Below are 115,343 nucleotides of genomic sequence, written 5' to 3' on the forward strand. Positions count from 1 at the left end.
CACAAACAACCGCGCTCCGCACGTTGAGGCATCCGACCCGAACATCATCATGAGGCCATGACCTCGAAAAGGACCATGACCCCGGCACGGGCAAAACAGGCTTGACTAAGTCCCGCAATTAAAGGGCTGATTGAAAATGCCGGAAATATCGCCAATATGCGCAGTCAAGCCGACAGACGCCCGTGCGGCGAGGAACAATTCCATGAAAAGCAAAGGTCAAGGTGGCCGGGGGGCGACCGTCCACGACGTGGCGAAGCTCGCAAATGTATCGATCGCCACTGTTTCCCGGGTGCTAAACAAACCGGATACCGTCAACAAGGAGATGTCCGAGAGAGTGCTGCAGGCGGCGGCGCAGCTTGGATACACGACGAATTCCGCCGGCAAGGCTTTGCGGTTGGCGCGAACCCGCACCATCGGTACGCTTCTGCCCCGACTCGACGATCCGATTTTCTCGGAATTGGCGCACGGCATACAAGAAACGCTTTTCGCGCAAGACTATGCCGGTTTTCTTCAGACATCCGGTTATGACAATACAAAAATCTTCGATGCCGCCTTGCGGTTATTCAATCGCGGCGCCGAAGGCTTGCTTGTATTCGGTCGCGTTGAGGACGACCGTCTTCTGGAATTTATTGCAAAAAACCCAATTCCCGTCCTGCAGGTCTATTCCTATCTCGAAGGCCACCCCTTGCCCTCGGTCGGCATAGACAACGCCCGGTGCACCCGCAAGATTGCCGAACTCATGCTGCAGTTCGGTCATACGCATGTCGCCCTTATCTCCGGTCCCACCCAGGGCAACGACAGGCAGCAGTCACGCCTGGATACTTATGAAAAGATCATGCGCGACAACGGGCTGGAGACGATCGTGCAGGTCGTTCAGCCCGGCTACACGATCAATGACGGCGGCATGGCTTTCCGCAGGATTATGGAGCAAAACCCGAAGGTTACATCCGTGATGTGCAATACGGACCTGCTGGCTTGCGGCGTGCTTTCGGAATGCCGCAAGCTGGGGATCGAGGTGCCGAAACAGCTTTCGGTCAGCGGTTTCGAAGACGTCAGTTTTGCCCCCCTGCTCTACCAGCCGCTGACCACGCTATCGGTCCCCGCAGGCGATATCGGGCGCCACGCGGCCCGGGCGATGATCGCCAATCTCGAACATGGCGAGAGCCTCACATCGATGCAGTTCGAGGCGAGCCTGATCCTGCGTGATTCCGTTGCGGTAGCCCCGAAGGCATCCGGTCGGGCGGCGTGACGTCGTAGAAAAAGCCATATTGACGACTTTTGAGAAAACGTTTACTTGTCGTTTCATGGGTTCGAGGTCTCGGCCCGACAAACGTCATGGGGATGGCGAGCAATGCGTTTCAGCAGGATGATCAATGTCATCGGCGCCCATGCGGCCGGTGAATTGAACGAGGTGATAACCGGCGGCGTGCTTGCCGTTCCGGGCGCGACCATGTTCGAGAAGATGCAACATCTCGAAAAACACGGCGATGACCTGCGCCAGTTCCTCCTGCACGAGCCGCGCGGCAAGGTCTCGCAATGCGTCAACCTGGTGCTGCCCGCCACCCATCCCGATGCCGATGCGGGGTTCATCATCATGGAATCGGAGTTTTACGTTCCGATGTCGGGAACCAACACGATCTGCACCGCGACCGTACTTCTGGAAACCGGCATGGTGCCGATGGTCGAGCCGGTCACCACCCTGACACTGGAAGCGCCGGCGGGCCTGGTGCGGGTCACGGCGGCATGCGCCGGCGGGAAATGTCAGAGCATCACCTTCGACAATGTCCCGGCCTTCACCATGGCGCTCGACCGGACCATCGAGGTGCCGGGCCTGGGGTCGATGGTGGTCGACGTCGCTTATGGCGGCATGATCTATGTCCTCGTCGATGCGCAGAAGCTGGGCTACGCCATCACGCCGGATGAGGCCGCGGAACTGGTCGAGGTCGGCGAGACGATCAAGCGCGCTGCGGCGGAACAGATCCCGGCGGTCCATCCGGAAAATCCGGAAATCCATACGATCAACCAGACGCTTTTCGCCGGGCCGTTGCGCGAGGAAAACGGCGTGAAGCGCGCGAAGAACACCGTCATCGTCTCGCCGGGACGGCACGACCGCTCGCCCTGCGGCACCGGCACCAGCGCGCGGCTGGCGGTGATGCATGCGAAGGGCCAGATCGATGTCGGGGAAAAATTCGTGCACGAGTCGATCCTGGGTACGGAATTCATCGGCGAAATCCTCGGAACGACCAGCGTGGCCGGTCATACAGCCGTCCGCCCGGCGATCACCGGTTCGGCCTGGATCACGGCCTTCCACCAGTACGTCCTTGATCCGAGCGACCCATTTCCGACCGGTTACAAGCTCGGCGATACATGGAAGACTCCGACCTAGAGACCGGCACGACGGTTTTTCAACAGGCGAATGAGGAGAAATGAGAATGGAAAAGCAAGCCGAAGACCTGGGTGCAAAGGGCGATGTACTGATCCTCAAGCCGGAAGACGGCAAGAATTTCTGGCAGCCGGTGCCCGCCAACGGCCATATCTCGGTGCGGATTTCCCCCGATTCCGTTGGCGTCGAAACGCCGTTCAGCCTCGGAACGCAAACGCTGCCGCCGCAGGGTTATGTCCGCGAACATGCCCATCCTGTCCATGACGAAGTCCTGCATTTCATTTCCGGCCGCGGCAAGGCCGTCGTGGAAGGCGTGGAATATGTGGCCGAGCCCGGCGTGACGATTTTTGTCGGCCGCAACCGCAAGCACATGTTCATCAACACCTCGGCGGACCAGGAGCTTCACTGGCTCTGGTTCATCCAGCCGAACGGCCTTGAACACTTCTTCGAAGAAATCGGCCGGCCGATGGCGCCGGGTGAAAAAGCGCCAGAACCGTTTGCGCGGCCAGACAATGTCCTGGAAATCGAGCAACGCACCGCCTTCGTCGCGGCCGACAAGCTCTAGATCTTTACCGCATCGTCCGGTGCGAAAGCGCGGTCGCTTCGGCTGGACATGCTCGAAACGTCGGGAAGAAACATGCCCACAGTATCGGTATCCGATGGATGCCGGGTGACGTATGACGTCTCCGGCCAAGGCGAAGCCTTGCTGCTCATTCCCGGCCTCGGAGGAGCGGCAAGTTTCTGGAGCGATATCGTTCCGCTGCTTGCGGATCGTTACCGGGTCATCGCGTTCGATCATCGCGGAACCGGCCGCAGCGACCGGCCCGAGGGACCATATTCCATTTCACGGATCGCCGGCGATGCCATCGAAATCCTGAAGGCTGAAAACATCGATGCTGCGCATGTCGTCGGTCACTCGACGGGCGGGATGGTGGCGCAATACATGGCGCTCGATGCGCCCGGAGTGGTAAAAACGCTCGTCATCAGCGGCAGCTGGGAAAAGCCGGATGCCCGCTTCAGGGCGATGTTCGAAGCCCGGCTCGCCGTGCTGCGCGAAGCGGGACCGAGGGTCTACCAGAAGCTGACCCACGCCATCGGTTTTCCGGCGAGTTTTCTCGACGAGAACGAGAAACTGCTGCAAAGGGCGGTCGACAATGCGGCAGCCACGCTGTCGCCCATGTCGGTTGCGGAAGCGCGTATCGAGATGCTCCTGATTGATGAACGGAGCAACGATCTTTCGAAGATAACCGTCCCCGCGCTGGTGATCGGCGCCACCGACGATGCCCTGATCCCCTTTGCCCATAGCCGGACACTGGCGGCAATGATCCCCGGTGCCCGGCTGGCCGTGATCGATGGCGCGCATTTTTTCCCGAGGGTCCATCCGGAGCAATATGCCGAGACGGTGCGGCGGTTCTTGGAGGAGACGCATGAATAGAAATCCCCAAAAGGTCGCCGTCATCGGATTTGGCGCCATGGCCCGCAGTCTGGAGCAATCCTTGAAAAACGCCGGCGGCGATATCGCCGTTGCCGCCGCGCTGGTCTCGAAAGGAGCCGAGGTCGAGCGCGACGGCATCGCGTTTTTCCGTGACGTCGATGCTCTGGTGAAATGGGGGCCGTCGGTCGTCGTCGAATGCGCCAGCCATGGGGCGGTCAGGCACGATGTGCCGGCGCTGTTGCGGGCTGGTATCGATGTGATCGTCGTCTCGATCGGCAGCCTCGGCGATGCCGAGCTGCTGGCTACCCTCGATCTGGCCGCAAGTCACGGCCATAGCCGGCTAACGGTCGTTTCCGGAGCGGTCGGCGGATTGGATGCGCTGCGGTCGGCAAAACTCGGCGGGCTGGATCGCGTGGTGTACACCGGGACGAAGCCTCCGGCCGCCTGGAAGGGCAGCCTGGCGGAAAAACATCACGATCTTTCCGCACTGACGCAGCGAACGGTGATCTTCGAGGGCAATGCCCGCGAAGCCTCGTCCATCTATCCCAAGAACGCCAATGTCACGGCTGCCGTGGCGCTGGCCGGCATCGGCTTCGACGCGACGGCCGTGACCCTCGTCGCCGACCCCGCAGCGGACGGCAACAGCCATCACGTCAGCGCCAAGGGCTCGTTCGGCAGTTTCGACATCGTGCTCCACAACAGGCCGCTGCCCGACAATCCCAAAACATCCTGGCTCGCCGCGCTCAGCGTCGAGCAGGCTCTCCGTCGTCATTTCCAGAGAATAGAATTGTGAGGTCCACCATGCGTCTTCAGGATAAAATCGCAATCGTCACCGGCGCCGGTGCCGGTATCGGCGCAGCCACCGCGGAGGTTTTCGTTCGCGAGGGGGCAAAGGTCGTCGTCGCCGATTTCAACGGCGATGCCGCCAACGCCGTCGCGGCGGCGCTGGGCGAGAATGCCGTCGGCTGCAAGGTCGACGTCCGCGACAGCGCCGAAGTGAAGGCGATGGTCGCGCTTGCCGTCTCGACATTCGGCGGCCTCGACATCATCGTCAACAATGCCGGCCGCGGCATGATCGGTACGGTGGAAACCACCGGCGAGGACGATTGGGACGATATCGTCGCCGTCAATCTGAAAGGTGTCTATCTCTGCTCCAAATACGCCGTACCCGCTCTTCGGGCACGCGGCGGCGGCAGCATCGTCAACACCGCCTCGAACATCGTCACCTTCGGCATCAAGGACCGTGCCGCTTACGTCGCCGCCAAGGGCGGCGTCAGCGCGCTCACACGCGCCATGGCACTCGACCATGCGGACGACAATATCCGCGTCAATTCCGTCGCCCCCGGCGTCATCTGGTCGAATTATTACGACAAGATGCTCAAGGAGGTCGCCGATCCGGACGCTTTCGTCCGGGGCCTCAAGGCCCGCTCGCCAATGGCGCGGGTCGGCCAGCCGGACGATATCGCCAAAGCGATCCTCTATCTGGCCAGCGACGAATCCGCTTTCGCCACCGGATCGATGATGACGGTGGATGGCGGCGCCTCTGCCTGGTGAACCGGCCGCACAATGGGTAATTTTCACGGAACCTGACAATGCTTTTGGAAGAACGGGATTACAGAATACGGGCCGGTTTCCTCGGCGATTTCGTCGATTGCTACATGCGGTTGGGCCTGCCGATCCAGCGCGCGCATCTCGGCGAACCGGTGGGTTTCTTCACCTCCGATATCGGCGAACTGAACCACTTCGTCTCGATGTGGCGTTGGCAGGACTTGGGTGAGCGTACGGCGCGGCGGGAAAAAATGCTCGCCGATCCGGATTGGTCCGGCTACCTCGCCAGCATCAAGGGCCTGGTCGACACGCAGACGATCCGTTTCCTTGCGCCGACCCCCTTCTCTCCCCTATCCTGACGGCCGAAACACAAGGCGAGACACGATGCAATACGTCAAAGAAACGCTGGCCCTGACTCACCCGGGCGCCCTCAAGGCCCTCACGGCTGCCGTTACATTCGCAGAAGAGATGGGGGTGCCGCAGTGCATCTTCATCGTCGATGGCAGCGGTGAAACGATTGCCAGCGTCCGGATGGACGGCGCCAAATATCTCAGCATGCGCACGGCATTGTCGAAAGCCCGGACCGCCGCATCGATCAATGCGCCGACCGGGACCATGTCTTTCGAATTCGGCACGTCAGCCGGTATCGCCTCGCAGGGCGGCGTCACGCCCCTGCCCGGTGGCCTGCCGATCCGCTTCGGCGGAAGGCTTGCGGGGGCAATCGGTGTCGGGTCAGGGACCGGAGAGCAGGATTTTGCAGTCGCACGGGCGGCATTGGCCGCCATCGGTGCCGATCCCCTGTGATCGGCAAATCGCGTTTTTAACATGGCGGCGCGGTGGGCAGCCAGGCCGGGGAACCGTCACCGCATCCGGGGCTTGCGCCTCAGATATCCAGGCTCTCCGGCACGGCCTCGAACACCATCTGGTCGTAGGCCGGCTCTACATGCGGCGGCGTTTCGCGCAGCACCGTCTCGTAATCCAGCGGCACGTGCATATGCGTCAGGATGGCGCGCTTCGGCTTGAAGCGCTCGATCCAGCCGAGCGCCTGCGTCAGCGACAGGTGGCTCGGGTGGAACTGATATTGCAGTGTATCGATGACCAGAACATCCAGCCCATGCAGCTTGCCGATGGTCTCTTCGGGAAAATCGCTGACGTCGCTGCAGTAGGCAACATCGCCGATACGGAATCCCAGCGAATGGATGTCGCCATGCACCTGCAGGTGCGGCCGGAAACAGATCGGACCGCCGGCGCCGTCGATGACGATCGGGGTTTGGATGTCTTCGATGATCCGTGGTTCGACGATCGGCGGATAGTTGCTGCCGGGCGGCGTCTGCAGGCAATAACCGAACCCTTCGCGGATGCGCGCCATGGTCGGCGCGTCCGCGTAAATGGGAATGCGCTGGCGGGCGGTAATGAAATAGCCGCGCAGATCGTCGATGCCGTGCAGGTGGTCGGCGTGGGCATGCGTATAGAGCACGGCGTCGATATGCTTGACGCGGGCGGCGATCACCTGTTCGCGGAAATCCGGGCCGGTATCGATCACCACCGTCGTGGTGCCGTGCGGTCCGGTCTGCTCGACGAGAAAGGCGGCCCGCGTGCGGCGATTCTTCGGGTTATCCGGATCGCAGGCGCCCCAGTCGCCATTGATGCGCGGCACGCCCGGAGACGACGAGCAGCCGAGGATCGTGAAGCGGCGCCGGTAACTCACGGCCTCAGATCCGCGGCAGCTTCGTGAAGATGCGATAGGCGTTTTCGGTGGTGATGTCGCCCATCTCCGCTTCGCTGATGCCCATGGTCTGCGCCAACACCTCGGCGGTGTTGACCACGTAGGACGGTTCGTTGCGTTTGCCGCGCCAGCGTTTTGGCGCCAGGTAAGGCGCGTCCGTCTCCACCAGCAGCCTGTCGAGCGGCACCGTTGCGGCGATCTCGCGCAGTTCCTCCGATTTCGGGAAGGTCAGGATGCCGGAGAAGGAAACGTAGCCGCCGAGCGCGACACCGACGCGGGCAAGCTCCGCCCCCGAGGAGAAGCAATGCAGGATGAAGGGAAAGGCGCCCCTGGCCGTTTCTTCGGTCAGGATCGCCGCCATGTCCTCGTCGGCGCTGCGGCTGTGGATGACGAGCGGCAGGCCGGTCTGGCGCGCCGCCTCGATGTGCTGCAACAGGCCGGCCTTCTGGTCTGCCGGCTTCTGCGTGTCGTAAAAATAGTCCAGCCCCGCCTCGCCGATGGCGACGATCTTCGGATGCGCCGACAGCCTGACGAGATCGGCGGCGGTGACGTCGAGCTCTTCGTCGGCATTGTTGGGATGCGTGCCGACGGAACAGAAGACGTTGTCGTAGCGGTCGGTGATCGCCAGCAGGTCCGGCAGTTTACGAACCCGCGTCGAGATGGTGACGATCTGCCGGACGCCGGCATCACGGGCACGTTCGATGATCTGGTCACGCTCTTCGGCGAAATCCGGAAAATCCAGATGGCAATGGGTATCGATCAGCATCGGTGTCTATCCAGCCCTCAGGCGTCCGTTTCCGGCGGTACGTAGCGCGGAAACACCGGCTTCGGCGCTTCCAGCGGCGTACCCGGAACCAGCCGGCCTGCCTCGCCCAGTGCCGCGAAATCCCTGGCGTCCGCAGGCGCGGCCACGAGGTCGAGCAGCTTTTCGGCGGAGCCCGGAATGAACGGCTGCAGCAGGATGGCGATCTGGCGCACCACTTCCGCCGTGACGTAAAGCACGGTTCCCATGCGCTCCGGATCGGTCTTCTTCAGCGCCCAAGGTTCCTGGCCGGCGAAATAGCGGTCGGTCTCCGACACGACGGCGATGATCGAGGCGAGCGCCCGGTGGATGAGCTGCTTGCCCATGTCGTCGCGGGTCGAGGCCAGAAGCGCATCGGCGGAGGCGAGCATCGTCTTGTCCTCGTCGGTCAGCGCGCCCGGCGTCGGGATCTTGCCGTCGCAGTTCTTGACGATCATCGACAGCGAGCGGCTGGCGAGGTTGCCGATGCCGTTGGCGAGATCGGAATTGATGCGTGTGCCGATCGCCTCTTCGCTGTAGCTGCCGTCCTGGCCGAAGGAGACTTCGCGCAGGAAAAAGTAGCGCACCGGGTCGAGGCCGAAATGGTTCACCAGATTGACCGGATCGACGACGTTGCCGAGCGACTTCGACATCTTCTCGCCCTTGTTGAGCAGGAAGCCGTGGGCGAAGACCCGCTTCGGCAGCGGCGCGCCGGCCGACATCAGGAAGGCCGGCCAGTAGACGGCGTGGAAGCGGATGATGTCCTTGCCGATGATATGCACGTCGGCCGGCCAGTATTTCGCCCTCGGGCCGTTCTTGTCTTCGAGGTAGCCGGTGGCGGTGATGTAGTTGGTCAGCGCGTCGACCCAGACATACATGACATGCGCCGGATCGTTCGGCACCTTGATACCCCAGTCGAAGGTGGTCCGCGACACCGAAAGGTCCTTCAGGCCGCCCTTGACGAAAGAGATCACCTCATTGCGGCGTTCGGCCGGGCCGATGAAGTCCGGGTTTTCCTCGTAGTGCTTCAGCAGGCGGTCCTGGTATTCGGAAAGCTTGAAGAAGTAGCTTGCTTCCTCCACCCATTCCACCGGCGTGCCCTGAGGTCCGTAACGCACGCCATCGGCGCGCACTTCGGTTTCATCTTCCTGGTAATAGGCTTCGTCGCGCACCGAATACCAGCCGGCATAGCTGTCCTTGTAGATGTCGCCGTTGTCGGCCATCAGGTTCCAGATCGTCTGCGACGTCTCGTGATGGCGCGCCTGGGTGGTGCGGATGAAATCGTCGTTCGAGGCATTGAGCATGACCGCCATCGCCTGGAATTCGGCCGAGTTGCGATCGGCAAGTTCCTGCGGGGTGATGCCCTCGGCGCGCGCCGTCTGCTGCATCTTCTGGCCATGCTCGTCGGTGCCGGTCAGGAAAAACACGTCGCGACCGTCGAGACGCTGGTAGCGCGCCATGGCATCCGTGGCGATCAGTTCGTAGGCATGGCCGATATGCGGCTTGCCGTTGGGGTAAGAAATCGCGGTGGTGATGTAGAAGGGCGTCTTGGTGGTCATGATCGGCGTCTTGTCCGGCAGCTTGCGGTTTTTAAAAAATTCAACGCCGCTCTTACTCCATGTTGCCGCCAAGCGAAACAGCAAGTTTCGGTGATCGCCGGCCGCCCTTCGGTTTTCGTCAGGCCGCCAGTTCGCCGAGGATGGAAATGATCGTCTGCTTGCGGTCGAGATTGTAGGCCTGCGCCACGGTCAGCCGCTCGCCGATCGACGACGACAGCCGGGCGAAATGATCGGCGGTGCGGATATCGCCGGAAAGCGCCGCCTGCCGCGCCCGGCCCATGATATGGTCGCCGATATGGCTGACGAAAAATGCGAAGATCGTCTCCGCGTCCTTCGAGGACAGGGCGTCGGCCAGCTTGTGCATCGCCTTGCGCGCCGTCGGCCCCTGCGAGGAGAGAACCTGTTCGAAGGCCGCGACGATATCCATGCCGCCGTAGTTGACGAGTTTCAGCGCCTCGGAGACACTGCCCTGCGCCGCTGCGAGCGTCCGGCCGTCGATATCGAGCCCGAGATGAGCGGTTGCCTGGTGCATGGCGTGGTCGTCGAGCGCCGCCAGTTTCAGGGGCAGGCAGCGGGAGCGGATGGTCGGCAGGAGTTTGCCGGGGGCGTGCGACAGCACCAGGAACATCGCCTGCTTCGGCGGCTCCTCCAGAATCTTCAGGATGGCATTGGCGGCACTGCGGTTCAGGTCGTCGGCGGGATCGACGATGACGATGCGCCAGTTGCCGGTGCCGGAGGTTTGCGAAAAGAATTTGCCGGCGCGGCGGACTTCGTCGACGGTGATCGCCGATTTCACCTTGCCGGATTTTTCGTCCACCGGCCGCGCCAGGTGCAGCAGGTTGTGCGAGGCGCCGCTTGCGATCTGCCGGCTGACGGACGACGCCGGATCAGGATCGGCAAGCCGCTCCGGCGCCGTGGCCGGATTCGGATGGCTGAGCACATGATTGGCGAAACGGAAGGCGAGTGTCGCCTTGCCGATGCCCTCCGGCCCCTCGATCAGGATGGCATGGTGACCCTTGCCGGACCGATAGGACTGCGCCAGGAAGGCCTGCGCCTCGTCATGGCCGAAAAGGCGGGTGTTTTCCGCTGGCGGAATGGCGCCGTCGAGGACGCCCGGTTTGTCTTCGCTCATTGCGCTGCTTCCGGTTCCTTGTGCCGGTCGGCGGGCACGGTGCCGAGCAACGGTTCGACGGCGGCCAGAACCTCGCCGGCGATCACTCCCTGGGCTTGTGTCGCGTCGATCACCTTGCAGCGCTCCGGCTCGGCGGCGGCGATGTCGAGAAAGGCCTCCCGGCGCTTCTCGTGCGTCTCGGTCTTTTCTTTTTCGAAACGGTCGGGCTCGGCGGTATCGGACCCGGCGCGGACGCGTGCCCGCTTCAGGCCGATTTCCGCCGGGATGTCGAGAATGATGGTGCGGCTGGGATAGGTGCCGTTGACGGCGATGCGCACCAGCGTTTCGATGAAATCGGCATCCAGGTTTCCGGTCACGCCCTGGTAGACCCGCGACGAATCCATGAAACGGTCGCAGAGCACGACGACACCCTTGTCGAGGGCCGGCCGGATGACCTGTTCGACATGATCGCTGCGGGCGGCGGCAAACAGGATCGCCTCCATGCGCGTGCCGAATTCTTCCGCCGCACCCGACAGCAGCACATGCCGCACGGCTTCGGCGCCGGCAGAACCGCCGGGCTCGCGGGTTATCAGCACTTCATGGCCACGGCTCGACAATGAATCCGCGAGAAGACGGATCTGGGTCGATTTGCCCGCTCCTTCTCCGCCTTCAAAACTGACGAACAAACCCGATCCTTCAGCCAACGACCATGTCCTGCTTTATGCATAAAACTTCCGGCATCCGACCTGTTTAACCCAACTCTTGCGCCGGCGAAACCGGACACGCCCGGGCGGTTCCGGTTTTACGACCATATATAGGGGCGCGACGGCGCTTTTACAGCCAGAAGAACATCAGTTCCAGAACCGCATCCGTCGCGCGGCTGACCAGCGTGCCCTGTCCCACGGCCGCAGCGGTATAGAGCGGCAGTTCACGCAACAGCCGTTCTCCGGAAAACACCCGCAGCGTTCCCGCCTGGAAACCGTTTTCCACCGGCGCCTTGAGCGGCCAGCGATAGACGATCCGCGCCGCCAGCCGCTCCGGATTGTTTATCGGCACGAAGACATCGACCGGTGCCCTGGCGACGAGATCGACCTTCGACTGCTCTCCGCCATAGACGCTTGCCGCGCCGATCACTTCGCCGTCGGCAAAGATGCGCTTCGTCTGGAAGTTGCTGATGCCCCAATCGAGGATACGCCTGGCCTCTTCCAGCCGCTCCTTTTCGTTCGCCAGCCCGCCCATGGCAAGGAACAGCCGCTTTCCGTCGCGGTTGACCGTGGCGACGATCGAATACCCCTCGCCCTCGGCAAAGCCGGTCGCAAAGCCGTCGACACCGATGTTGGCGCCGACCAGCGGGTTGCGGTTGCGCTGGCGGATCTTGTTCCACTCGAATTCCGCCTGGGCGTAATAGGGGAAAAATTCCGGGTAGGTCGATTGGATGTGGCGAGTGAGCGTCACCAGTTCGCGCATGCTGATCTTGGATCGCGGATCGGGCAGGCCGGTGGGATTGGCGAATGTCGCTGATGGCAGGCCGATCTCCCGCGCCCGCTTCGTCATCCGCTCGGCAAAGGCGTCTTCCGAACCGGTCATCCCTTCGGCAAGAATGATGCAGGCGTCGTTGGCGAGTTGCACCGTCACGCCCTGGATGAGATCGAGCACGCTGACGCGCGATTTCAGCGCCGCGAACATGGTGGAGGTGCGCGACGGCGCCCCGCCTGTCCGCCAGGCGTGTTCGGACACGGCATATTCTGTCGTCGGCTGGATTTCGCCCTTGCGCAGCGCGTCGAAGACGATTTCCATCGTCATCAGCTTGGCAAGCGAGGCCGGCGATACCGGCACGTCCTCATCCTTGGCGATGATCACCGTGCCGGTCGAAGCCTCGATCATATAGATCTGCTTGGCCTTGGTTTCGAACGCCGCGCCATTCGGCGCCGTCGCGGCAAGCGCCGGACCGAACCAAAGCAGGCAGATGACCAGAAACTGCAGCACTGTCCGCATGGCGATTCCCGTTGAGCGACTGTGCCGATTTAAAACAACCGGAGGCGCGGTGCCAAGCAAAACAGCACGCCTTCAGCGCTGTTGCTGCACCTGCCGGCGGTTGACGGAGGCAAGGATGGATTGCTGCGTCAGGCCGTCATTGCGCTCCGTCACCGCATCGAAGGCGAGCTGGACGGTGACGACGGGGGTCTCGGCATAAGCAGCGGCATAACTTGCGCCGGGAACCATGAGGAACTCCGGTCGCTCCAGCGGGAAAGGCCCGGTTTCCGGCAGCACCACGAACTGGTCGAAGGCCGCGGTCGCATTCGAATTGACGGTTGGCATCACCTCGAACGCCGCGCTCGGCGTGTCGCCGGCCAGGCTGGTGCGCGTAGAGCTGCTGGCGTCGAGCGCGCGAACCTGGTCGCCCATGCTCTCGTTGGAGGCGACCATGACGCCCGACGCGATCTGGCCTTCCGGATTGACGCCGCGGAAACGGTCGCCCTTCTTGACGTAGGACGCCATCAGATACGGCATGTCGTGGCCGTCCATGCGGGCCTTGCCGACATATTGCACCCGCACCTTGCCGGTGCCGCTGTGTTTCAGGTCGAGCATGTCGGCGGTCTTGCTCGACACGTCGATCAGGCGGCCCGGATGGTAGGGGCCGCGATCGTTGACGCGGACGATGATCGAGGTGCCGTTCTCGACGTTGGTGACGCGCGCATAGCTCGGCAGCGGGAAGGTCGGATGCGCGGCGGAAAGATGGTCGAGATCGTAGACCTCGCCGTTCGCCGTCAGGCGCCCGTGGAAGGCGGAACCGTACCAGGAGGCGATGCCCACCTTGTCGTAGCCGAAATCCTCGCGCGGCACGTAGGTCTTGCCCTTCACCACATAGGGTTTGCCGACGAGATAGCGGCCGCCGCCCTTGGGGATGTTCTTGCCGTAGGCAACGCGCGGGCTGGCTTTGACGCCATATTCCTTTTCGGAAAAATATTCCTTGCTGCGCGGCGTCGGCTTTTTCGGCTTTTCCTTGACCGTGCCACAGGAGGCCACGCTCAGACATAGAACCGGAATGGCAAGCCACTGCCATCTCCGGGAAAGATCCGCCACACTCAACTTTAACGCCATCTGTCCCAAACCGATACGCTACGCATTACTCGACGCGCCGTCCGCCTGATCGGTACGGCCCGCCACCGTCTGCCATCAGGCCTCTAACAGGTTCTTAAGCATGATAATAACGTGGCGGAATTGCGAACGAAATACGGTTTTGGGACAGGAAAGCCTTTGATATGGTTAACAGATCGCTATCAAGGCAAGGCCGGGGAAACACGATGTCGAAGAGGGAGGACGCCGGTTGGCTCCGGCGTCCTCCCCGGTTTGGGGTCGCCTCGTTACTTGGCGTGTTTCGCCAACCAGGCTTCCATCTCGGCGATTTCCGCCTCCTGCGCCTTGATCACCGCTTCCGCCAAGGCACGGATCTCGGGGTCCTTGCCGTACTGCAACTGCACCTTCGCCATGTCGATGGCGCCGCGATGATGCGGGATCATACCGCGGACGAAATCGACATCCGCATCGCCGCTGTACTCGAGCGCCATGTCCTTGTGCATTCTGGTGTTGGCTTCGGCGAAAGCCTTGCTGGAGGCGGCCTGATCGCCTTCGGTCATCTGCATCGCCGAGTGGTCATGACCGGTCATTTCTTCGGCCAGCACCGGCGACAGGGCGAGCAGCAGTGCTGCTGCAGAAAGGGCATATCGTTTAAACATCTTGTCTTTTCCTGTGTTCATGTCGTTTCAGCGTTCCGGCTATGCCGACCAGAGGCCGGCAGCGTCGACGCCAGTATCGTCGTGACAGGAACTAGACGCGCGGCGGCGGCAACAGCGGTACAAGATCGGCAGAGACAAGCGGATGCTGACGCAACGGCATGCCGTAACGCCAGGGAAGGATGCCGCCGTCGGTATCCACCGCCGGCAGGATCACCAGACAGGCCGGGCAGGACGCCGTGTGCGTCATGCCGCAACCATCGGGACACAGGCTGCCGGATTGCCGTTTCGCCGCATGGTCGCGATGGCGATGATCGTTCGCAGGCATGTTGTCGCCGTGGACATGCATCTCGCCGGCCATGACCGAACCGGATGACGTCAGGTCGGCAAAACCCGGCATGGCCGCCACGGCCGGCATGGCGCAATAACCGAGCAGGCCAAGAAACATCATGATGGCGACGAAGTTTCGCATGGCGCGATTTTAGCTTTCCGGCAAGGAAACACAATACCGGCCGGTTGGCGATCGGCACCTGCATCGATATCGGGCGGCCAGCCAAAACTTCGGCTCGGCCGTTCCTCAGACATACCAGATACCATCGGCGATCGAAGCCGACACGCCGAGAATATTTTCCGCACTTTCGGAGAACCCGGCCAGCACTTCCGCTTTCGTGGCACCTCCGACGAGCCTGTCCTCCCAATAGGCAATGCCGCCCGCCTCCCCTGCCCGACCGAGGACGTTTTCGTAGAGCCGGGCAATGTAATCGGCATTGCCGACGCCGGCGCCGTAGACGGAGACGAATTCGGACGATCCGACGAAGCCCTGCGCGACCTTGAGCAAGGTCGCTCCGGTGTCCATCGTTTCGATCCAGTACCGCAATCCGTCCGCATCGGGTGTCCGGTCGAACGCCGCCTGGTAGATGCGATAGGCCTGCCCGGCGCTACCCTGGAGATCGAGCGCAAGCGTGCCATCGGCAAACTGCAGCCGCTCGACACCCGTCAATGTGTCGTGCCCCTCGCGCTGACTGGTTACGGTGGTGGTACTGCCATCCGCTGCAATGCTGTATTCGGCGCGGGAACCGGAAAAACGCGCGGTATCGATACCAGCCCCGGCATCGATGCGGTCGTCGCCTGCCCTGGTGAAGAAGACATCGTTGCCGGGACCGCCCTTGACCGAATTGCCCTTCTCCAGATTGTCGATGAAAGTGGAGGGCGTTTCGTAGCCGGCAAACAGTTTCAGGTAGTTCACCACGCTCGTGCCATTGGAATCCTGTGCCGACTTGGTACCGCCGGACTGGATGAAGGTTTTCAGCCCGCCCGTGCCGGCAAGATGCGAGGCGGCGATCATCCCGCTTTTCGTCAGCAGCACGCCGTTCAGGGTCTGTCCGTCGTAAAATTCCAGATCGGCGGCGCGGATGCGGCTCCACAACATCTGGAACCACGAAGCGGCGGCGACATCCTGCTCGGCCTTGTCGGAGAGGAAATCCTGCAGGCTGGTGATGCCGTTCTTGCCCGTAAAACCGCTGGTGTAGCGATTGTCGAACAGGTTGGAATCACGGGCGGCATAACCAAGGTCGAAAAGTGCGGCCTCGCCGAACTGGTAGGCGCCGGCATAACCGGCAGAATTGACCACGGCATAGTTGCCACTCGACTCCCGCTGCCGCAGGGCACCGAAAAAATCATCATAGCTGCCAGTTGCCATTCGCCATCGTCCGTCTGCGGAAATCAACGACCCCACGATAGGCGAGAATGGAAACGGGAGCGTTAACGTCGAGCCGCAGCACGCCTGCCACCGGTTGGAAGAAAGTGCAAAAAACCGGTTTCGTCTGCGGTCGGCCGCCCGATATCGCGCAGTAAATGCAATGTTGCAGCATATCGATGCGGTTTCGCGCACATCTCGATCAAAAAACCCGTTTCTTTTCGGTTTTTTGAATCTAGGCTTGAAATTATTCCCCCGTATGGCTGGATCGGCGCATCCTTTTTAACCAGCCGCTGCGGATCGGGTCAGCCTTTCAGCAGCAGGATCACGCAATGATACGCATCACGCCCGACCTTGCCGGTTACGAGTCCTTCCTGGTGGATTGGATCGACGAGACCGGTTCGATCGTCGCCATCAACGATTTCGAGGCAAGCGAACTGGGGATTTCCGCCCATGAGAAGGTTGGTCTCGAGCGGATCTACAGCAGCAGTTCGGCGCAGGCGCTGCGCGCGATTGCCAGCGGCGCGCAGACGGCCGATCCGGCCTTTCCGGTCTGGGTCAATTCCCGGAATTATAGCGAGATCCCCATGGTCGCGACCATCATCCGTGACGGGGCGCGAGGGTTGGCAGTGGTCAAGCAGCCGCTTCCCGCCGAGGTGCTGGGCATCGGCCCGGAACTTGTCGAACGCGTCGAGATCCTGTCGCAGATGATCGGCGCTGCGACCGAGGCCTGCTGGTGCATCGAATTCCTCGAACCGGTCGATATCTCGCTCAGCGAAGAGGAGATCGTCGAGCGTGTCTTCACCAACGAGAGCCGCTGGCGCGCCTGCAACGAGGCGATGGCAAGGCTCTACCGGGTGCCGGAAGGGCTCGATTTCAATATGCAGCCGGTCTCGCGTTATTTTCCCAATACCGAGGTCAACCGAAAGATGGTTCGCGACCTGGTACGCGCCAACTACCGCCTCGACCATGCCGCCGCCGTCGACCGCCGGCATGACGGCAGCGAAATGCTGGTCGAGAACGATTTTCGCGCCGCGATCCAGAACGGCCTGCTCGTCCGCCTCTGGGGAACGACACGCGACATCGGTCCGTCGCGCATCCGCGAGCAGCAACTGTCCGACCGTGCCGACAGCATGCTCGACATCCTCAGCGCCACGCCCGATCCGATCCTCGTCATTTCCGAGGAGGGCATCGTGCTGGCCGCAAACCCTGCCGTCGAAACCGCCTGGGGGCGGGCGGGCGAGCAGATCCTCGGGCGACCGATCCAGGGCTTCGTCGAAACGCGCCATGCCACGGAAAAGCTCCGGCAGGCGGCATCCGACGGCGAGGATCAGGAATGCGACCTGGGAATCGTTTCGGCCGATGACAGCCGCAGCACCTGGCGGTTCCGCTCCGCCCGCATGGAAGGCGAGATCAGGCGTTACGTGCTTACGGCCCGGCGCAAGGCCAGGCGCCGCTCCCGCCACGCGGCAGAGGAGGTGGCGTGATGAAGTTTTATGCCAACGACGTCGCCAGCCTCACCCATCGCCGCCTGCGGCCCTCCTTCGTGGACGACCCGCAATTTGCCGCCTTCCTCGACGCCATGCCGGATGGCGCAGCGTTCCTCGAAGCGGACGGCCGGATCAAACTCGTCAACGGCAGGCTGGAGATGTTGCTCAACCTTGCCCGGGGCGACCTGGTCGGCACCGAGCTCGGCAAACATGCCAAGACCGCCGGCCCGATCATCCAGAAACTGTGGACCGCGCTGCAGCAGCTCAAGCGCCTTGAGGTTTCCGGCACGCTCAACTCCCAGCGCAATGTCGTCGCCACCTTGAGCATCCTGCGGACCCCGGATGGCGGCGCCTACGGCGCGTTGCTGATCATGCGCGAGGCAGGCCGGACGACGCGTGCGCCCGACGGATCGGACAATTTCCGCTTCGAAACCGAAGCCTTGGGGGCAAAAACGAGTTTTGTCGCCTCCCCCTGCATCGAGGCTATGCGCAAAGCCGCCGATACGGCGCTGGAACGCGGCGCAAGCGTGATGCTGACCGGCGAGACCGGTACGGGCAAGACGGAGCTGGCGCGGCTGATCGGCCGGGCGAACGCTCCGGGTGCTGCTCCTTTCGTCCACGTTCGGTGCGGCATGCTGTCGGATGCGCAGTTCGAGGCGGAAATGTTCGGCATCGAGCCGGGGTCGCCGCTCGACACCTCGACCCGCGGCAAGCTCGGTTATGTCGAGGCGGCCGACGGCGGCATTCTGTTCCTCGACCAGATCACCGACCTCTCGCCGACCATGCAGTCGAAGCTGGTGGCCTTCCTCGAAGCCCAGACCTTCAGCCGGCTCGGTTCGGCCCAGAGGCGGCAGGCCCGCATCCGCATTCTCGCCGCCACCAACGAGAACCTCTCGGAGCTGGTCGGCAGCGGCGCGTTCCGCAGCGACCTCTATTACCGGATTGCGGTCATGACCTTCGCGTTGCCGCCACTCCGAAGCCGGCCCGATCTCCTGGACGCGCTTATCGAACACCATCTGCGGCGACTGAATGCCGGACGCAAGCCGCAATTGCGGCTCTCGCCGGAATTCCGCGAGCGTCTCGGATCGCACGCCTTCCCGGGCAACATCCGGGAACTGGCGAACGTCCTGGAGCGCGCGGCGGCGGCGGCCGACGACATTGCCCGCACCGAACATTTCGTCGCGCCGGTGCCGGTCGCAGAAACGAAGGCCATGGCCGTGCCCCTCTCCGCGTCGGATACGCCGCCACCGGCCAAGTTCAAGGAACTCGTCCAGGAATTCGAGGCCTGGATCCTGGAAAAATCCATCGTCGAGAATGGAAGCAAACGAAGCGCCGCCAAGGCGCTCGGCATCGATATTGCGACGCTCGTCCGCAAGACGAAACGAAAACAATGAACGAAGAGAAAAGGGGAATGAGCATGAAAATACTGAAGACCGCCCTGATCGCCGCCATGGCGACGGCAAGCGTGCTGGCGCAGACCGCGACAGCCATGTCCGCCGAACTCAACATTCTGACCTGGGAGGGTTATGCCACCGAAGGCTTCATCAGCAAGTTCGAGGCCGCCTCCGGCTGCAAGGTGACAGCCGCCTATGTCGGCTCCAACGACGATTTCGCCGCCAAGCTGGCTGCCGGCGGTGGCGTCTACGACATCATCACTCCGTCGCTCGACACCGTGCCGATGATGCGACTTGCCGGTTTCGTCGCGCCGATCGATACCGCGAAAGTCGAGGGCAGCGCCGATATCTATCCGGAATTCTCCCAGAATGGCGATGTTGTCGCGGAAGGCTCGACCTGGGCCGTGCCGCTGATCTGGGGATCGGTGTCGCTGATCTATCGGCCGGACAAGTTCGCCTCCAAGCCGGATAGCATCGCCGTGCTGTTCGACCCCGCCAACAAGGGCAAGATCTCCATGTGGGACGACAAGTCGGCGCTTTACTGGACGGCCCGCTATCTCGGTTATGACAACGTCTTCGACCTGACCGACGAACAGCTCGAGGCGGTCAAGGCCAAGCTGATCGAGCAGAAGCCGCTGATCCGCAAATACTGGGCATCCGCGGGCGAACTGACCGAGCTGATGGCCAACCAGGAGGTCTTCGTCTCGAACGCCTGGACCGGCCTGACCTCCAAGGACGTCAACAACCTCAAGAAGGGTTTTGAGGTCGTCGAATTCACGCCGAAGGAAAAGGCGGAAGGCTGGATGGACTCGATGATGCTCGTGAAGGACACGCCGAACGAGGAATGCGCCTACAAGTTCATGTCCTTCATGCAGTCGCCGGACGGTCAGTGCGGCATTGCCGAGTCGACAGGCTATTTCCCGGTCAATCCGAAAGCGGTTGCCGGCTGCATGGACGAGCAGATGAAGAAGGACCGCCAGGTCGACAATGTCGAATTCGTCAAGAGCCTGGTCATGTGGCAGCAGCCGAAACGTCTCGACAAGTACCTGGAAGTCTGGAACGCTGTGAAGGCGGCACCCTGACCGGAGATCCGGCGGGCGCGGTAGGGAATATCTCGCCCGCCACTCGATAAAAGCCAGACAGAACAAAGACAAATACTGGGGAACCGATGACTTCCACTCCGATCGTGGCGCTTGAACGCGTCGCGAAGACTTATGGCGTCTTTACCGCCCTGCACCCGACCGACCTGCAGGTCGAAGAGGGTGAATTCGTGACGCTGCTCGGCCCCTCGGGATGCGGCAAGACGACGACGCTGCGGCTGATCGGCGGCTTCGAGGCGGCCAGTGCCGGCCGCGTCCGCATCGAGGGCGAGGACGTCACCGAGCGCCCGCCCTATCGGCGGCCGGTCAACACCGTTTTCCAGGATTATGCGCTGTTTCCGCATATGAGTGTCGCCGAAAACATTGCCTACGGCCTCTCCGTCAAATCCAACAATATCCCGAAGGTCGAACGGCAGTCCCGCGTTTCCGAGGCTTTGGCGATGGTCGGCCTCGACGGCCTGACGCATCGTCGCCCGGGCGAACTCTCCGGCGGCCAGCGCCAGCGCGTCGCCATGGCGCGCGCCATCGTGCGACGTCCGCGCGTGCTCCTGCTCGACGAACCGCTGTCGGCGCTGGACGTCAAGCTGCGCGAGGGCATGCAGGTCGAGCTCAAGCGCCTGCACCGCGAACTCGGCATCACCTTCATCATGGTGACGCACGACCAGACGGAAGCGCTCGCCTTGTCGGACCGGATCGTGGTGATGAATGCCGGGCGCATTGCCCAGATCGGCTCGCCCTCCGAGCTTTACGACAATCCCGCCACGCCCTATGTCGCCGACTTCATCGGCGCCACCAACTTGCTGGACGGGCAGGTCATCGGCCGGGACGGCGACGAGATCGCCCTGCGCATCGGCGGCGGCACGATCATCCGGTCGCGGCGCGGCACCGCCATCCCCGCCAATGCGAAAAACGTCATTTTGGGAATGCGGCCCGAACGGCTTCTCCCCTCCGCTCCCGATGTCGCCAACACGCTGGTGCTCACGGTCAAGGAAAACCTCTTCCACGGCGATCGCCTGCGCCTCGAATTGACGGCCGAAGGCATCGACAGGTCGATTTTCACCGAACTGCCCCGTACGGCCGTCGCGGCCGTTTCCAGCGTCGACCCCGGCAGCCGCCTGGTGTTTCACATCGATCCCGCCGATGTCATGGTGTTTGCCGGGGAGAAAAACCCATGACGCTGACCCGCCGCACGTTCCCGGGCTTTGCCGCCTTGTTCTCGATGCCGTTTGCCTGGGTGCTCCTGCTCCTCGTCGTGCCCTACGGCATCATGATATCGGTCGGTTTCTGGACCCGGCAGTTTCCGTTGTTCTACCCCGACTTCCAGTTCGGGAACTACGCGCAGATCTTTTCCGATCCGCAATATACGACGGTCATCCTGAGAACGCTGAAGATCGCCGCGCTGGTGACGCTTGGCGCCCTGGCGCTTGGGTTTCCGCTCGCCTATTTTCTCGTCTTCACCGTCCGCTCGGCGGCGCTGCGCAACCTGCTCTACATGTCCGTCGTCGTGCCGTTGTGGGTTTCCTACCTGCTGCGCGCCTACACCTGGAAGATCATCCTCGGCACGGACGGCGCCCTCAATTCGCTGCTGGTCTCGACCGGCATCGTCTCCGCCCCGCTCGATATCTTCCTCTACAACCAGACCGCCATGGTCATCACGCTCGTCTATATCTTCGTGCCGTTCATGGTCATGCCGCTGTTCACGGTCCTCGACAACATCCCGCGCCGGCTGATCGAGGCATCGGAAGATCTCGGCGTCGGCCCGTTCATGACCTTCTGGAAGGTGATCGTTCCGCTGTCGCTTGGCGGCGTCATCGCCGGATCGACCATGACCTTCTGCCTTGCCTTCGGCGATTTCGTCGCCCCGGTGCTGGTCGGCGGCCCGGATGGCACGATGGTCGCCAATCTGCTGCAGACCCAGTTCGGCGCGGCCCTCAACTGGCCGCTCGGCTCGGCGCTGGCGACGCTGGTGCTGGTCATCGTGCTTGTCCTCCTGCAGATATCCAGCCGCCTCGACACGGCCGGCCGTGTCGAACTGACGTGAGGAGGCCGATATGCACGCCCTGAAATGGTGGCAGCGCGGAATGGTCGGCTTCAGCATTGCGGTGCTGGCCTTCCTCTACCTGCCGATCGTCATGCTCGTCCTCTTCTCGTTCAACGACAGCAAGGTGACCTCCTTCCCGCTCGCCGGCTTCACCCTGCATTGGTACGAGGCTTTCCTCGCCAACGAACAGATGCTGCGGGCGCTCCGCAACAGCCTGGTCGTCGCAGTCTGCGCCACGGCGCTCAGCGTCGTCGTCGGCGTCACCGCGGCAATCGCCCTCGACCGCTACGAATTCCCCGGCAAGCGCCTGTTCCAGAACGCCATCCTTCTGCCGCTCAGCCTGCCGGGCATCGTCACCGGCATCGCGATGCTGAATTTCTACAAGCAGATCGGCATTCCGCAGAGCCTGACGGCCGTCGTCATCGGCCATGCCACCGCCCTGCTCGGCGTCGTCGTCTCGCAGGTGATGGCAAGGCTTGCGAAAATCAACCGACGCCAGCTGGAAGCCTCCGCCGATCTCGGCGCCACGCCGGTGGAGACGTTCCGGCGCGTCACCCTGCCGACGATCCGCAGCTCGATCATCGGCTCGGCGCTGCTGTGTTTCACGCTGTCCTTCGACGAAATTCCCGTCACCTATTTCCTGACGGGCCGCGAGGTGACGCTGCCGATCTACATCTATTCGACGCTCAGGCGCGGCATCACGCCCGAGATCAACGCGGTCGGCACGGTCATCGTCGCCGCCTCCTTCGTCCTCATCATCCTTTCCGTCACGCTCCTGCGCGAGCGACGCCCAACCTGATCCATCCAAGGGAGAACAGCATGGACAGCGCCACCTACACCCGCGATTTCTGGCAGGCGAAAGCCGGAGCGCTCAAATTCCGCACGCAGCATTTCATCGACGGCACCTATGTCGCCTCGGCCGATGGCCGCACCTTCCCGACCATCAATCCGGCCACCGGTGCGGCGATCACCGAGGTCGCCCGTGGCGGCGAAGCTGAGATCGACCGCGCCGTCGCTGCCGCCCGCAAGGCGTTCAAGTCCGGCAACTGGTCGCGCCTCGATCCGCGCGCCCGCATGGCCGTGCTCGAAAAATTCTCTGCACTCGTGGAGGCGCATGCGGAAGAATTCGCCGTGCTCGACAGCCTCGACATGGGCAAGCCGGTGATGGACATGATGAACATCGACATCCCCGGTTCGGTGATGTCGCTGAAATTCTTCTCCGAAACCATCGACAAGATCGAAGGCGCGGTGACCTCGACCAGCGCCAGCGCCCTGCACTACATCCTGCGCCAGCCGCTCGGCGTCGTCGGCCTCATCGTGCCGTGGAACTACCCGCTGATGATGGCCGCCTGGAAGCTCGGCCCGGCGCTGGCGACCGGCAACTCCGTCGTGCTGAAGCCGGCCGAACAATCGCCGCTCTCCGCCAACCTGCTGGCGGAACTGTTCATCGAGGCCGGCGGTCCCTCGGGCGTGCTCAACGTCGTTCACGGCCTCGGCGAGGAAGCGGGCAAGGCGCTGGCGCTGCACAACGACGTCGACAAGATCGCCTTTACCGGCTCCACCGAAGTCGGCAAGCTCCTGATGATCTATTCCGGCCAGTCGAACATGAAGCGGGTGTCGACCGAATGCGGCGGCAAGACCCCGCAGATCATCCTCGGCGACTATGACGACCTCGACACCGCCGTCACCTACGCCGTGAACGGCATCTACGGCAACCAGGGCGAGGTCTGCAACGCCGGCTCGCGCATCCTCGTGCAGAAGAACATCCATGACGACTTTGTCGAGCGCTTCACCGCAAGGACGCGCGAAAACTTCGTGCTCGGCGATCCGCTCGACCCGTCGACGACCATCGGCCCGCTGGTCACCGCCTCGCACCAGAAGCGCGTTCTGAGCTATATCGACATCGGCCGCAAGGAAGGCGCATCGCTCCGCTTCGGCGGCGGCACGCTGGCTGCGGCCCCGGCCGGCGCCTACGTCGAGCCGACGCTGTTCACCGGCGTAGACAATTCGATGCAGATCGCCCGCGAGGAAATTTTCGGCCCGGTCGCCACCATCATTCCGATTGACGGCACGGAGGATGCCATCGAGATCGCCAACGACAGCGTCTACGGCCTCGCCGCCTCGATCTGGACCCGTGATATCTCGAAGGCGCATCTTTTCGCCCGCGACATCGAGGCGGGTGTCGTCTGGGTCAATTGCTTCGACCATGGTGACATGACCTCGATCTGGGGTGGCTACAAGCAGACCGGCAACGGCCGCGACAAATGCCTGGAGGCGCTGACGCAGTACACGCAGACGAAATCGGTCTGGGTCAACCTGGGATGAGAAACATCGGGTCGCGCGGGCTTCCCGCGCGCCCTCCCGGCCCCGCCAAACGAGCCTGTCCGGCCCGTTTCCCCGCCCCGGACAGGTTGACGCGGCAACCAAAGCTGCTAAAACGCCACCCGTAGACGAAATGGGTGGCAACTCGGCCGCGATGCCGAAACCAAGCGTCCCGAAACGCTGCACGCCATACCAGTTCAATCGAACGGAAGAGTGTCCGAGTGGTTTAAGGAACCGGTCTTGAAAACCGGCGTGCGGGAAACCGTACCGTGGGTTCGAATCCCACCTCTTCCGCCACTTCAGTCCGCTTCTAGGCACGCCAACCGCCGCCGATTTCCCTCCCGTTGCGGCAACAAGCGTCCGTAGCAATTCCGTCTTCGATCCCGTGATGCGAATCGCGTCGTCCGCGACCTCGACACGCTGCGCCAACGCGCGCAGATAGCCCCCTTCGCTGCCACGGATGCACTCGCGTGGGCGGTGGCCAAAGCCCTGGATTATCGTCGGGGTGATGGCGCTATGGCCGGGGCTGTCGAGCAAGGCTTGCGCCCCGGTCGGCATCGGCCCTCGCCTGATCGCGGATGACCTTGAGGCCGACGATGCGCTCCTTGAGCGCCGGGTCGTCCAGATCGGCAACACCCGCCTCGATGGCGTCGTAGAGCCGCTTGAGGCGCTGTTCCGATTCGGTCGCCGGCCGTTGCAGGGAGGCGATATGCTCACGCCAGCGTTCGGCCTGATCCTCGCAACGGACCATGTTGTCGAGCTTGTCCATGGGGATCGCACGGCCCTTGCGGCCGGTTTCGCCCTGCTGGCGATCACGAACGGCAATGAAGTTACGGGTTGTCGGCGACCGGCTCCTGCGCGACGCGGTTTGCCGCGGGTAGGTCGATCTTCAGCGCCCGGTCAGTGTTGACCACGGCAGCATCGAGATCGTTGATGGCACGGCCCCTGCCCCGAAGATCGCCGATGTATGGTTTTGAGGGAGGTATGATGACTTTTTGCAGATGAGTCAGGAAATGTTGCGCGGCGACGCCTATGGGGAAGAATTTTCTCTACGCAAAATAGACTATTCGCTTGTGCACCCTCATTTTTGCCTGAGGCGGGAAATCGAACGGCATCCGCGAAGGCAGGGTCCTGGCGCCTTCGATCAATAATGCGGCGGGCGAGTGACCGGCACAGCCTCGTGCGACTGCTCCTCCAGCGTCAGGAAACGCTCGGTCAGCACCGCAAGTCTCGCCCGTGTCTGCTCGACCACCTTCCACTGTTCGGCAAGCTGGTCCGACAGTTCCTCGATCGTCCTGGCCTGATGGGCCAGCAGTTCTTCCAGCTGTGTAATGCGTTTTTCTTCGTCAGACATGATCATTCCTTCCGTCGCGGCGAGACCATTCGCTGCGCGAAACGTCCCTGTCAAGCCGGCGACATGCCGCCGAAATCGCATAAACGCCTGTGGATAGCGCCGGAATATAAGAAAAACATTGATTGCCGACGATGACAATTGCCGGGGGCGCTGTCATGGAATCCGGATCAGCAATACGAGGAACGCTACAATGACAACCACGAATGAAATCGCGGACAAGATCGCTGCCGACAACGGCCTCACCAAGGTTCAGGCAAAAGGTATCGTCGAAGCGGTTTTCCAGGCGATCACCGACGCCGCAACCGCAGGTGCCGAAACCTCCATTCCCGGCTTCGGCAAGTTCAAGGTGAAATCGACCCCCGAGCGCGAAGGCCGTAACCCGTCCACCGGCGAGAAGGTCAAGATCGCGGCAGCCACCAAGCTGGGCTTCACGCCGGCAAAGGCTCTCAAGGACGCGCTCAACAAGTAAGCGCGACCGCAGCGGGCCGCCAGGCCCGTGAAACAAGAGGACGGCGCGAGACTATCCGCCGTCCCCTTTCCCCGGCTCAGGTGCCGCAGAATGTCCTGAGCACACGCTCGTCGTCGCGTGGCGGCGTTGCCAGATCGGCATCTTCCGCGTGTTCGTCGAACGGATGGACAAGCGCATCGACAAGCCGTTCGAAGACGGCGAAATTGCCGGCAGTCCCGGCAGCAATGGCCTGCTCGATGCGGTGATTGCGGGGAATAAGAAACGGGTTGACGGCCCGCATCGCCGTTTCCCGCTGCTGCGTATCTTCCGGCTCCCGCGCCAGCCGCGCACGCCATTGTCCGGCCCAGCCGTCATAGAGAGCCGCGTCGCTAAATTGCGCCCGCGCCCTCTCGTCATTGCCGGTAACGGCATCGCAGAGCCCCCGGAATGTCAGCGTGAAATCGGCCCCGCCGCGATGCATGGCGTCGAGCAGCGCTTCTATGAGCGCCGCGTCGCCATCCTCGGCGGTGGCGAGGCCGATCTTGCTGCGCATGCGCAACAGCCATTGCGCCTGGTAGAGATGGGCGAAACCGATCACCTGGTCGTTGGCGATCTCGACGGCCTTGTCGATATCCGCATCGAGCAACGGCAGGAAGGTTTCCGCAAGCCGCGCCAGGTTCCACTGTGCCACGGCTGGCTGGTTACGATAGGCGTAGCGGCCGGAATGATCGATCGAGCTGAAGACCTTGGCAGGATCATAAGCATCGAGAAAGGCGCAAGGACCGAAATCGATCGTCTCGCCGGAGACCGTCATGTTGTCGGTGTTCATCACACCGTGGATGAAACCGACGGACATCCACCGGGCGATCAGCGCCGCCTGCCGCTCGATGATCGCCTGCAGCAGGGCCGCGGCCGGGTTTTCCGCTTCGGCGACGGCGGGATAGTGGCGGCGGATGGCGTAATCCGCCAGCCGCTGCAGCCCCTCGACATCGCCGCGCGCGGCAAAGAACTGGAACGTGCCGACACGGATATGGCTGGCGGCCACGCGGGTGAAAACCGCGCCCGGCAGCACCGTTTCGCGATAGACCTGATCGCCGGTGAGCACGGCGGCCAGCGCACGTGTCGAGGGAATGCCGAGCGCATGCATGGCTTCGCTGACGATGTATTCGCGCAACACCGGGCCGAGCGCCGCCCGTCCGTCACCGCGGCGGGAAAACGGCGTCGGGCCGCCACCCTTCAATTGGATGTCGCGGCGCACGCCGTTGCGGTCGACGACCTCGCCGAGCAGGATGGCCCGCCCGTCGCCGAGCTGCGGCACGAACTGGCCGAACTGATGGCCGGCATAGGCCATGGCGATCGGCTCGGCGCCGGGCGGCAGGTCCTGCCCGGCAAAGATCGCGGCACCCGCCGGACCGTCGAGACGATCGGCCTGCAGGCCGAGCTCCGTCGCCAGCCGGCGATTGAAGCGGATCATCACCGGCGCCGTGGCTGCCGATGGCCGCTGGCGCAGCTGGAAAGGGGCCGGGAGCCGGGCATAGCTGTTGTCGAAAGGGAAAAGCGGCAGCGTCGAAGCCGCCGTCTCGGAAGGTGTGGTGGTCATGGTAACCAACTCGCGCAGGATTCTGGCCGTTTGTATAGCAGCCGCTCACGGCGGCATAAACTCCAAACGAAGCTGCGGCATCACGGTTCCGTATGCCCGCAGGCAATACCGGCGACAGAACGATTGAGTGCTGTGCTTGTCAATGCGGCCATCCGAGCCGGATAGGTCCGGTCGGAGGCGTCGTCTGATCAGGCCGTATGGGCGGATTGCGGCACGCGCGCCGTCGGCGCGGCCGAAAAGTTGCCGTCGTTTTCGACGAACTGTTCGAGCGTCATGTTGTCGAGGATCGAGGCGATGGCATCACGGACATCTGTCATCGAGCGGCGCACTTCGCAGCGTTCGGGATCGGCGCAATCCTCGCAAACCTCGAATGCGGTGCGGCTGGCGCAGCGGATCGGGGCCAGCGGACCGTCGAGCGTGCGGATCACCTGCCCGATATGGATTTCGGAGGCCGGGCGCGAGAGCGAATAGCCGCCGCCCGGGCCCTTCTTGGAACGCAGAATGCCGGCATTGCGCAGTTCAAGCAGAATGGCGTCGAGAAACTTCTTCGGGATATTGTTGCGCGTGGCGATTTCCGTGATGAAAGCGGTTTCGCCAGGATTGAGTTGGGCCAGATCGACCAGAGCCTTGAGCCCGTATTTTCCTTTTTTCGTCAGCATAACAATTCGCTTTTCCCGGAAGGCATAAATAACGCGAGGACCGCCCGAAGCGGCACGGAGTGCGTAAACTGCTGGAGACGACCATTGCCGTTGAATTATGGCGGAAATAGCCCTGTCAAAGACACCCTACAAGGGAATAATTCACAAGTTGCATAGTTTTTATGATCAACATGAAATATGTCGTGAAAATCTCCGTTTTCCCCGGCTTTTTTCAGCGGATTGCCGCCGCCTCCTCCGCTGGAACCGCCGCTGTGGCTCAGAAGCCGATTTACTTCCAGGCAATTGGATTTAAGAATGGGCCGCGATAGGGCATCCCATTCTAAAGGTTTTCCTTCATCGGAAACGTTCTGCGTTACCTAACACCATAGATTTGATAGAGTTTAGGAACAACAAAGGAGGTATCGATGAACAAAACCCGGGTTACGCGGCTTCTGGCGGCCGCAGTTCTTGCCGGCGCCCTTCAGGTAGGAGGCCTTGCTTCCGCCTTTGCCGACCAGACGATCCTGAACGTGTCTTACGATCCGACGCGGGAGCTTTACAAGGACTTCAACGCCGCCTTTGCCGAAAAGTGGAAGGCCGACACCGGCGAAACGCTGACGATCCAGACCTCGCACGGCGGTTCCGGCAAGCAGGCGCGTTCGGTCATCGACGGTCTCGATGCCGACGTCGTCACCCTGGCGCTGGAAGCGGATATCAATGCCATCGCCAAGGAAACCGGCAAGATCCCGGCGGACTGGAAGACCAAGTTCGAAAACAACAGCGCACCCTACACGTCGACGATCGTCTTCCTTGTCCGCAAGGGCAATCCGAAGGCCATCAAGGACTGGGGCGACCTGGTGAAGGACGATGTCCAGGTGATAACGCCGAACCCGAAGACCTCGGGCGGCGCCCGCTGGAACGTGCTGGCCGCCTGGGCCTGGGCGCGCCAGGCCAATGGCGGCGACGATGCCAAGGCGCAGGAATACGTCGCCGAGCTGTTCAAGCACGTACCGGTGCTCGACACGGGTGCGCGCGGCTCGACCACGACCTTCGTCCAGCGCGGGCTGGGCGACGTGCTGCTCGCCTGGGAAAACGAAGCCTATCTGTCGCTCGCCGAACTCGGTCCCGACCAGTTCGAGATCGTGACGCCGTCCGTCTCGATCAAGGCGGAGCCGCCGGTGGCGCTTGTCGACGGCAACGTCGATGCCAAGGGCACCCGCAAGGTGGCGGAAGCCTATCTGCAGTACCTCTACTCCGACGTAGGGCAGAAGCTGGCGGCCAAGCACTATTACCGCCCCTACAAGCCCGAACTGGCCGAAAAGGAAGACATTGCCCGCTTCGGCGAAGTCAAGCTTGCGACCATCGAGGAGTTTGGCGGCTGGGCGGAGGCGCAGCCAAAATTCTTCGGCGACGGCGGCATCTTCGACCAGATCTACAAGCCGGGACAATAAGACGGCATGAACACACAGACCCGCAAAGCATGGCGGATCAGACAACCGAGCGTCATCCCCGGATTCGGGTTGGCGCTCGGCGTTACTCTGTTTTGGCTCGTCCTCGTCATCCTCATCCCACTGTCCGGCCTGCTTATCCGATCCAGCGCGCTCGGAGCGGCGAATTTCTGGGCGCTGGCAACCGATCCGCGCACGCTGAATGCGTTGCGGGTTTCCTTCGGCACAGCCTTCGCCGCCGCCCTGGTCAACGTGATCTTCGGCATCGTGCTGGCCTGGGTGCTGGTCCGCTACAGCTTTCCGGGCAAGCGCATCATCGATGCGATGGTCGACCTGCCTTTCGCGCTGCCGACTGCGGTCGCCGGCATCGCGCTGACCACGCTCTACGCGCCGAACGGCTGGATCGGCCAATGGCTGACGCCCCTCGGCATCAAGGTGGCCTTCACGCCCGTTGGCATCACCATCGCGCTGATCTTCATCGGCCTGCCGTTCGTTGTCCGTACGGTTCAGCCGATCATGGAAGAAATCGACCGTGAGGTGGAGGAAGCCGCCGCCACGCTGGGGGCGACACGCTTCCAGACGATTTCGCGCGTGCTGCTGCCGGGCCTGACACCCGCGGTGCTGACCGGTTTCGCGCTCGCCTTCGCCCGCGGGGTCGGCGAATACGGCTCGGTCATCTTCATCGCCGGCAACCTGCCCTATGTTTCCGAAATCGCCCCGCTTCTCATCGTCATCCGGCTGGAGGAGTTCAACTATCCGGCCGCGACGGCAATTGCCGCAGTCATGCTGCTGATTTCCTTCATGATGCTGCTGGTCATCAATCTCATCCAGAGCTGGAGCCGAAGGAGGTATGGTTATGGCGCATGATGCCTCCCAACCGCAGCAGCGTCTTGCACGGGTCGGCAAGGCCACGACCGAGAAGCCGGCGGCCCGCTGGGCGCTGATCGCGATCTCGCTGCTGTTCCTGCTGCTGATGCTGTTCCTGCCGCTGACCGCCGTCTTCGTCGAGGCGTTCCGCAAGGGCCTGTTCGCCTTCATCAAGGCGTTGGGCGATCCCGAAACCTTTTCGGCCATCCGCCTGACGCTGATCGTCGCCGGCATCGCCGTGCCGCTCAACCTGGTGTTCGGCATTGCCGCCGCCTGGGCGATCGCCAAGTTCGAATTCAAGGGCAAGGCATTCCTGACGACGCTCATCGACCTGCCTTTCTCCGTCTCGCCGGTGATTTCGGGCCTGGTCTTCGTGCTGCTGTTCGGCTCGCACAGCGTTCTCGGGCCTTTCCTGCAGAGCTACGGCATCAAAATCCTGTTCGCCGTGCCGGGGCTGGTGCTTGCCACGGTTTTCGTCACCTTTCCTTTCGTCGCGCGCGAACTCATTCCGCTGATGCAGGAACAGGGAACCGCAGACGAGGAAGCAGCGCTTTCACTGGGCGCCAGCGGCTGGCAGACCTTCTGGTACGTCACGCTGCCGAACATCAAGTGGGGCCTGCTCTACGGCGTGCTGCTCTGCAACGCCCGTGCCATGGGCGAGTTCGGTGCGGTTTCGGTGGTGTCGGGCCATATCCGCGGCCAGACGAACACCATGCCGCTGCAGGTCGAAATCCTCTATAACGAATATAATTTCGTCGCCGCCTTCGCCGTCGCGACACTGCTGGCCCTGCTTGCGCTGGTCACGCTTGTGCTCAAGACATTGCTGGAAATGCGTTACAGCGCAGAAATCGCAGCCAGCCGGCGCCACTGAAAGGTTTTTGAATGGAAGTTCGCGTTGAAAAGCTGCGCAAGGAATTCGAGCGCTTTCCGGCACTGCATCATGTTTCGCTCGATATCCGCTCGGGAGAGCTGATTGCATTGCTCGGCCCCTCCGGTTCGGGCAAGACCACCCTGCTGCGGCTGATTGCCGGGCTGGAGGCGCCGACCGAAGGCAAGATCTTTTTCGGTGAGCAGGATGCCTCCTACAAATCGGTTCAGGAGCGCAATATCGGTTTCGTTTTCCAGCATTATGCCTTGTTCCGGCATATGACGGTGCTGGAGAACGTCTCCTTCGGCCTGAAAATCCGGCCCGCCAAGCGCCGTCCGGAGGCAGCGGAGATCAAGAAGCGGGCATTTGAACTGCTGGAACTGGTCCAGCTTTCCGGCCTTGAAAAGCGTTACCCCGCCCAGCTTTCGGGCGGTCAGCGTCAGCGTGTGGCGCTGGCCCGCGCCATGGCGGTGGAACCCAACGTGCTTTTGCTCGACGAGCCTTTTGGCGCGCTCGATGCCCAGGTGCGCAAGGACCTGCGCAAGTGGCTGCGCGAGATCCATGACCAGACGGGACATACAACCGTTTTCGTGACGCACGACCAGGAAGAAGCGCTGGAGCTTGCCGATCGCATCGTCGTCATGAGCCAGGGCCGCATAGAACAGGTCGGCACGCCGGACGAAGTCTACGACAATCCGAATTCGCCGTTCGTTTTCGGCTTCATCGGCCAGTCCAACTGTCTCAAGGTGCGCATTTCCAACCATGAGGTCTGGTTCGAGGACCGGCCGATCGGTGTCCCGGCGCCCGGAGAGCGGGAAGGCGAAGCACTCCTGTATTTCCGCCCGCACGACATTCAGATCCTGGATGGCTGCGGCGGCTGCATGGCCGGCGTGGTGGCATCGTCGCGGCGCGTCGCCGGGACGCGGCATGTGGAGGTCGATGTCGGCAGCGGCCACAACCCCGTCGAAATCGAGCTGCCGCCGGAAAGGGCGGCCGGCATCGACCGCAGCCGGATCGCTTTCCGTCCGACCAAGTGGAAGATCTTCAGGCCTTGACCAGCCGTATCGCCCCGGTCGGGATCAGAGAACCCGGCCGGGGCGAAGGCCCGTCTGCTTTCCGGCGCGGATGACCGCGCCGCCGTTCACCCAGACATCGGTAATGCCCGACGGCATCCGCGTCGGGTTTTCGAAGCTGGCGTGGTCGCTGATGCCGTTCTCGAAAAGCACGAGGTCGGCAGCCATGCCGGGGCGCAGGATGCCGCGACCCTGAAGCGAAAATCGCTGCGCCGCTACCGACGTCATCCGACGCACGGCCTCCTCGATCGAAAACCACCTCTTGTCGCGCCGGAGCGTGCCGGCAAGCCGCGGAAACGTGCCGAAAGCACGCGGATGCGGCTTCGACCCGGGACGTGGCAGGCCGTCGGAACCGGCCATGAACAGGCGCCCGCAGCAGGCGGCATGCAGGTCGTCCTCATGCAGCTGGAACAGGATGATGCCAGTCTGGCCTTCGTCCTCGTCGATGAAACGCAACAGCAGGTCGAAGGGGGCGATGCCGAGCGCCGTGGCCGCCGCCGCCATGTCCTGCCCTTCGAGCCCTTTCAGCCCGGCGGCACCGATGGCCGACAGCCGGACATTGTCCCAGCCGATCAGCGAGACCTTGCTTTCGCCGGGAAAGGCATCGCCGCCCTCCTCGACCCATTGCCGCAGGACGGAGACGGCCTGCGGATCGCCGAGGCGCCGTTTCAGGCCGTCGAGCCCGCCATCCATGACGGCTGGCGGCAGAAGCTGCAGGATCCAGGTGCTGCCGGCGGGATAAGGATACATGTCGAAGCTGATATCGATGCCTTCCTCACGAAAATCCTCCAGCATGGCGATGGCTTTCGGGACCTGCCCCCAGTTCGGCCGGCCGGCGGATTGCAGATGCGACAGCAGACCGGCGGCACCCGAGGCACGCAGCACGTCGCCGAATTCGGCAATGGCATTGAGAAGGCCTGCCTCGTAGCTGCGGACATGGGCGGCCAGGACCCTGCCGTGGCGTCGCACCACCGCACCGAGCGCCACGAGTTCGTCCCGGTCTGCAAAGGCGCTCGGCGGATAGACGAGGCCGAGCGACAGGCCTGCCGCCCCCTGCGCCAGTTGCGCGTCGAGCAAAGCGGCCATGCGCCGGATGTCATCGGCGCCGGCCGGTCGCCGGTCATGCCCCATCACCGCCAGCCGCAGCGCCGCATGGCCGACCAGCGAGACGAGGTTCGGCGCGATCCCCTGCCCTTCCAGCATGTCGCGATACGCGGTGAAATCGGCAAAAATCTCGGTCGGCAAGGTTTCCCCGAGCAGGCCGGAAAAATGCCGGCGCAGATCCTCATGGGAGCCGGCCGTCGCCGGATAGAGCGAGAAGGAGCAGTTGCCGACGACGATGCTGGTCACGCCCTGGAAGATCTTCTCCGGCCGGTCCGGTTCGCGCAGGAAAATCAGGTCGTCATGGCAATGGGCGTCGATAAAGCCCGGCGCGAGGAAACGCTCGTCCGCATCGATGATCCGCGCCTCGGGACTGAGCGCGAGGTCGGTGCCGATCGCCGCAATCCTTCCGCCCGAGATGCCAACATCGCCGCGATACCACGGCGCCCCGGTCCCATCGATGATCCGGGCGTTGCGGATAAGGGTATCCTTCATGATTTTTCCCGATTGCGTCCTGGCCGGAAACCCCGGCATTCCTCTGCCCAGACTTCTATCCGCCAATCTCTCAGCCGGATAGAGCGTCACGGCAACAGCCGTCAAGTAATTGCCAGCATTGACAAAAGTCCGGATAACTTATTAGTTCGGTCAATAAACGAACTATCTGGAGTGAACCCATGAGTGATGGCCAGCGGCTTTCGCGAAAGCTTTCCCGACATGCCGTCATGGAGGCCATCCTCAAGAGCGGCCCCATTTCGCGGGCAGCGCTCTCCAAGGAGACGGCCCTGTCGAAGCAGACGATTTCCGAGATCGTCGGCGCTCTTGAGGCCCAGGGGTTCGTGCGGCAGACGGGCCGCACGCACGGCCATATCGGCCGCACGGCGGTCAATTATGAACTTGTCCCGGAAGCCGCCTATGTCGCTGCCGTCGATCTCGGCGGCACCAAGATCGCCGTGGCGATGGCCGACCTCGCCTGCAACCTCGTTGCCGAGGGCGTTGCGCCGACCGATCCCCGCGGCGGGCAATTCGTCGTCGATCAGATTGCCGACCTGTGCCGGAAGGCGGCTCTCGGCAAAGGCATTGCCGTCGAACGCATCCGGCTTGCCGTCATCGGTGTGCCGGGCTCGCCGGACAAGGCAACGGGCCGTGTGCTGCTGGTACCGAACATTGCCGATTTCGACCGCATGGATGTAGCCGCCGCCTTCGAAAAAGCGTTCGGCGCGCCAGTGGTGCTGGAAAACGACGTCAATCTCGGCGCGGTCGGCGAAAAATGGATCGGCCAGGGCCGGGGTGTCGACAACCTCGCTTATGTCGCGCTTGGCACGGGCACGGGCAGCGGCCTGATCGTCGGCGGCGAACTTTTGCGCGGCTTCGGCAATGCTGCCGGCGAAATCGCTTTTCTGCCTTTCGGCGCCGATCCCTTCGACCCGGCATCGCTCGGCATGGGCGCCTTCGAGCGGCTGGCGGGTTCGTTCGGCATGGTCGAACTGTTTCGCCAGCGCAGCGGTGAAACGGTTTCGGTCCCCGCCCTGTTCGAAAAGGCGGCGGCCGGTGTGCCGGCGGCGATCGGGGTCCTGGACGATACCGGCAAATTGCTGGCACGCGGCATTGCCGCCATCGCGGCGATCGCCAATCCCGAAAAGGTCGTGCTCGGCGGTTCGATCGGGCTGCGGACAGAGATGCTGGAGCGCATCCGCCGCTATCTGCCGCTGTGTTTTCCCTACCCCGTCACGGTCGAACCGGCTTTGCTCGGCGGCCGAGCGGCGGTCATCGGTGCGGCGGCAATCGGCGTAGGCCAATTGCATGGCCATCTTTTCGAAGGCAATCCGCCATCGGGACGCTTGACCTTGCCGCCGGCAGGGCCGCTGCTGGCATCCGTGCCGGAAAACGGCGAATAATCGCTGCGAGGTCTCACATCGCCTGCAGCACCTGCTCCAGTGAATTGGCGGTTTCCTGGTAATGGCAACAGAGCGCCTCCACCGCGCCCTCCGGGTCGCGTGCCAGCGTCCTGTCCATGATCATCCGGTGTTCGGCCGCCACATCCCTCGTAAGGTCGACGCTGATTGATACCCGGCGGTAGCGGTCGGCGCGCGTGAACAGCTTTTCGCAGATTTCCAGCAGGATCGGCGAGCGGCAGGCGGAAATCAGGGCCTGGTGGAAGGCCGCATGCCGTTCGTCCCAGTCGTCGCGCACCACCGAAGGAATGTCGTCGCGCTGGCGCGGCAGCCGCGCCATCAGGTGGTGCGCCGCGATGATGCGGCTTTCCCAGCCGTCGTCGCCATGCAGGATCGACAGGCGCAAAGCTTCGGATTCGCACAGTTTCCGCATCGCCGTGATGTCGCGCAACTCATCGAGCGACAGGCTGGCGACACTGTAGCCCTTGTGGTTGTCGAGCGTCGTAAAACCTTCCGCCGTCAGCCGGGCCAGCGCCTCGCGCACCGGGGTGACGCTCATGCCGCACAGCGCCTGCAACTCGGCAAAGCGCAACCTGTCCCCCGGCCGGAAACGGCCGGCACGGATCGCCTCGTGAATGAGGGTGTAGGCGTCACCCGCCAAAGTGCCCGAGGATTTTTTCTTCGCGTCCGCCATCTCGTTCCCAGATTTGGCAAAATGCCAAGGATTTTCGAAAATGTTTGACACCATGTAAAACTTGTGGAACCTCGTGCGCAACAGGAATCTGGGAGGCAAGGCTCCCGACGTTCAGGAAAGGCAGGAACCCATGAAACTCGTACGTTTTGGAAATCCGGGCGAAGAAAAGCCCGGCCTCATCGATGCCGACGGCAAGCTCCGTGATCTCTCTGGCATTCTCGCCGATCTCGCCGGCGAAGCGCTGGGCGAGGAAAGCCTCGCCAAGCTGAAGTCGCTCGACACCAGCGCCCTGCCGCTCGGCCCGGAAGGCGTGCGCCTCGGCGCCTGCGTCGGCAAGGTCGGCAATTTCATTGCCGTCGGTCTCAACTATGCCGACCACGCCGCCGAAAGCGGCATGGCCGTGCCCGCCGAACCGGTGCTGTTCAACAAGGCGCCGTCCTGCATCGTCGGCCCCGATGACACCGTTCTCGTGCCGCCCGGCTCGGAAAAGACCGACTGGGAAGTCGAACTGGCCATCGTCATCGGCAAGCGTGCCTCCTACGTCAGCGAAGCCGATGCGCTGGATTACGTCGCCGGTTACTGCGTCTGCAACGACGTGTCCGAGCGCGCCTACCAGCTCGAGCGCGGCGGCACCTGGACCAAGGGCAAGGGTTGCCCGACCTTCGGCCCGATCGGCCCCTGGCTGGTGACCAAGGACGAAGTCAACACCGAAAACCTCGCCATGAAGCTGACGGTCAACGGCGAACTCGTCCAGAACGGCTCGACCTCGACCATGGTCTTCAAGGTGCCGTTCCTGGTGCATTACATCTCGCAGTTCATGATCCTCGAGCCGGGCGACGTCATCACCACCGGCACGCCTCCGGGCGTCGGCATGGGCATGAAACCGCCGCGTTACCTCAAGGCCGGCGACACGATGGAAGTCGAGATCGAAGGTCTCGGCATCCAGCGCCAGACGGTCGCGCAGGCCTGATTTCGTCCCGCCCGCGGTTTGGGAGAGCCGCGGGCGGGATATATTTCGAGATGGGAGGAGAGCATGAACAAGATAGACATGACCGGCCGCGTCGTCGTGGTCACCGGCGGCGCACAGGGCATCGGCTACGCCATCGCCCACCGCCTGCTGCAATCGGGCGCAAAGCTTGCCATTTGGGACCTGAACAGCGACGTCGCCCGGAACAGCGCGACGGCCCTGTCGCCGGAAGCCCGCTCCTATGCGGTGAATGTCGCTGACGGCGAAGCGGTGGCGACGGCAGCAAGGCAGACGAAAGCGGATTTCGGCCGTATCGACGGGCTGGTGAATTGCGCCGGGATCACCGGCAAGGTCAAGCCGGTCACCGACTATGCCAGCGCGGAATGGCGCGACGTCATCGAGGTCAACCTGACCGGCACCTTCCATTGCTGCCGGGAAATCGTGCCGATCATGCTCGAAAACAACTACGGGCGCATCGTCAACGTCTCCTCCGTCGCCGGCAAGGAAGGCAATCCCAACCTCGCCGCCTACAGCGCCGCCAAGGCGGGCGTGCTCGGCCTGACCAAGTCGCTGGGCAAGGAACTGGCAAAGACCGGCATCGCCGTCAACGCGATCACGCCGGCAACCGCCAAGACTCCCATTCTCGACGGCCTGACGCCGGAGTTCATCAACTACATGCTGGTGCGCATTCCGCGCGAGCGTTTCGTCGAGGTGGACGAAATTGCCGCGATGACGGCGTGGCTGATGTCGGAAGAAAACTCCTTCACCACCGCCGCCACATTCGACCTCAGCGGTGGCCGGACAACCTATTGAGCGTCGCACCCGCCGCCGGTTTCAGGCTGCGGGTGCCATTTTTTTGTCAGGCTGCAACCCTTGCATCTTGCCGGCGTCCGGACGCGGCTCGCGAATGGTGGATCGCCGGTTGAGCTTGAAGTGGCTGACCAGTTCCAAAAGCCGGGTGGCGCCTTCGGCAAGCTGCTGGCTGATCTCGGTGGTGCGCTCGACCATGTCGGCGTTCTGCCGGGTCATGTGGTCGACATGCGAAACGGCCTTGTTGATCTCGGACAGCCCCGTCGATTGTTCCGTCGCAGTCGTGGCCAGCAACTGCATGTTGCGGTCGATGGAAGCGACGAATTCCTCGATTTCGTGAAGCGCCTCGCCTGTCGCATCGACGAGGCGGACGCCTTCGATCACCTGCCGGCCAGAATTCTGGATGAGGTCCTTGATCTCTTTTGCCGCCTTGGCGGATCGTTGCGCCAGTTCGCGCACTTCCTGCGCGACGACGGCAAATCCCTTGCCGGCCTCGCCGGCGCGGGCAGCCTCGACGCCGGCGTTCAGCGCCAGGAGATTGGTCTGGAAGGCGATCTCGTCGATGACGCCGATGATCTGGCTGATCTCGTTCGATGCGGTCTCGATCCTCTTTATCGCCGTGATCGTCTCCTGCACGATGTTTGCGGAGGCTGCCGCCGAAGCGAGGGCGTTTTTCACCAGGCTGCGGGTTTCCTCAGTGTTTGCGGTCGAGGATTTGACGGTTTCGGTTACGTCTTCCAGGGCCGTGGACGTCTGCTTCAGGGAGGCGGCCTGCTCCCTGGTGCGCAGCGCCAGCTGCTCGGCCGCATCGTGCATGTCCTTGCTGTTGGCGTTGACGCTGTTGGTTTGCTGCAGAACGCTGACGAGCGTTTTCTGGAAGGCGCCGATCGAGGTGTTGAAGTCGCGCCGCAGCGGTTCGAACTCGTCGATAAACGGCACGTCGATCGTCTGGCGGATATTGCAGTCGGCAAGACGCGAAAGGCCGGCGCCGACCTCATGGATCATCCTGACCCGGTCGCTCACGTCCGTGGCGAATTTCACCACCTTGAAAACACGGCCGCTGTCGTCGAAAATCGGATTGTAGGACGCCTGGATATAGACCTCTCGGCCATCCTTGGCGATGCGGGTGAATTGATCGGCAACGAATTGCCCGGCGGCAAGATTGGGCCAGAAAGCCTGGTAAGCAGATGCACGCACATCCTGCGGCTCGCAGAACATGGCGTGATGCTTGCCGATGATCTCGTCCAGCCGGTACCCGAGCGCCTTCAGGAAGTTGTCGTTGGCGGTGATGATCTCGCCGGTCGGGGTGAACTCGATGATTGCCTGGGCGCGTGACAAGGCGGCCAGCTTGCCCCTGTCTTCGGCGGCCAGCTTTTTCGCTGCCGTTATGTCGATCGCGAACTTGACCACCTTGTACGGCTTCCCGCCGCGAAAAACCGGGTTGTATGACGCCTCGATCCAGACCTCGCGTCCGCCTTTGGCAAGGCGCTTGTATTGCTGCTGGTCCGGCTTGCCGCTTGCGAGACCTTTCCAGAAATCCGCATAGCGTTGCGATGCAGCCTCGGTGGGTTCGACAAACATGCGGTGATGCCGGCCGCCGATCTCCTTCGGCGAATACCCCATCGTCTTGCAGAAGTTTTCGTTTGCCGAGAGGATCCGGCCGGTCAGGTCGAACTCGATGATCGCATTCGTCTTGTCCAGCGCATCCAGCACGGCGGCCTTCGACAAGGTATGACGAAAGGGTACGCTAGGCATCAGAAGCTCCAGATCTATACAAATGCACGGACAATATGAAGAAGCATGGTCAATTTTGGGTTAACGGCACAAGGAAAACACAGCCATCCATTGGATAGGATAGGCTCTCGAAACCTATCGCAGCGCTTCCACCACATCGCGCACCGTCGTCACTGCGGCGACGTTCTGCATGGCGTAGTTCACCGATGCCTTGTGCCACTCGGCGTTCATCGTCGAGCAGCCGTCTTCCGGCACGATCATGATGTAACCCTTGTCGGCGCCGGTGCGGGCCGTGTGTTCGATCGACATGTTCGTCCAGGCGCCGGTGACGATGACCATGTCCCGGCCGTAAGCCTTGAGCACCGTTTCGAGGCTGGTGCCCTCCCAGGCGCTCATGCGCATCTTTGCGACAACGATGTCGCCCGCCTGTTGCTCCAGTCCCGGCACAGGCAATGCGCCCCAGGTGCCGCGCACCAGGGCATTGGAATCCACCACACCCTCGAACAGCGGCGCATTCAGCGTAAAACCCGGCGCCCCGGGCTCGACCAGGAACCAGACATGGATGACGGGTACGCCGGACCGGCGGCATTGGTCCGCGAGCCGGCGGATGTTTTCGATGGCATTCTGCTCGCGGCAATGCTGCGGCGAGCCGGAGGCGGCGAAGGCGCCTCCCTCCATCACCACATCGTTCTGCATGTCCTGGATGATCAGCGCGCAACGCGAGGCATCGAGCTGGAACGTACCGTCCGAGCCTGAGGGGGAGCGCTGCGGTTCCGACGACCGCGCGCCGTGGGAAGAGACATCGGCGGAGGATTGGCCAGCGCGCATGAAAGGTTCCTTTCTCGGGCCGATCTTCGTCTCGACCGTGTAGACCGACGTCGTCGCGGTCATGTAGAGGGTGCGCCAGTCCGGGCCGCCCCAATGCAGGTTGGCAACCTCTTCCGGCACGACGAGTTTTCCGAGCAGCCGCCCGCCGGGGCTGTAAACCCAGACGCCGCCTGGCCCCGTCACCCAGATATTGCCGGCCTCGTCGCATTTCATCCCGTCGGGAAGGCCGGGCTTGCTGCCATCCCGGATGCCGGATGCGAAGGTCCGCCCCTCGGAGAGAGAGCCGTCCGGCTTCACGTCGAAGACGCGGATGTTCGCCTGGTCCGTATCGTTGATGTAGAGCAGTTTTTCGTCCGGCGAGAAGCACAGGCCGTTCGGCTGCGAGAAGACATAGCGGCCGACGACCAGTTCCGGTTCGCGACCGAGCTGGCCGGGGCGGATACGGAAGACGCCCTGCCAGCCGAGATCGCGTGGCCTCTCGACGCCGAAGATCGGCATGCGGCCATACCAGGGATCGGTGAAATAGATCGAGCCGTCGCTATGGATGCAGACGTCGTTGGGACTGTTGAGCTCCTTGCCCTCGAAATGCGAGGCCAGCACCTGCCGCGCGCCGTCGCGGCGAATGGCGACGACCGAAGACGTGGCATGTTCGCAGACGATCAGGTCGAGATCGCGCGTATAGGTCATGCCGTTGCCCTTGTTGGAGGGCCTCGCCACCTCGCGCACGCCATTGCGGTCGAGCCTGCGGCGCACGTCGCCCGGCATGTCGGAGAACAAAAGATACTGCTCGACCGGATGCCAGATCGGCCCTTCCGTGAAGGTAAAACCATTGCCCGCCATCCTCACCGGGGCATTCGGGTCGATCAGCCTGGGGAATTCCGGATCCAGCACCTCATGCGCCATGGTTCATGCTCCCGTTTTCTTGCCGAATTTCGGCCGTCCGGCGACCGATCCAGCCCTGTCCAACTGATAGACCTTCATCGCGGTGTCGTGGAAAATCGCCGTTCGCACCGCCTCATCGAGATCGCTTGCGGCGATCAGGAAGGAATCGACCAGCGGGCCGTAATCGGTCCAGATTTTTTCGATGGGGAAATTCGAGCCGAACAGGCAGCGGTCAGGACCAAAAATCTCCAGCGCCTCGTGCAGGATGCGGCTGATATGGCCGGTCTCGTTTTTGTGGATGAAAGTGCCGAAGGCCGAAAGCTTGGTCACCACGTTCGGCTGTCCGGCAAGGTGCTTCAGTTCCTGGCGCCAATAATCGTAACCCGCAGGCGAAAGGTCTTCCGGCATGCCGGCATGCTGCAGGATGAAGGTCACTTTCGGGCAGGCGGCGGCAAGCTCGGCCGCGCCACGCATCTGCGACGCGAAGACCTGCAGGTCGAAACTCCAGCCATAGTCCGCCAACGCCGCAACATTGCGCATGACGTTCGGATCACGCGCCAGATTGGGGTCGGCGGCAAAACGGTAGAGTGGATTTTCGTGCCAATGGAGCTGGTGGCGGATGCCGCGCATCAGCGGATATTTCTTCAGCCGGTCGAGCGCCGGCCGGGCGTCCTCGACGGTCATGTCGCAATAACCGACGATGCCGTGCGGCCAGCCGCTGCGGTCGGCCTCGCCCTGCACCCAGGCCACTTCGTCCTCGAAACGCTCCTTCGCCCAGTTCGCCTGCACATAGACGGATTTGACGATGTTCCGCCCGGAAATATCCTCGAGATATTCCTCGATCGGATAATCCCGGCGGATCGATTCATAGGGGCCGAAGATGCGCGGCTGCATGGCGCCCATCAGCCAGGGAAGGTCCTTGCGTCGCCAGATGTGATGGTGGGCGTCGATAATCTTCATCATGCTGCAAACCTCGCGATGTCAAGCAGTTCGCCGCAAAGCCGCTCCGTCGAAGCGCCGTTGCCGAGCCGGTCGATATGGGGAAGGATGGACGAAAGCGCCTGTGTCTGCGGCACGTAATCCGCATCGCCGGCAAGCGGCGTCAGCCAGACGATGCGCCAGGCGCGGCGCGACAGCCGCTCGACGGCCTCGGTCATCGCCGTATGGTCGCCACGCTCCAGTCCATCGGAAAGAACGACCGTGAGCGCACCCCGGGCGAAACCGGCAAAACGCGGCACGGAAAGAAAGGCCGCGAGGGCATCGCCCAGCCGCGTGCCGCCGTCCCAGTCGGCAACCAGCGTTGCGGCGATGGCAAGCGCCTGGTCGCGATTGCGCAGCTTCAACGCCCGCGTTACCCGCGTCAGCCGCGTGCCGAGGGTAAAAACCTCGAAATGGTCGGAGACGGCGGCCAGTGTGTGGGCAAAACGCATGTAGGTGTCGGTGTGCTGCTTCATCGAGCCGGAAACGTCGATCAACAGCAGGATGCGCCGCTGGCGCGTCTTGCGCGCCATTTTCGGCAGCCGCATCACCTCGCCGTCGCGCTTGACGGCATCGCGCAAAAGCTTGCGCATGTTCCAGCGATCGCCTGCCTTGGCGGCGGTACGGCGATAGGTCTGGCGGCGCGGCAGGCGTGACGGCGCCTGGCGGCGGAAGCGGCGCAGGATCTCGCTTTCGTCCATCTCGACGAATTGCCGCAGCGACAGAGCTTCGGCGCCGGTGGCCTCGTCGCCGGATTCGTTGATCTCGTCGGCTTCCGGCGGGTCCATCTCGCCGTCACGCTCGTCATAGGCGCGCAGTTCTTCCTCCTCGTCGTCGGACGTACCGGCGGCGATCGACTGGCCGAGGAACAGGAGGCGGAACAGCGCGTCGAACTCCTCGCGGCGCTCCGGCGGCGGCGCCAGCGTCGCCAGCCCCGCCTTGTGGATGTCGCCGACGGTTTTGGGCCCGAGCAGGCCGACAGCCTGGATGAAGGTCTGGGTCTGTTCGGGCGAGACAAAAAAGCCGTTGCTGCGCAGGAGCGTCGAGAACTCGACGAACGGCCAGACGGCGCGCGGCAGTTCCTCGGCGCTCGTCATGCCGCCGCTCCCGAGATCAGCGCATCGATACGCGGCGCCACGAATTCCAGGTCGTCCTGGTCCTTCAGCGCCACGCCGATAGCGCGCTTGAAGGCAGTCGGCCAAGGAGACCCCTGCGAATGCAGCAGCGTCGCCGCCTCCGCCCACTCCACGGTTTCCGCCACGCCCGGCGGCTTTGCCAGCGGCTCCTGGCGGAGGCGGCCGACGGCGGCGACCACGGCATCCGCCGTCTCGCGCGCCACCGTGCTTGCCCGCATCATGACGATCTGCGCCTCGCGCATCGGGTCGGGATAACCGATCCAGTGATAGACGCAACGCCGCCGCAGGGCCTCGTGCAGTTCGCGGGTGCGGTTGGAGGTGAGGATGACGACCGGCGCCTCTTCAGCGCGAACCGTGCCACGCTCGGGGATGGAGATCTGGAAATCCGACAGAAATTCCAGCAGGAAGGCCTCGAACTCGTGGTCGGAACGGTCGATTTCGTCGATCAGCAGCACCGAATCCTTCGGATTGCGAAGGGCGTCGAGCATCGGCCGGGCAATGAGGAAATCGTCGCCGTAGATGTTGAGATAGGTGTCGCCGGCCTGCCGGATCGCCAGCATCTGGCGCGGGTAGTTCCATTCGTAGAGTGCCGCAGCGGCATCGATGCCTTCGTAACATTGCAGGCGGATCAGGTTGCGGCCAAGCACCGAGGCGATGGCTTTGGCTGCCTCCGTCTTGCCAACGCCGGGCGCGCCTTCGAGCAGCAGCGGCTTGCCGAGCGCCAGCGCGAGATACCCTGCCGTCGATAGTCCGTCGTCGGCCAGATATTGCGCGGCATCCAGCGCTGCCGCGAGCCGTGCGGGACTGTCGATGCCGACGATGGAGCGACGGACGGGCATTCAGCAAGCCTCCGCGGGGCAGGATTGGAGGATGGAAAAGGTGCCGCCATGCTCCTTCTCCCCGGCGGGGAGAAGGGGATGTGGCAACGTTCTGCACTGCATTCTCCGGGTTCCCGGCCTCATCTCACATCACCATTTCGGCTGCGGCTGCGGCCCGCCGATGGCGGCAATCCCGCGCAAAACCTTCTCCGGCGTGATCGGCAACTCGTCGATACGCACGCCGACGGCATTGAACACCGCGTTGGCGACGGCCGGCAGCACCGGATTGGCGCACATTTCTCCCGGACCCTTGCCGCCGAACGGACCGTCCGGCGCCGGGCGCTCCAGCACCGAGATGTGGTGCGGCGCGATATCCCCAGGACCCGGCATCAGGTACTCGTTGAAGTCCACCGGTCCGTGGATGCGGTCGGGGTAATAGGGTTCCGTCGTTTCCCAGAGAGCGTGGCTCATTCCCATCCAGGCGCCGCCGATCAGCTGCTGTTCGACAAGACGCGGATTGAGCGCCCGGCCGACTTCGTAGGCGCTGTTCATCTCGATGACGGTCACCTCGCCGGTCTCGTCATCGACGTCGATGTCGACGACCATCGCCGCATGGGCAAAGCAGGTCACGGGTGTCATCTCGCCGGTATCCGGATCGACATCCGAAAGCGGCACCAGGAAGATGCCGCGACCGGACACCGTGCGCCCCTGCTTGAATTGCGCCGCCCCGCAGGCCGCCGCGGTGGTGATCGATTTCGACGGCGCGCCCTTGACGTGGATGTTGCCCTTGCCGTCCGTCACCAGGTCGTCGGGGTTGACTTCCAGCTCCTGCGCCGCCGCCTCCATCATCACCGAACGGGCTTCCCTGGCGGCGGCGATGACGGCGTTGCCGACGCGGTGCGTGCCGCGCGAGGCAAACGAGCCCATGCAATGCGGGCCGGTGTCGGAATCGGCGGTGTCGACATAGACGTCCTCGACGGGAATGCCGAGTGTTTCCGCCGCGATCTGCCGCGTCACCGATTTCATGCCCTGGCCGAGGTCGATGGAGGACAAGGCGACCATGAACTTGCCGTCCGGATTGGAATGCACCAGCGCCTGGCTCGGATCGCCGCCGAGATTCATGCCGATCGGATAGTTGATGGAGGCAAAGCCGCGTCCGCGATGAAGGGTCATGTCAACGTCTCCTGAGGCCTGAGATCGACGAGAAACGGTTTACCGCCGGCCGCTGTTCAACTGGCGTGGCCGGCTGCGACGGAGTGGGGTTATAGGTCGAACTCGGCGTTGGTGCGTTTTCTGCCGGCCGTCGTTCGGGCGCACCGGGCGCCGGCGAAGAACTCGCAGCCGGCGTATAAGCGGGCACGCTCGGGAAAGCAGGGGTGGAGGGAAAGGTCGGTGTCGAAGGCACATAGGGCTGCGGCTGGTAACCGAAGCTCGAAGTCCCGCTGCCGCGCACCATCCCCTTCTGGTCGATCGCGGTATGGGCCGGGATCAGCGCCCGCTCGCCACCGCCGCCCTTCAGCGATGACATCGCCTTGTATTCGCTGCCGATCTTCCACTTGGCCTTTTCGGCGACGACCTGGCAGCATTCGATCAGCGCCGTATTCTTCGCCAGCCGCCGGTGCGCCTTCATGTCGCCGTCGCGATAGGAATTGAGGATGCGCAACTCGATCGGGTTCATGCCGATCTTCGACGCCACCTTGTCCATATGCGCTTCGATGGAAAAATCGACGCCGGTGATGCCGAAACCGCGCATGGCGGTTGCCGGCGTGCGGTTGGTGAAGACGCAGTAGACGTCGGACGAGACGTTGGGGATCGTATAGGGACCGGGAAGATGGCCGGTGCCCTTGATGATCGCGTAGCTCGATAGGCGGGTATAGGCGCCGGAATCGAAATAGCCGATGAATTTCCGGGCGATGATGCGCCCATCGTTCATCACGCCGTCGGTGATGTACCAGCGCTCCGCGCCGCGCGGCGCGCCGACCTGCATCTCTTCCTCGCGGTCCCAAGCATAGCGCACCGGCTTGCCGGTCAGCATGCAGCCGAGGATGGCCATCGGCTCGTGGATCGAATCCACCTTGCCGCCGAAACCGCCACCCACCGTGCCGCCGATGAAATGCAGCCGGTTCGAAGACACCTTCAGCATCTTCGCGGCGGTGCCGAGCGAGAAGAACAGCGCCTGCGTCGAGGTATAGACGACAAAACGGTTGTTGGTCTCGGGTGCTGCGATGGCGCCGCAGGTTTCCGTCGGCGCCTGCTCGATCGGCGACATCTGGTAGCGACCCTCGACCACATGGTCGGCCTGGCGGAGTGCGGCCTCGACATCGCCGAAACGCAGCTTCTGGTGATCGTATTTTTCGTGGTAGAGAAAGGTATTGGTGGGGTAGGTGGGGTTGACCGAAGGCGCACCCGGCTTGATCGCCTCCTCGACATCAAGCACATGCGGCAGCACTTCGTAATCGACGCGGATCTTGGCGATGGCGTCGAAGCAGGCCCGCTCGGTTTCCGCCACGACGGCAACCACCGGTTCGCCGACATAACAGACCTTCTTGTCCGCCAGCATCGGCTCGTCGTCGAGGCCGAAATCCATCAGGCTCAAGAGCGTGTTGAGGTTGAGCGGCACGTCGCGGGCACGGATCACCTTCTTGACGCCCGGCATGCGTTCCGCTTCCGACGTATCGACCGAGCGGATGCGGGCGTGGTGATGCGGCGAGCGCAGGCACTTGAGATGCAACAGGCCATCGAACAGGTGATCGTCGAAATAGGGCGAGCGGCCGGTGACGTGGCCGAGCATGTCCTGCCGCTGCGTCGGCTTGCCGATCTCGTTCAGGTTGTCGTCGCGTTCGTCGGCGAAATATTCCTTGCGAAATTCAATCATGGCAGGCCTCACCCGTATCTGCGGCCACCGCTCTGGGCGGCAGCGAGCACGGCATTGATGATGGGTTCGTAACCGGTGCAACGGCAGATATTGCCGGAGATCGCCTCGACCACCTCCTCGCGGGACGGTGAGGGGTTGCGGTCGAGCAAGGCCTTGGCGGCCATCAGCATGCCCGGCGTGCAATAACCGCACTGGGCGGCGAAATTGTCCATGAACGCATGCTGCAATGCGTGCAATTGCGGCCCGTGCGCCAGGCCCGCGGTCGTTTCGACCGACTGGCCCTCGACGGTTTCGGCAAGCGTCAGACAGGAAAGCCGCGGCTCGCCGTTGACCAGCACCGTACAGGTGCCGCAAGTGCCCTGCCCGCAGCCGTATTTCGGCGAGAGATCGCCGACGCCGCGGCGCAGCACGTCGAGCAGGTTGGAGCCCTCCTCCGCGAAGATCGCCTGGCCGCTGCCGTTCAGTTGGAATTGGATGGGTTTCTTGGCCATGAGACTACCTCCTCTGCCCGAGCAGAAGGCGTTTGAGATGAACGGGGGCGATCTGGCGGCGATACCAGTCCGAAGCGATCGGATCGCTCGGCGGATCGACGCCTTCGGTGGCGACGGCCAGTGCCTGGGCGATGCCGGCCTCGTCGAGGCTGCGCCCTTCGAGCGCCCGCTCGACGGCGAGCGCCCTGAGCGGCCGCGGTCCCATGGCGCCATAGGCGACGCGGGCATTGGCAAGGCGCCCCGCCTGCATCGGCAACACGGCGGCGATCGACATCACGGCGATGCCCTTCGGCTTGACGCGGCTGACCTTGACGTAACGGAACGCGTTGACGTCACGGAGCCGCGGGATCTGCACCGAAACGATGACCAGGCCGGCATTGCGCTCGCGGGCGTTCAAAAACTCGTCCAGCGATATCGGCTGGCCGCCGGCCGGCACCACGCGGGCGTCGAGCGCCAGCAGCGCGGCGGTGAAATCGCCGTAGGGCGAAGCGGCGAACAGGTTGCCGCCGACCGTCGCCATGTTACGGATCGCCGGTCCGCCGACGGTGCGCGCCACCGGCGCCAGAAAGGCCGTCTCGCGATTGGCGATAACCTCCGACATGGTGATGCCGGCGCCGATCACCAGCATGTCGCCCTGCTGGGCGATCTGCTTCAGGCGCGGATCGGTGGTGCGGATGATGGTGTCGAACGACTGGTCGCCGTAATTCACCGCCCGCATGATCAGCGTGCCGCCGCCGAGATAGCGGGCGCTGCGGCTCGCCGCCAGCGCTCTTGCCGCCTCGTCGACCTGCGCGAAAGTCTTCACGCTCATTGGCATATGCTGTTTCCTCTTCTTACGCCGTCGCGGCCGGTGCGAGCCCCATATGAGCGCGCACGGCCTCGAAACCCGCCTGATAGATCTGTTCAGACACCATGTCCTTCAGTCGCTGTTCTTCGCCCGCCGGCGTGTCGAAGCGCGATTCCCACTCCCAGAAGGTGAGATCGCCGTCCGTCACCGGCGTCAGCCGGACATGCGCCACGTAGTTCAAAAGCGGCACCGGCGTATCGAGCAGGCAATAGGTGAAGGCCATGTCGGCATCCGACAGCGTCAAAAGCTGTTCGCGCAGTTCGGAGCCGTCGACCAGGTGGAAGCGGCGCACGCAGCCCACCTTGTCGGAACTCTGGCCGCGCTCGATATGGCTGTCGGCCACCGCCGGGTGCCAGCGGTCGTGGCCGTTGAAATCGCGCAGGACCTCCCAGACGGCTTCGACCGGCGCTTCCATGATGGTGCTTTTGACGATCTTGACCACTCGTCCCTCACCGCCCGCCGAAATGCCGCTTCAGCGCGTCAAACCCGCCCTGGAAGACATTGGTGCCGATACCGTTGACCAGATCGCCCTCGACCTCGGGCGTGCAATCGAACTCCGCCGTCCATTCGATGAAGGTCCGGTCGCCATCGGAGACCGGCGTCAGCCGCAGGGTGGCGATGTAGTTCGTCAGCGGCATCGGCCCTTCGAGGATCGTATAGGTGCAGAACATGTCGTAGTCGGAGAGACCGAGCAGTTTTTCCCGCAGCCGGTCGCCGTTCTGCAGGTGGAAGTCGCGCACGCAGCCGATCTTGTCGGACGGTTCGCCGTTTTCGATGCGGCTGTCGCGGATGCGCGGGTGCCAGCGCGGCAAGGCATTGAAGTCGCGGACGCGCTCCCAGACCTTGGCCGCCGGCGCGTCGATGACGCTGGATACGAAGACACGGGCCACGGCTTACCTCACTTCTTGTCGTCGGATTTCGGGGCGCCACCGCCGCCTTTCGGCGCGGAATCCTTGGCAATGCGCTGCAAGTCGCTCGCCTCGCGGATGAGGCCGCCCATCTTGGTCAGGCTGCCGCCTTCGATACCGATATCGTGGAGCAGGTTGTCGATCAGCGGCGCCTGGACACGATACCGAAGCGCGGATTCGATCACCTCGTCGGTCGGGTTGCGCGGCGCGCCCTCCCCGCCCATGCCGCTGCCGCCGAGCTGCATGATGCGGATGTCGTTGATCTTCTCCATCGGCTTGACCGAGGCGGCAACGATGCCTTCGATGTGATCGAGCAGCTTGCGGCGGAAGAGCGAGTAGCGCGCCTCGTCGGTGAGCACGTTTTCGGCCTCGTTGAGCAGCTTCTGCGCCTCGGCCTCGACGGCACGGCGAACCTTTTCCGCCGAGGCGGCAATGGTCTTTTCCTGCGCCGCCTTCTCGGCCATGACGATGTCGACGTTGCGGCGGCGCTTGGCCTCCTCGGTCTCGCGGGTCGTCTTCACCTGCTCCTCGGCTTCCGCTGCGCGGGCACGGGCGAGATCGGCCTCGGCACGGGCGGCGGATTCTTCCAGCGACTTCTTGTAGAGGACGATCGCCTTCTCCATCAGCGCGTTCTCGACCTCGCGCTCGCGGTCCACTTCCAGCTTGCGGCGGTCGCGCTCCTGGGTGATGCGGGCTTCGTCAATGCCGCGTTCGGAGGCGATGCGGGCGCGCTCCACCTCCTCGCGGGAGGCGATTTCGGCTTCGCGCAGCACCTGCGAGCGGGCGATTTCCAGCTGCTCGATGGCGCGCTTGCGCTCGACGCGGGCCGCTTCCAGAACACGATCGCGCTCGACCTCCTTGGTTTCGACGTCGCGTTGCGCGGCAATCTCGGCCTGGCGAACCTTGGCGTCGGCCTCGGCGCGCTCCGCCTTCTTGGCGGCAAGCTCGATGACCCGGGCCTCGTCGGCCTCCTCAATGGCACGCTTGCGCTCGATGTCCCGGACTTCCCGTTCCTTGGACGAGGCGATGCGCTCCTTCTCGACCGCAAGGTCGGCGGCGATGCGTTCGCGCTCCACCGTGTCGCGGCGCTTGATATCGGCCGTCTCGATGGTGATATCGCGCTCGATCTGCAGGCTGCGGGTATCCTTTTCCGCCGTGATGCGCTCGGCATCGACGCGGGCCTGCTGGGCAATGCGGTCCTTCTCGATCGCGAGATCGGCAGCGATCCGTTCGCGCTCGACGGTATCGCGGCGCTTGATGTCGGCGGTTTCCACCGCCTCGTCGCGCTCGATCTGCAGGTTCTTGGTTTCCTTTTCGGCGGCGATGCGCTCGGCGTCGATCTGCAGCTGCTGCTCGATCCGCTCCTTCTCGATGGCAAGGTCGGTGGCGATGCGTTCGCGTTCCACCGTATCGCGCCGTTTGATCTCGGCGGTCTCGATGGCCTCGTCGCGGGCGATCTGCAGGTTGCGCGTGCCCTTTTCGGCGGCGATGCGTTCGGCGTCGATGCGTGCCTGCTGCTCGATCCGCTCCTTTTCGATGGCCAGTTCCGTGGCGATCCGTTCGCGCTCGACGGCGTCGCGGCGCTTGATGTCGGCGGTTTCCACCGCTTCGTCGCGGGCGATCTGCAGGTTGCGAGTGTCCTTCTCGGCAGTGATGCGCTCGGCATCCACACGCGCCTGCTGTTCGATACGGGCCTTCTCGACCTCCTCGTTGGCGAGGATTTCGGCGCTGCTCAGCGCCTTGGTGCGGGCGATCTCGCGTTCGCGCACATCCTGCTCATAGGCGATTCGGTCGGCGGCGATCTTCTTTTCCTGGGCGATGCGGGCGGCTTCCGTCGCTTCGCGGGCGGCGATTTCTGCCTCGTCGATCAGCCGCTGGCGCTCGATTTCGCGCGACTGCGTCTCGCGATCCTTGGCGATGCGGGCTTCGGTGACCTTGCGTTCCTGCTCGATGCGGGCGCGCTCGACATTTTCGCGGGCGGAAATCTCGGCCTGCTGAATCATGCTCTGGCGCTCGATCTCGCGGGCCTGGGTTTCGCGCTCGTTGGCGATGCGGGCTTCGGCGACGGCGCGCTCCTGCAGGATGCGGGCCTTTTCGATTTCCTCGCGGGTCTCGATCTCTGCCGTCTCGATGGTCCGCTGCCGCTCCAGCTCGCGCTGGCGGATCTGCCGTTCGGCGGAAATGCGGGCTTCGGCGATGGCATGCTCGTTGGCGATGCGGTTCTTCTCGATCGCCTCGCGGGCGAGGATCATGGCGCTTTCGGCTTCGGTGTCGCGCTCGGCGCGTTCACGGGCCAGCTGGGCGCGCTGCTGGGCACGGCGGAACTCGACGTCGCGTTCCTGCTCCAGCCGGGCCTCCTCGCTGGCGCGTTCGATTTCCAGCGCCTGCTTTTCGGCTTCCAGGTTGCGGGTGCGAATCTTGATGATCGAATCCTGCTCGATATCGTTGCGCAGCTTGCGGCGGCTTTCGATATCCTGGATCAGATGCGTCAGACCCTCGGCGTCAAACCGGTTCGAGGGGTTGAAATATTGCAGCTCGGTCTGGTCGATATCCTTGATCGCCACCGATTCCAGCTCCAGGCCGTTCTTCGACAGGCCTTCCTGGGCAAGATCGCGGACACGATTGACATATTCGGCGCGCTGCTCGTGCATTTCCTCCATTGTCATCTCGGCCGAGATGGCGCGCAGCGCCGATTCGAACTTGCCGGAAAGCAGCGCATGCAGGTTTTGCGCCTCCAGCGTCCGCCGGCCAAGCGTCGAGGCGGCAATCGACACCGCCTCGCGGGTCGGCCGGACGCGGACGTAAAATTCCGCCTCGACATCGACGCGCATGCGGTCCTTGCTGATCAGCGCCGTTTCGCGATTGCGGACGATCTCCAGCGGCAGCGTGTTCATGTTGACGGGCGTGATGTCGTGGATGATCGGCCAGACGAAGGCGCCGCCGTCGATCACCACCTTTTCGCCGAGGAAACCGGTGCGGACGAAGGCGATTTCCTTGGTCGAGCGTCGGTAGAGCCAGTTCATCACCCAATAGACGATGGCGATGACGATGACCGCCAGAATAAGCCAAAGAATGAGCTGGCCGATCAGCTGTCCAGTCATGGTTTCTCTCCCCAAATGCGCGTCGTGACGGTATCGGCGATCATGGCGCTCACCGTCCTTTGATCTGCTTGAACCGGGCGGTCTGCTCGGTGAGTGCAATCTCGGCCGGCAGCCTCTCCATCGAGGAGGCGCCGTAAAAGCCGTGGCAGTTTTTCGTGTTCTTCAGGATGAACTCGGCGTCCTCGGGCATGGCGACAGGGCCGCCATGAGCCAGGATGATCACATCCTTGTTGACCTTCAGCGCCGCTTCCGACCATTCGTCGACCAGCGCCGGGCAATCCTCGAGCTTCAGCGCCGTCTCCGCGCCGATCGAGCCGCCGGTCGTCAGCCCGAAATGACAGACGATGATATCGGCGCCCGCCTTCGCCATCGCGTCCGCCTCGCCGGCGTTGAAGACGTAGGGTGTCGTCAGGAGGTCACGGGCATGCGCCTTGGCGATCATGTCGACCTCCAGCCCGTAGGACATGCCGGTCTCTTCCAGATTGGCACGGAAGGTGCCGTCGATCAGGCCGACGGTCGGAAAATTCTGCACACCGGAAAAACCGATACGCTTCAGCTCGTCGAGGAACACATCCATCTGCCGGAACGGATCGGTGCCGTTGACGCCGGCGAGCACGGGCGTGTGCTTGACCACCGGCAGTACCTCGCGCGCCATGTCGACGACGATCTGGTTGGCGTCGCCGTAAGCCAATAGGCCGGCGAGCGATCCGCGCCCGGCCATGCGGTACCGCCCGGAATTGTAGATGACGATGAGGTCGATGCCGCCGGCCTCCTCGCATTTGGCCGAAAGTCCGGTGCCGGCGCCGCCGCCGACGATCGGCTGGCCGCGCGCCACCATGCCGCGGAATTTTTCGAGGATCTTCGATCGTTCGATCGCCATGATTTATCTCCTTGCCCGTCCCGGCCGCTGCCGCCCGCCGCCGTGAAGGGCGCGGAAGGTACGGACGATTTCGTCCGAAAATGCCTGGTCGTTGATGTGGTGCGGCACGCGGATGAGCTGCCGGTTGGATGTGGCCCGCACGGTCTCTTCGAGCGTGCGGAACAGAGCGCGGTCGGCATCGAGATCGTGGAACGGCTGGCCCGGACGGTCGAGCGCCGAGACGCCGCCCTCCGGCAGGAAAAAGCGCACCGGCCCTTCCATCTCGTTCAGCCGGCCGCCGATCCAGCGGCCCATCTCGATGTTTTCGGCCCGCGTCGTACGCATCAGCGTCACCTGCGGATTGTGCTGGTAGAATAGGCGGTTTTTGAATTTTTCCGGCACGGTTTCCGGCGCGCCGAAATTCACCATGTCGAGTGCGCCGACCGAGCCGATATAGGGCATCTGCCTGCGGATGACGGCACCGAACCGGTCCTCCGTCGCCGGGAAGATGCCGCCGACCAGCATGTCGCAGATCTCGGTGGTGGTGATATCGATAACAGCGGAGATCTGGCCTCCGTCGATCAGCTTTTCCATCGACTGGCCGCCGATGCCGGTGGCGTGGAAGACGAGGCATTCGTAATCGTCGCCGAGCGCGGCGGTGATCTGCTGGATGCAGGGCGTGGTGACGCCGAACATGGTGAGGCCCACCGTGCGCGGTGTTTCGGCAGCAGTGGTCCGGCGGGTTTCCGCGCGGCTTGCCTGCTGCGCCTTGACCATGCCTGTCAGCGCGTTGGCGCCGTTCGCCAGGATATCGCGGGTAATCGAGTTCAGCCCTTGCACGTCGGCGACCGAATGCAGCATGAAGATATCCGAGGCCCCGACATATTTGCGCACGTCGCCGGAAGCGACGGTGGAGATCATCACCTTGGGAATGCCGACTTTCAGCGCCCGCATCGCCGGCGCGACGATCGCCGTGCCGCCCGAACCGGCGGCGCTGATGATGCCCAGCACGGCGCCGCGCCGCTGCATCCAGCGCTCGAAGGCGAGCGTCATGCCGGCAACAGAGGTGCCGCGATCCGACGTGAAGACGCCGCTGGCGCCGCGCGGATGGAAGGCCGCGATCTGGTGCGCCGGGATATCGGCACCGGAATGTTTTCCCGAGGTCGAGAGGTCGACGAGGCGCACCGGCAGGCCGGCGGCCTTGATGATGTCTCTGATGTAGCGCAGTTCCTCGCCCTTGGTATCGAGCGTGCCGGCCACCAGAATAGCGACGTCACCGCCGGCGTTGAGATGGCGCAGTTCGGCCGAGCCGACATCCGTCGAGCCGGAGCCGACTTGCGTCATCGGCCGGGCCGACTGCTCCAGCACCCGCACCGGCACCGGCTGCGACCAGCGGGTCGGCGGTTTCGGATTCGAGACATAGATCTTGGTAACCGTCGATGCCGTGCGCTGTTCGGCGGTTTTCCCGTCTCCACCCTCGGCCGGTGCGGCCTCTGGTTCATGCGCCTCCTCGCCATGCCGGCCGACACCGAGCAGGCGCTGCTGCAACTCCCTGTCGCCGGCCAGCTGGGCGGCGTCGGTGACGCGGTTGATGCGGCCGTTGACCATGATCGCGACCTTGTCCGCGACCGTGGTGGCGACGCCGATATTCTGCTCGATGACGAGGACGTCGATATCGCCTTCCTCGCCGAGCCGCACCAGCATTTCGGCGACCTGGTTGACGATGACCGGTGCCAGGCCCTCGGTCGGTTCGTCCATGACAAGCAGTTTCGGATTGAGCAGCAGGGCGCGGGAAATCGCCAGCATCTGCTGCTCGCCGCCGGAAAGCTGGCCACCACCATTCTGCTTGCGCTCGGCGAGCCGTGGGAAGGTGGCGTAGATGCGGTCGACAGACCAGGCGCCCTTGTTGCTGCCGGCCACCAGCCGCAAATGTTCGTCCACCGTCAGCGACCGCCACAGCCGGCGGCCCTGCGGCACGTAGCCGATGCCGAGGCGGGCGATATCGGCCGGCGCCTTGCCGCGCAGCTCCTGCCCATCGAAACGGATCGAACCGCTGGACGACGGCACGAGGCCCATGATCGCCTTGCACAGCGTCGTCTTGCCCATGCCGTTGCGGCCGACGACGGAGAGCACGCCGCCCTGCAGCGTCAGGTCGACGCCCTGCAACGCATGCGAGGAGCCGTAATAGACGTTCAGCCCGCGGACTTCGAGGATGGATTCGGACGATCTCGGGCGCTCAGCCATGACCGCCTCCGAGGTAGAGTTCCTGCACTTCCGGATCGCTTTCGATCTCGCTCGGCCGGCCTTCCTTGAAGATGCGGCCGTTGTGCATCATCGTCACGCTTTCCGAGACGCGCAGCGCGACGTCCATGTCGTGCTCGATGATGATGTAGCCGATATGGGCCGGCAGGTTCGTGAGGATTTCGATCAGCTCGCGCCGCTCGGTCGGCGACAGGCCGGCGGCCGGCTCGTCGAAGAGGATGAAGCGCGGGGCGCCGGCGAGCGCCAGGGCGATTTCCAGCTGCCGCTGCTGGCCGTAGGACAGTTCGGCAACCTTGGTGTCGCGCACGTCGATCAGGTGGACGGCGGTGGCGAGCTGTTCGGCGGAATGCATCAGCGCCTCGTTGCGGCGCGGCCGGATCAGCGAGAAGCGACCGCGCGATACGCCGCGGCAGGCGAGATAGATGTTGTCGAGGACGCTGAGGCCCGTGAACAGGAGCGAGATCTGGTAGGTGCGGCGCAGGCCGCGGCGGATGCGCTCATAAGCCGGAAATTCGGTGACATCCTCACCGAACAGGCGGATGGTGCCCAAGGTCGGCAAGAAATCGCCGGTGATGCAGTTGAACAGCGTCGTCTTGCCGGCGCCGTTGGAGCCGAGCACCGCGCGGCGCTCTCCGGGACGGACGGTCAGCGAGACGTCGGTCAGGGCAGCCAGCGCCCCGAACATGCGGGTGACGCCGCGCAGTTCGAGCGCATTGGCGGTGCCGGCGGCGGACAGTCTTTGTGCAACACTGACCGCCATCAGAGCCTCCTGTCCCGCTCGGCCGTCAATGACGAAGCGGCGCGCATGCGGTCGCGGAAGCGCGGCCAGAGACCGAGGATGCCGTCGGGCGACCAGAAGACGATGGCGAGGAAGGCAAGGCCGACGAGCAGCTGGAACCGCTCGCCGGGAATGCCGACCAGCACCAGCACGTCGAGCGCGAAGGTGCGCAGGACGACGAAGATCAGCGCGCCGATGAACGGCCCGATCGGGTGGCGTATGCCGCCGATGACGGCGATGACCAGGATATCGATGGCCGGGCCGACAGCCACCGTGCCGGGCGAGATCTGGGCGTTGAGCCAGACGAGCAGCACGCCGGCGACGGCCGCGATGAAGCTGGCGAAAGCGTAAGCGGCGATGCGGTGCGCCGTGACGTTGAAGCCGAGGGCGGCCATACGGCGCGGATTGTCGCGCACGCCCTGCAGCGCCAGGCCGAACGGGGTGCGGGCGACGTAGATGACGACGAAATAGGCAAGCGTCGCGAAGAACAGCGTCAGGTAATAGATCGGCACCGGCTGGCGCCAGTCCACGCCGAAGAGCTGCGGCGGCAGCACCTGGTTGAAACCGTTGAAGCCGTTGAAGACACCGTAGTTCTGGCGGACGAAATAGAAGAAGGCGGTCGCAATGGCGAGCGTGATCATGATCGTGTAGATGCCGGCCGTTCGTACCGCCAGCGCTCCCGTGATCGTGCCGAACAGCGTGGCGATGGCGAGCGCTACCGGCACGGTCAGCCACCAGGGCCAGCCGAGGCTGATCTGCACCACGCCGCTATGGCCGAAGACGGCAACCATATAGGCCGCAAGACCGGCGACGGACATCTGCACCAGGCTGACCATGCCGCCGTAGCCGCCCAGGAACATCAGGCTCAGCGCCACCATGCCGAGGATGAAAGCCCAGCCGAAGATCTGGAAGAGCACGAAGTTGCTGGCGACCACCGGCATCAGCAGCAGAATGAAACCGAGGACCCAGTAGACCCAGGGAATATTGGCCGGGCCGTAGAGTTCCGCGCGTTTATGCGGCTTGCCGGAGGCATCGACGCGGCTGGTGAGTTGATCCGTCGACGCCATCAGCGGGTCCTCCCGAACAGGCCCTGCGGCCGGAAGGCGAGCACGACCACCATGATCAGGAAGGTCAGCACCACGGCATAGGTGGGAAAATAGACGGAGCCGAACTGCTCCGCGAGGCCGATGATCAGCGCGCCGACCGCGGCCCCGGGAATGGAGCCCATGCCGCCGACGATGACGACCACCAGCGAGGCCAGCAGGAAGCGGGTATCTTCTCCCGGCGCCATCGACTGGAATGTGCCGCCGACGACGCCGGCGATGCCGGCAAGACCTGCACCGAAGGCGAAGACCAGCACGAAGACGCGCTGGATGCGCACGCCGGTCGCCGACAGCATGTCGCGATCGTCGACGCCGGCGCGGATCAGCATGCCGACGCGCGTCCGGTTCAACGCCAGCCACATCAGCACGCCAACGACGACGGCGCCGAGGAAGATGACGAGGCGAACGATCGGATAGGTGAGGTAGACGGCTTCGCCGTTGCTTTTCAGCGCCGTGACGAGCGGCAGTTTCACCGGGCCGGACAGCCACTCGGGCGCCAGGATCTGGTAAAAATTGCCGCCCCAGATCCACAGCATCAGGTCGGCGAGCACGATGGAAATGCCGATCGTCACCAGCGTCTGGCGCAGGTCCTCGCCTTCCATGCGCCGGAACACCACCACCTGCAGTACGATGCCGAGCAGTCCGACGACGATGAAGGCGACGACGAAGCTGAGCAGCCACCAGCCGGTGGTCACCGCCACGCCGTAGCCGATGTAGCCGCCGAGCATGTAAAGGGAGCCGTGCGCCAGGTTGACGTTCTTCATCAGGCCGAAGATCAGCGTGAAGCCCGAAGCAACGAGAAAATAAAGCGCACCCAGCGTGATGCCGTTGAAGAAGGCGTTGAGGAACACTTTCTTCTTGCCGAACACATCCTCGAAACCGGGTGGCCAGGCGGCAAAGATCGCCCAGACGAAAAAGGCCAGCACGATGAAAATGATCAGCGACCAGATCGGTTGCCGGTTGATGAACGACCTCATGGCGCGCTCCACGGCCGGCCGGCCGGCAAGGGGGCGCAGACGGATGCGCGCAGTTGGCCCATCGCAAAGGTCAAGTTGCATCCTCCCAGTGCAGGTCGACTTTGTTCGTAACGAGGAGATTAAGACTGCGGCCGGAAAATACCGTACCTTTCAGTCTCATCCTTTCCCATCCAATCGGCAAAAGCGCCGCGGATGGTTTTGCGTCGGCCAAGTGTCTGCAAACGCACATCTTCTCGGCCCCAACCTGCAAAATCTCGGCCGGTGGCGCGGGCGAACGAGAGACGAATCGACTTCGCCCGGTGCAGCCTTCAGGCCTCAGCCGACATAGGCAACGCGTCGATAATCCGTCGGGGGAATGCCGACGTTGGCGGTGAAGAAACGGGTGAAGCTGGCCTGCGAGGCGAAGCCGAGATCGAGGCCGATGGTGGTGATCGGCGTCTTCGTCCGCGTCAGCTTGTCGATGGCGTTTTCCATCCTGAGCGTGTTCAGATAGACATTCGGCGTGAGCCCGGCATGTTCGCGGAAAAGCTTGTAGAAATGCGGCCGCGAGAGGCCGGAATCACGGGCGATCGTGTCCAACGCCAGTTCGTCGCCGATACGCTCGTTCATCAGCCGGATCGAGTTGCGGACACGGTAGTCGCGCACGCCGCTCCATTGCTGATTGAACGGCGTGCTGTCGTCGCCGAACGGCGAGGCATCCGGCGACCACTGCCATGTCTGGTCGTAACATTCACGCGTCAGTTCGTAGAGATAACCGTCGAAAAGGTCGGATTGCTCATCCTCCAGCAGCAGCGTCGAGACCAGTTGCACCAGACGGTGAATCTGCGGCGTGACGATGATCCGGTCGCGGCCGAACCTGAGCGCGCTCTGGGCGCTGCGCCCGACCTCCAGAAACCATATCGGCTTGATGTAGAGAACGAGAAACAGCGTGCCGCCGTCCGCGTCGCCCGGCATGAAACTATGGGCCTGCCACGGGTTCACGGCGCTCGCCGTGCCCCCGTCGACACGACAGTCCATTCCCGAGGCGGTGATCACGCTGGGAGCCCCCTGAACGAAGAACGCCAGATGTCCTTCGCGATGGGCATGCGTCACCATCGGGCGGTTGAGCTTGTAAAGCGTCGCACGCCCGAACAGCCCGTGATATACGGCCAAGGCTGTACTCATTCCTCCCTCCCGCTTTTGCGGTTATTATTGTCCGGATTAAGCATTGAAACAGGCACCGCCCGCAAGATGCGGCGTTTCAAAAAAGATACTGAAAGATATGGATGCTGCAGTTTTGAAGCTGCTCCATTGAAAAACGTAAATGTGATTATTACACTCTACTTCGCATTTCTTGCGACGCACAAAAATCCACAGGCTTTTTCTTGCATTTGCGAACACCTAAAGTGCCGCGCTCATGAGCTGCAGATAATCGCTGGCCGTCGCCCGCCGCGGATTGGTGCCGTTGGTATGATCCTTTTCCGCCTGCGGTGCAGCCTTTTCGATGGCGGCCCGATCCACCCCCATGGCGGCGAGTTTTTTAGGTAAGCCGATGCGGCAGCTCAGCCGCGACAGCGCCTCCGACAGATCGTCGCCGCGCGGAAGATCGATGGCGTCCTTGAGCGCCGTGTATCGATGTGAAACGGCGGGCGCATTGAACTCCAGCATATGCGGCAACAGAACGGCATTCAGCGTACCGTGATGCAGATGGTAGCCGGCGAGGCCGCCAAGCGCATGGCTCATGGCATGCACGCCGCCGAGCCCCTTCTGGAAGGCGAGGGCACCGTTCATCGCCGCCGCCATCATTTCACGGCGGGCCTGCAGGTCAGAACCCTTCTGGACGGCGCGCTCGATGTTGGCGGCCGCACGGCGCAGGCCGTCGAGGGCGATGCCGTCTGCCGGCGGATTGTAGGCGGTGGCGATATAGGTTTCGACGCAATGCGTCAGCGCATCCATGCCCGTTCCGGCCGTTAGCAGCGGCGGCAGGGTCAGCGTCAGGGTCGGATCGCAGATGGCGACCTTGGGGATGAGGTATGGGCTCAGCAGGCCAAGCTTGCGGCCGTCGTCAAGGATGATCAGCGCGCCGCGGCCGACTTCCGAGCCGGTACCTGCCGTCGTCGGAATGGCGATGATGGGCGGAAGGACGTCGCGGATGCGTGCCGTGCCGCCCTCTACCGCCGCATAACTTTGCAGCGCGCCATCGTGGCTGACCAGGATACCGGCAGCCTTGGCAAGATCGATAGACGAACCGCCGCCAAACCCGATCAGGCAGTCGCAGTCGTTGCCTTTGAAAATCTCCGCGGCCTGCCGGCAGGCGGCTTCCGTCGGGTTCGAGGGCGTTTCGGAAAAAACCACCGGTTCGGTGCGGCTGTCGAAGGAATCCAGCAGGCGGTCGAGCAGGCCGGCGCCAAGCACGCCGCGATCGGTAACAACCAGCGGCCGGCGGATGCCAAGCGCCGCAGTTTCCGCCAGCAGCGCCTCTTCCAGCACGTCGTCGGCGAAATGGATCCTGGTAAGATAGTTGATCAGCGACATGGGCCCAACCCTTGGCGAACGTGCCCGCGCCCGGTCGGTCGCGGCAAGCCGGGGCACCCTCATGGCGCAACGGCTCACCGGCCGGCAGCCCGGCCCGATCCAGGGACAGGCGCCGCCCGTCCCCGATTGAGACAAGGCGTCGCGGGGGATGGAAACAGGAGCCGGGGCAGAAGGCCCCGGCCGGCGCTTCAGGCTGTTACTGGTACTTCTTGCATTCCGGCACGTCGCGCGACGGCAGGCCGATCGATGCGAAGACGTCCGCCGGCAGGCCGAGCGTCTGGTTGACGTCCGGAACGGTCTTGACCAGCTTGTTGATCAGGTTGCCATCAGGGCCTTCGGCCACTTCGCTGATGAAGTTGGTGCCGATCGCCTGGCGGTTCTGATCGAGCTTGATGTGGCCGTTCGGCGCATCGAGTTCCATCTTGGCCAGCGCCTCGCGGAAGGCCTTCTGGTCGCCGGAAACGTCACCCTTCACCTGCTGCAGCGCCTTCAGCGTCGCCATGGTGGAGTTGTAGTAACCGGTCGCAAACAGCGACGGCGACGGGAAACGCTTGTCGGCCGGGAAGGCGTCCTGATAGGCCTTGACGAACTTGGTCCAGGCCGGATCGTCCGAGGTATCCGCCTGCGGGCCGCCCGACGGCGTGCCGATCAGCGCCTTCTTGGCATCGCCCTTGGCGTTGAGAACGGTGCCGTCGACCATGATCGTGCCGCCGATCAGGTGGGCTTCGCCACCGGCCTGCTGGTACTGGTTCAGGAAGTTGACGGCATCGCCGCCGCCGAGGCCGACATAGATGGCGTCGACGTCATCCGGCAGCGAGGCGATGATCGAGGCGAAGTCCTTGGTGCCGAGCGGCACCCACTGGCGTTCGGTGATCTCGCCGCCCGCCTGGCAGAAACCGAGCGCGAAGCCGAGGAAGTTCGTGTAACCGAAAGAATAGTCTTCGGCGACCGATGCCACTTTCTTCCAGCCCTTGTCGTTGTAGACATATTCGCCAAGGCCGGCACCCCACTGCGCGCCGTCCATGTTGAAACGGAAGAAATTTTCCGCCGGATCGACATAGGTTGCTTCCTGGGCGCCCGACAGACCGTTGATGATGGTGATGTTCGGGTTCTGCTTGGCGAAGTCGCGCAGCGCAATGCCTTCCGAACCGGAAAGCGGACCGACGATCACGGTGACGCCATCCTGCTCGACAAGCTTGCGGGCGGCGCGCACAGCGCTATCCGGCGTCGTGTCGGTCGAAGCGATGATATGGTTGATCTTCTTGCCGTCGATCTCGCCGATTTCCTTCAGAGCGACCTCAACGCCGCGAAGCGCATCTTCGCCGAGCACCGTATAGGTGCCTTCCAGCGTGGCAAGCACGCCGATCTTGATATCCTCGGCCAGCGCCGAGCCCGCTGAAAGCATGGCGGCGGCAGCCACCGTGGTCAACAACCACTTCTTCATTTTCGTTCCTCCCATGGCCCGTTCCTCAACGGGGGTTCTCCACCAACGAGAGCGAGAGTATGGGAGAGGCGGCGGAACCCGATTTCCCGAAGTTCCCTCTTATATCTTTAAGTCTGATTTTTCGGCCGAACCATTGGTTCCCGGGACTAGACCACACCCCAGGCCTGGAAACGCCGCCGCCCGGTCATCTCGCGCAGGTTGAGGTCGGCAACCATGTTGAGGGCTCCCTGTTGCGTCACCTTCAACTCCTGCTCGATCATCGTCGACGACACCATCGGCCGCGACAGGACGAGATCGACAAGCTGCGGCAGCTTGGAATTCGACCGCCGCCCCTTCAGCCGCCGCTCCATCTGTGCCTTTGCCTGCATCAGCCGGTCATGCTCCTTCATGCCGAGCGTCGCCGCCTCTTCCATCGCCTGTAGCAGGGCAACCAGTCGTGTCGTCCGGTCGGGCGCATGGCGCAGTTCGCGCGGCACGGCGCGAAGGCCGCTGTTGAGGGCGGCGAGGTGCGCGGTAACAAGCCCGGCCTGCCGCAGCAATGCCGCGACCAGCAACCGCCCGAGCCACGGCACATGCTGCAGCACGTCGATCGTACGCCACACATCGAGCAACAACGCGGCCCGCAGCACCGGCGGCAGGTGCTGGGAGGCCTCGGCGAGCCGGTGCCACTCGTCCAGCCGGCCGTCCTCGTCCCAGTCGAGATCGTAGGCCAACGGGTCGCGCTCGCGCAGAGCCGCGGCGGGGCCGTCGTTGCGCAGCCGTGCCATGGTTTCGCCGGAGCGCTTCAGCACGGCGTCGATTGCTGCCAGTTCCTCGTCGAGACGGTGCTCGTCGCTCGGCTCGTCCTGCCTCTGTTCCGGCGAGGGATCGGTCGCCGGGAGCGGCGGGGGTTCCGCGGAGCCGCGACCGGCCAGATGGCGCAAGCCTGCGGGCGAAAGCGCCCAGTCCGGCGGATGTGAAAAGATCTGGCGACGGGCGCGCAAAACGGCATGGGCGCGCACCAGTTCGTGCGTCGGTGCACGAATATCCATGTGGTTGTCGTGCAGCACGAGATCTTCGAGGTGGACGAGTTCGCCGTCGATCCAGAGGCTCGACACGGCATCCTGGAAATGTGTCCGCTCGATCCAGCCCGCTCCGATCGGCGAGCGGGCGATGCGTTCGTCCAGCCGCGCCAGCATCGCCGTGGCGCGGGCGACCGGTGTTATCAGCCGGTCGAGGGGAATCGTGTCGAGGCGATAGACCATCGGTCTTTGTCTAGCACAGCCGCCTGTCCTGCGCGCCCCAGCTTTTCAGAGACGCAGGCCTGCCTGGCGCAGCAGGGGCAGCACGCGGTCGCAGAAGAACGGCAGTTCATGCGTATAGTTGACGAAGGACAACGCGATGCCGGCATATCCCTCAGCCGAAATCGCCTGCATGTCCGCGACGATTTTTTCCGGCGTGCCGACCAGCGGATAGCTGCCGGCACCGCCGGCAAAACGCTGGCGGTAGCGAGCATAAGCCTGCTGGTCGTGCGATTGAGAAAATTCCTTCTTACCGGCCATATGCGTATCCACGGCGACATGATCGGCCAACGTCACGGCATAACGGCGGTAATAATCCTCCGCCTCCTGCTGCGTCTCGCGGCAGACGACATGGCAGACGGTGTAGACGCCGACATCGCGTCCCGCCGCCTCGGCGCGGCTGCGAATGTCGGCGACGTGGCTTCCGGATTCGGCAATCTCGGTAAAAGTGGTGAAGAGGTAATCGCAGTTTTTCGCCGCGAAATCCCGGCCAGGCCCGCCGAAGGCGGCGTTCATCGTCACCGGCCGCGGCGCCTGCAGGCTGGCAGGGCGGCTGACGGCGTCCTTGAGCGTGTAATAGCTGCCGGAAAAATCGAAGGGGTCCTCGGAGATATAGGCGCGTTCGACGATCTCCAGCCATTCGGTGGCCTGGTCATAGCCCTTTTCCACCAGCGGCACGCCGAACATGGCGAATTCCTTGGGGTTCCAGCCGCAGACGATGTTGAGGCCGGCCCGACCGTGACTGACATGATCGACCGTCGCCAGCGCCTTGGCCGCATAGAGCGGATGCACCAGCGGCACATGCACCGTCATGAACAGCCCGATGTCCTGCGTGGCCGCCGCCAGCGCTGCCGCCCAGGTGAAAGTCTCGAAACTCCACTCGCGCACATGGTTCTTGCCGCCAAATCCCTTCCAGCGGGCGATGGGCAGGAAAAATTCCAGGCCGGCGCGGTCGGCGATCTGGGCCGCCGAGAGATTGTCGTCCCATCCCGCCTTCCAGCGCTCCGGCACGTCGGTGATCGCAAGCCCCCCGTCGGCATTGGCGGAAAAGACGCCGAGTTTCAGCGTGTTGGGGCCTTTCAGGGGATGCGGCTTGATCATGGAGCTTCTCATCGGCAGGAGGCGGAAATAGCGGATACTCTATCCGCCACGCCGTCCGTGACAAGAATTATTTCAGGCTTAAAATTTTGCGCTGCAACAGGCCGGCCGCCGGATCAGCCGACGAAGGCGCGCTCGACGACGAAGCTGGCCGGCGCGTTGTTGGCGCCTTCCACGAGGCCGAAACCTTCCAGCATCGCCTTGCAATCCTTGAGCATCGCCATGGAGCCGCAGATCATGCCGCGGTCGGTGGCCGGATCGATCGGCGGCAGGCCGGTATCTTCGAAAAACTTGCCGCTCGCCATCAGGTCGGTGATGCGACCCATGTGGCCGGACGGCTCGCGCGTCGTCGTCAGGTAAAGACGCAGGCGGTCGGCGTATTCCCCGACCAGCGGATCGTCTGCAAGGCCGGCCGCCAGCTCGCGGGCATAGTCCAGTTCAGCGACATCCCGGCACGTCTGGATCAGCACGACCTCCTCGAATTTTTCGTAGGTCTCCGGGTCACGGATCAGGCTGGCGAAGGGCGCAACACCGGTACCGGTGGAGAGCAGGTACAGCCGCTTGCCCGGCAGCAGTGCATCGAGCACCAGCGTGCCCGTCGGCTTCTTGCGCATCAGCACGGTATCGCCGACCTTGATTTTCTGCAGGTGCTCGGTCAGCGGCCCGCCCGGCACCTTGATCGAGAAGAATTCGATCTCTTCGTCCCAGGAGGGGCTGGCGATGGAGTAGGCGCGGAACACCGGCTTTTCCGCATTCGGCAGGCCGATCATCACGAACTCGCCGGAGCGGAACCGAAAACTGGCCGGCCGGGTGATGCGGAAACGGAAAAGCCGTTCCGTGTAATGCTTCACCATCGTCACCGTCTCGGCAAAGACATTGTCGGGGATGGCATAGGTAACGGCCTTCGGGCTTTCCAGCAATTCTCCATCGGCGGTCGTCATCGACAAAATCCTCTCGAAGTGCGCGGTCTATTCATTTGTACACGAATGAAAATCTTTCTCAATATCGCATTTCCGGCTTCGGTCTTTTTTTATGCTCGACAGGTTTGGGGGCCGCGATTAACATTCGTACACAAGGGTTCGATCTGCCGCGTGAAACGACCGGAGAGGCCCCGCAAAAACACGGGAACGAAGGATTATATCATGGCAGAAGCAGCGGGCGGCAACGAAAAGGCGGGCAAGCTGGTCATCCGGCACATCGGCCTCATTCTCTCGGGAAAGATCGAGCAGCCGATCCTCGACGGCGATTGCATCATCTGCGACGACGGCAAGATCACCGCAATCGGTTATGAAAAGGATCTCGACACCGAAGGTGCGACGACCATCGTCGATGCGATGTGGACGACCGTTTCGCCCGGCCTGATCGACAGCCACGTCCACCCTGTCGTCGGCGACTACACACCGCGCCAGCAGCAGCTCAACTGGATCGATTCGACGCTGAACGGCGGCGTCACCACGATGATCTCGGCAGGCGAGGTCCACACGCCCGGCCGGCCACGCGACATCGTCGGTCTCAAGGCGCATGCGATCACGGCGCAGCGTTTCTACCAGAATTTCCGCCCCTCCGGCGTCAAGGTGCATGCGGGCGCCCTGGTCATCGAAAAGGGCATGGAAGAGCAGGACTTCAAGGATCTCGCCGATGCCGGCGTAAAACTGCTCGGCGAAGTCGGCCTCGGCAGCGTCAAGGAGGCCGGCGACGCCAAGAAGATGGTTGCCTGGGCGCGCAAATACGGCATCCAGAGCACCATCCACACCGGCGGCCCGTCGATCCCCGGCTCCGGCCTGATCGACAAGGACGTGGTGCTGGAAGCCGATACCGATGTCGTCGGCCACCTGAACGGCGGCCACACGGCGCTTCCCGACGACCAGATCGTCTGCATCTGCGAGCGCTGTTCGCGCGGCCTCGAAATCGTCCACAACGGCAATGAGCGTGCCGCGATCCTCACCGTCAACACCGCACGCGAACTCAAGAAGCTCGACCAGGTGATTTTGGGCACGGACGGGCCGGCCGGCTCCGGCGTGCAGCCGCTCGGCATCCTGCGAATGATCTCGCTGGTCGCCAGCTTTACCGACCTGCCGGCGGAAGTCGCCTTCTGCCTTGGCACCGGCAACACGGCCCGCCAGCGCAACCTCGATTGCGGCATCATCGACGTCGGCCGCTCGGCGGATTTCGTCATCATGGACCGTGCCCAGCATGCGCCTGGCAAGACCATTCTCGACTCGGTCAAGCAGGGCAATCTGCCGGGCATCGGCATGACGATCATCGACGGCATCGTCCGCACCCAGCGCAGCCGCAACACGCCGCCGGCCAATGCCCTGCCCGAAATCGTCTTCGGCCGTTATGATCGTTACGAGGCGAAGTGACCCCAGGCTTTAGTGGTGCAGTGCGGCCTCAAGGCTACGGAAAACACGTTCGTCGGCCGATTGCGCGACGTTGAAGCGCATGAAGCTGCGGGCGGTCTGCGACAGGCTGAAGGCGTTGCCGGGTGCCAGGACCACGCCGTCATCGAGGCACCGACGCGCCAGTTCCGTCGCATCGGTTTCGCCGGGCAGACGGCACCATAAGAACATGCCGGCGCCGGGGCGCAGCCATGGCTCGATGCCGAGGCGGGCGAGCCGGGTCGCCGTCGTGGTTCTCGCTTCTCCGAGACGCCGCCGCACGGTCTCCATGTGCTTGCGATAACTGCCGTCGGTCAGTGCCAAAGCGAGGATGCTGGCCGCAAGGCGGGCGCCGCCGAAGCTGGTGGCGATCTTAAGGTCGGCGAGCTTGTCGATCCAGTCTTCCCGCGCCGCGATGTAGCCGCAACGGATCGCCGCCGACAGTGTCTTGGAAAAGCTGCCGATCTGGATGACCCGCGACAGGCCGTCGAACGCCGAAAGCCGCGGTGCCGGCGCTTCCTCGAAATCGGCAAAGATATCGTCCTCGACGATGAGGAGATCGGCTTCCTCGGCAAGTTTCAGCAGCCGGTGGGCGGTTACCGGCGAAAGCACGGCGCCGGTCGGATTGTGGATGGCGGAGTTGGTGATGTAGAGCCGCGGCTTGTGAAGCTGCAACGCTGTGGTAAAAGCATCGAGATCAGGACCGGAAGGCGTATAGTGCACGCCGACCGCCTTGGCGCGGTGCGCCTTCAGCAGCGCATGGAAATTGAAATAGCAGGGATCGTCGACCAGCACGGTATCGCCGGGCTCCAAAAGCAGCCGGCAGACGAGATCGATGGCCTGCGTGCCGGATTCGGTCAGCAGCACCTGCCCGGTATGGACGTCGACCCCATGCGCCGCCAGTCGCCGCGCCAAAATCTGGCGCAGGCCGGCATGGCCGAGCGGCGTGCCGTAATCGGCAAGCTCGGCATTTTCGGCCCGCGAGAGCGTGCGCAAGGCACGGCGGATGCCGGTATCGAACATCCAGGATGCCGGCAGCCAGCCGCATCCGGGCTTCAAGACATCCCCTTCCGCCTCCAGCGATTGCCGCGAAATCCAGAGCGGATCGACGTTGCGTTCACGTCGGGGAGCGATTTCGGCCAGCGCCAGCGGCGCAGCCGAACCGGAAACGTAGAAACCGGAACCGGGCCGCGAGCGGATGACGCCTTCGGCGGCAAGCCGCTCGTAAGCTTCCACGACGGTGGAAACGGACACGCCCATCGCTTTCGATTGCGCGCGCACCGAAGGCAACCGGCTGCCGGGCATCAGGCTGCGATCGACGATACGGCCGCGGATGGCCGTCATCACCCGGTCGATCCGGGTTGCCGGACTGATCGCGGCTTCGCCCTCCTCGGTCATCAAACCGTACTCCTCATGCATCCATAACAGTTTCTTTCAATTGTACTGTATCGTCTCTGGTCCTGCCAGAGGTCTCGCCCGATAGTCACGACAGAATTGCAATGGAGAATGACACGATGGACAAATCGACGAGCGGCTTGATCAACGGCATGGTCGGCGTGGTGATCTTTTCCGCATCGCTGCCGGCAACGCGGCTGGCGGTGGCCGGTTTCGACCCGGTTTTCCTGACGGCAGCGCGCGCGGTGATCGCCGGTATTCTCGGCCTCGGCCTGCTCGTCGCCTTCCGCGAGCGCCGGCCAGAGCGTGGTGACATCCTCTCCCTGCTGATCGTTGCGCTCGGCGTGGTCGTCGGGTTTCCGCTGCTGACGGCACTGGCGCTGCAGCATGTCACCGCTGCCCATTCCATCGTCTTCATCGGCCTGCTGCCGCTGGCAACGGCTATTTTCGGCATGCTGCGGGCCGGCGAATATCCACATCCGGTTTTTTGGCTGTTTTCGGGCCTCGGCAGCGCTCTCGTCGTCGGTTTCGCTTTGTCGCAGGGCATCACGGTGTCGCCGCTGGGCGACCTGTTGATGCTGGCGGCCGTGCTTGTCTGCGGGCTTGGTTATGCCGAAGGGGCCAGGCTGTCCCGGCGGCTCGGCGGCTGGCAGGTGATTTCCTGGGCGCTGGTGCTGTCACTGCCGCTGATGCTCGGCATCGCCGTTTTCGACGTGCCGCCGTCGCTGTCGCAGGTGCCGGAGAGCGCCTGGGCGGGACTGGCCTATGTATCGCTGTTCAGCATGCTGATCGGCTTCATCTTCTGGTACCGCGGCCTGGCGCAGGGCGGTATCGCCGCCGTCGGCCAGTTGCAGTTGCTGCAGCCGTTCATGGGCCTGTTGCTGGCGGCGCTGCTCCTGGGCGAGGCGGTCAACGTCGCCATGCTGGTCGTGACCACCGGCGTCGTTCTCTGCGTTTTCGGCGCGCGTCGCTTTGCGGTCCGTCCACAGCCGGCTTCGCCGCGTCCGACCTGAGCGGCTGTCCGGGGCGCCGGTCCTACCAGCTCAGGCGCGCCACACCATAGGCGGCAAGTGTGAAGAGCGGCGTCGAGGCCGGCGTTTCGGGAATCTCTCCCGATGAAGCGGCAACCAGATTGGTCTCTTCCAGCACATGGAACGATGCGTTTCCCGGTACCCTCAATCCGGCAAGATCGATCGTCACCGGCTCGGTGGTGATGTTGGCGCACAGCAGGACGGTCTCCTTGCCCTTTCGACCGCAGAGCGCCAGCAGGCTGCCCGCCCGGGAACTGACAACCTCCTGCCATTCCCACCCCGCCATGCAGGCAAGAGCCCTGACGACATGCGCCAGAGGCCGCAAGCCGCCCTGCGGCACGGGTTCGCCGGGACCGGCGATCAGGCCGAAAGGTCCGGTCGCCGCCGACAGCGTCAGACGCGTCAGGCCGGCATCGGCAACGGCCGCCGCATATCCGAGCGCAAAGGCCGCGCCGAAAAGGCCGTTGTGGCGCGGGTCGCGGTTGGCCATGGGAATGCGCTCGCCGTGCGGATTGTCCATCGTGCGGCTGCCGTAGGGATTTTGCCGCATGGCGATCGTCGATGGGCCGATACGGTAGTCCTTTGCGCCATAGATCGCCCGCAGCGAGCGGGTGATGAAGGGCAGCGCCTCCAGCGTTTCCATCACGCTCTGATCGTCGGCCGCATGCACGATCGGATTGGTGGCGTGCGAGACGAAGGCCACCTGTTCTCCGGGGACACGCTTCCGGTTGATCTCGGTAAAATAGCTCAGCATGCCGCCGCCAAGCGCAATCGTCGGGAAAGCCGCTTTCGCCGCGGCATACACCTCTTCCAGCGGCGGGCAATCCGGCCACTGGCTGCCCGGCGGCGTCGATTGCCGATCGACGGACGGCGAGACCATGATCGCATCGAGCCGCAGGCGCGCCTCGCGGACCATGGTCGCGATCTCCTGCATTTCTTCATCAAGCGGCCTCTGGCACGGCACGGCGATTTCCATCGTCACCGTGCCCTTGTGACCGGCAGCGAGCGGAACGAAGGCGTCTATCGCTGCGCGTCCATGCCCGGCTGCGGGATCGAAATGCAGGAGCAGGTCCTGGAGGCCGAAACTGCCATGGGCTCTCAGCGCCACGGCCGTATCCGCCGCCTCTTCCGGCGTCACGACGATGCCGATCCGAGGCAGTTCGCCGTCCTGTTCACCCCACTGCAGAGTTACGGGGTTTGCCGGCGAGAGCAGCAGGCTGGCTTTAGGTTCTTCGTCACGGATGGTCAGCGTGATCGTCTGCGATACGGTTTCCCCGGCCGCGATCATGTAGGGCCAGGCCAGCGCCAGCGGCCGGACATAGGTCTTGTAGGAGGCATCCGACCAGTTTCGCTGGTCTTCCATCTCGAACGTATCGCCATCCATGCGGCACTCGGCGGTAATACCGGGTAGCACGGTGTGCGTGATCGCACGCATATCCTTGAACGGTTGCCAGGGTTGGATCAGGTCGGGCAACCGTGTCGCCTCGAGACTGCCGTCGACATGTTCGATCGACACATTCGTTCCCGCCAGGCCGCCGATGGGATGCAGGATGCAGAAACCGCAGCGGTTTGTTTCGAAACCTGTCGGCGACATTGCCGCGGCCGCAAACACCAGCATGCCTTCGGCCGTGCCGGTGATCGTGGCGGCGATGCTGAGTTGCATCATATCCGGCCCGTTGCAGCGTGTGCCGTAACGCACGGTAAACTGCTCCTCCGTCTCCTCGACGCTCAAATCGAAAAGCTCCGGATCATAGGTGCCCCAATCGCGGTCGCGCACCAGGAAAGAGATGGCGCGCAGCACGTCGACGCCTTCGTAGCGGATGTCGCGCAGGTTGCCGCCGACCAGTTTGGCTGTCAGTCGGCCGGCCTTCAGTTCCGTCGGCGCCGGTTCGGTTCTGGTGGTGCCGTAGAGAAGGAAAGCGCGGTCGGCCGGTATCGTCATGCAAGCAGAACTCCGATTTCGACTGGCTTGCCGCTGGCCGCACTTTCATAAGCGGCCTCGACCAGCGCGAAGGTCTTCAGGTTGTCGTCGCCGGAGGTGGATGTCTCCTCTCCGGCCGCGAGCCGGTCGGCCCAATGCTGCTGGATAGCATAGACGCTTTCCTGGATGTTATGCCAGGGGCGCGACGCCCAGGACAGCAAGGCCGGCGACGCATCGACGATTTCCGTGCCCTTGGCATTGGTGATTTCAAGCTTGTAACCCTGGCTGAGCCGGATCGTGCCTTCCGTACCATCCAGTTCGATCAAGGTTTCCGGGAAGGGCTCGATACCCAGCTTCGTCGCATAGCTGACATCGACGATGGAGGTGGCGCCGCGCTCATGGTCCAGCAGGATGGTGGCCACGTCCTCGCCCTTGATCGCCGGATTGACGCGTTTCGTCCGTGCGGTCAGCGAAGACACGTCGCCGAGGATGAAGCGGGCGATGTCCAGCGTGTGGATGCCGAGATCCTCGATAATAAAACGCGACCCTTCCGCCAGGTAGGGTTGGGGGGCAAAGACATCGAAGCCGGAGCGGAACGAGAAACGACCCCAGAAGGGCGTACCGATGGCGCCGGCATCGAGTGCCTTGCGCACGGCCTGGATCGGCGTCTGCCAGCGAAAATTCTCGTGCACCATCAAGGGCACGCCGGCATCGCGGCAAGCCTTCACCATTGCCTTGGCATCGGCAAGCGTTGGAGCGAAGGGTTTCTGGCAGATCGCCGGAATTTTGTGGGCGGCTGCCATCTCGACCAGCGGGCGATGGCTCTGCACGGTGGTGGCGATATCGACGAAATCGAAGCCGCCATCGGCAAACATCTGTGCCGCATCGCTATAACGGCGTTCGATGCCGAACTGGTCGCCGACAATCTTCAGCCGCTCGGGATCGCGGTCGCAGATTGCGACGATCCCGGCGCCTTTGACATCCCTCCAGCCAAACATCTGGTTGACGGCGAAAAAGCCGCAACCGATCAGGGCGCCACGAAGCTCGCTCATCTGTCTTATCCCTGCTTTGCCATCTGCATCAGCGTGACGCGGGCCTGCATCTTGCGCTGCGCCTGGTCGACGACGACGGCGATGATGATGACCAGACCCTTGATGACCATCTGCCAGAAGGATGATACGCCCATCATGACAAGGCCATCGGAGAGGATGCCGATGACGAAGGCGCCGACGATGGTGCCGCCGATCGTGCCGCGTCCGCCCGACATCGAGGTGCCGCCGAGAACGGCTGCGGCGATGGCGTTGAGTTCGAGGTTCGTGCCGGTCGCCGGATGCGACGCCATCAGTTCCGAAGAGACGATCAGGCCCACCAGCGCGGCACAGAAGCCGGAGAACATGTAGACGAACATTTTTACCCGGCTGACGCGGATGCCGGACATGCGGGCAGCGCGCTCATTACCGCCGACGGCAAAGATATGACGGCCGAGCGGCACGAAACGGGCGAAGTAGGCCGCGCCGAGTGCGACGATGACCAGCATCCACACCGAGACCGGCAGGCCGATGATGGTACCGGAACCAAAGTAGGAAAAACCCTGGTTGCCGAGGTCTTCTCGACCGACGAGGTTCGGCAGAGTCTGGCCATCGGAATAGAGCAGCGCGGCGCCGCGGGCGACATAGAGCGTGCCGAGCGTGGCGATGAATGGCGCGACGTTCAGCCTGGTGATCAGCAGGCCGTTGACGGCACCAATGAGTACGCCGACGACGGCGACGATGACGGCCACTTCGAGAATGTTGAAATAGACGGTATAGCCGATCGGCAGGTCGATGCCGTAGATGATCAGGCCGCCGGCGATCATGCCGCACAGGCCGACGATCGAGCCGACCGAGAGGTCGATGCCGCCGGTGATGATGACGAAGGTCATGCCGATCGCCAGGAAGGCATTCTGCGTCGCATGCTTCGACATCAGGATCATGTTCGCGGTCGACAGGAAGTTCGGCGCGAAGATTGAGAAGAAGATGATGACGGCGAAGAGGGCGATGAAGGTGCGAAGCTTCATCAGCGTCAGCAGCAATGAGCCGCTATTGGCCGATCCGGCGGCAGTTTGGGTGGCTGTCGTCATCACGCATGCATCCTTTTTGTCGTGTGTCCCTCTGCGGAGGCCTTTACGATCGCCTCTTCGGTCGCCTGGTTGCGGTCGATGACCATCACCAGCCGGCCGTTGCTCATCACCGCGATACGGTCGGACAATGCCATGACCTCTTCGAGGTCGGAGGTGGAAAAGAGAATGGCCAGGCCTTCGCTCGCCAGCCGGCGCATGGTGCGGAAGACGTCCGCCTTGGCGCCGACGTCGATGCCGCGCGAAGGCTCGTCCATCAACAGCACCTTCGGGCCGGTCATCAGCGCCTTGCCGATCACCACCTTCTGCTGGTTGCCGCCCGACATCGAGGTGACCTCGAAATCCGGATTGCGCGCCTTGATCGACAGGCTGCGGATGGCATCCGCCACCGCCTGCTTTTCCTTGCCGGTGATGATGTGGAAACCGAAGCGCAGAAACTGGCCAAGGCTTGCCAGCGACAGGTTTTCGGCAATCGACAGGCATTGCACCAGCCCTTCGCGCTGCCGGTCCTCCGGGATCAGCGCAATGCCGCGCTCGATACGGCCGGTGGTATCGCGCTCCAGAAGCTCCTGGCCGTCGATGAACACCTTGCCGGTATCGTGCTCATGCCGGCCCATGATGCATTCGAAAAGTTCGCTGCGCCCGGCGCCCATCAACCCGTAGATGCCGAGGATCTCGCCCTTGCGGACGGACAGCGAAACGTGATCGACGGCATAACCGCCCTGCGAGCGCGGCAGGGTGATATTGTCGAGCCGGATCACCTCGCCGCCGAGTTCGTGATCGACCTCCTTGGCGAAATCCTTGGCGTCCGAGCCGATCATCGAGCGGACGATCCAGCGGGTGTCGATATCCTTGACCAGCGCATGGCCGGTGATCTGCCCGTCCTTGAGCACGGTAATGTAGTCGCCGATGCGCATCAGCTCTTCCAGCCGGTGCGAGATGTAGACGATCGCCACGCCTTGCGCCTTCAGTTCGGCGATGACGCGGAACAAGACGTCGACTTCCGCCGCGCTCAAGGCCGAGGTCGGTTCGTCCATGATCAGGATGCGGGTATTCAGCGATACGGCGCGGGCGATCTCGACGAGCTGTTGCTGGCCGATCGGCAGGTCTTCCGTCAGCGTCTCGGCGGAAATGCCTGATTCCAGCCGGTCGAGGAAGGCGTTCGCCTTTTCGACCTGCGCCTTGTGATCGATGCCCAGCACGCCGCGGGTGATCTCGCGGGTCGCAAAAATGTTTTCGGCCACCGTCATGTTACCGAACAGATTGAGTTCCTGGAAAACGATGCCGATGCCGTGGCGCACCGCGTCCGCCGGCGAGGAAAGATGGATGCGTTCGCCTTCCATCCAGATCTCGCCGATGGTCGGCTGCTCGACTCCGGCGATGATGCGCATCATCGTCGACTTGCCGGCGCCGTTTTCGCCGACGAGCACGTTGACCGCGCCGCGGCGCAGCTTGAGATTGGCCTTCTTCAGCGCCACGATGCCGGAATAGGCCTTGGTGATGTCCTTCAGCTCGAGGATCACGTCGCCGTCGTCGATCTCCGTCATCGCCTCAGCCTCCGATGGTGATCGTGGCGGGAACCAGCTGCGGCAGCTGGCCCGATGCGGGAAGCGGATAGGCGCCGAGCGCCTGCACCTTCTTACCAGTCAGGTTTTCGCGCGGCAGCTTCGAGAGCAGCGTGTCGTTGACGCGGGTATTGAACGACTTGCCGAATTGCGCCCACTCGATCTGGTTCTTGAAGGAGTTGAAGTCGATGAAATCGAGGCTGTCGCGCAGCGCCGTGCCACGGATCGCCGGGCCGATAGAAACGCGAACATCCGCCTTGGCATCACCATCGACGTCGACGTCGACATAGGCGGCGCGCGACTTGGTTTCTTCCGCGACAACCACGCCGTCGACCTTGGCGATGAAGGTCCAGGGCGCATTGCCCTGCTTGGCCTTGTAGCCATACTTCTGGCCGGCTCCATCCACGTCGATGGCAGCCAGCGCCAGCACGTCCTTGATCGGGGCGCCGCGCGTTTCGAGATAAGGAACGACCTTCGAATCCCAGATATCGGCCACCGCCTTGTCGGGATCGAAGGCATTGGCCGCAGCATTCCTGGCTTGATCGGCCGTCTTGACAAATTTGCAGCCCGGCAACGCAAAGGCGGCTGCGAGCAGGATCATGGCGACAGCCCTGATGTGCATGGGATAAGCTCCGGCGACAATGAAGGACGCGGAGGAGCAAGCCCCTCCGCGTCGTCAGCTTGGGAGATGTTACTGTGCCAGCGCGAAGGTTTCGAGCTTGCCAGCGTTGTCGGCGTTGATGAGCACGCAATCCATCAGCTGCTTTTCTTCAGCCGGCTTCTTGCCCGACGTAATGTAGTCGTGTGCCTGCTGGACAGCCATCTGGGCCTGTGCGTAGGCCGGCTGCAGGACGGTTGCCTTGATGCCGCCCGACTTGATCGAGTCGCGAACGTCGTTGGAGCCGTCGAAGCCGACGACGATGACGTCCTTCTTGCCGGCAGCCTGGAGGGCTGCGATTGCGCCCATGGCCATCGTGTCATTGCCGGCGATGACGCCCTGGATGTCCGGATTGGCCTGCAGGATGGTTTCCATCTTGGAGTAGGCTTCCGTCTGGCTCCAGTTGGCCGATTGCTGGGCGACCATCTTCAGGTCCGGATATTCGTCGATGACGTCGTGGTAACCCTTGGAGCGGATGCCGGCGTTGGTGTCGGATTCCTTGCCGACGAGCTCGACATAGTTGCCCTTCTCGCCCATCAGCTTGACGAATTCTTCGGCACCGAGCTGCGCGCCCTGATAGTTGTTCGAAACGATCTGCGAGACGGCAACGCCGCTGGCATTGATTTCGCGGTCGATCAGGAAGGACGGGATGCCTGCATCCTTGGCCTTCTGGACAGCGGCGACCGAAGCATCGGCGCCGGCGTTGTCGAGGATGATCGCCTTGGCGCCGCGGCCGATGGCGGTATCGATCAACTGGCTTTGCTTGTTGGCGTCGTCGTCATGAACCAGCACGAGCGCCTCGTAGCCCAGTTCCTTTGCCTTTGCTTCGGCGCCGACGGCTTCTGCCTTGAAGAACGGGTTGTCGTGCGACGGGGTGATGATGGCGATAAGATCGGCGGCAAAAGCCGGCATGGCTGTGCCGAGCGCGAGCGTTGCGGCAAACGCGGCCAGAGTCAGTCTGCGAGTCAATTTCATGTTTATCCTCCCAAGTGAAAAATCAGCCCCGCTCCCTGCAGGACAGATGGCGGCCGGGGGAGACATTCCCCCGGCAAATAAAAATCAGGTAATACGGCGGATGCTTTCGGCGATTTCCGCCGGTTCGAAAACATTCTTCCAGTCGTCGCGCATCAGCGCGGGGATGCCGAATTCGATCGCCTTGTTGCAGGCATCGGAGAACACGCCGTCGACTTCCTTGAAGATCACGGCACCGAGAACGTTCATGTGGCCGAGCAGGAAGTCGCGGGCAGCTTCCGCCGGTACACCGCGGGCGACGCATTCATCCATGGCCTGGCGCATGACGACGAGCAGCGAGGCGCAGACGGTTTCCGAAAGGCCGGGCTCCAGCATCGCCATCTGCTCGACGGTAACACGGTGCGACCGCATGACCGGCGCCCAGATAACCTTGGCGATTTCTTCGCCGAGCCCATAGGCCTCCTCGGGACCCTGCATCAGCGCAGAGACGATGTGCTGCTTGGCGAACAGGCCACCGAAATGGTCCTTCTTCGCCTGCATGTCCGTTTCGTCGTTGAAGATCGGCGGATGGCACGGATGCGTCACGAAATAGGTGAGATCGCCGCGGACAGGCAGATGACCGGCAAACGGTGCTGCCGCATCGAGGGCCACGACCATGGTGCCGGCCGGCAGCTTGTCGACGATGCCGGCCGCAACCTTGCCGATGGCCGTATCCGGAACGGCGAGGATCACCACGTCGGCACCGTTGAGGGCTTCATCCACCGGCACGCAGGACAGGCCGAGATCGTTCTGAAGCCTTGCCTTGCCGGCATCGCTGACCTCGACGTGGCGCACGTCGAAACGCGAGCTCTTGAGATTCTTGGCCAGCCGATAGCCCATCTTGCCGCCGGCGCCAAACAACGCGATCGAAGTCATGTTTCCTCACCTGTATTTGTTTTGGGGAACTATAATCAACTGGTATAATGAGTCAATCAGCATATCATGATGTGGTCGACTTTTTCACCGCATCCACGCATGAAGCCGCGAGCCCATCGCGGATCTGCGCAAAATATCCATCGGAGCCGACTTGCCCGCCCTTCAAGGCGATCTGCAGCCCGTTGGTGGCGGCGAAATCGCCGTGGGCGGTGCAGAGCGGCGATCCCGGTGTCTGCGGCAGCGGAAGGAGCGTCGTCAGGGCATCGACATGCAATTCCTTGAGCGCGTGGCTCGACGTGTCGCCGCCGGCAATGACGGCCCGTTTCAACTGCGCCTGCTCGACCATGCGGCAGAGCATCGTGCCGAGCAGGCGGCCCAGCGCATGCCGGCTGCCGGGGATGCGGTCGATCTCGCCGCCCCGGTCAGCCGACGGGCCGAGCGCCGTGTAGAGGATAGGGCTGAGACCACGAGCCAGAACATCGAGGCCGGCGGCAACGGCACGCTCGACGGCTGTCCCGGCGTTTTCGCCCAGCAGGTCCAACGGATCGACGGCGACGGGCTCGAAACCCGACTGCGCGGCCGTGCGGATCTGCCGTTCCGTCGTCGGGGAAACGCTGCCGGAGACCACGGCGATGCGGTCCGCCTTGCCGGGTAGCGGGAACTCTGTTGCGCCAGCCGTCAGGCCCTCCTGTCTCCAGGCGGACAGCAAGGCATATTCAACGCCGGAGGAACCGGCGACGAACCAGCCGTCCGGGCGCCGCAGCTGCCACAACAGGCGGCCGGCGCTGGCCTGCGTTTCGGGACCGTCGACATCGAACAGCACCATGCCGCGCTGCCCGGCGCAGAATTGCGCCACGCGCGTCGCGGCGTCCGGCAAGGCCTGGGTAACCCGGTCGACAACGCCGGTCGGCAGCGCCGTCTGCTCGGAAAGATGCCGGCCGAGATCCGCCTCCCGCATCGGCGTAACCGGATGGCGGCTCATCACCGGATGCCGGTCGATACGATGGATCTCGCCCTGATAGGCGGCGAACAGGTTGCCGAATGCCGTGTAGCGCTTCAGCTGCGGCGCACCGACGACCAGCGGCACATAGGGCTGGTCGAAGATCGCCTTGCCGATTTCCACCGCCCTGCCGATATTGCCGATGGCCGGGCTGGAATCGAAGGTGGAGCAGACCTTGTAATGGCAGATCGCGGCATCGCGCGATTTCAGCCAGCGAAAGACCGGCGTCAGCCGCGCCTCCATCCATTCCGGCGTCTCGCTGCGGCTGGTTCCGGCGATGCCGATGGCGCGACAATGGGAAAAGCGCTGGAGAAGGTCGTCGCCCGGAATGCCGAGGAACAGCACGGTCTCGACGCCATTGGCGGAGAGCGCCTCCATGACATCGGTGGAGCCGGTGAAATCGTCGCCATAATAGGTCAGAAGAGGGGCCATGGCGTTTACGACTCCTTGCTGCCGCCGAATTTTTTCAGCGAGGCGGCCAGTTCGGGATGGTCCTTGGCATAGGTTTCCAGCGGGATGTCGGCGACGGCCGCCTCCCATGCCTGGGTCACGGCCCGCACGCCGGCAGCCGGACCTTGCGGATGGCTGACGATGCCGCCGCCGCAGAGATACAGCAGGTCGGTGGTGCGTCCGGTGCGACGATAGGTTTCCGGCGCCTGGCCGCCCCATTGGCCGGAGCCGGCGACCGGCAGGGCGCAATCGCTCTTGTCGAACAGCGGCGTCGTCACAGCCTCGAAGGAGGAGACGAAACTGTCGTCCGGCTCCCAATATTTGACGCCGATGCCGTTGATCTGGAACTGGTCGACGCCGAGCAGGCGCCAGAACTGCTGCCAGACGCGGAAATCGAAGCCGATGCCAGGATGGCGGGTCAGCACGTCCCAGCCGTTGCGATGCGCATGCAGGACGAGGCGCGACCGCTTGCGGAGAAAAGCCACGCCGCCCATTCCGATCGAGTTGATGTTGATCACGGCGCAATTGCCGCCGGCTTCCGCCACCAGATCGTGGTTGCGCATCATTTCATCCGGATCGGTGTGGGAGATGCCGAAGGCATACATGACCTTCTTGCCGGTCTTCTGTTCGTGATCGAGGATTTTCGGCATGATGGCGGCCACCCGCTCTTTTAGTGGCGAATAGGCCGGGCTCATCAGCTTTTCGTCATCCTTGATGAAATCGACGCCTGATGAGATCAGTTCGCCGACCAGTTCGGCGGTCTCGTGCGGCCGCAGTCCGAGCGCCGGCTTGACGATGGTGCCAATGATCGGCCGACCTTCGACGCCGGTCAGCCGCCGGCTGCCCGGCATGCCGAATTGCGGGCCGGGATAGGCACCGCGAAAGGCTTCCGGCAGTTTCAGGTCAACGATGCGCAGCCCTGTAAAACCGCGAATGGAAAAGATGCCGCCAACGGCAATCGTCATCAACGCCGAGAGATCCGTACCGATCGCTTCCAGCGGAAAGCCGATATCGACATCGGCGCGGCAGAGCGGTCGTTGATCATCCGCAGCTTCCGGCCAGGACGGGCACTCGGCATCGGCCAGCGGGCGGATGTCCAGCACGCGGGCGGCGACGCGCGCTTTCAGTTCCGGCGTCTCCCCCGGCACCGGCACGAAGGTGCCCGTGGACTGGTCGCTGGCGATCTTCTCCGCCATGGCCTCGATGCTGCCGGGTGTCTCGATCCGATAGGTGACGACGATCATGCCGACGGTTCCTCTCCGCTGGTATTCTGCGCCGGCGGCATGTGTCACCGGCGAAATCGGCATACTGGTATAATGAGTATATCATTGATGCAAGCCCCTCCCCACCCATTCCGGATGATCGAAACGATCGAAAGACATCACGGTAAACCGGCATACCCGTCTCTGGATTTTCATGATTCGCTGCCTATAGTCCGTCCGGCCCGACGCCTGCTTCCCTAGACAGGCGTCTCGACCCCTAGGAAACCGGAGCGACAGAACCACCGATGAGCCAACAGACCGACGCGATCCTCGCACTCTGCCAGACCCTTTCCCCGACGCGGACGGCAATCGTTCACCCCGTGAAAGCCAATGTCATCGAGGCCGCCGCGGAGTCGGTTCGGGAAAAGCTGATCGTACCGGTGCTGATCGGCCCCGTGGCAAAAATTGTCGCCGCAGCGCAGGAGGCATCGATCGATATCGCCGGCTGGGACATCGTCGATGTCGAGCACAGCCATGCCGCAGCCGCCAAGGCGGCGGAACTGGCCGCAGGCCGCCAGGTCGATGTCATCATGAAGGGATCGCTGCATACGGACGAACTGCTCGGCGCCATCGTGAAGGCCGATGCCGGGCTGCGCACGGAGCGGCGCATCTCGCATTCCTACCTGATGAGCATCGCCTCCTACCCGAAACCCTTCATCATCACCGATGCGGCCGTCAACATATTGCCCGACCTGCAGGTGAAGGCCGATATCGTGCAGAACGCCGTCGATCTCTGGCGCATCGTTTTCGGCGAGGCTACGCCGCCGAAGGTGGCGGTTCTGGCGGCCGTCGAAACCGTCAACCCGAAAATGCAAGCGACGCTGGATGCCGCGGCACTCTGCAAGATGGCGGAGCGCGGGCAGATCACCGGCTGCCTCATCGACGGCCCGCTGGCCTTCGACAATGCCATCAGCCCCGAAGCCGCCAGGGAAAAAGGCATCGTTTCCGTGGTCGCCGGCCATGCCGACATTCTCGTCGTGCCGGATATCGAGGCCGGCAACATGCTGGCCAAACAACTGACCTTCCTCGGTGGCGCCGAGGCGGCCGGCATCGTGCTCGGTGCCCGGGTGCCGGTGATCCTGACGAGCCGCGCCGACAGCGAGCGGACACGGCTGCTCTCCTGCGCGCTCGCTGCGCTGGTTGCCGATGCCCGTGCGAACGGACGCCTGCGGTAAGGCTGGCTCCTTCCCCTTCTCCCCCGTGGGGGAGAAGGTGGCCCGAAGGGTCGGATGAGGGGGCGAGACAAGGTGAGGTTTTGCCGTGTGGCGCCCCCTCATTCCGCAAGCATGAGTCCCACTACCGGATCGGCCGCAGCAGCCGGAGCGCGTTCATCGTCACCAGCACCGTGGCGCCCGTATCGGCGAGGATGGCCGGCCACAGGCCGGTGATGCCGGCAATCGTCGTGACCAGGAACACCGCCTTGAGGCCGAGCGACATGGTGATGTTCTGGACGATGTTGCGCATGGTGCGCTTCGACAGGTCCACCATCAACGCCACGTCCCCCACCCGGCCGTGAAGCACGGCGGCATCGGCGGTTTCCAGCGCCACATCCGTGCCGCCGCCCATGGCGATGCCGATGTCGGCTGCCGCCAGCGCCGGCGCATCGTTGATGCCGTCGCCCACCTTGCCGACGACAAGACCCTGTTTCTGCAGTTCGCCGACGATGCGCTGCTTGTCCTCGGGCATCAGTTCGGCGCGGACGTCGATGCCGAGCGTCTTGCCGATGGCCGTTGCCGTCCGCTTGTTGTCGCCCGTCAGCATCACGGTGCGGATGCCGGCATCGGTGAGCGCCTTCAGGCCCGAAACCGCGTCTGCCCGCGGTTCGTCGCGCATGGCGATCGCGCCGGCCAGCACGCCGCCGGTTATCAGCAGCGATACGGTCTTGCCCTCGTCATTGAGCGCAGCGATGGTTGCGGCCTGTTCTGCCGAGACCGCCACCTGTTCCGCCGCAGCCTTGGGCGAGCCGAGGAACACCGCCTCGCCCTCGACCGTCGCCGTCACGCCCTTGCCACCCAGGGCCTTGGCATCGGTGGAAGGCGGAATGTCGATGCCCCGGTTTTTCGCCTCGGTGAAGATTGCCATCGCCAGCGGATGGCTGGAGCCGACTTCCAGCGCTGCGGCCAGGCGAAGCGTCGAGGGCGCATCCTTGCCGAAAGCGATGATGTCGGTGACTTTCGGCTGGCCTTCGGTCAGCGTGCCGGTCTTGTCGAGCGCGATTGCCGTGAGCTTGCCGAGGCCTTCGAGCACGGCGCCGCCCTTGACCAGTAACCCGCGGCGCGCCCCGGCCGACAATGCCGCGGCAATCGCCGCCGGCGTCGAGATCACCAGAGCGCAGGGGCAGCCGATCAGCAGGATCGCCAGGCCCTTGTAGACCCATTCGGACCACGAAGCACCGGCGACCAGCGGCGGAAGGACCGCCACCAGAGCGGCGACGACCACGACGCCCGGCGTATAATATTTCGAGAACCGGTCGATGAACCGCTCCGTCGGCGCCTTGGATTCCTGCGCTTCCTCGACGAGACGGACGACACGGGCGATGGTGTTGTCCTCGGCGGCGGCGGTGACGCGGATGCGAAGGGCGGCATCGCCGTTCACAGTCCCGGCGAAGACAGTGTCACCGGTCTCCTTGCGGACAGGCACGCTTTCGCCGGTGACGGGCGCCTCGTTGATGGCGCTGTCGCCTGAAACGATTACCCCGTCGGCGGAAATGCGGTCGCCGGGGCGCATCAGGATCACCGCGCCGACGGCGAGTTTTTCCGCCGGGACCTCGCTGACCTTGCCATCTTCCTCGACGAGGGCGGTTTTCGGCACCAATTTTGTCAATGCCTTGATGCTCTCGCGGGCCTTGCCGGCGGCCACGCCTTCCAGCAATTCGCCGACGAGAAACAGGAAGACCACCATGGCCGCCTCTTCCGTGGCATTGATGAGGAGCGCGCCGACGGCGGCGATCGTCATCAGCATCTCGATGGAAAACGGCGTGCCGGCCATGGCCGCCATGATCGCCCGCCTGGCGATCGGCAGCAGGCCGACCAGCATGGCCGCGGCAAAAGCATAAGGACCGATCGCCGGGAAAAGATGGCCGATGCCGTAAGCGACGGCGACCGCCGCACCGGCCATGATCGTCAGCCGGCCCTTGCGGCTCTTCCACCACGGGCCTTCGCTCGGACCGTGGTCGTGACCATGCAATCCCTCGATCTCGGCGACGGCCTGCCTCGCAGCCGGAGGAGTGTGATCATGATCGTGACGATGCAATTCACCATGCGCGTGATCGTGGGCGTGCGCATCGTGATCATGGTTACAGGACGGACCGTGGGCGTGCGCCTCCTGCGGCTGACCAACCTCCCGTGGCGCCAATCGGGCCACGTCGTAACCGAGCCCAGACACCTTCTTGCCGATGGCCTCGAGGTCGCTGGCTTCGTCGTGGCTGACCGTCATCGTCCCTGACGTCACCGACACGGAGACGTCGGCGACGCCGGGCATACGCCGCACCGCCGTGTCGATCTTGCTGGCGCAAGACGCGCAATCCATGCCGTCAACCCGGAAACGTGTCTGCAAAGGCGTGGTCATCGGTCGGTTCTCCTGTTTACAAAACAGGTTCTACGACCTCTAGCCACTAGAGGAACAAGAGGTATTTTTCGATTTTTCAGTTTGCGCCCCTGTCCTCAGCGGCTGCCTTCAGCGTCGCGGATCGCCTCGACGACATCGATAAAGGTCACGTCTTCCCGTGTCATCGACCGGGCGGGGTTGGTGATGAGATAGGTCCGCACGGTCGGCAGGTCTTCGTAGGGTGGCAGCTGCCAGAGCCGCCCTTCCCTGGCATACAAGGCCCCCATTGACACGTTCAGCGGCCCGAAACCAATGCCCGCCTCGATCAGCCGCAGGACCTCCTCGTCATTGGCCGAACTGGCGATCCGGTTGTCGCGAAAGCGATTGCCGATGCCGACCCGCGCCACCGCATCAAGGCCCGCTTCCAGATGGTCGCTTTCGAACGAAATGTAGTTGTGCGCATCGAGATCGTCGAGCGTCAGCGCCTCGTGGCCGAACAGCGGGTGGCGGCGGCCGCAATAGAAGGCCATGCGGCTGGAGCCGAGGTAACGGCAGGCAAGATCGGGCAGCGCCCGGTTGAGGATGCACAGGCCGATGGCGGCATCGGCGGCCCGAACCCGTTCGACGACGACACCGGAAGGCGCCGTCTCGATCTCGATTTTTACGCCCGGCTGGCGCGTGTTGAATGTCTGCAGCGCCCGGTCGAAGGTGGCGGAGTCGATATGGTTGGCGACGAGCAGGCGCAGGTAACGGTTGGGTTCGGCCGCATCGGAGGCAAGGTCGGCGATCCGTTCGACGCCGTGCACGACACGCAACGTCTCCTCATGGAAAAGCTGGCCGTATTCGGTGAGCCGGAAGGTGCCGCGGGCGCGATGGATCAGCCGGTGCCCGACCGCCGCTTCCAGCCGGCCGAGCGCATTGGAAACGCTGGGTTGCGTTCGTAAAAGCCGTTCCGCGGCGGCGGTGATACCGCCGGCCTCGACGATGACCTGAAAGATGAAGATCAGGTTCCAGTCGAGATCCCTCAAGAACCGTTCGTTTCGCATGCCGACATCCCGCTGATACGGCTATGGCACCTATCAGAGAAACCGGGCGATGTCGAAAGGCGAAGGATCGGCGAAGGGTGTCTCGCCCGTCATCAGTTCGGCCAGCAGGCGGCCGGTCGCCGGGCCGAGCGTCAGGCCGTGATGCGCATGGCCGAAGGCAAGCCAGAGACCCGGATGCCGGCGTGCCGGGCCGATCACCGGTTTCATGTCCGGCGTGGCGGGACGCAGGCCGATCCACGGCTTGTCTTCGACAGGCTTACCAAGCGGGAAGATTTCGCGCGCCCGTCGCTCGGCGCGATCCAGCTGGACGCGGTTTGCCGGCGCGTCCGGCGCGGCAAGCTCGACGCCGGTCGTCAGGCGGATGCCCGCCGCCATCGGCGACATGACGTAGCCGATCTCCTCGTCGAGAACGGCGTGGCGCAACGTCGCCTCGCCTTCCGGGCGAAAATGCATGTGGTATCCCCGCTTGCCGACGAGGGGAACGCGATATCCGAGCGGTGAAAGCAGTGTGTTCGAATGGACGCCGAGTGCTACCACCACCGCGCCGGAGCGATGGGAAGCATTCTCCGTGACGATCCGCCAGCCGGCACGATCCGGCGCGATGCGACTGACGGCTTCGCGCCGGATCGTGCCGCCACGCATTTCGAACAGCGTTGCATATCCCTTCGTCAGGGCGCCGGGATCGGAAACGGTAAACGGATCGCGCCAATGGATGCCGCCGACCGCAGCCGGGAGCAGGGCGGGCTCCAGGCGTGCAAGTGCCTGCCGGTCGAGCACATCGGAGACGAGGCCATAACCGGAGCGCATCTCGGACGACCGGCGGCCGGCCTCGTCCAGCGTCGCGGCGCTGCGGACGACTTCGATCCAGCCGTCACGGCGCAGCAGGTGCGACAGGCCGGCAGCCTCGACCAGCCGTTCATGCTCGCCAAGACAGGCTTCGATCAACGGCAGAAGTTCGCCGGCGATCGTCGCCAGCCGGTCGGGATGCGAGGCGCGCCAGTAGCCGAGCAGCCATGGCGCGATCCGCGGCAGGAAGGCGGGGTCGTAGCGAACCGCTGCATTCCGGTTCGAGGCGTGACCGAGCAGGGCTCTCCAGTCGCGCGGGATGGCATAAGGAATGACGCTCGCTCGCTCGATCAGGCCGGCATTGCCGAAACTTGCGCCTTCACCGGGCGCATTGCGGTCGACGAGAACGACATCGCGGCCGCGTTGCTGCAGATGCAATGCCACGCTGACGCCGACAATGCCGGCGCCGAGCACGAAGATTTCCGATGTCATGGGGATCGATCCGTCAAGGAGAACCTGCCCCGGACGGCGATCCGCCGCCCGGAACCGGGAAAGGCATCACTCCATCTTGTAGATATCGAGCGAGAAATACTTGTCGTTGATCGACTTGTAGACGCCGTTGGCGACGATGGCGTCAAGGGCACCGTTCAGCTTTTCCTTGAGGGCACCGTCCTCCTTGCGGATCGCCATGCCGACGCCTTCGCCGACATATTTCGGATCGGTGATCGGCTTGCCCGTCAGGACGCAGCACTTGCCGTCCTCGGTCTTTTCCGTCCATTCGAGCATCGGCACGAGATCGCCGACCTGCATGTCGAGGCGGCCACCAGCAAGGTCGAGGTTGACTTCGTCCTGGGTCGGATACTGCTTGATGTCGGCATCCGGATGCGCGGCTTCCACGAAAGCGGCCTGCGTCGTTCCCGCCTGCACACCGACCGACTTGCCGCCGAGATCGGGCTTGTCGAGAACGGAGGCGTCGTCGCCCTTCTTCATGACGTAGGTCATGGCCGCCTTGTAATAAGGCTTGGTGAAATCGACGCTCTGCTTGCGCTCCTCGGTGATGAACATCGAGGCGATGATCACGTCGTATTTCTTGGCCAGCAGGCCGGGGATGATGCCGTCCCAATCCTGCGCCACGAGTTCGCATTCGGCCTTCAGCTCGGCGCACAGCGCGTTGGCGATATCGACGTCGAAGCCGATGAGCTTGCCGGCCGTATCGACGGAGTTGAAGGGCGGATAGGCGCCCTCGGTCGCAATCTTGATCTTCAGCGGCTCTTCGGCCTTGGCCGGCGATACCGCCACGAGCGTGGCGAGAACGAGGTTGGCGGCAATCGCCGCAATCTTGATCGACATGGGAAGCCCTCTGGCGCGTTTCTTTATGACGGCCCACATTACGCGCCGCTCAACAGCAAGCAAATTTATATATCGCATTATTTTCATAAATCTGGTGAATGTATTTTCACGCAATGCATTGGTGAGGAAACAGGCGCATGAGCGTTTTTGCCTTTGGTGTGCGGCCCGATCACTGTATGACAGGCGTGCGCCTTCCTCCAGTCCGGGAGACATGCTTGCAGCCGGTTTTCCTTTTCGATGGTCCCGACGACGCCGAAGTGACCGTGCTTTTGGCGCACGGCGCCGGCGCGCCGATGGATTCGGCGTCGATGACGGCGGCCACGGCTGCCTTGGCAGCGGCAGGCATGCGCGTCGCCCGTTTCGAATTCGGTTACATGGCGGCGCGCCGGGAATCATCCTCGCGCAAGCCGCCGCCGAAGGCGGAACTGCTGATACCGGAATACCGGCACGCAGTCTCCGCCCTGCCGGTCAAGGGAAAACTGATCATCGGTGGAAAGTCCATGGGCGGCCGTGTCGCCAGCATGGTGGCCGATCCCCTGTACGCGGAAGGCGTCATCGCCGGCCTCGTCTGCCTGGGTTATCCCTTTCATCCGCCCGGCAAGCCGGCGCAATTGCGCACGGCCCATCTGGAGCCCCTGAAAACACCCGCCCTCATCATCCAGGGCACGCTTGACGAATTCGGGACGCGCGACGAGGTCGGCGCCTATAGGCTGTCGCCATCGATCTCATTGCTCTGGCTGGAGGACGGCGACCACGATCTGAAACCGCGCAAGAGTGTTTCCGGATATACGGCCGCCCAGCATCTTGCCCGCATGGCGCAGGAGACGCGCGATTGGACGCGGCGCCTGCCGCCGGGAAAACCGGATCGCTGAACAGACCGTTCAACGCTCTTATCATGGCGGATGTCGCTTCCCATCTTGTAGGCTCCCGGGCCAAACGAACATCAAGGCTGTCTCATGAAGAAAATCGGTTTCCTTTCCTTCGGCCACTGGACACCCTCGCCGCAATCGCAGACCCGCTCTGCCGGCGATACGTTGCTCCAGTCGATCGATCTTGCCGTCGCCGTCGAAGAACTCGGCGCGGACGGCGCCTATTTCCGTGTCCACCATTTCGCCCGCCAGCTTGCTTCGCCCTTCCCGCTTCTGGCGGCGGTCGGGGCGAAGACGAAAACCATCGAGATCGGCACCGCCGTGATCGACATGCGCTACGAAAACCCATTCTACATGGCAGAAGACGCCGGCGCCGCCGACCTGATCGCCGGCGGACGCCTGCAGCTTGGCATCAGCCGCGGCTCGCCCGAACAGGTCATCGACGGCTGGCGTTATTTCGGCTTCCAGCCACAGGAAGGCACGAGCGATGCCGACATGGGCCGGAGCCATGCGGAAGTCCTGCTGCAGCTCCTGAAGGGCGAGGGTTTTGCCAAGCCCAACCCGCATCCGATGTTCCCCAACCCGCCGGGCCTGCTGCGCCTCGAACCGCATTCCGAAGGATTGCGCGAGCGGATCTGGTGGGGCGCAAGCTCGAATGCGACGGCCGTCTGGGCCGCCAGGCTCGGCATGAACCTTCAAAGCTCGACCTTGAAGAACGACGAGACCGGCGAACCCTTCCATATCCAGCAGGCGGCGCAGATCCGCGCCTATCGTGATGCCTGGAAGGAGGCAGGCCACAGCCGCGCGCCGCGCGTCTCGGTCAGCCGCAGCATCTTTGCGCTGGTCAACGACCTCGACCGCGCCTATTTCGGCCGCGGCGGCAAGGAACAGGATTCGATAGGCTATATCGACGAAAACACCCGCGCGATCTTCGGGCGCTCCTATGCGGAAGAACCCGACATATTGATCAAGCAGCTTGCAGAGGATGAAGCCATCGCCGAAGCCGATACGCTGCTTCTGACCGTGCCGAACCAGCTTGGCGTCGAATACAACGCCCATGTGATCGAGTCGATTCTCACACACATCGCCCCGGCGCTCGGCTGGCGGTAGAGCAAGCCCTGCAGACCATGAGGCAGCAAAGCCTTGCCTGCTGCCATCGCAAGCGGTTTTTTCCGCTTGCGATATCGGTCGCGCCTAACCTTCTCGGATCGCCCGGTTCACGAAACGCGGCGCGTCATCGGGCCGGTGTCGATCCGCCTGGTTTCGTAATAGACCTTTTTCTGCTCGTACATCAGCAGGTCGGCCCGCCTGACGAGGGATTCCATGCTTTCACCGGGTTCGTTCGTCGCGACACCGAATGACGCGCTGAGCGGCGCACTCGAATAGAACTGGTTGTTGATCTTCAGCAGTTCGTTGATGGTTTCCATCATGGCATTTGCCGCCTTGGCGTCCGTCCCGGGCATCAGCACCGCGAACTCGTCGCCGCCGATCCGCGCGGCGCAATTCGGCCTCGAAACCGCGCCGTTGAGGATTTCCCCGAAGCGCCGCAACAGGGCGTCGCCGGCATCGTGGCCGAGCTGGTCGTTGGCGTCCTTCAGTCCGTTCAGGTCGATCATGATCGCCGAGACCGGGCGAAGCGACTTCCGCTCCAGCCGGTTGATCTCGTCGACATAGAAGGCGCGGTTGTAAAGCTTGGTCAAAACATCGTGCTTGCCGAGATATTCGAGATAGGCTTCGGCCTTTTTCCGGGCGGTGATGTCGGTCAGAGCGACCTGGACGCGGGACCAGCTGTCCTCGTAGCCGGGAAACACCGAGAAATGTAAGAGGAGATGGCGCACCGCCCCGTCCAGCGCGTAGTTGATGACCTCGCGATGATGATAGAGGTTGTTGTTCCAAAGCTCCATCAACTGCTCGCGGAACGGCTTCTCCATGTCGTCACGGAAAATCTCGCCGATGCGCTGGAGCAGGCTCAGTTGATCCGGCGCGCAGAACAGGTCGAGCGTCGCTTGGTTGACGTCGATCACATGGATTTCGCTCATGCACTGCCGGACGAACTCCGGATGCACATCCATGAATGTGCGGAAATCGCTAATGCCACGGTCGCGGACTGTTTCGATCAACACCTTGACGCCGCTGAAATCCTCGATCCACAGCGATACCGGCGAATATTCGAAAATGCCTTCGGCATAAAGCCTCTGTGCGATCTCCGCCCGGCGCGCATCTTCACGCACCGTGATGTCTTCGGTGGTCAACAGAAGTTTGCCCAGCGTATCTTCATGGCCCGGCAGCACCGCGCCCCGCAGCTGGATATCCAGACGCCGGCCCGAAAGGGTGTAGTTGACGGTGGTGCTGGAAAACGTCTGCTTTCCGTCGAAGAGATCGGCCAGTTCGTTGACATGCGTTTCCAGCATATCGTCCCGGAAGACCTGGTGCAAATTGTTCCGGAGATGATCGAGATCGGTGGCTTCGAAAAGTTCGAGCGTCTTGGCGTTGACGTTCAACAGCCGGATCCGCGCCGAACATTGGGTGATGCGAGCGGTATCTTCGCACAGGAAAGCGCGGATATCCGTTACTCCTTGCGAACGCCAGAGATCGAAGAGGACTTTGACATCACTGAAATCCTCCATCCACATCGCGATTGGCGAGAGGTTGAAGACGTCTGAATCGAATGTCTCGGACATTTATCCACCTGAAAACGAGTTAAGTGTGCGCGCCGGCAGCGCAAAAACCCAGCGTATCCTTACTATTAGCTGCGAAAGGTAAACCGCTGCTTGACTGTTCCGGGGATCGCGTCGTCAATCGTGCGGCCACGCGACGAGCATGTTTTGCGACCGGACGTAACGCCGATGGGGCCTGCGCCTTATTGAACCTCGCCGGACGCGTGTTTTTGAGCCAGCCGGCTCATCTTGTGCTCCAGGTGGTTGTCAGGCTCGCTGTCGGCCGCTTCCTTGAGCATATGTGTCAGGCGCCGCAATTCGCTCTCATCGAGTTTTTCGATGCCCATGAAGCGGTTTTCGGCCGAACTGGTCAGAATCAACTCGTCCAGCTTCGCCTGCAACGCCTTGCCGTCCCGGTTCTGGGAATTTTGCAGGATGAACACCATCAGGAAGGTGACGATCGTGGTGCCGGTGTTGACCACCAGTTGCCACGTCTCCGAAAATCCGAAAATCGGGCCTGCGACGGCCCAGGCAAGGATCACCGCGAGGGCGAGGACGAATGTCGCGGGCTTGCCGCTGGCATCGGCGACCACATTGGAGAAACGGCAAAAGAAATCAGAAATGCGCATGAAACTGCTCCGCTTGAGTGCCACGATCGACAGCCAGAACGCTTTCGAAGCCCAACAGTTGCGTCGGCCATTTACCGATCGAATACGCGCGGGGATGGGCACCCCGGACGGCGTGCGACGACAGGCGCCGAACCTGTATCGTGCCTGCGCCCGCAGGTGGTGTCATTTTTGATAGCGGCCAGCTACGGGATCCATGTGAACAAGTCAAATCCATTGATTCCTCGGCTCAGGCCAAGCATAGGTTTGCCGACGTGTCCGTCCAGAATGATGATGCCCATCTCCTGCAGGCCGCCGAAAACAGCTCCGACCGTGCAGCCGACGGGTTCACACCCTTCTGGGAAAGGGGATCGGCATCCCCGTGCTGTACACCACCCGATATACGCGCAATGCAATCACAACGGCATCCTGGAACCGGACACGCACCTGCTCGCCAAGCCCTTCACGGTCGAAGACCTGGCGAACAAGGTGCGGTCGGTTATGGATATACAATCGTCGAAAAAAGGTGCATAGAGGCGAAGCGGCCGCGGTTAGGCTGCCTGCCGGCTCGAAAGTCCGCAGAAAGCGGGCTTTCGAGCACCTCAATGCTTTTTGGTGTCCTTCTTCGCGGCGGCATTCACATGATGCTCGTTTGTGCCGCCATGTACGCCGGACGCATTGCCGGTATTGTTGGGCTTGCTGCCCGAAGCCTTCTTTTCGGGATTTGCGCCCTTGGGATTATTCTGGCCTGCCTTGGCCTGCGGTGAACCGGCGTTGGTCGCCATATCCATTCTCCTTGGTCGTTGGGTGCACGAGACCGGCTTTGCCGATCCGCTGCCTCAACGGCGAAGCGGCGCCACTTGTTCCCGGCCACGGAGAATTGCGATCCCCGGCGGACATCATCAGCGCTTGCGGACCCGGTCAAGGACGCTTTCGAGCGCCGTGGTCAAGGCGTCCGTGCCGCCATGCGCGTGGAAACGGACGAACATCTGCTCGTTCAAGCCGCCCTTGGTGGAATATTCGTGGCGAAGATCCTCCAGCGAACGCGACGGTGCGTTCACAGCGACCGCGGATAGGCTGGAAAACAGCGGCGCGAGATAAGCCCTTGCCTGTTCCGTCGGCATGCCTTTTTCCCCCAGCCAGCCGACGACGTGGTCCATGATGCCGAAATAGGACCCCATCAGCGTACTCGCCGTTGTCAGCAACGCGAACTCCTCGACCGACCGGCACGGTACTGCCGTGCCAAGGGCGGCGAAGAAGGCTTCGACAGCCGGTGCCGGCGGGAAAACGACGGTGACGCCGCTGCGCGTCGCGACGAAGGGCAAGGGCACGGCGCGCACGATCTCCACCGGCGCATCGATCCATTGACGCAGGCTTTCGTGGTCGGCTGTCGCCACAAGACTGACGACCAGTTGTCCCGGCCGGAAATGCAGGGCACGCACGACCTCTTCCGCCACATCCGGCCGGATCGCCAGGAAAACCATGTCCGCCTCGTCGACGACCTGCCGGTTGTCGCCGGCGATGCGCACCTTCGGCGAACGGGCGGCAAGCCTGCCGGCTGTCGCAGCCGAGCGCGGCGAGACGATGATGTCGGGCAGATCCTCTCCATCGGACAAGATGCCGGTGACGATCGCTTCCGTGATCGTGCCGGTGCCGATGAAACCGAGCCGCGTGGATGCGGGGAGCGCCATCGTTCAATCCTCCACGATGGTATGGAAGCCTGCCGGCAGGAGCGCGGTCATGGCGGGCGAAGGGTCCGGCGACAACTGGATGTCAACGCGCGGGATCATGGCATGGGCGGCCAGGACGGAGCGGATTGCGACCGGCCGGTAGTAACTAACCGGGTCCGGTGCGGCTTCGGCGCTCTGCTGCGGCTTATCGTCTATGCCGGTCATCGACTTCTTCCCGATCCAGTTTTGTTGCGCCGCATTGTCCGACGCCGAAGCGACGCCGCTTCGGCCGGAAATGCCCTATGCCTCGAATTTTACCATCGTGCCACCGCCGGTCGCCTGATCGGTCGGGAACACCTCGATGCGGGCGACGTCGACATGCACGGGAAGCACGATCACGTCATGGACGATCTGGGCGATGTTTTCCGGCTGGATCGGCCGATAGCCGTCGTAGAGCACCGCATTCGCCTGGTTGCCGGGAATGGAGGTGCGGTAGAGCGCCGTCTGCACCCGGCCGGGCACGATCTCGCTGACCCGCACGGAACTGCCGAGAAGGTCGCAGCGCAGGTTGTCGCAAAACAGGCTGAGGCCGGCCTTGGAGGCACCATAGACGCTCATCGACGGATAGGGCGCCTGCCCGCCGCTGGAACCGATATAGATGAGATGGCCGCGCTTGCGCGCCACCATGCCGGGCAGCACCATCCGCGTCAGGTGCATCGGCGCCTTGAGGTTGATGTCGATCATCGCGTCGATTTCCGCCGGGTCCATGTCCGGAAAGGCAGCACGGGTCGAGAGGATGCCGGCATTGTTGACGAGAACGTCGACCGCGACGCCATCGAGCGCTTCGGCGATGCGCGCCGTGTCGCGCACATCCGCCTGAACGGCGATCGCGCCGGTCGATGCGGCAAGGGCGGCGAGTTCCGCCTCGTTGCGGCCGACGGCATAGACGGTGAGGCCCCGGTTGCGCAGCATCGGCACGATGGCCTTGCCGATACCGCTGGTGGCGCCGGTGACCACGGCGACGCGATAGGCGTCAGACATAGATGTAGCCTCCGCTGATCACGACGTTTTCGCCGGTGGCATAGGTGTTGCGGCCCGATGCCATCATGACGATCCATTCGGCCATTTCGGCCGGCTCGGCGGCGCGGCCGAGCGCGCTGGCCTTTGCGAGTTCCGGCAGGAAACCAAGCTCCTTGGCGCGATCGGTGGCAAACCCTGCAGGCGCCACCGAATTGACGAGGATCTGGTCCCTGGCGCATTCCTGGGCGAAGGATTTCGTCAGGCTGACGACGGCGGCCTTCGTCGCGGCATAATGCGCGTTCTGCGGATGCGCCTTGAAGGCATCGACCGAGGTGATGTTGACGATGCGGCCGGTTACCTCAGGCAGGGTGACGAACTGGCGCATATGGCGCACCGCCGCCACCATCATATGATAGGTGCCCTTGATGTTGATGGCGTTTTCCAGGTCCCAGTCCTCGTCGGTGATGTCCAGGATGGCCTTGCGGGGATAGATCGCAGCACTGTTAACCAGCGCAGTGATACGGCCGAGCTTGCCGGCAACCGCGTCGAAGCCTGCGTGCGCCGTCTCGGCCCGGGAGATATCGGCAACCGCGGTTGCCACTTCCGCGCCGAGTGCCTGCAGGTCCGCTGCGGCGGAGGCGAGCAACACCTCGTTGCGGTCGATGAGGCCGATTTTTGTCGCGCCGTGGGCGATCATCAGCTTCGCCGTCACAAGGCCGAGGCCCGAAGCGCCGCCGACGATGACAACAGACTGGTTCTTCACGTTTCCTACCTCGCGATTTTCAGGTTGCGCCACCATATTGGTATGTTATCACTTATATGCCAACTTGAATGAAGCGCAAGCCGTTTTTGGAACTCTGCCCATGATTCCCCGCCTCGAGACAACAAGGCGCGCGCCGTTGCGCAGCGCGGGATTCCTCCGGTATCTTGCCGCAGCCGGCCTGGAAGGCGATATCGTCGCGACAGCGGCGGACCGCACGGTATTCTCCACCGACAACTCGATCTACCAGGTCGAACCACAGGCCATCGTCTTCCCGAAGACCATCGACGATCTGAAGCGGATTACCAAGGCGCTTGCCCGGCCGGAATTTGCCGATAGCGCCATTGCCCCGCGCGGCGGCGGTACGGGCACGAACGGCCAGTCGCTGACGAACGGCATCGTCGTCGACTGCTCGCGCCACATGAACCGCATCCTGGAGATCGACCCGGTTCGGCGCATCGCCCGGGTCGAGGCCGGCGTCGTCAAGGACCAGCTGAACAAGGCGCTCGCTCCTTACGGACTGTTCTTCGCCCCCGAACTTTCGACCTCGAACCGCGCCACCATCGGCGGCATGATCTCCACCGATGCCTGCGGACAGGGCTCCTGCCTCTACGGCAAGACGAGCAATCACGTGCTCGGCCTGCGGATCGTGCTGGCAGACGGTACCGACTTCGTCTCCCGCCCGGTTGCGGACGATGAATTGCGGGTTCTGCAGGCGCGGCAGGACCGTATCGGCGATATTCACCGCACGCTGGCCCGCATCGCCGCCGAAGACAGCAAGGAGATCGAAAGGATCTTCCCGAAGCTCAATCGTTTCATGACGGGTTACGACCTCGCCCATATCAGGGACAGGGAGGGGCGCTTCGATCTCAACGCCGTGCTCTGCGGCTCCGAGGGAACGCTGGCGATGATCGCCGAGGCCGAACTCAACCTGTTGCCCATTCCCGCCTGTGCCGCACTCATCAATATCCGCTACGACGATTTTCAGGCGGCCCTGCAGGATGCGCGCAACCTTGTCAGCCTGTCTGTCGCTTCGGTGGAGACGGTGGACGAAACGGTGCTGCATCTCGCCAAAGGCGATATCATCTGGCCGCGCATCGCCTCCTTCTTCCCCGACGATGCGGACGGCCAGGCGAACGGCATCAACATCGCCGAAGTTTTGGCCGACACACCGGAGGAGCTATCGTTGCGGCTTTCCGCCGTTACCGCAGCGCTGGAAGGCAGCCCCTTCCCCGGCAGGAAGGGATTTACGATCACCCGCGCAAAAGCCGATATCGAGGCCGTCTGGACGATGCGCAAACGAGCTGTCGGCCTGCTCGGCAATGTCGACGGCCCGATGCGACCGGTGCCCTTCGTCGAGGATACCGCCGTTCCACCGGAAAACCTCGCCGACTACATCGCGGAATTCCGCGCCTTGCTCGATGCGGAGGGACTGACCTACGGCATGTTCGGTCATGTGGACGCCGGCGTGCTGCATGTCCGGCCGGCGCTCGACCTGACCCGCCCCGATCACGCAGCACTGGTCCGGCGCATCAGCGACGCGGTGGTCTCCCTGACGCAAAAATACGGCGGCGTGCTCTGGGGCGAGCATGGCAAGGGGGTGCGGTCGGAGTATGTGCCCGCCTTTTTCGGCCCGCTCTATCCGCGCCTCCAAGAGATAAAAAAGGCTTTCGATCCGCTCAACCAGCTGAACCCCGGCAAGATCGTCGCGCCGGCAGGCTCGACCTTGCCGAAGATCGACGACATCCCGCTGCGGGGCGCCTCCGACCGCATCATCGGCAACGACATCCGCGCCGCCTTCGACAACGCCGCCTATTGCAACGGCAACGGCGCCTGTTTCGATTTCGATCTCGACGGGCTGATGTGTCCCTCCTACAAGGCGACGGGCGATCGCCGTTTTTCGCCGAAGGGCCGGGCGTCGCTGATGCGCGAATGGTTGCGGCGGCTGGCAGAAAAAGGTGTCCGGCCGCATGAGGAGGCGGCACGACAGCGGCGGCTGAAAACACCGCTGCAGTTTGCCCGGCGGGTGTGGAACACGCTGAACCCGGTCAATCGCGACGATTTTTCCCACGAGGTTCGTGCGGCGATGGATACCTGTCTCGCCTGCAAGGCCTGCGCCGGGCAATGTCCCGTCAAGTTCAACGTGCCCGCCTTCCGGGCAAAATTCCTGGAGCTTTATTACGGCCGGTACCTGCGACCGCTGAAAGATCCGCTCATCGCCACCATCGAGACCATGTTGCCGCTGATGGCGCGGCTGCGGCCGCTCTACAACCTCTTCGTCACATCGACGCCCGGAAAGGCGGCAATGCGGTTTGCCGGCCTGACGGCCTTGCCCGCCCTGCCCCCGCTGTCGCTGCGCCGTGCGTTGACCGAGGCCCGGATACCGGTCGCCACGCCGCAGGCATTGGCGGCGTTGAGCCCCGACCAACGGGCGAGGTCCGTGATTTTCGTGCCGGATGCCTTTACCGAGCATTTCGATCCGCAGATCCTGCTGGATGCCGTGGATATCGCCAGCCGCCTCGGATTTCACGCCTTCGTCCCGCCGCCGCTGGTCAACGGTAAAGCATTGCATGTGCACGGTTATCTCGGCGCCTTCGAGGTGGCGGCAGGGCGATCCGCCCGGCTGCTCGGCCGTCTCGCGGAGACCGGCGTGCCGCTGGTCGGCATCGATCCGTCGATGACGCTGACCTATCGCAGCGAATATGCCGGCAGTGCTGCGACCCGGACCGGAGCGCATGTCCAGCTTCCCCAGGAATGGCTGGTCACGGCTCTGGAACGCTTCCATGCTCCCGCACCTTCTACCGACCGGCCACCGCATCGGTTGATGGCCCATTGCACAGAGCGCACCAATGCGCCGGCATCCGCCAATCAATGGAAGGCCGTCTTCGCGAAACTGGGTGTCGACCTTTCCCTCGTCGAGACCGGCTGCTGCGGCATGGCCGGCACCTTCGGCCATGAGGTGCGCAATCGCGGCCTTTCCGAAAAACTCTACGGCATGAGCTGGCGGCCGGCGCTGGCTGAGGCGCAGCAGGACGACGTGCTGATGGCGACGGGGTATTCCTGCCGGTCACAGGTCAAGCTGATGGAGAAGCGCCAGATGCCGCATCCCCTGCAGATCATCCGGGCAATTCTTCAGGAAGAAGCGGCGCTTCCCCTGGAAGAACACGTCATGTATGATATGTGATAAATGCAAACTACCGGACAAAGGGCTGTATCGGCATGTCGATCATAACACAGCGGGGCAATCTCGCGGAAATCGTCGTCGCCAAGCTTGCCGAACGCATCGACTCCGGACTTTATGCGCCAGGCGAGAAGATACCGTCAAGTGCGCAATTGTGCGAGGAGTTCGGCGTTTCCCGCACCGTCATCCGCGAGGCGCTGACCTCGCTGAAGGTCGCCGGACGTGTCATCGCCCGGCAGGGCGCTGGCGTCTATGTCACAGAAAAGGATGTCAAGACGCTGAATTTCGAGATCAGCCGCATCGACGACATCCGTTCTGCGATGCAGATCCTAGAATTGCGGCTTGGCGTGGAGATACAATCGGTGGCGCTTGCCGCCCAGCGCCGCACGCCGGAAGCGCTCGCGGAGATCGCCCGCGCCTTCGATTACATCGAAAACCTCGATACCAACGATGCGGAGATCGAGGCCCGCGCCGATTTCGAATTCCATCTCGCCATCGCCAAGGCGACACGCAACCCGCATTTCCCGAGCTTTCTGGACGCGGTCATGGGCGAGATCAATTTCGACCTGGTGCTGAAACATCGCCAGTCTGGCCGCACCTACAATGCCTATCTCAAGAAGATCAACAAGGAGCATGCCGCCATCCTCGCCGCGATCACCCAGGGTGATCCCAAGGCCGCCAAGCAGGCACTGATCGCCCATCTGGAAGAAAGCCTCAACCGCTACCGGCTGATGCTGGACGAGCCGGCGGGCAGCCAGGCGGAAGACTGATCGCCGCGTTTAACGCGGCGATCTATGAAGTCGAAGCCCAATCTTACGCCCGTTGCCGCAACGCCTGCTCACGGATCTGCGTCAGGCTCATCTTCACCGTCAAAGCCTCCGGGTCGATGCGGATCTCGATCAGCGCCGGCTTGCCCGAGGCCTCCGAACGGCGGAAGGCATCGGCAAACTGCGCCGTCGTCTCCACCGTTTCGCCATGCAGGCCGTAGGAGCGAGCAAGCGCGGCAAAATCCGGATTGGTGAGTTTCGTTCCGGCGACACGGCCGGGATAGCTGCGCTCCTGGTGCATGCGGATGGTGCCGTACATGCCGTTGTTGATGACGAGGAAAATGACGCGGGCGTCATATTGCATCGCCGTCGCCAGTTCCTGGCCGTTCATTAGGAAGCAGCCGTCGCCGGCAAACGCTACCACCGACCGGCCGGGCTCGGTGATCTTGGCGGCGATTGCCGCCGGGACGCCGTATCCCATCGAGCCGTTGGTCGGCCCGAGCTGGGTACGGAAGGTGCGGTACTGGTAGAATCGGTGCGCCCAGGCGGAATAGTTGCCGGCGCCCGTCGTCAGAATGGCGTCCGCAGGCAGATGGCCGCGCAGCCACTCCATGATGTCGCCCATCTGCACCGGCCCCGGTGTCTGCGGATGTTTGAGATTTTCCAGGTAGTCGGCATGCGCAGCCTTCGTCCATTCAGACCAGGCCGGCGCCGCGGCGGGCTTGAGCTTCGCCGCTTGCGAGAGAAAACCGCCGACGCTGGCATTGATCGGCAGGCTGGCATGGTAGACGCGGCCCAGTTCCTCCGCCCCGGCATGGATATGGACGAGGGTCTGCTTCGGCACGGGAATATCGATCATCGTGTAGGCGCCGGTGGTCATTTCGCCGAGACGGGCGCCGACACAGAGCAGGAGATCGCAATCCCTGACGCGCTGGACAAGCTTCGGGCCGGCAGCAAGGCCGAGGTCGCCGGCATAATTCGCATGGCTGTTGTCGAACAGGTCCTGGCAGCGGAAGGACGCGGCGACCGGCAGCGAGAATGCCTCAGAGAAGGCTTTAAGATCGGCCACCGCCTTTTGCGTCCATCCGCCACCGCCGGCGACCAGGATCGGCCGCTGTGCCGTTGCCAGCAGGGCGATAAGCTCGTCGAGCTGCGGCTGGCCGGCATAGGTTTCAACCCGCTTGTAGGCGGGGGTATCAGCGACGGCTACCCTGTCGGTCAGCATGTCTTCCGGCAGCGCCACCACCACAGGCCCCGGCCGGCCGTTGACGGCACGATGGAAGGCCTGGGAAATCAGTTCGGGAATGCGTGCGGCATCCTCGATCTCCACCACCCACTTCGCCATCTGGCCGAACATGCGGCGGTAGTCGATTTCCTGGAAGGCCTCGCGCTCCACCTGGTCACGCGCCACCTGGCCGATGAACAGGATCATCGGCGTCGAATCCTGAAACGCCGTGTGCACGCCGACGGAGGCATTGGTCGCGCCCGGTCCGCGAGTGACGAAGCAGATGCCCGGCTTGCCGGTCAGCTTTCCGTAGGCTTCCGCCATATAGGCCGCCCCACCCTCCTGCCGGCAGATGACGAATTGGATCGCCTCCTCGGCATCGTGGAAGGCATCGAGGGCCGCCAGATAACTCTCGCCCGGCACGCCGAACACACGCTCCACGCCATGGATCTTCAGGGCGTCGACCAGGACCTGGCCGCCGCTGCGGGTCTCATATTCGGTTGTCATGTCAGTCTCCTCAGCCGTTAAATGACGGCATCCTCTAGGAACGGCCGGTTCGCGACGACGCGCTCATAGCCGAAGGGCGAAAGGTCGAGCGTCTTGAAGCCGCCATAGGTGATCAGTTCGGAAAGCCCTCGCCCCATCGCCGGCGATTGCTGCAGGCCGTGGCCTGAAAAGCCGTTGGCGAACAGGAAATTCTTCACCGCGCCGTGCGGGCCAAGAATGACGTTGTGGTCGAGCGTGCAATAGTCGTAGTGCCCGGCCCAGCTGTTGACCACCTTGATCGCCTCGAAGGCCGGTACCCGGCCGGCCAGCGTCGGCCAGATTTCGTCCTCGAACTCGTCATGCATCACGGCGAAATCGGTGGGATCGACCTCCGGATCGTGCTTTGGATAGGTGCCCATCAGGTAGAACTTGCCTTCCGGGCGGAAGAATACGCCGGTTGGATCGATAGTCAGGCCGACGCCGGGACCGAGCGGTGTGCGGCAATCGACGACGAACAGCGAGCGGCGGCGCGGTTCGACGGGAATGTCGAGGCCGGCCATGCGGGCAACCTTCTTGCCGTTGGTGCCGGAGGTGTTGACGAGCGTGCCGCAGGCGATCGTCTGGCCGCCCTTCGTTGTTACCGAGACGATACGATCACCCTCGCGGTGTACGGCGACGACCTCGTCCTCGATATATTCGACGCCGAGCGTGCGGGCCTTCTTGCGGAAACCCTGGAGCAGGCCGACGCTATCGAACCAGCCCTCGCCGCGTTCGCCGGCGCTGCCGAGCGTCAGGCCTTCGGTGTTGAGCCATGGGAAGCGCTTCCCCAGCCCTTCCGGGTCGAGCAGCGACACTTCGGCACCACAGGCGATCTGCGTATCATGGTTGCGGCGCAGCACATCCGCGCCGCGCTCGTCGCCGGCGAGGAACAGGTAGCCGTTCTCGTGGAAACCGATCTCGGGCGTATCGTCATCGACGGCGACGTTTTCCTTGAAATTGCGGATGAACTCGGTGCCGAATTGCGAAACCTGCACGTTGATCGCATTGGAGAACTGGTGGCGGATCGAACTGGAGGACAGCGCCGTCGCCGAACGCTGGTAGGTCCAGTCCTTCTCGATGACCAGCACCGAGCCGGTGAAATCGGGATTGGTCGCCAGGAAATAGGCCGTGGCACTGCCGACCACGGCACCACCGACGATGATCACGTCATACGAAGTCTTCGAAGCCTGCATCGCCGCGCTCACTTCTTGTCGTCTTCGAAATGGCCGGCGGCGCAGAAGCTGCCGCCCTGGAAGCGGACAGCGGGATCGTTCGGGTCCCCCTGCTGCGTCTTGGCGAAGACCTTGTCTGCATAGTCATCGGCGCTGTCTTCCGGCTTGTAGCCGAGCGAGGCGGCCGTCCGGTTGTCCCAGAAGGCACGGCTATTGTGCGACATGCCGTAAGCGACCATGAAACCGACGCGTTCCGCCGACAGGCTCTTTTCGACGAGCTGACGGCAGTCGCGATAGGAAAGCCAGGTGATCAGGTGCCGCCGGTCGGTCGGCTCCGGAAAACAGGAGCCGATGCGGATCGAGACGGTCTCGATGCCGAACTTGTCGAAATAATAGCGGCCGAGGTTTTCGACGAAGGTCTTGGAGACGCCGTAGAGGCTGTCCGGCCGGGTCGGCACGCTGCCGTCGATGGTTTCGGTGCGTTCGTAATAGCCGATGGCGTGCACGGAGCTGGCGTAAACGATGCGCCTGACGCCGTGGCGGCGGGCTGCCTCGTAGATGTGGTAACCGCCGGAAATGTTGCTATCGAGGATCGTTTTCCATTCGGCTTCGAGCGGCTGCCCGCCCAGGTGCACGATGGCATCGCATCCCTTCACCGCCTCCGAGACTGCATCGAAATCGGCCAGGTCGAGCGTGGCATCCTCCTCATGGGGGCCAAGGTTTTCGCAGGGCTTGCGGTCGGACAGGCGGACGATCTTGCCCAGCCGGGTGCCCGACTGGCGAAGCGCCGTGCCGACGGCGCCGGAGGCGCCCGTCAAAAGAACTCTCTGGAAATGGGACATGGTGTTTCCCTCTTTAGCGCAGCCGGGCCAAGGCATCGGCGATGCGCTCGATGGCCAATGTCAGATTATCGCGGGATGTCGCAAAGGAAAGACGGATATAGGGCTCGACGCCGAAGGCCGCGCCCGGCACGGTCGCAACCTTGCCTTCCGTCAGCAGGTAGGAGGCGAGCTCGGTGTCGTTGGCGATTGCCGTTCCGTCGGGCGCCGTCCTGCCGATATAGGGCGCACATTTCGGGAAGAGGTAGAAGGCACCTTCCGGCGCACGCACGCCAAGGCCCGGAATGGCGCCAAAACCCCTGGCGACCAGGTCACCGCGCGCCCGGTATTCGGCTACCGCCGTGGCGACGAAATCCTGCGGGCCGTTCAGCGCTGCCGCCGCTGCCACCTGGGTGATCGACGATGGGCAGGTGGTGCTCTGCGACTGCATCTTGTTCAGCACCGCCGTCAGGCTCTTCGGCCCGGCGGCGTAACCGAGCCGCCAGCCGGTCATGGCATAGGCTTTCGAGACGCCGTTGATGAGCAGCGTGCGGTCGCGCAGCTCCGGGCAGGCATTGGCGAAGGAGGTGAAGGGCACGTCGCCGCAGACGATGTGCTCGTAGATTTCGTCCGACATGATGGCGACGCGGGGATGGCGGGCCAGCACCTCGCCCAGCGCCCGCAGCTCGTCCGCCGTATAGATCGCCCCTGTCGGATTGGAGGGCGAATTGAACAGGAACCAGCGCGTCTTCGGCGTGATCGCCGCCTCCAGCCGCTCCGGCGTGATCTTGAAGGCATCCTCGACGCCGCAGGCAACGATCTTCGGCTGGCCGCCATGCAGGATGACGATGTCCGTGTAGGAAACCCAGTAGGGTGCCGGCACCACCACCTCGTCACCCGGTTCCAGCGTGCCTAGGAAGGCGTTGAACAGGATCTGCTTGGCGCCGTTGCCGATGGAAATCTCGTCCATGGCATAATCGAGGCGGTTTTCGCGCTTGAATTTCTTCACGATCGCATCGCGCAGTTCCGGCAGGCCGTCAGGAGCGGTGTAGCGGGTAATGCCGCGCTTCATCGCATCGACGGCGGCGTCGACGATGTGGGCTGGCGTGTCGAAATCCGGCTCGCCGAGCGACAGGTCGATCACCTGCTCGCCCTTCGCCCGCATCGCCTTGGCCGCCATGGAAACGGCCATGGAGGGCGACGATTTGATGGTGGATGCCCTGTGGCTTTCGAATGCGATCATGTTCATGCCTTTTCTCCCGCCTTGCCGTAGAGTGCAGCCTGTTCCGCGGTGATATATCCGTGCTTGACGTCATGGGCGACCGCGTCCGCCGGGCGTGTGGCCGGATCGCCGTATCCGCCGCCGCCGGGCAAGGAGAGGACGAGCCGCCGGCCTTCCGGCACGAATTGCAGGCCCTTGCCCTTCAGCACCGTACCGTCGTCGAGCGCCACGCAGCCCGCGGCGCCGTCGAGACCGCCGTCGCGGCCGCGGGCCGGATGGTTCAGGCGGTCGAACATGGCGGAGAAGCGGAACGAGAAGCCTTCGGCCGCTTCGATCTCGATCATCTGGCCGAGACCGCCGCGTTGCGCGCCGGCGCCGCCGGAGCCTTCGCGCAGTTCCTTGCGCCAGACGATGACCGGGCCGACATTCTCCGTCGCCTCGATCGGCATGGTATGCACGCCGCTCGGAAAAGCCGTGGCATTCAGGCCGTCGAGCGATGCGCGCGCGCCGGAACCACCGGAATTGAACATCAGGATTTCGGCACCTTTTCCGCCGATCTGGTCGGAGACGGGGCGAACGCTCATATGCAGGTTCCACAAGGCGCTGGCGCCTTCCGCCGGCACCTGGCCGGGCAGCGCCTGATGCAGGGCGCCGAGCACCAGGTCGGGGACGAAATGGCCGAGCACATGGCGCACGGCAACAGGTGCCGGGCGTTTGGCGTTCAGGATGCAGCCTTCCGGCGCGGCGACGTCGAAGGGTGCGAGCGAAGCGGCATTGTTGGGAATGTCCGGCGCGAGGACACATTTGATGCCGTAGCAGGCATAGGCCTTGGCATAAACGAGCGGCACGTTGATACCGAACTTGCTCATGCCCGAGGTGCCATCGAAATCGACCAGCACGCCGTCGGCGCCGATGGTGAGTTTTGCCGCCAGATGCACTGGTTCGTCGTAGCCGTCGAGGTCGAGGCTGTAGGACCAACTGCCGTGCGGAAGATTGTGAAGGCGCTCCAGCGTCGCCTCGCGGCTGTGCTTGAGGATGAAGCCGCCGATCATCGAGAGATCGTCTAGATTGAACTCCGTCAGCATGTCGATCAGGCGGCGGTGGCCGGTCTCGTTGCAGGCCGCCAGCGCGTGGAAATCGCCGACCACCTTGTCGTTTTCGCGCACATTGTTGCGCACGATATGGATGAGCGTGCGGTTCAGTTCGCCGCGCTCGAAGAACTTCATGATCGGGATGAAGAGGCCTTCTTCATAGACTTCCCGCGCATCCGGCCCGAAACCGCGCCCGCCGACATCGACGACATGGGCGGTGGAGGCAAAATAACCGACCAGCCTGCCATGGTGGAAGGACGGCGTGACGACGGTGATGTCGTGCAGGTGACCGGTGCCCTTCCAGGGATCGTTGGTGATGTAGACATCGCCTTCGAAGATGTTTTCCGGGCCTATGTCGCGGATGAAATGCGCGACCGACTCGGCCATGGCGTTGACGTGGCCCGGCGTGCCGGTGACGGCCTGCGCCAGCATGCGGCCTTCGAGGTCGAAGACGCCGGCGGACAGGTCGCCCGCCTCGCGGACCGAGGTGGAGAAGGCGGTGCGGATCAGCGTCTGGGCCTGCTCTTCCACCACGGAGATCAGGCGGTTCCACATGACCTGCATGTGGATATCGATCATCGATTGAGTCATCGGTCCAATCCTCAAATCCGGGTGACGAGCAGGCAACCGTCGTTCTGGACGACGGCCTTGAAGGAAGCGGTGAGCGCGGCGGACGTCTCGCGCTCGACGATGACGGCGGGGCCTTTCACCACGTCGCCGGGCTTCAGGCCATCGCGCTCATGGATGCCGGCATCGAGGAAGGCACCCTGCGCGGCTTCGAACAGCCGCCGGGTCTTGGCCGGCGTCACGACATCGCCCTCGGCGACGGCAGCGACACGGGCGACCGGCGGCAGAGGCGAGCTTGCCTTGACCGACCAGCTGACGATCTCGACATCAAGGCCTTCGATGGCGCGGCCGAAGAAGCGCTCATATTCCGCTTCGAACTGGGCGGCGATCTTTTCCGCGCTGCGGGCGTCGAATGTTTCCGTTTCGAGCGGAACGGGGATATCCCAGCCCTGGCCGGCATACCGCATGAACAGCGTCCGCTCGATCACCGGCTCGGCAGCATCGAGCCCGCCCTCGACGAAACCGAGCGCTTCCGCCTGCATGGCCGCGACCAGCCGGTTGGCCTCGGCAAAATCGAAATCGGAAAGGTTGAAGACCGCGCTGCGCACGGACTCGTAGCCGAACGGCGCGCGCAAGAAGCCGATGGCGGAGCCGACGCCGGCGCCCGCGGGCACGAGGAATTTGGAAATGCCCATCTTCTCGCAGAGACGGGCGGCATGCAATGGCCCGGCGCCACCGAAGGTGATCATGGTGAAATCGGCGATGTTCTTGCCGTTCTCGACCGTATGGACGCGGCCGGCATTGGCCATGTTTTCATCCACCATCTCGCAGGTGCCGTAGGCGGCACCATCCGCATCGAGACCGATTGCGGCACCGATCTCGTCCTGCATGGCGGTCCGGCTGGCCTCGACCGACAGCGGAATTGCGCCGCCGGCAAAATTGTCGGGATCGAGCTTGCCGAGGATCAGGTCAGCGTCGGTGACGGTCGGATGCTTGCCGCCGCGCTGGTAGCAGGCAGGTCCGGGTTCGGACGCTGCCGAATGTGGTCCAACGCGGATCTGGCGCATGCCGTCGATCGAGGCGATGGAGCCGCCGCCGGCGCCGATTTCCACCATTTCCACCACCGGAATGGAGATCGGCATGCCGGAGCCCTTGCGGAAACGATAGGTGCGGGCAACCTCGAAGGTCTTGGCCGTCTTCGGCACCTGGTTTTCGATCAGGCAGATCTTCGCCGTCGTGCCGCCCATGTCGAAGGACAGGACCGTGTCGAGACCGTGGCGGCGGGCGATGTCGGCGGCAAAGATCGCGCCGCCCGCCGGGCCGGATTCGACGAGCCGCACCGGGAATTCCGAAGCGCTTTCGACCGAGACGATGCCCCCGCCGGAGTGGATCATGAAGACCGGACAACCGACGCCGATCTCTTTCAGCGAGACGACGAGGCGGTCGAGATAAGACTTGATCGCCGGCTTGACGTAGGCATTGGCGCAGACGGTGTTGAAGCGTTCGAATTCGCGCATCTGCGGAGAAACTTCCGAGGAAATCGACACGGAGACATGCGGCAGGCGCTTCAGGATGGCATCGCGGACCGCCGCCTCATGCGCGCCGTTGGTATAGGCATGGATGAAGCCGATGGCGACGCTCTCATACCCGCCTTCGCTTATGGCGGCGACGACGGCAGCCACGGAAGCCTCGTCCAGCGGCAACAGCACCTTGCCGGCCGCATTCATCCGCTCGCGCACGGTAAAGCGGTCGGCACGGGCGATCAGCGCCGCCGGCAGGACGATGTTGAGGTCGTATTGCTCGAAGCGGTTTTCGGTGCGCATCTCCAGAACGTCGCGAAAACCTTCGGTCGTGACGAAGGCGGTTCTGGCGCCGCGGCGCTCGATCAGTGCATTGGTGGCAAGCGTCGTGCCGTGGATGAGCAGGTCGATCTGCGAAAGCGCGATCCCCGCCATCTCTGCCACGTCCGCGACACCCTTGAGGATGGCCCGTTCCGGGGCCTTGTAGTCGGTCAGGACCTTGGTCGAATGGAGCGCGCCATCCAGATCGAGGGCGATATCCGTGAAGGTGCCGCCGATATCGACGCCCACCCTGCAGTTCCGTGGCGTATTAGTCACCGTTTCGTTCCCCACATGCACGCGCCGTTCGGCGCCTGACCTCATCCGGCGCGGTAGCCGGCGAAGCTTCTGGCGCACCAGTTTTCACAGCCGGCGCGCCGAAGCAAGATTTCTGCTTGACGGATTTTGGATATATCACTTATCATACATGTGTCAACTTAATTTATGGCCCGATTGCGACGGATTAAACGTCTCAATCGCGACATGAGATCGGCTGCCGGACGACCGGAAACGGTGCCGTTCCATGCCCAAGAAACAAGCCGAACGCGGATCAACCGCGCGCCACATGAAAGAAGATCAACGGCTTAACCAGAGGGAAGCCCTTCATGACTCATTTTTCGAAACTCCTTGCAGCAACGGCCATCGTTTCCTCCCTTCTCCTCTCCCCGACCTTTGCCGCCGACACCATCAAGATCGGGGTCGCCGGTCCGTTTACCGGCGCCAACGCCACATTCGGCGAGCAGGTCTTCAACGGCGTCTCCGCCTATGTGAACGATGTGAACGCTGCCGGCGGCATCAACGGCAAGCAGATCGAGCTGGTGAAGGGCGATGACGCCTGCGAACCCAAGCAGGCCGTCGCCGTCGCCAACCGCTTCGTCGACCAGGACAAGGTGCAGGCGGTGATCGGCCATTTCTGCTCGTCGAGCACGATCCCCGCTTCCGAAATCTACAATGATGCCGGCATCCTGGAGATGACCCCGTCCTCGACCAACCCGACGGTGACCGACCGCGGCTTCGACAACCTGTTCCGCGGATGCGGCCGCGACGACCAGCAGGCCGTCGTCGCCGGTGGTTTCATCCTCGATACGCTGAAGCTCGACAAGATCGCCCTGATCCATGACAAGGACACCTATGGCCAGGGCCTGGTGGATGCCGTCAAGAAGACCATCGAGGCTCGTGGCATCACGCCGGTTCTCTACGAAGGCCTGACGCGCGGCGAGCGCGACTTCAACGCGCTCGTCACCAAGATCAAGAGCACCGGCGCCAACGCCGTCTATTTCGGCGGCCTCATTCCTGAAGGCGGGCCGCTGGTTCGCCAGCTGAAGGAACAGGGCGTCGACGTCGCTTTCGTCACCGGCGACGCCTTTGCCCAGGCGGAACTCGTGGCTGCCGCCGGCGGTGCCGCCAACCTGAAGAACGTCTATTATTCCGCCACTCCGGATCCGCTCGCCGACCCGTCGACCAAAGGTGTCCAGGATGCCCTGACCAAGGCCAACATCACGCCCGCAAACTACGTGCTCTACGGTTACGCCAATGCGCAGGCGGTCGTCGCGGCGCTCAAGGCTGGCGAAGACCTGAAGGCGCAGGCCGATTGGCTGCGCGGCAACACGGTCGATTCCGCCATCGGCAAGATCACCTGGGATGAGAAGGGCGACATCAAGGACTTCAAGTTCGTCTTCTACACCTTCGACGACAAGGGAACCCCCGTTCTCGTCCAGTAAAGGCAGGCCTGCCCAGATCGGCCGGGCATGCGTGTCCGGCCGGCTTCTCCATGCCCGCAAAAAAATCAAGAGGGGTTCGCCATGGACGTCTATATCCTGGCCCAGCAATTGTTCAACGGCATCACGCTCGGCACCATCTACGGTCTGATCGCCGTCGGATACACCATGGTCTATGGTGTCATCCGCATGATCAACTTCGCCCATGGCGACGTCTACATGGTCTCGGCCTATATCGCCGCGATCACCCTTGCCGTTCTCGCCTTCTTCGGCATCCAGTCCGTTCCCTTCGCCCTGGTCTCCGTATTGGTGATCAGCTGCGCGGTCACGGCGGTCTATGGCTGGGCGATCGAACGGGTGGCCTACCGGCCCTTGCGCGGTTCGACGAAACTCGCCCCGCTGATCTCCGCCATCGGCATATCGCTGATGCTGCAGAGTTACGTGCAGATCTCGCAAGGCGCGCGTGACCAGGGCGTGCCGACGCTGATCCAGGGTGCATTCCGCTTCGGCGATGCGGTTCATTTCGCCCAGATCACCTACATGCAGACGGTCATCCTGTTCGCCTCGCTGATCGCCATGGGCATCCTCACCTACGTGATCAATTACACCCGCATCGGCCGCCAATGCCGGGCGACGCAGCAGAACATCCGCATGTCGGCGGTGCTGGGGGTCAACACCGACCGCATCATCTCGACGGTCTTCGTCATCGGCGCCGCAACCGCCGCCGTCGGCGGCACGCTCGTCACCTTCAATTATGGCTCGTTCAATTTCTTCATCGGCTTCGTCATGGGCATCAAGGCCTTTACCGCCGCCGTTCTCGGCGGCATCGGCTCGCTACCCGGCGCCGTGCTGGGCGGCGTCCTGCTCGGGCTGACCGAAGCCCTGTTTGCCGGTTATGTCAGCACCGACTACAAGGACGTCTTCGCTTTCGCCCTGCTGATCCTCCTGCTGTTCTTCCGTCCCTACGGCCTGCTCGGCCGGGCGGAAATCCAGAAAGTGTGAGGGGCCGCATGGAAACGAACCGCTTCCCGGCTTTGCTCAAGCAAGCCCTGCTCACCTTCACCGTTTCGCTCATCCTGTTCGGGCCGATTTCTGGCCTTGTTCTTGACGGTTTCAGCTTCCGCAACGAACTGATGCGCGCCGTCCTGCTCGCCGCCGTCGTCACTGCAGGGCGTGTGGCGATCTCGCTTGTGCAGATGACCGGTTTCGGCCAAAAGCTCTCAAGCCGGATGACCGACAGGGGCGCCGGCGTCACCGTGCTGACCGGCCAGGAAAAATCGCCGGTCCTGCTCCTGGTTCTCCTGTTCGTGGCGGGCCTCAGCCTGCCCTTCTTCACCGACAAATATTTCCTCGGCATCGCCATCCTGGCACTGATCTACTGCCTGCTCGGGCTGGGACTGAACATCGTCGTCGGCCTCGCCGGCCTGCTGGATCTCGGCTTCGTCGCCTTTTATGCCGTCGGCGCCTATCTGCTGGCACTCGGCGCGCAATATCTCGGCCTCGGCTTCTGGAGCGCGCTGGTCATCGCGCCGTTCGTTGCCGGGCTGTGCGGCATGATCCTCGCCTTCCCTGTCTTGAAGATGCATGGCGATTATCTCGCCATCGTCACGCTGGGTTTTGGCGAAATCATCCGCCTGGTGCTCAACAACTGGCTAGAATTCACCGGCGGCCCCAACGGCGCCCCGGTGCCGGCGCCGACCTTTCTCGGCCTGGAATTCACCCGCACCGCGAAGCAGGGCGGCGTGCCGATCCATGACTATTTCGGCATTGCCTACAGCGCCGACTACAAGTTCTGGTTCATCTATCTCGTGTTGTTCCTCGTCGTCTGCCTCGTCATCTATGCGGTCGAACGGCTACGGGTAATGCCGCTCGGCCGCATGTGGGAAGCCTTGCGCGAGGACGAGATCGCCTGCCGGTCGCTTGGCGTCAACCACGTCTTCACCAAGCTGACGGCCTTCATGCTCGGCGCCTCCACAGGCGGCCTTGCCGGCGTCTTCTTCGCCGTCCACCAGGGTTTCGTGAACCCGACGTCCTTCACCTTCTTCGAATCGGCCCTGATCCTCGCCATCGTCGTGCTCGGCGGTCTCGGCTCGACGGTCGGCGTCATCGCCGCTGCCCTCGTACTGACCATCCTGCCGGAACTGCTGCGCGACTTCGCCGAATACCGCGTGCTGATCTTCGGCATCATGATGGTGGTGATGATGATCTGGAAGCCGCGCGGCCTCGTTCGCATCCGGCGTCCGGCATTCTTCCCGAGTGCGGCGGCGGATGGCGGTGAAGCGTTGCCTGCGGCCGGCAAGGCGGAGGCGGCACGATGAGCCAGCCGCTTCTCGACGTCCGCAACGTCACCATGCGCTTCGGCGGCATCGTCGCCAACCGGGATGTCAGTTTTAGCGTCGAACGAGGCGCCGTCACCGCCCTCATCGGGCCGAACGGTGCCGGCAAGACGACGATGTTCAACTGCATCACCGGCTTCTACCGCGCCAGCGAGGGCCAGATCCTGCTCGACGGCGCGGACGGGCCGCAGGACCTCGGCGCCCTGATGATCCGGCCGATCACCGGCGGCTCGCATCTCGTCACCCGCGCCGGAATCGCCCGGACCTTCCAGAACACCCGGCTTTTCAAGGAAATGTCCGTGGTCGAGAACCTGCTGGTCGCCCAGCACAGGGTGACGGCCAACAATCTCCTGAGCGGCGTCTTCCAGACCTCCGCCTTCCGCCGCGCCGAACGCGAGGCCGTCGATCGGGCCTATTACTGGCTCCGGGAGATGAACCTCGCCGATGACGCCAACCGGCTGGCCGGAGAACTGCCCTACGGCCGGCAGCGACGCCTGGAAATCGCCCGCGCCATGTGCACCGGCCCGCGGCTGATCTGCCTCGACGAACCGGCGGCCGGCCTCAACCCGTCGGAAACCCGGGAACTGTCCGAGGTGATAAAACGGCTCTGCATCGTGCATGGCCAGACGGTTCTCGTCATCGAGCACGACATGGGGCTGGTCATGCGCATTTCCAACCATGTCGTCGTGCTCGACCACGGCGAGGTGATTTCGGACGGCACGCCCGAACATGTCGCCAACGATCCCGCCGTCATTGCCGCCTATCTGGGTGTGAGCGAAGAGGAGATGAAGGCATGAGCGAAGCGTCCGAAAACACCGTTCCGCTTCTGGAATTTTCCGACGTCCATGCCCATTACGGCCCGGTGGAAGCGCTGAAAAGCGTCAATGTCCATATTCACAAGGGCGAGATCGTCAGCCTGATCGGCGCCAACGGCGCCGGCAAGACGACGCTCCTCTCCTCGATCTTCGGCGCGCCGCGCGCTTCGGCGGGGAGAATCCTGCACAAGGGTGAAGACATTTCCCGTCTTCCGACCAACCGGATTTCCCGCCGCGGCATCGCGCTGGTGCCCGAAGGCCGGCAGATCTACCAGGACATGACGGTCGAGGAGAACATGATGATGGGCACCACGGCGATCGGCATGGAACATTTTGCCGAAGACCGCACCGCCATGTTCGAGCTCTTCCCACGCCTCAAGGAACGGCGCAGCCAGACCGCCGGCACCATGTCGGGCGGCGAACAGCAGATGCTCGCCATCGCCCGTGCGATGATGGCCCGGCCGGAACTCATCCTGTTCGACGAGCCGTCGCTCGGCCTTGCTCCGCTGGTGGTCAAGCGCGTCTTCGAAGTACTGCGGGAGATCGCCGCCATGGGCAAGACCATCTTCCTCGTCGAGCAGAACGCCAACCACGCGCTGAAACTGTCGCAGCGCGCCTATGTCATGGTCAACGGCCGGATCCATCTCTCCGGCGAAAGCGCCGCTCTTCTCGACAATGAAGAGGTTCGCAAGGCCTATCTCGGCCTGCACTGACGGGTGATGGCTTTGGCGAATGACACGCGGCCGCGCAGTTGTGCGATCGGGGTGAGTTCGTCAGGCATTGAGTTTGCAATCGCTTGGAATGCGGAACATTGAGCGGCAAACAGCGTTGGGGACGGATGCACGAACAACCGACAACTGGAGGCCGGCATGCATCACCCCCAACCACCCTTCCCCGCCCAAAAACAACCGATGCCCGGCATCACCGCCGCGATGGATCCGGTTCCGGATCACGGCGAAACCTCCTATCGCGGGTCCGGACGGCTCAAGGGCCGCAAGGCGATCATTACCGGCGGCGATAGCGGCATCGGCCGCGCCGTCGCCATCGCCTATGCCCGCGAAGGCGCCGACCTGCTCATCTCCTACCTCAACGAAGAGGAAGATGCCAAGGAAACCAGGCGCTACGTCGAGGACGCCGGCCGCAAGGCCGTGCTCGTTCCGGGCGATATCAAGACATCCGCCCATTGCCGCGCCCTCGTCGACAAGGCCGTCGCCGAATTGGGCGGGATTGACATCCTCGTCAACAATGCCGCCCACCAGGCAAGCTTCAAAAGCATCGAGGACATTTCCGACGAGGAGTGGGACCTGACCTTCCGGGTCAACATCCATGCGATGTTCTACCTGACCAAGGCAGCCGTGCCGCATATGAAACCCGGCAGCGCCATTATCAATACCGCGTCGATCAACGCCGACGTGCCGAATCCGACACTGCTCGCTTATGCGACGACAAAGGGCGCCATCCAGAATTTCACCGCGGGACTGGCGCAGTTGCTGGCGGAAAAAGGCATTCGCGCCAATGCCATCGCCCCCGGCCCGATCTGGACACCGCTGATTCCCTCGACCCTTCCGGAAGATGCCGTCAGCAAATTCGGCAAGCAGGTGCCGATGAAACGGCCCGGGCAGCCGGCGGAACTGGCAACCGCCTATGTCATGCTCGCCGATCCGCTCTCGAGCTACGTTTCCGGCGCGACGATCGCCGTCACGGGTGGCAAGCCCATCCTCTGACCCATCGATCCATATGGCATCGCCTGACCGAGCCGGGTCGGGCGATGCCGCTTCGGGTATCCTGCCCTCTGCTGCGTGGCAGTGATCCATCTTCCTGCGTCCATGCGGCCACCTTCCGCGCATTGAATACTCTATGTGTTTGATATATCAGTTCTATAACTGATATTGGCCGAAGGAACAGAGATGACCGAAGAGACTGTCGTAACCCTTGCCGCGCTGAAGGAGCGTGTCGAGGCGATTTTCCGGAAAGCCGGGCTCAACGACACGCAGGCGACGGCCATTTCCAGGGTCATCATTGCCGGTGAACGCGACGGCTGCAAGTCGCACGGCATCTACCGCATCGAAGGCGCGCTACGCACCGTGAAGGCCGGCAAGGTCAAGCCGGATGCGACACCTGAATTGCTCATCGAGGAAGGGTCGGCGATCGTCAAGGTGAATGCCGGTGGCGGGTTTGCCAATGCAGCCTTCGAGTTGGGCATTGCGGAATTGGCCAGGCGCGCCGCCAAGCTCGGCCTTGCCGCGATGGTCATCAACGATTGCACGCATTTTTCCGCCCTCTGGCCGGAGGTCGAGGCGCTCACCGAGCGCGGCCTGGCCGGCATCGTGATGTGCCCGAGTTATGCGACCGTGGCGCCGACCGGCGGCAACAAGCCGCTGCTCGGCACCAACCCCTTCGCCTTCGGCTGGCCGCGGCAGGGCGGTTCGCCCTATGTCTTCGATTTCGCCACCTCGGTTGCCGCACGCGGCGAGATCGAGCTGCACCGCCGCGCCGGCAAACAACTGCCCGAAGGCTGGGCCATCGATGCCGATGGCAAGCCGACGACCGATCCGGAAGCGGCGCTGGCCGGCGCGATGCTGCCTTTCGGCGGCCACAAGGGATCGGCGATTGCCACGATGGTGGAACTGCTGGCCGGCATCATGATCGGCGACCTCACCAGCCCGGAAGTGCTGGATTATCTCGGCACCACGACGCTGGCACCGTTCCATGGCGAACTGATCCTTGCCTTTTCGCCCGAAGCCTTCGCCAAGGGTCGGCCCGGCGATCCGTTTGCGCGGGCGGAAGTGCTGTTCGAAGCCATTGTCGGCCAGGGCGCCCGCCTGCCCTCGCAACGCCGCTTCGCCGCACGGCGAACGTCGGAAAGCGAAGGCGTCACGCTTTCCGCCGCCGAAATCCAGCAGTTGGAACGGCTGCTCGACAAGGGGCTGGACGCGGTCTCCTGACGCTGCAGCCATACAAAAAGACCCTCCGCAGGGAAGGGTCTTTCATAACCGAATGATCCGGAAGGCTTATGCCTTGTAGGTCTGGACCGCACCCGGAAGCTGGCTCCACTGCGCATACCAGGCATCGAACAGCTTGAGCTGGGCCTCGACATAACCGC

The 115,343-nt window shown here is 63.3% G+C and carries 104 protein-coding genes, 1 tRNA gene and 1 pseudogene (1 of these 106 running past the window's edge); 38 read left to right on the forward strand and 68 right to left on the reverse strand.

Annotated features, from left to right (window positions below):
• Positions 1-136 precede the first annotated feature (136 nt).
• The 8 genes from DEM27_RS26305 to DEM27_RS26340 all read left to right on the forward strand — a co-directional run bounded on the left by DEM27_RS26305 (position 137) and on the right by DEM27_RS26340 (position 6,170).
• Complete coding sequence (locus DEM27_RS26305) at positions 137-1,249, forward strand: LacI family DNA-binding transcriptional regulator (protein WP_128755575.1); 1,113 nt, start codon at positions 137-139, stop codon at positions 1,247-1,249.
• A gap of 102 nt (positions 1,250-1,351) precedes the next feature.
• Entirely contained in the window at positions 1,352-2,386 is a 1,035-nt protein-coding gene (locus DEM27_RS26310; protein ID WP_109461226.1) for a proline racemase family protein, read from the forward strand.
• Between the two features lie 46 nt (positions 2,387-2,432).
• Positions 2,433-2,948 carry a cupin domain-containing protein gene (locus DEM27_RS26315; protein ID WP_109461227.1) on the forward strand — a complete coding sequence of 172 codons (516 nt, stop codon included), beginning with the start codon at positions 2,433-2,435 and terminating at the stop codon, positions 2,946-2,948.
• A 72-nt stretch (positions 2,949-3,020) separates the two neighbouring features.
• A complete protein-coding gene (locus tag DEM27_RS26320; RefSeq protein WP_109461228.1) occupies positions 3,021-3,818 on the forward strand; it encodes an alpha/beta fold hydrolase in 798 nt (265 codons plus the stop codon).
• Positions 3,811-4,611 (forward strand): aspartate dehydrogenase, encoded by an 801-nt coding sequence (locus tag DEM27_RS26325; RefSeq protein WP_109461229.1) that lies wholly within the window; start codon positions 3,811-3,813, stop codon positions 4,609-4,611. Before DEM27_RS26320 ends, DEM27_RS26325 begins: the two co-directional genes overlap by 8 nt.
• An 8-nt stretch (positions 4,612-4,619) precedes the next feature.
• Complete coding sequence (locus DEM27_RS26330; protein WP_109461230.1) at positions 4,620-5,372, forward strand: SDR family oxidoreductase; 753 nt, start codon at positions 4,620-4,622, stop codon at positions 5,370-5,372.
• A 38-nt stretch (positions 5,373-5,410) separates the two neighbouring features.
• Positions 5,411-5,725, forward strand: coding sequence for an NIPSNAP family protein (locus tag DEM27_RS26335; RefSeq protein WP_109461231.1), 315 nt, complete (start codon positions 5,411-5,413; stop codon positions 5,723-5,725).
• A gap of 25 nt (positions 5,726-5,750) precedes the next feature.
• On the forward strand, positions 5,751-6,170 hold the full coding sequence (locus DEM27_RS26340; RefSeq protein WP_109461232.1) for a GlcG/HbpS family heme-binding protein: 420 nt from the start codon (positions 5,751-5,753) through the stop codon (positions 6,168-6,170).
• Positions 6,171-6,249: 79 nt separating this feature from the next.
• Here the strand turns inward: DEM27_RS26340 and DEM27_RS26345 are convergent, their stop codons facing one another.
• The 10 genes from DEM27_RS26345 to DEM27_RS26390 all read right to left on the reverse strand — a co-directional run bounded on the left by DEM27_RS26345 (position 6,250) and on the right by DEM27_RS26390 (position 15,976).
• A complete protein-coding gene (locus tag DEM27_RS26345; protein ID WP_109461233.1) occupies positions 6,250-7,074 on the reverse strand; it encodes an MBL fold metallo-hydrolase in 825 nt (274 codons plus the stop codon).
• A gap of 4 nt (positions 7,075-7,078) precedes the next feature.
• Positions 7,079-7,858, reverse strand: a complete 780-nt coding sequence (locus DEM27_RS26350; RefSeq protein ID WP_109461234.1) for a TatD family hydrolase — start codon at positions 7,856-7,858, stop codon at positions 7,079-7,081.
• A 17-nt stretch (positions 7,859-7,875) separates the two neighbouring features.
• Entirely contained in the window at positions 7,876-9,432 is a 1,557-nt protein-coding gene (metG, locus tag DEM27_RS26355; protein ID WP_245446133.1) for a methionine--tRNA ligase, read from the reverse strand.
• 118 nt (positions 9,433-9,550) lie between these two features.
• Positions 9,551-10,564, reverse strand: a complete 1,014-nt coding sequence (locus DEM27_RS26360) for a DNA polymerase III subunit delta' (protein ID WP_109461235.1) — start codon at positions 10,562-10,564, stop codon at positions 9,551-9,553.
• A complete protein-coding gene (gene tmk, locus DEM27_RS26365; protein ID WP_109461236.1) occupies positions 10,561-11,247 on the reverse strand; it encodes a dTMP kinase in 687 nt (228 codons plus the stop codon). Before tmk ends, DEM27_RS26360 begins: the two co-directional genes overlap by 4 nt.
• 130 nt (positions 11,248-11,377) lie before the next feature.
• Complete coding sequence (locus DEM27_RS26370; protein ID WP_420028859.1) at positions 11,378-12,511, reverse strand: D-alanyl-D-alanine carboxypeptidase family protein; 1,134 nt, start codon at positions 12,509-12,511, stop codon at positions 11,378-11,380.
• A 99-nt stretch (positions 12,512-12,610) separates the two neighbouring features.
• Positions 12,611-13,645: a septal ring lytic transglycosylase RlpA family protein gene (locus DEM27_RS26375; RefSeq protein WP_109461238.1), complete on the reverse strand. Its 1,035-nt coding sequence runs from the start codon at positions 13,643-13,645 to the stop codon at positions 12,611-12,613.
• 263 nt (positions 13,646-13,908) lie between these two features.
• Positions 13,909-14,280 (reverse strand): CopM family metallochaperone, encoded by a 372-nt coding sequence (gene copM / locus DEM27_RS26380; protein WP_109461239.1) that lies wholly within the window; start codon positions 14,278-14,280, stop codon positions 13,909-13,911.
• Positions 14,281-14,371: 91 nt separating this feature from the next.
• On the reverse strand, positions 14,372-14,749 hold the full coding sequence (locus DEM27_RS26385; protein ID WP_109461240.1) for a hypothetical protein: 378 nt from the start codon (positions 14,747-14,749) through the stop codon (positions 14,372-14,374).
• 105 nt (positions 14,750-14,854) lie between these two features.
• Entirely contained in the window at positions 14,855-15,976 is a 1,122-nt protein-coding gene (locus DEM27_RS26390; protein ID WP_109461241.1) for a DUF4214 domain-containing protein, read from the reverse strand.
• 329 nt (positions 15,977-16,305) lie between these two features.
• On the opposite strand from DEM27_RS26390, the gene DEM27_RS26395 reads away from it, so the two are divergent.
• From DEM27_RS26395 to DEM27_RS26430, 8 genes are all read left to right on the forward strand, one after another.
• Positions 16,306-17,460 carry a PAS domain-containing protein gene (locus DEM27_RS26395; RefSeq protein ID WP_109461242.1) on the forward strand — a complete coding sequence of 385 codons (1,155 nt, stop codon included), beginning with the start codon at positions 16,306-16,308 and terminating at the stop codon, positions 17,458-17,460.
• Positions 17,460-18,857, forward strand: a complete 1,398-nt coding sequence (locus DEM27_RS26400) for a sigma 54-interacting transcriptional regulator (protein WP_109461243.1) — start codon at positions 17,460-17,462, stop codon at positions 18,855-18,857. Before DEM27_RS26395 ends, DEM27_RS26400 begins: the two co-directional genes overlap by 1 nt.
• A gap of 17 nt (positions 18,858-18,874) precedes the next feature.
• A complete protein-coding gene (locus DEM27_RS26405; RefSeq protein ID WP_109461244.1) occupies positions 18,875-19,939 on the forward strand; it encodes an ABC transporter substrate-binding protein in 1,065 nt (354 codons plus the stop codon).
• A gap of 86 nt (positions 19,940-20,025) precedes the next feature.
• On the forward strand, positions 20,026-21,132 hold the full coding sequence (locus DEM27_RS26410) for an ABC transporter ATP-binding protein (RefSeq protein ID WP_109461245.1): 1,107 nt from the start codon (positions 20,026-20,028) through the stop codon (positions 21,130-21,132).
• Positions 21,129-21,998, forward strand: a complete 870-nt coding sequence (locus DEM27_RS26415; RefSeq protein WP_109461246.1) for an ABC transporter permease — start codon at positions 21,129-21,131, stop codon at positions 21,996-21,998. Before DEM27_RS26410 ends, DEM27_RS26415 begins: the two co-directional genes overlap by 4 nt.
• Before the next feature lie 10 nt (positions 21,999-22,008).
• Positions 22,009-22,797: an ABC transporter permease gene (locus DEM27_RS26420; RefSeq protein WP_109461247.1), complete on the forward strand. Its 789-nt coding sequence runs from the start codon at positions 22,009-22,011 to the stop codon at positions 22,795-22,797.
• A gap of 20 nt (positions 22,798-22,817) precedes the next feature.
• Positions 22,818-24,323, forward strand: a complete 1,506-nt coding sequence (locus tag DEM27_RS26425) for an aldehyde dehydrogenase (protein ID WP_109461248.1) — start codon at positions 22,818-22,820, stop codon at positions 24,321-24,323.
• A gap of 204 nt (positions 24,324-24,527) precedes the next feature.
• Positions 24,528-24,617: transfer RNA gene (locus DEM27_RS26430), tRNA-Ser, on the forward strand.
• A gap of 217 nt (positions 24,618-24,834) precedes the next feature.
• On the opposite strand, the gene DEM27_RS34190 is transcribed toward DEM27_RS26430, so the two are convergent.
• The 3 genes and pseudogenes from DEM27_RS34190 to DEM27_RS26440 form a co-directional block, all read right to left on the reverse strand.
• Positions 24,835-25,089 (reverse strand): hypothetical protein, encoded by a 255-nt coding sequence (locus tag DEM27_RS34190; RefSeq protein WP_165823619.1) that lies wholly within the window; start codon positions 25,087-25,089, stop codon positions 24,835-24,837.
• A gap of 64 nt (positions 25,090-25,153) precedes the next feature.
• Positions 25,154-25,264, reverse strand: a pseudogene (locus DEM27_RS34780) (metal ABC transporter substrate-binding protein); the annotation flags it as partial.
• A gap of 200 nt (positions 25,265-25,464) precedes the next feature.
• Entirely contained in the window at positions 25,465-25,674 is a 210-nt protein-coding gene (locus tag DEM27_RS26440; protein ID WP_109461366.1) for a SlyX family protein, read from the reverse strand.
• Between the two features lie 190 nt (positions 25,675-25,864).
• On the opposite strand from DEM27_RS26440, the gene DEM27_RS26445 reads away from it, so the two are divergent.
• Positions 25,865-26,143 carry an HU family DNA-binding protein gene (locus tag DEM27_RS26445; RefSeq protein ID WP_109461249.1) on the forward strand — a complete coding sequence of 93 codons (279 nt, stop codon included), beginning with the start codon at positions 25,865-25,867 and terminating at the stop codon, positions 26,141-26,143.
• A gap of 76 nt (positions 26,144-26,219) precedes the next feature.
• Here DEM27_RS26445 and DEM27_RS26450 read toward each other — a convergent pair whose 3' ends face one another.
• Both DEM27_RS26450 and DEM27_RS26455 read right to left on the reverse strand, forming a co-directional pair.
• Positions 26,220-27,722, reverse strand: coding sequence for a protein adenylyltransferase SelO (locus tag DEM27_RS26450; protein WP_109461250.1), 1,503 nt, complete (start codon positions 27,720-27,722; stop codon positions 26,220-26,222).
• A gap of 188 nt (positions 27,723-27,910) precedes the next feature.
• Positions 27,911-28,381: an RrF2 family transcriptional regulator gene (locus tag DEM27_RS26455; RefSeq protein ID WP_109461251.1), complete on the reverse strand. Its 471-nt coding sequence runs from the start codon at positions 28,379-28,381 to the stop codon at positions 27,911-27,913.
• Positions 28,382-28,785: 404 nt separating this feature from the next.
• On the opposite strand from DEM27_RS26455, the gene DEM27_RS26460 reads away from it, so the two are divergent.
• The 4 genes from DEM27_RS26460 to DEM27_RS26475 are packed head-to-tail and all read left to right on the forward strand — an operon-like array spanning position 28,786 to position 32,598.
• Positions 28,786-29,811 (forward strand): sulfate ABC transporter substrate-binding protein, encoded by a 1,026-nt coding sequence (locus DEM27_RS26460; protein WP_109461252.1) that lies wholly within the window; start codon positions 28,786-28,788, stop codon positions 29,809-29,811.
• 6 nt (positions 29,812-29,817) lie between these two features.
• Positions 29,818-30,675 carry a sulfate ABC transporter permease subunit CysT gene (cysT, locus tag DEM27_RS26465; RefSeq protein ID WP_109461253.1) on the forward strand — a complete coding sequence of 286 codons (858 nt, stop codon included), beginning with the start codon at positions 29,818-29,820 and terminating at the stop codon, positions 30,673-30,675.
• The gene (gene cysW / locus DEM27_RS26470; RefSeq protein ID WP_109461254.1) at positions 30,665-31,546 is read left to right on the forward strand and encodes a sulfate ABC transporter permease subunit CysW; all 882 of its coding nucleotides are present in this window, start codon (positions 30,665-30,667) and stop codon (positions 31,544-31,546) included. Before cysT ends, cysW begins: the two co-directional genes overlap by 11 nt.
• Positions 31,547-31,557: 11 nt before the next feature.
• Positions 31,558-32,598: a sulfate/molybdate ABC transporter ATP-binding protein gene (locus DEM27_RS26475; protein WP_109461255.1), complete on the forward strand. Its 1,041-nt coding sequence runs from the start codon at positions 31,558-31,560 to the stop codon at positions 32,596-32,598.
• A 24-nt stretch (positions 32,599-32,622) separates the two neighbouring features.
• On the opposite strand, the gene DEM27_RS26480 is transcribed toward DEM27_RS26475, so the two are convergent.
• Entirely contained in the window at positions 32,623-34,212 is a 1,590-nt protein-coding gene (locus DEM27_RS26480) for an N-acyl-D-amino-acid deacylase family protein (protein WP_109461256.1), read from the reverse strand.
• A 179-nt stretch (positions 34,213-34,391) separates the two neighbouring features.
• On the opposite strand from DEM27_RS26480, the gene DEM27_RS26485 reads away from it, so the two are divergent.
• On the forward strand, positions 34,392-35,612 hold the full coding sequence (locus DEM27_RS26485) for an ROK family transcriptional regulator (RefSeq protein WP_109461257.1): 1,221 nt from the start codon (positions 34,392-34,394) through the stop codon (positions 35,610-35,612).
• Positions 35,613-35,625: 13 nt separating this feature from the next.
• Here the strand turns inward: DEM27_RS26485 and DEM27_RS26490 are convergent, their stop codons facing one another.
• On the reverse strand, positions 35,626-36,303 hold the full coding sequence (locus tag DEM27_RS26490; RefSeq protein ID WP_165823621.1) for a GntR family transcriptional regulator: 678 nt from the start codon (positions 36,301-36,303) through the stop codon (positions 35,626-35,628).
• 130 nt (positions 36,304-36,433) lie between these two features.
• Between DEM27_RS26490 and DEM27_RS26495 the strand changes: the two genes are divergently transcribed.
• A complete protein-coding gene (locus DEM27_RS26495; protein ID WP_109461259.1) occupies positions 36,434-37,273 on the forward strand; it encodes a fumarylacetoacetate hydrolase family protein in 840 nt (279 codons plus the stop codon).
• A gap of 63 nt (positions 37,274-37,336) precedes the next feature.
• Complete coding sequence (locus DEM27_RS26500) at positions 37,337-38,083, forward strand: SDR family NAD(P)-dependent oxidoreductase (protein ID WP_109461260.1); 747 nt, start codon at positions 37,337-37,339, stop codon at positions 38,081-38,083.
• 21 nt (positions 38,084-38,104) lie between these two features.
• Here DEM27_RS26500 and DEM27_RS26505 read toward each other — a convergent pair whose 3' ends face one another.
• The 23 genes from DEM27_RS26505 to DEM27_RS26615 form a co-directional block, all read right to left on the reverse strand.
• Positions 38,105-39,835: a methyl-accepting chemotaxis protein gene (locus DEM27_RS26505; RefSeq protein ID WP_109461261.1), complete on the reverse strand. Its 1,731-nt coding sequence runs from the start codon at positions 39,833-39,835 to the stop codon at positions 38,105-38,107.
• A 114-nt stretch (positions 39,836-39,949) separates the two neighbouring features.
• Positions 39,950-41,545 (reverse strand): isochorismatase family protein, encoded by a 1,596-nt coding sequence (locus DEM27_RS26510; protein WP_109461262.1) that lies wholly within the window; start codon positions 41,543-41,545, stop codon positions 39,950-39,952.
• Between the two features lie 3 nt (positions 41,546-41,548).
• Positions 41,549-42,487, reverse strand: coding sequence for an amidohydrolase family protein (locus tag DEM27_RS26515; protein ID WP_109461263.1), 939 nt, complete (start codon positions 42,485-42,487; stop codon positions 41,549-41,551).
• Positions 42,484-43,599 carry a vWA domain-containing protein gene (locus DEM27_RS26520; RefSeq protein WP_109461264.1) on the reverse strand — a complete coding sequence of 372 codons (1,116 nt, stop codon included), beginning with the start codon at positions 43,597-43,599 and terminating at the stop codon, positions 42,484-42,486. Before DEM27_RS26520 ends, DEM27_RS26515 begins: the two co-directional genes overlap by 4 nt.
• Positions 43,596-44,477 (reverse strand): AAA family ATPase, encoded by an 882-nt coding sequence (locus tag DEM27_RS26525; RefSeq protein WP_109461265.1) that lies wholly within the window; start codon positions 44,475-44,477, stop codon positions 43,596-43,598. The genes DEM27_RS26520 and DEM27_RS26525 overlap by 4 nt, the downstream gene beginning before the upstream one ends.
• A gap of 129 nt (positions 44,478-44,606) precedes the next feature.
• Positions 44,607-45,629, reverse strand: a complete 1,023-nt coding sequence (locus DEM27_RS26530) for a xanthine dehydrogenase family protein molybdopterin-binding subunit (protein ID WP_109461266.1) — start codon at positions 45,627-45,629, stop codon at positions 44,607-44,609.
• Between the two features lies 1 nt (position 45,630).
• Entirely contained in the window at positions 45,631-47,331 is a 1,701-nt protein-coding gene (locus DEM27_RS26535) for a xanthine dehydrogenase family protein molybdopterin-binding subunit (RefSeq protein ID WP_109461267.1), read from the reverse strand.
• An 8-nt stretch (positions 47,332-47,339) separates the two neighbouring features.
• Entirely contained in the window at positions 47,340-47,822 is a 483-nt protein-coding gene (locus DEM27_RS26540; protein ID WP_109461268.1) for a (2Fe-2S)-binding protein, read from the reverse strand.
• A 4-nt stretch (positions 47,823-47,826) separates the two neighbouring features.
• A complete protein-coding gene (locus tag DEM27_RS26545) occupies positions 47,827-48,639 on the reverse strand; it encodes an FAD binding domain-containing protein (protein WP_109461269.1) in 813 nt (270 codons plus the stop codon).
• Between the two features lie 16 nt (positions 48,640-48,655).
• Entirely contained in the window at positions 48,656-49,111 is a 456-nt protein-coding gene (locus DEM27_RS26550) for an SRPBCC family protein (RefSeq protein ID WP_109461270.1), read from the reverse strand.
• A gap of 7 nt (positions 49,112-49,118) precedes the next feature.
• On the reverse strand, positions 49,119-49,559 hold the full coding sequence (locus tag DEM27_RS26555) for an SRPBCC family protein (protein WP_109461271.1): 441 nt from the start codon (positions 49,557-49,559) through the stop codon (positions 49,119-49,121).
• A gap of 8 nt (positions 49,560-49,567) precedes the next feature.
• Positions 49,568-52,678, reverse strand: a complete 3,111-nt coding sequence (locus tag DEM27_RS26560) for a flotillin family protein (protein WP_109461272.1) — start codon at positions 52,676-52,678, stop codon at positions 49,568-49,570.
• A gap of 49 nt (positions 52,679-52,727) precedes the next feature.
• The gene (locus DEM27_RS26565) at positions 52,728-53,558 is read right to left on the reverse strand and encodes a phosphoenolpyruvate hydrolase family protein (RefSeq protein WP_165823623.1); all 831 of its coding nucleotides are present in this window, start codon (positions 53,556-53,558) and stop codon (positions 52,728-52,730) included.
• Between the two features lie 3 nt (positions 53,559-53,561).
• Positions 53,562-55,781 (reverse strand): ABC transporter permease, encoded by a 2,220-nt coding sequence (locus DEM27_RS26570; RefSeq protein ID WP_109461274.1) that lies wholly within the window; start codon positions 55,779-55,781, stop codon positions 53,562-53,564.
• Positions 55,774-56,559, reverse strand: coding sequence for an ABC transporter ATP-binding protein (locus DEM27_RS26575; RefSeq protein WP_109461275.1), 786 nt, complete (start codon positions 56,557-56,559; stop codon positions 55,774-55,776). Before DEM27_RS26575 ends, DEM27_RS26570 begins: the two co-directional genes overlap by 8 nt.
• On the reverse strand, positions 56,559-57,644 hold the full coding sequence (locus DEM27_RS26580) for a branched-chain amino acid ABC transporter permease (protein WP_109461276.1): 1,086 nt from the start codon (positions 57,642-57,644) through the stop codon (positions 56,559-56,561). Before DEM27_RS26580 ends, DEM27_RS26575 begins: the two co-directional genes overlap by 1 nt.
• A complete protein-coding gene (locus DEM27_RS26585; protein ID WP_109461277.1) occupies positions 57,644-58,657 on the reverse strand; it encodes a branched-chain amino acid ABC transporter permease in 1,014 nt (337 codons plus the stop codon). The genes DEM27_RS26580 and DEM27_RS26585 overlap by 1 nt, the downstream gene beginning before the upstream one ends.
• 315 nt (positions 58,658-58,972) lie before the next feature.
• Entirely contained in the window at positions 58,973-59,821 is an 849-nt protein-coding gene (locus DEM27_RS26590; RefSeq protein ID WP_109461278.1) for a helix-turn-helix domain-containing protein, read from the reverse strand.
• 216 nt (positions 59,822-60,037) lie between these two features.
• Positions 60,038-61,171: an iron-containing alcohol dehydrogenase gene (locus DEM27_RS26595; RefSeq protein WP_109461279.1), complete on the reverse strand. Its 1,134-nt coding sequence runs from the start codon at positions 61,169-61,171 to the stop codon at positions 60,038-60,040.
• Positions 61,172-61,367: 196 nt separating this feature from the next.
• Positions 61,368-62,615, reverse strand: coding sequence for an ABC transporter substrate-binding protein (locus tag DEM27_RS26600; protein ID WP_109461280.1), 1,248 nt, complete (start codon positions 62,613-62,615; stop codon positions 61,368-61,370).
• Between the two features lie 146 nt (positions 62,616-62,761).
• Positions 62,762-63,859: an RHE_PE00001 family protein gene (locus DEM27_RS26605; protein ID WP_109461281.1), complete on the reverse strand. Its 1,098-nt coding sequence runs from the start codon at positions 63,857-63,859 to the stop codon at positions 62,762-62,764.
• A 45-nt stretch (positions 63,860-63,904) separates the two neighbouring features.
• On the reverse strand, positions 63,905-64,996 hold the full coding sequence (locus DEM27_RS26610; RefSeq protein ID WP_109461282.1) for an LLM class flavin-dependent oxidoreductase: 1,092 nt from the start codon (positions 64,994-64,996) through the stop codon (positions 63,905-63,907).
• A 113-nt stretch (positions 64,997-65,109) separates the two neighbouring features.
• Positions 65,110-65,934 (reverse strand): ferredoxin--NADP reductase, encoded by an 825-nt coding sequence (locus tag DEM27_RS26615; RefSeq protein WP_109461283.1) that lies wholly within the window; start codon positions 65,932-65,934, stop codon positions 65,110-65,112.
• A gap of 201 nt (positions 65,935-66,135) precedes the next feature.
• Here DEM27_RS26615 and DEM27_RS26620 point away from each other — a divergent pair, with 201 nt between their 5' ends.
• Complete coding sequence (locus DEM27_RS26620; RefSeq protein WP_109461284.1) at positions 66,136-67,356, forward strand: amidohydrolase family protein; 1,221 nt, start codon at positions 66,136-66,138, stop codon at positions 67,354-67,356.
• 9 nt (positions 67,357-67,365) lie between these two features.
• Here DEM27_RS26620 and DEM27_RS26625 read toward each other — a convergent pair whose 3' ends face one another.
• Positions 67,366-68,769, reverse strand: coding sequence for an aminotransferase-like domain-containing protein (locus tag DEM27_RS26625; RefSeq protein ID WP_109461285.1), 1,404 nt, complete (start codon positions 68,767-68,769; stop codon positions 67,366-67,368).
• Positions 68,770-68,885: 116 nt separating this feature from the next.
• On the opposite strand from DEM27_RS26625, the gene DEM27_RS26630 reads away from it, so the two are divergent.
• Positions 68,886-69,779 carry a DMT family transporter gene (locus tag DEM27_RS26630; protein WP_109461286.1) on the forward strand — a complete coding sequence of 298 codons (894 nt, stop codon included), beginning with the start codon at positions 68,886-68,888 and terminating at the stop codon, positions 69,777-69,779.
• 22 nt (positions 69,780-69,801) lie between these two features.
• Here the strand turns inward: DEM27_RS26630 and apnL are convergent, their stop codons facing one another.
• The 9 genes from apnL to oiaX all read right to left on the reverse strand — a co-directional run bounded on the left by apnL (position 69,802) and on the right by oiaX (position 80,638).
• Positions 69,802-71,739 carry a D-apionate lactonase gene (gene apnL, locus DEM27_RS26635; protein ID WP_109461287.1) on the reverse strand — a complete coding sequence of 646 codons (1,938 nt, stop codon included), beginning with the start codon at positions 71,737-71,739 and terminating at the stop codon, positions 69,802-69,804.
• Positions 71,736-72,770 (reverse strand): Gfo/Idh/MocA family protein, encoded by a 1,035-nt coding sequence (locus tag DEM27_RS26640; RefSeq protein ID WP_109461288.1) that lies wholly within the window; start codon positions 72,768-72,770, stop codon positions 71,736-71,738. Before DEM27_RS26640 ends, apnL begins: the two co-directional genes overlap by 4 nt.
• A 5-nt stretch (positions 72,771-72,775) precedes the next feature.
• Positions 72,776-73,837, reverse strand: a complete 1,062-nt coding sequence (locus tag DEM27_RS26645) for an ABC transporter permease (RefSeq protein WP_109461289.1) — start codon at positions 73,835-73,837, stop codon at positions 72,776-72,778.
• Entirely contained in the window at positions 73,837-75,381 is a 1,545-nt protein-coding gene (locus DEM27_RS26650; protein WP_109461290.1) for a sugar ABC transporter ATP-binding protein, read from the reverse strand. Before DEM27_RS26650 ends, DEM27_RS26645 begins: the two co-directional genes overlap by 1 nt.
• Positions 75,382-75,385: 4 nt before the next feature.
• Complete coding sequence (locus tag DEM27_RS26655) at positions 75,386-76,021, reverse strand: DUF2291 family protein (RefSeq protein ID WP_109461291.1); 636 nt, start codon at positions 76,019-76,021, stop codon at positions 75,386-75,388.
• Positions 76,022-76,090: 69 nt separating this feature from the next.
• Positions 76,091-77,032, reverse strand: a complete 942-nt coding sequence (locus DEM27_RS26660) for a D-ribose ABC transporter substrate-binding protein (protein ID WP_109461292.1) — start codon at positions 77,030-77,032, stop codon at positions 76,091-76,093.
• Between the two features lie 84 nt (positions 77,033-77,116).
• Positions 77,117-77,944, reverse strand: a complete 828-nt coding sequence (locus DEM27_RS26665; RefSeq protein ID WP_109461293.1) for a phosphogluconate dehydrogenase C-terminal domain-containing protein — start codon at positions 77,942-77,944, stop codon at positions 77,117-77,119.
• A gap of 64 nt (positions 77,945-78,008) precedes the next feature.
• Positions 78,009-79,376, reverse strand: coding sequence for a four-carbon acid sugar kinase family protein (locus DEM27_RS26670; RefSeq protein WP_109461294.1), 1,368 nt, complete (start codon positions 79,374-79,376; stop codon positions 78,009-78,011).
• 5 nt (positions 79,377-79,381) lie between these two features.
• Positions 79,382-80,638, reverse strand: a complete 1,257-nt coding sequence (gene oiaX / locus DEM27_RS26675; protein ID WP_109461367.1) for a 3-oxo-isoapionate-4-phosphate decarboxylase OiaX — start codon at positions 80,636-80,638, stop codon at positions 79,382-79,384.
• Between the two features lie 263 nt (positions 80,639-80,901).
• Between oiaX and DEM27_RS26680 the strand changes: the two genes are divergently transcribed.
• A complete protein-coding gene (locus tag DEM27_RS26680; RefSeq protein ID WP_109461295.1) occupies positions 80,902-81,831 on the forward strand; it encodes a bifunctional enoyl-CoA hydratase/phosphate acetyltransferase in 930 nt (309 codons plus the stop codon).
• Between the two features lie 121 nt (positions 81,832-81,952).
• Here the strand turns inward: DEM27_RS26680 and DEM27_RS26685 are convergent, their stop codons facing one another.
• The 4 genes from DEM27_RS26685 to DEM27_RS26700 form a co-directional block, all read right to left on the reverse strand.
• Entirely contained in the window at positions 81,953-84,223 is a 2,271-nt protein-coding gene (locus tag DEM27_RS26685; protein WP_109461296.1) for a heavy metal translocating P-type ATPase, read from the reverse strand.
• Between the two features lie 95 nt (positions 84,224-84,318).
• On the reverse strand, positions 84,319-85,248 hold the full coding sequence (locus tag DEM27_RS26690) for a LysR family transcriptional regulator (RefSeq protein ID WP_109461297.1): 930 nt from the start codon (positions 85,246-85,248) through the stop codon (positions 84,319-84,321).
• 33 nt (positions 85,249-85,281) lie between these two features.
• Positions 85,282-86,532 carry an NAD(P)/FAD-dependent oxidoreductase gene (locus DEM27_RS26695; RefSeq protein WP_205908971.1) on the reverse strand — a complete coding sequence of 417 codons (1,251 nt, stop codon included), beginning with the start codon at positions 86,530-86,532 and terminating at the stop codon, positions 85,282-85,284.
• Between the two features lie 60 nt (positions 86,533-86,592).
• Positions 86,593-87,384 carry a lysine/arginine/ornithine ABC transporter substrate-binding protein gene (locus tag DEM27_RS26700; RefSeq protein WP_109461299.1) on the reverse strand — a complete coding sequence of 264 codons (792 nt, stop codon included), beginning with the start codon at positions 87,382-87,384 and terminating at the stop codon, positions 86,593-86,595.
• 215 nt (positions 87,385-87,599) lie between these two features.
• Between DEM27_RS26700 and DEM27_RS26705 the strand changes: the two genes are divergently transcribed.
• Positions 87,600-88,256, forward strand: a complete 657-nt coding sequence (locus DEM27_RS26705; protein WP_109461300.1) for an alpha/beta hydrolase family protein — start codon at positions 87,600-87,602, stop codon at positions 88,254-88,256.
• A gap of 84 nt (positions 88,257-88,340) precedes the next feature.
• On the forward strand, positions 88,341-89,363 hold the full coding sequence (locus tag DEM27_RS26710) for an LLM class flavin-dependent oxidoreductase (protein WP_109461301.1): 1,023 nt from the start codon (positions 88,341-88,343) through the stop codon (positions 89,361-89,363).
• Positions 89,364-89,470: 107 nt separating this feature from the next.
• Here the strand turns inward: DEM27_RS26710 and DEM27_RS26715 are convergent, their stop codons facing one another.
• From DEM27_RS26715 to DEM27_RS26750, 7 genes are all read right to left on the reverse strand, one after another.
• Positions 89,471-90,934, reverse strand: a complete 1,464-nt coding sequence (locus DEM27_RS26715; RefSeq protein WP_109461302.1) for a sensor domain-containing diguanylate cyclase — start codon at positions 90,932-90,934, stop codon at positions 89,471-89,473.
• Positions 90,935-91,113: 179 nt separating this feature from the next.
• Positions 91,114-91,533: a low affinity iron permease family protein gene (locus DEM27_RS26720; RefSeq protein ID WP_109461368.1), complete on the reverse strand. Its 420-nt coding sequence runs from the start codon at positions 91,531-91,533 to the stop codon at positions 91,114-91,116.
• Between the two features lie 584 nt (positions 91,534-92,117).
• Complete coding sequence (locus DEM27_RS26730) at positions 92,118-92,300, reverse strand: hypothetical protein (protein WP_109461304.1); 183 nt, start codon at positions 92,298-92,300, stop codon at positions 92,118-92,120.
• Positions 92,301-92,417: 117 nt separating this feature from the next.
• A complete protein-coding gene (locus tag DEM27_RS26735; protein WP_109461305.1) occupies positions 92,418-93,206 on the reverse strand; it encodes a pyrroline-5-carboxylate reductase in 789 nt (262 codons plus the stop codon).
• Between the two features lie 3 nt (positions 93,207-93,209).
• Positions 93,210-93,410 carry a hypothetical protein gene (locus DEM27_RS26740; RefSeq protein WP_109461306.1) on the reverse strand — a complete coding sequence of 67 codons (201 nt, stop codon included), beginning with the start codon at positions 93,408-93,410 and terminating at the stop codon, positions 93,210-93,212.
• 75 nt (positions 93,411-93,485) lie between these two features.
• On the reverse strand, positions 93,486-94,226 hold the full coding sequence (locus DEM27_RS26745; RefSeq protein ID WP_109461307.1) for an SDR family oxidoreductase: 741 nt from the start codon (positions 94,224-94,226) through the stop codon (positions 93,486-93,488).
• Positions 94,219-94,968: an SDR family NAD(P)-dependent oxidoreductase gene (locus tag DEM27_RS26750; protein WP_109461308.1), complete on the reverse strand. Its 750-nt coding sequence runs from the start codon at positions 94,966-94,968 to the stop codon at positions 94,219-94,221. The genes DEM27_RS26745 and DEM27_RS26750 overlap by 8 nt, the downstream gene beginning before the upstream one ends.
• Positions 94,969-95,068: 100 nt before the next feature.
• Here DEM27_RS26750 and ydiJ point away from each other — a divergent pair, with 100 nt between their 5' ends.
• Positions 95,069-98,149 carry a D-2-hydroxyglutarate dehydrogenase YdiJ gene (ydiJ, locus tag DEM27_RS26755; RefSeq protein WP_109461309.1) on the forward strand — a complete coding sequence of 1,027 codons (3,081 nt, stop codon included), beginning with the start codon at positions 95,069-95,071 and terminating at the stop codon, positions 98,147-98,149.
• A gap of 35 nt (positions 98,150-98,184) precedes the next feature.
• The gene (locus tag DEM27_RS26760) at positions 98,185-98,916 is read left to right on the forward strand and encodes a FadR/GntR family transcriptional regulator (RefSeq protein ID WP_109461369.1); all 732 of its coding nucleotides are present in this window, start codon (positions 98,185-98,187) and stop codon (positions 98,914-98,916) included.
• A 43-nt stretch (positions 98,917-98,959) separates the two neighbouring features.
• Here the strand turns inward: DEM27_RS26760 and DEM27_RS26765 are convergent, their stop codons facing one another.
• The 6 genes from DEM27_RS26765 to DEM27_RS26790 are packed head-to-tail and all read right to left on the reverse strand — an operon-like array spanning position 98,960 to position 107,650.
• On the reverse strand, positions 98,960-100,645 hold the full coding sequence (locus tag DEM27_RS26765) for a thiamine pyrophosphate-binding protein (protein ID WP_109461310.1): 1,686 nt from the start codon (positions 100,643-100,645) through the stop codon (positions 98,960-98,962).
• Between the two features lie 17 nt (positions 100,646-100,662).
• Positions 100,663-101,856 (reverse strand): NAD(P)/FAD-dependent oxidoreductase, encoded by a 1,194-nt coding sequence (locus DEM27_RS26770; RefSeq protein WP_109461370.1) that lies wholly within the window; start codon positions 101,854-101,856, stop codon positions 100,663-100,665.
• Positions 101,857-101,864: 8 nt separating this feature from the next.
• Positions 101,865-102,677 (reverse strand): NAD-dependent epimerase/dehydratase family protein, encoded by an 813-nt coding sequence (locus DEM27_RS26775; protein WP_109461311.1) that lies wholly within the window; start codon positions 102,675-102,677, stop codon positions 101,865-101,867.
• A gap of 13 nt (positions 102,678-102,690) precedes the next feature.
• Positions 102,691-103,902, reverse strand: a complete 1,212-nt coding sequence (locus DEM27_RS26780) for a pyridoxal phosphate-dependent aminotransferase (RefSeq protein ID WP_165823625.1) — start codon at positions 103,900-103,902, stop codon at positions 102,691-102,693.
• Complete coding sequence (locus DEM27_RS26785) at positions 103,899-105,557, reverse strand: hydantoinase B/oxoprolinase family protein (protein WP_109461312.1); 1,659 nt, start codon at positions 105,555-105,557, stop codon at positions 103,899-103,901. Before DEM27_RS26785 ends, DEM27_RS26780 begins: the two co-directional genes overlap by 4 nt.
• A gap of 11 nt (positions 105,558-105,568) precedes the next feature.
• On the reverse strand, positions 105,569-107,650 hold the full coding sequence (locus DEM27_RS26790; protein WP_109461372.1) for a hydantoinase/oxoprolinase family protein: 2,082 nt from the start codon (positions 107,648-107,650) through the stop codon (positions 105,569-105,571).
• Positions 107,651-107,976: 326 nt separating this feature from the next.
• On the opposite strand from DEM27_RS26790, the gene DEM27_RS26795 reads away from it, so the two are divergent.
• The 7 genes from DEM27_RS26795 to DEM27_RS26825 all read left to right on the forward strand — a co-directional run bounded on the left by DEM27_RS26795 (position 107,977) and on the right by DEM27_RS26825 (position 115,185).
• On the forward strand, positions 107,977-109,092 hold the full coding sequence (locus DEM27_RS26795) for a branched-chain amino acid ABC transporter substrate-binding protein (protein ID WP_109461313.1): 1,116 nt from the start codon (positions 107,977-107,979) through the stop codon (positions 109,090-109,092).
• 81 nt (positions 109,093-109,173) lie between these two features.
• Complete coding sequence (locus DEM27_RS26800) at positions 109,174-110,091, forward strand: ABC transporter permease subunit (RefSeq protein WP_109461314.1); 918 nt, start codon at positions 109,174-109,176, stop codon at positions 110,089-110,091.
• Positions 110,092-110,099: 8 nt separating this feature from the next.
• A complete protein-coding gene (livM, locus tag DEM27_RS26805) occupies positions 110,100-111,407 on the forward strand; it encodes a high-affinity branched-chain amino acid ABC transporter permease LivM (protein ID WP_109461315.1) in 1,308 nt (435 codons plus the stop codon).
• Positions 111,404-112,222 carry an ABC transporter ATP-binding protein gene (locus DEM27_RS26810; RefSeq protein ID WP_109461316.1) on the forward strand — a complete coding sequence of 273 codons (819 nt, stop codon included), beginning with the start codon at positions 111,404-111,406 and terminating at the stop codon, positions 112,220-112,222. The genes livM and DEM27_RS26810 overlap by 4 nt, the downstream gene beginning before the upstream one ends.
• Positions 112,219-112,953, forward strand: coding sequence for an ABC transporter ATP-binding protein (locus DEM27_RS26815; protein ID WP_109461317.1), 735 nt, complete (start codon positions 112,219-112,221; stop codon positions 112,951-112,953). The genes DEM27_RS26810 and DEM27_RS26815 overlap by 4 nt, the downstream gene beginning before the upstream one ends.
• Positions 112,954-113,109: 156 nt before the next feature.
• Positions 113,110-113,964 carry an SDR family oxidoreductase gene (locus tag DEM27_RS26820; protein WP_109461318.1) on the forward strand — a complete coding sequence of 285 codons (855 nt, stop codon included), beginning with the start codon at positions 113,110-113,112 and terminating at the stop codon, positions 113,962-113,964.
• A gap of 183 nt (positions 113,965-114,147) precedes the next feature.
• Positions 114,148-115,185 carry an Ldh family oxidoreductase gene (locus DEM27_RS26825; RefSeq protein ID WP_109461319.1) on the forward strand — a complete coding sequence of 346 codons (1,038 nt, stop codon included), beginning with the start codon at positions 114,148-114,150 and terminating at the stop codon, positions 115,183-115,185.
• 66 nt (positions 115,186-115,251) lie between these two features.
• Here the strand turns inward: DEM27_RS26825 and DEM27_RS26830 are convergent, their stop codons facing one another.
• Positions 115,252-115,343, reverse strand: the end of a protein-coding gene (locus DEM27_RS26830) for a dihydrodipicolinate synthase family protein (RefSeq protein WP_109461320.1). 868 nt of this gene lie beyond the right edge of the window; 92 of the gene's 960 nt are visible here — the last part of the coding sequence; its start codon lies beyond the right edge, outside the window; the stop codon is at positions 115,252-115,254.

Origin of the sequence: Rhizobium album (assembly GCF_003122325.1) — a bacterium.
GTDB lineage: Bacteria > Pseudomonadota > Alphaproteobacteria > Rhizobiales > Rhizobiaceae > Metarhizobium > Metarhizobium album.

Bases quoted from the DNA above. Each gene is read 5' to 3' on its own strand.
- DEM27_RS26305 (WP_128755575.1), top strand. From the start codon at position 137: ATGCCGGAAATATCGCCAATATGCGCAGTCAAGCCGACAGACGCCCGT.
- DEM27_RS26310 (WP_109461226.1), top strand. From the start codon at position 1,352: ATGCGTTTCAGCAGGATGATCAATGTCATCGGCGCCCATGCGGCCGGT.
- DEM27_RS26315 (WP_109461227.1), top strand. From the start codon at position 2,433: ATGGAAAAGCAAGCCGAAGACCTGGGTGCAAAGGGCGATGTACTGATC.
- DEM27_RS26320 (WP_109461228.1), top strand. From the start codon at position 3,021: ATGCCCACAGTATCGGTATCCGATGGATGCCGGGTGACGTATGACGTC.
- DEM27_RS26325 (WP_109461229.1), top strand. From the start codon at position 3,811: ATGAATAGAAATCCCCAAAAGGTCGCCGTCATCGGATTTGGCGCCATG.
- DEM27_RS26330 (WP_109461230.1), top strand. From the start codon at position 4,620: ATGCGTCTTCAGGATAAAATCGCAATCGTCACCGGCGCCGGTGCCGGT.
- DEM27_RS26335 (WP_109461231.1), top strand. From the start codon at position 5,411: ATGCTTTTGGAAGAACGGGATTACAGAATACGGGCCGGTTTCCTCGGC.
- DEM27_RS26340 (WP_109461232.1), top strand. From the start codon at position 5,751: ATGCAATACGTCAAAGAAACGCTGGCCCTGACTCACCCGGGCGCCCTC.
- DEM27_RS26350 (WP_109461234.1), bottom strand. From the start codon at position 7,858: ATGCTGATCGATACCCATTGCCATCTGGATTTTCCGGATTTCGCCGAA.
- metG (WP_245446133.1), bottom strand. From the start codon at position 9,432: ATGACCACCAAGACGCCCTTCTACATCACCACCGCGATTTCTTACCCC.
- DEM27_RS26360 (WP_109461235.1), bottom strand. From the start codon at position 10,564: ATGAGCGAAGACAAACCGGGCGTCCTCGACGGCGCCATTCCGCCAGCG.
- DEM27_RS26375 (WP_109461238.1), bottom strand. From the start codon at position 13,645: ATGGCGTTAAAGTTGAGTGTGGCGGATCTTTCCCGGAGATGGCAGTGG.
- copM (WP_109461239.1), bottom strand. From the start codon at position 14,280: ATGTTTAAACGATATGCCCTTTCTGCAGCAGCACTGCTGCTCGCCCTG.
- DEM27_RS26385 (WP_109461240.1), bottom strand. From the start codon at position 14,749: ATGCGAAACTTCGTCGCCATCATGATGTTTCTTGGCCTGCTCGGTTAT.
- DEM27_RS26390 (WP_109461241.1), bottom strand. From the start codon at position 15,976: ATGGCAACTGGCAGCTATGATGATTTTTTCGGTGCCCTGCGGCAGCGG.
- DEM27_RS26395 (WP_109461242.1), top strand. From the start codon at position 16,306: ATGATACGCATCACGCCCGACCTTGCCGGTTACGAGTCCTTCCTGGTG.
- DEM27_RS26400 (WP_109461243.1), top strand. From the start codon at position 17,460: ATGAAGTTTTATGCCAACGACGTCGCCAGCCTCACCCATCGCCGCCTG.
- DEM27_RS26405 (WP_109461244.1), top strand. From the start codon at position 18,875: ATGAGCATGAAAATACTGAAGACCGCCCTGATCGCCGCCATGGCGACG.
- DEM27_RS26410 (WP_109461245.1), top strand. From the start codon at position 20,026: ATGACTTCCACTCCGATCGTGGCGCTTGAACGCGTCGCGAAGACTTAT.
- DEM27_RS26415 (WP_109461246.1), top strand. From the start codon at position 21,129: ATGACGCTGACCCGCCGCACGTTCCCGGGCTTTGCCGCCTTGTTCTCG.
- DEM27_RS26420 (WP_109461247.1), top strand. From the start codon at position 22,009: ATGCACGCCCTGAAATGGTGGCAGCGCGGAATGGTCGGCTTCAGCATT.
- DEM27_RS26425 (WP_109461248.1), top strand. From the start codon at position 22,818: ATGGACAGCGCCACCTACACCCGCGATTTCTGGCAGGCGAAAGCCGGA.
- DEM27_RS34190 (WP_165823619.1), bottom strand. From the start codon at position 25,089: ATGGACAAGCTCGACAACATGGTCCGTTGCGAGGATCAGGCCGAACGC.
- DEM27_RS26440 (WP_109461366.1), bottom strand. From the start codon at position 25,674: ATGTCTGACGAAGAAAAACGCATTACACAGCTGGAAGAACTGCTGGCC.
- DEM27_RS26445 (WP_109461249.1), top strand. From the start codon at position 25,865: ATGACAACCACGAATGAAATCGCGGACAAGATCGCTGCCGACAACGGC.
- DEM27_RS26450 (WP_109461250.1), bottom strand. From the start codon at position 27,722: ATGACCACCACACCTTCCGAGACGGCGGCTTCGACGCTGCCGCTTTTC.
- DEM27_RS26455 (WP_109461251.1), bottom strand. From the start codon at position 28,381: ATGCTGACGAAAAAAGGAAAATACGGGCTCAAGGCTCTGGTCGATCTG.
- DEM27_RS26460 (WP_109461252.1), top strand. From the start codon at position 28,786: ATGAACAAAACCCGGGTTACGCGGCTTCTGGCGGCCGCAGTTCTTGCC.
- cysT (WP_109461253.1), top strand. From the start codon at position 29,818: ATGAACACACAGACCCGCAAAGCATGGCGGATCAGACAACCGAGCGTC.
- cysW (WP_109461254.1), top strand. From the start codon at position 30,665: ATGGCGCATGATGCCTCCCAACCGCAGCAGCGTCTTGCACGGGTCGGC.
- DEM27_RS26475 (WP_109461255.1), top strand. From the start codon at position 31,558: ATGGAAGTTCGCGTTGAAAAGCTGCGCAAGGAATTCGAGCGCTTTCCG.
- DEM27_RS26480 (WP_109461256.1), bottom strand. From the start codon at position 34,212: ATGAAGGATACCCTTATCCGCAACGCCCGGATCATCGATGGGACCGGG.
- DEM27_RS26485 (WP_109461257.1), top strand. From the start codon at position 34,392: ATGAGTGATGGCCAGCGGCTTTCGCGAAAGCTTTCCCGACATGCCGTC.
- DEM27_RS26490 (WP_165823621.1), bottom strand. From the start codon at position 36,303: ATGGCGGACGCGAAGAAAAAATCCTCGGGCACTTTGGCGGGTGACGCC.
- DEM27_RS26495 (WP_109461259.1), top strand. From the start codon at position 36,434: ATGAAACTCGTACGTTTTGGAAATCCGGGCGAAGAAAAGCCCGGCCTC.
- DEM27_RS26500 (WP_109461260.1), top strand. From the start codon at position 37,337: ATGAACAAGATAGACATGACCGGCCGCGTCGTCGTGGTCACCGGCGGC.
- DEM27_RS26505 (WP_109461261.1), bottom strand. From the start codon at position 39,835: ATGCCTAGCGTACCCTTTCGTCATACCTTGTCGAAGGCCGCCGTGCTG.
- DEM27_RS26510 (WP_109461262.1), bottom strand. From the start codon at position 41,545: ATGGCGCATGAGGTGCTGGATCCGGAATTCCCCAGGCTGATCGACCCG.
- DEM27_RS26515 (WP_109461263.1), bottom strand. From the start codon at position 42,487: ATGATGAAGATTATCGACGCCCACCATCACATCTGGCGACGCAAGGAC.
- DEM27_RS26520 (WP_109461264.1), bottom strand. From the start codon at position 43,599: ATGACGAGCGCCGAGGAACTGCCGCGCGCCGTCTGGCCGTTCGTCGAG.
- DEM27_RS26525 (WP_109461265.1), bottom strand. From the start codon at position 44,477: ATGCCCGTCCGTCGCTCCATCGTCGGCATCGACAGTCCCGCACGGCTC.
- DEM27_RS26530 (WP_109461266.1), bottom strand. From the start codon at position 45,629: ATGACCCTTCATCGCGGACGCGGCTTTGCCTCCATCAACTATCCGATC.
- DEM27_RS26535 (WP_109461267.1), bottom strand. From the start codon at position 47,331: ATGATTGAATTTCGCAAGGAATATTTCGCCGACGAACGCGACGACAAC.
- DEM27_RS26540 (WP_109461268.1), bottom strand. From the start codon at position 47,822: ATGGCCAAGAAACCCATCCAATTCCAACTGAACGGCAGCGGCCAGGCG.
- DEM27_RS26545 (WP_109461269.1), bottom strand. From the start codon at position 48,639: ATGCCAATGAGCGTGAAGACTTTCGCGCAGGTCGACGAGGCGGCAAGA.
- DEM27_RS26560 (WP_109461272.1), bottom strand. From the start codon at position 52,678: ATGACTGGACAGCTGATCGGCCAGCTCATTCTTTGGCTTATTCTGGCG.
- DEM27_RS26565 (WP_165823623.1), bottom strand. From the start codon at position 53,558: ATGGCGATCGAACGATCGAAGATCCTCGAAAAATTCCGCGGCATGGTG.
- DEM27_RS26570 (WP_109461274.1), bottom strand. From the start codon at position 55,781: ATGGCTGAGCGCCCGAGATCGTCCGAATCCATCCTCGAAGTCCGCGGG.
- DEM27_RS26575 (WP_109461275.1), bottom strand. From the start codon at position 56,559: ATGGCGGTCAGTGTTGCACAAAGACTGTCCGCCGCCGGCACCGCCAAT.
- DEM27_RS26580 (WP_109461276.1), bottom strand. From the start codon at position 57,644: ATGGCGTCGACGGATCAACTCACCAGCCGCGTCGATGCCTCCGGCAAG.
- DEM27_RS26585 (WP_109461277.1), bottom strand. From the start codon at position 58,657: ATGAGGTCGTTCATCAACCGGCAACCGATCTGGTCGCTGATCATTTTC.
- DEM27_RS26590 (WP_109461278.1), bottom strand. From the start codon at position 59,821: ATGAGTACAGCCTTGGCCGTATATCACGGGCTGTTCGGGCGTGCGACG.
- DEM27_RS26595 (WP_109461279.1), bottom strand. From the start codon at position 61,171: ATGTCGCTGATCAACTATCTTACCAGGATCCATTTCGCCGACGACGTG.
- DEM27_RS26600 (WP_109461280.1), bottom strand. From the start codon at position 62,615: ATGAAGAAGTGGTTGTTGACCACGGTGGCTGCCGCCGCCATGCTTTCA.
- DEM27_RS26605 (WP_109461281.1), bottom strand. From the start codon at position 63,859: ATGGTCTATCGCCTCGACACGATTCCCCTCGACCGGCTGATAACACCG.
- DEM27_RS26610 (WP_109461282.1), bottom strand. From the start codon at position 64,996: ATGATCAAGCCGCATCCCCTGAAAGGCCCCAACACGCTGAAACTCGGC.
- DEM27_RS26615 (WP_109461283.1), bottom strand. From the start codon at position 65,934: ATGACGACCGCCGATGGAGAATTGCTGGAAAGCCCGAAGGCCGTTACC.
- DEM27_RS26620 (WP_109461284.1), top strand. From the start codon at position 66,136: ATGGCAGAAGCAGCGGGCGGCAACGAAAAGGCGGGCAAGCTGGTCATC.
- DEM27_RS26625 (WP_109461285.1), bottom strand. From the start codon at position 68,769: ATGACCGAGGAGGGCGAAGCCGCGATCAGTCCGGCAACCCGGATCGAC.
- DEM27_RS26630 (WP_109461286.1), top strand. From the start codon at position 68,886: ATGGACAAATCGACGAGCGGCTTGATCAACGGCATGGTCGGCGTGGTG.
- apnL (WP_109461287.1), bottom strand. From the start codon at position 71,739: ATGACGATACCGGCCGACCGCGCTTTCCTTCTCTACGGCACCACCAGA.
- DEM27_RS26640 (WP_109461288.1), bottom strand. From the start codon at position 72,770: ATGAGCGAGCTTCGTGGCGCCCTGATCGGTTGCGGCTTTTTCGCCGTC.
- DEM27_RS26645 (WP_109461289.1), bottom strand. From the start codon at position 73,837: ATGACGACAGCCACCCAAACTGCCGCCGGATCGGCCAATAGCGGCTCA.
- DEM27_RS26650 (WP_109461290.1), bottom strand. From the start codon at position 75,381: ATGACGGAGATCGACGACGGCGACGTGATCCTCGAGCTGAAGGACATC.
- DEM27_RS26655 (WP_109461291.1), bottom strand. From the start codon at position 76,021: ATGCACATCAGGGCTGTCGCCATGATCCTGCTCGCAGCCGCCTTTGCG.
- DEM27_RS26660 (WP_109461292.1), bottom strand. From the start codon at position 77,032: ATGAAATTGACTCGCAGACTGACTCTGGCCGCGTTTGCCGCAACGCTC.
- DEM27_RS26665 (WP_109461293.1), bottom strand. From the start codon at position 77,944: ATGACTTCGATCGCGTTGTTTGGCGCCGGCGGCAAGATGGGCTATCGG.
- DEM27_RS26670 (WP_109461294.1), bottom strand. From the start codon at position 79,376: ATGGCCCCTCTTCTGACCTATTATGGCGACGATTTCACCGGCTCCACC.
- oiaX (WP_109461367.1), bottom strand. From the start codon at position 80,638: ATGATCGTCGTCACCTATCGGATCGAGACACCCGGCAGCATCGAGGCC.
- DEM27_RS26680 (WP_109461295.1), top strand. From the start codon at position 80,902: ATGAGCCAACAGACCGACGCGATCCTCGCACTCTGCCAGACCCTTTCC.
- DEM27_RS26685 (WP_109461296.1), bottom strand. From the start codon at position 84,223: ATGACCACGCCTTTGCAGACACGTTTCCGGGTTGACGGCATGGATTGC.
- DEM27_RS26690 (WP_109461297.1), bottom strand. From the start codon at position 85,248: ATGCGAAACGAACGGTTCTTGAGGGATCTCGACTGGAACCTGATCTTC.
- DEM27_RS26700 (WP_109461299.1), bottom strand. From the start codon at position 87,384: ATGTCGATCAAGATTGCGGCGATTGCCGCCAACCTCGTTCTCGCCACG.
- DEM27_RS26710 (WP_109461301.1), top strand. From the start codon at position 88,341: ATGAAGAAAATCGGTTTCCTTTCCTTCGGCCACTGGACACCCTCGCCG.
- DEM27_RS26715 (WP_109461302.1), bottom strand. From the start codon at position 90,934: ATGTCCGAGACATTCGATTCAGACGTCTTCAACCTCTCGCCAATCGCG.
- DEM27_RS26730 (WP_109461304.1), bottom strand. From the start codon at position 92,300: ATGGCGACCAACGCCGGTTCACCGCAGGCCAAGGCAGGCCAGAATAAT.
- DEM27_RS26735 (WP_109461305.1), bottom strand. From the start codon at position 93,206: ATGGCGCTCCCCGCATCCACGCGGCTCGGTTTCATCGGCACCGGCACG.
- DEM27_RS26740 (WP_109461306.1), bottom strand. From the start codon at position 93,410: ATGACCGGCATAGACGATAAGCCGCAGCAGAGCGCCGAAGCCGCACCG.
- DEM27_RS26745 (WP_109461307.1), bottom strand. From the start codon at position 94,226: ATGTCTGACGCCTATCGCGTCGCCGTGGTCACCGGCGCCACCAGCGGT.
- ydiJ (WP_109461309.1), top strand. From the start codon at position 95,069: ATGATTCCCCGCCTCGAGACAACAAGGCGCGCGCCGTTGCGCAGCGCG.
- DEM27_RS26760 (WP_109461369.1), top strand. From the start codon at position 98,185: ATGTCGATCATAACACAGCGGGGCAATCTCGCGGAAATCGTCGTCGCC.
- DEM27_RS26765 (WP_109461310.1), bottom strand. From the start codon at position 100,645: ATGACAACCGAATATGAGACCCGCAGCGGCGGCCAGGTCCTGGTCGAC.
- DEM27_RS26770 (WP_109461370.1), bottom strand. From the start codon at position 101,856: ATGCAGGCTTCGAAGACTTCGTATGACGTGATCATCGTCGGTGGTGCC.
- DEM27_RS26775 (WP_109461311.1), bottom strand. From the start codon at position 102,677: ATGTCCCATTTCCAGAGAGTTCTTTTGACGGGCGCCTCCGGCGCCGTC.
- DEM27_RS26780 (WP_165823625.1), bottom strand. From the start codon at position 103,902: ATGAACATGATCGCATTCGAAAGCCACAGGGCATCCACCATCAAATCG.
- DEM27_RS26785 (WP_109461312.1), bottom strand. From the start codon at position 105,557: ATGACTCAATCGATGATCGATATCCACATGCAGGTCATGTGGAACCGC.
- DEM27_RS26795 (WP_109461313.1), top strand. From the start codon at position 107,977: ATGACTCATTTTTCGAAACTCCTTGCAGCAACGGCCATCGTTTCCTCC.
- DEM27_RS26800 (WP_109461314.1), top strand. From the start codon at position 109,174: ATGGACGTCTATATCCTGGCCCAGCAATTGTTCAACGGCATCACGCTC.
- livM (WP_109461315.1), top strand. From the start codon at position 110,100: ATGGAAACGAACCGCTTCCCGGCTTTGCTCAAGCAAGCCCTGCTCACC.
- DEM27_RS26810 (WP_109461316.1), top strand. From the start codon at position 111,404: ATGAGCCAGCCGCTTCTCGACGTCCGCAACGTCACCATGCGCTTCGGC.
- DEM27_RS26815 (WP_109461317.1), top strand. From the start codon at position 112,219: ATGAGCGAAGCGTCCGAAAACACCGTTCCGCTTCTGGAATTTTCCGAC.
- DEM27_RS26820 (WP_109461318.1), top strand. From the start codon at position 113,110: ATGCATCACCCCCAACCACCCTTCCCCGCCCAAAAACAACCGATGCCC.
- DEM27_RS26825 (WP_109461319.1), top strand. From the start codon at position 114,148: ATGACCGAAGAGACTGTCGTAACCCTTGCCGCGCTGAAGGAGCGTGTC.